The following is a 113,166-nucleotide window of genomic DNA, read 5'->3' on the forward strand; positions in this document are numbered from 1 at the left end:
CATTTCACGATCCGTCCCCCATCGCCGGAGAAGGATGGCCGTCCTCTCCGGCGCTTCTTTATCTCATGAAGAAGCACGGAAATCATAAGACAAGCATTTCCAGCCGAAGCATGCTCGCTTTAGCGTCGAACAATTCAGCAAAAACAAAATGATAGGGAATTTTTGGTGGTCATGTAATCACCGGAGATGCTCTAGCTCGAACGGATGGCCCTGGGCACGATGCCGAAGCGTTTGCGGAACGCATCGGAAAAATGCGACGGCGTCTTGAACCCGCAGTCCAGCGCGATCTGCGAGATGGAACGATCCGTCGTCTGCAAAAGCGTCAGCCCCTTTTCCAGCCGCGTATTGTGCAGGATGCGGGAAAAGCCGTTTCCCGATGATGCCAGCCAGCGCCTGAGCGTCGCCTCGCTCATGGCAAAGTGGCGCGCCACATCGGAGACCCGCCACGCATGGCCCAAATCCGTCTCGATCAGGCTGCGCACCTGGCTGAGCGGCTGCTCCTCTTCGCGGGTTTGCAGACGGATGCCATGATGCCGGAGCCAGACCAGCGGCTCCAGCAACCGGTGGCGGCGAATGGGCGGCGCAAGCGTGCCGTCGTCAAGCGTCGCCTTGATGAGGCCGAGAACATCAAGCGGCCGGTGGGATGCCGCTCTCAGGATCTGAATGCCCAGCGGTCCCTGCCCCGGTCGCTGGTCGGCAAACACCGCATCGATCATGTCGTGGCTGAAACACACGCCATCGGCCCGGTAGCAGGCATTCAGCACTGGCCGGTTCTCCAGCGTCACCATAGAGCCCGGCGGAAAGACGATGAGGTCGCCCTCCTCGCCGATCAACTCGCCCCGCACCGGACAAACCACCCGCTTCGTTCCCGCCTGCACGAAAACCAGCAGCGTCAGCCCGATATAGAGATCCGAAAAGGTCGCCGCCGTCGCCTGGGTAATGGGAAGCACAGACACCTCGCCCTGCGGTTGGACAGGGGCAAGCGGCGGATGGGCAGGCATAGGCATATGCAGCATGGGTTTCGAACCTCGGCGCGGTCAGGTGCACGAAAAGACTATCGAAGCCCTTATGGAAAAAGCAAATCCTTCCATCATATTTGATCGTTTTTCGACAGTCTTTGATTGACACCCGGAAGCGGCGGGCGCGGCGGGCCGCTATTTTCGCGGCGTGATCCACACCTGATCGAAAGGAAAACCATCATGTTCCGGATATCGCTGCTTGCCAGCCTCCTCCTTGCCGCCACCGTCTCCGCACCGGCACGGGCCGAAGATTTCCGCCTGTCCAGCACGGCCATGGCGGAAGGCGCGCAACTCAAGCCGGCGCAGGTCTTTGCCGGGTTCGGCTGCACCGGCCAGAACCAGTCGCCGCAGCTTTCCTGGTCGGGTGCGCCCGCCGGCACGAAAAGCTTCGCAATCACCGCCTACGATCCGGATGCGCCGACCGGTTCCGGCTGGTGGCACTGGAACGTCGTGAACATTCCGGCCACGGTGCAGGAAATCAAGCCCGGCGCCAGCACCACCGGCGCCATGCCCGCCGGTGCGCTTGAAATCAACAATGACTACGGTGTCGCGGGCTTTGGCGGCGCCTGCCCGCCTCCGGGTGAAGTGCACCGCTATATCTTCACCGTCCATGCGCTGGGTGTGGACAAGCTGGACCTGCCCGCAAACGCCAGCAATGCGCTCGCCGGCTTCATGATCGGCGCAAATACGTTGGGCACGGCGAAAATCACCGCCGTCTACAATCGCTGAGATCAAGAGAAAAGGCAGTCGGCCTTCCGGGTCGACTGCCTTGTTTCAGCGCTTCTTCCGCTTGTTTTCGAACGGGTTCGCCGATGCACGGTAATGGATACGGATCGGCACGCCCGGCATTTCGAAATCGGCGCGCAAGCCGTTAATGAGATAGCGCGTATAGGATTCCGGCAGTGCTTCGGGCCGGGTGCAGGAAATCATGAAAGCCGGCGGGCGGGCCTTCACCTGCGTCATGTATTTCAGCTTGAGGCGGCGGCCCGATACGGCCGGCGGCGGATGCTGCACCTGCTGCGATTCCAGCCAGCGGTTGAGCCGCGAGGTGGAGATGCGCTTGTTCCACACCTTGTCGGTGTCAATGATGTTCTGCATCAGCTTTTCGAGGCCGTAACCGGTCTGACCGGAAATCGGCACGGCGCGGATGCCGCGCGCCTGCGGCAGAAGCCGTTCGGTCTTTTCACGCAGATCGGCCAGAACCGCCTGCGGGTCTTCCACCAGATCCCACTTGTTGAAGGCCAGCACCGCCGCACGGCCCTCGCGGATCACCAGATCGACGATCTGGATATCCTGCTTTTCAAAGGGAATGGTGGCATCGAACACGATCACCACGGTTTCGGCAAAACGGATGGCGCGCAGCGTATCGGCCACCGAAAGCTTTTCCAGCTTCTCGATCACCCGTGCCTTGCGGCGCATGCCGGCGGTGTCGAACATCTTGATGGTGCGGCCACGCCAGTCCCACTCCACGGAAATGGAATCGCGCGTGATGCCGGCTTCCGGGCCGGTCAGCAGGCGGTCTTCACCGAGGAAACGGTTGATGAGCGTGGACTTGCCGGCATTCGGACGCCCGACGATGGCGACGCGCAAAGGCTTCGTCTCGTCATAGACCGGCTCTTCGTCCTCGTCTTCATTCTCGGACCTCGGCAGAACCACATCGGTTTCCGCCTCATCATCCTCGTCCGGGAAAGCGACTTCCTCACCGATCACCTCGACAATGGCGTCACGCAGATCGATCATGCCCTGGCCGTGTTCGGCGGAGATCGGCACGGGATCGCCGAGGCCGAGCGTGAAGGCATCGTAGAAGCCGCCGTCGGAACCGCGCGCTTCCGACTTGTTGGCGACCAGCACCACCGGCTTGCCGCGACGGCGCAGCATTTCGCCGAGCGTCTTGTCGACCGGCGTCAGGCCCATCTTGGCATCGACAACGAAGAGCGTGAGATCGGCGTCATCAATGGCCGCTTCGGTCTGGGCGCGCATACGGCCTTCCAGCGTTTCCGGTCCCGATTCCTCAAGACCGGCCGTATCGATGATGGTGAACCGCAGGTCGATGAGCTTGGCCTCGCCCGGACGACGGTCACGCGTCACGCCCGGCGTGTCATCGACAAGCGCCAGCTTCTTGCCAACCAGACGGTTGAAGAGCGTGGATTTTCCGACATTGGGACGCCCGACGATGGCGACGGTAAAACTCATGATGGTTCCCTGGGCTATGCCCTGATTACGGCGCCTTGCCCGACGCGTTGATGAGGCCGAGCATCATCCGCGCGCGGTTGGCCACATTGTTCGGGGCCTGCGCATCGGTGGTGGTCTGCTCGAACCAGTCCTTGGCTTTCACCATATCGCCGGCCTTGTAGGCGGAAAGGCCCAGCACTTCGCGGGCCGAATGGCGCAGCGCGTTGGTCGGAACGGCGATCTGTTCAACTTCCGCCGAAACCTGGTCATAGGTCCCGGTATCCACCAGAAGATAGGCGGCGCGCAAGCGGGCCGTATCGCGCACCACTTCCGGCACCGACGTATCCTTGCCGATCTCGGTGAAGGCGGCAATCGCGGCGGCGGCATCGCCCTTTTCGGCGTGGAGCGTGGCCGCGCGCATGCGGGCGAGCACCGGATAGGCCCCCGAACCATCGACCTCCAGCGCCTTGAGCGCAGCATCCGCTTCAGCGGTCTTGCCTTCGCGGACCAGCGTCAGGGCCGCGAGGAACTGGTCGCCGGAGGCAGAGGCTTGACGTTCGCTCCACCATTCGTAACCGCCCCACAGAGCTGTGGCAATGACAGCGGCGGCGGCCCCGCCCATCAGCAACCGGCCATAGCGCGCCCAGGCATTGCGAAACTGCTCCGAACGCAGTTCCTCATTCACCTCGCGGATAAAGCTGTCGTGTTCATTGGCCATCAAAGTCTCCGTCGCGGCAGCACCGCGCAATCTCTCGATAATCGGGGCCTTCTACCCGATTTTGCTGCACTTGTAAGCGGCCTTTAGAGCATTTCCCGCAAAAGTGTGAAACGGCTTTGCGTTCAGGAATACGGGAGGCCGCCTGCGATCGCCTCAGAAAACCAGCGGGGGAACGCCGATCAGCCACTCGTGCAGCCCGAGGATCATCGCGGCCCACAGCGCAAGGCCAACAATGATGGAAATGACGTCGTAACGGGCAGAAACGAACACCGGATAGGTTACTTCGCCGCGTGCCACGGCCCGCTTCAGCGCAATGCGCAACACCACGCCCCAGGCAAGGAATGTCGCAAACAGCAGGATCGAGGAAAGCTCGCCATTGGCGATGAGATGCGCAAGCGCCCAGATCTTGACGGCCAGTACCAGCGGGAACTTCGTCTTGGTCTTGATCGTACCCGCCGGCAAGGCCGAGGCAACGAGACAGATCATGGCCGGGATCATGAGAAGCAATGCGATGTGGCGCGTGAAGATCGGCGGATACCACAGGACCGGCGTCTCGGAGCGCGCTTCGCCGAAGCCATAGACCAGAAGCACAAGCGCCACGAGGCTGACAACGGAATGGATCACCCTCCAGCCCTTGTCGCCGAAACGTTCGATCAACGCCAGCCGCCCGGCCGGAGAGACGATGCGGATCGAATGAAAGCCAATGAACAGGGCAAGGCCGATGACGAGCAGGGTCATGAGAAAACCTGAATTTAACGGAAGGGAAACCATGCTTTACCCCGAGCGGCGGCGAATTACCAGCGCGGCCATGCCTTCGCCCCATTTCCAGCCAATCTCTCGACCGATGATAAAGATCGCTGCCACCCTTTCCCGCGCTCTTGCGGGCCTTTCGCTTGGCCTTGCCCTGCCCGCCGCCGTCGCCGAGGCTGGGCCGAAGCCGAAACAGCTCGTGCTCGTCTCCTTCGATGGAGCGGGTCCGAGCAGCATGTGGGCGTGGAGCCGCGATCTCGCCCGCGAAAGCGGCGCACATTTCACCTATTTCCTTTCCTGCACCATGGTTCTCGACCGCGAAACCGGCAGGACCTACAAGGGGCCGGGCAAGAAGGCCGGCGCCTCCAACATCGGCTTTGCCCCCGACAAGGCAGAGGTCGCCGCAAGGCTCGACCACATCTGGAAGGCGCAGCAGGAAGGCAGCGAGATCGGCAGCCACACCTGCGGCCACTTCGATGGAGGCAAGTGGACGGCCGCCGAATGGAAGGCCGAACTCGTGGCGTTCCGCTCCGTGGTGGAAAACGCCTGGAAGACGGCGGGAGCCGCAGGGCGCGAACCCGAGGGCTGGCGTGATTTCGCCCGCACCGGCATTCGCGGCTTTCGCGCGCCCTATCTTTCGGAAAGCCCCGCGCTTTTGCCGACGTTGAAGGCCGAAGGCTTCACCTTCGATGCCAGCGGCGTGACCAAGGGGCCGCAAATGCCGGAAGATCGCGACGGCCTCGTCCGTTTCGGCCTGCCGCTCATTCCCGAGGGGCCCAAGGCCAGGCCCGTCATCGCCATGGACTACAATCTCTTCGCCCGCCATTCCGGCGCGAAAGACAATCTGGCGGATGCGGCCATCTTCGAGCAACGCAGCTACGCCGCTTTCCGCACTGCCTTCGACCGCGAATATGACGGCAACCGTACGCCCTTCCAGCTCGGCTTTCACTTTACCGAAATGAACGGCGGCGCCTACTGGCGTGCGCTTGCCCGCTTCACCCGCGAAGTCTGCAGGATGGAAGACGTTTCCTGTGTCACCTACAGCGAGGCGATCCGCCTCATCGATGACCGGAAGAAACAGGCCACAACCAGCGCCGGATTGTGACAGTCAGGCGTCCGGCTCCGGCGGAACGTCCTCCACCGGCTTCGCGCGGAAATCGCCCTCGATCTGGGTGCGGATCATCTCGTAGGACACCGCCGTGTTCGAAATGGTGCGGTAGAAATTGATCAGTTCGTCCCAGGGGTCGGCGATCTTGTTGAGGCCGGACATGAAGACGACCAGCGTGCCCACCTGCGTCTGCCCCTGAATGACGAAGTAGCCACCGACGATCAGCACGATGATGACGCCGAACGCATCGAGGAAATTGCCGAGGGCCGTCAACGCATATTTGCGCAGATAGATGGCCATGCGCAGCTTGTAGATGCGGTCGATGATGCTCAGGCCGCTTTCTCGCCCGCCCATGCCATCCGCCGCCAGTCGCCCCAGTGAACGCACATTGAGAATGCGCAGCCGCGCCAGCCGGTTGATGAAGAACTGCATCATGGGCACCAGCAACGCCTGCGGCATGTAGATGACAACGGCAAGAACGGCGATGGCGGGTTCCACCCACAGAAGGTAACCGGTGACGTAAAGAATGGTGCCGCCCGTCAGCATCGGCAGGCCGAAGGCATCGCCGCCGAAGGCGCTGACATCCTCCGTTTCCGCCGCCAGCAGCGAAACCACCGTGCCGGCATTGAAGGCGGTGCTGGCCACCTGCCGCGACGGCCCGAGCTTCGAAACGCGCTCCACGATCCGCAGGCGAATATCCCGCGCAATCACTTCCACAGACTGGCCCTTGAGCATGTTGAGCGCATATTTCATGCCGCCCTGCACGCAGATGACCAGAAAATAGCCGATGCCCAGCTCGATCAGCAGCCTCACATCATGGCTTTCCACCGCCTTGTTGGTGATCTGTCGCTGAAGCTCCAGCGGCACCATCATCAACGGGGCCAGCACCATGGTCAGAACGCAGATCGCGATCTGCTGCCGGCGGCTCTGCGCCCAGATATAGCGATAGAGACCGGGACCGAGATGCGATGTTTTGAGCGAATGGTCGTTCATGGAAACCCTTGGATCGACAGCCCTGCATCCGCACGGACGCAAAAGGGCGGCCCGATGGCCGCCCTTTCCGGCTGTTTACTGGTCCGCGTCGGAAATACCCATGCGCTGCAGATAGCGCTGGTCGATATCCGGCAGCGGCTCGTCATAGATGGCAGCCTCGAAGGCGGCCAGACGCTTGTGGATCGACAGCAGCTCGATGATCGTCGTCCACGAACTGACGAGATACTGGAAACTGTCGCTCACCTGCCCGAAGGCGGTAGCGATCTGCTGCCAGATGCCCATGGTGATGCGGCCGGCAACGATGGTCGGGATCAGGACAGCCGTCAGGATGATCGCGTCCAACTGGCCGTAAGTGTAGCGGGCAACGTTGAAATACAGGTAATGCCAGTACATGCGGAAATAGTTCTTGCGCACATTGGCGAACAGTTCGCGCATGGTCGGCGGCTGGGCGCGGTCGGCATGGTCTTCGCCATAGACCAGTTCCTTGCGGAACGCAGCCTCGACGCGCTGGTTGCGAAACTGCAGACCCGGCAGCTTCATGCCGACAACGGCCAGAAGCGTGGTGCCGAACACCGACCAGGCCAGAGCCAGCCAGAACAGCGAATGCGGTATGGACCCGACCAGCGGAAGCTCAGTGATGTGGGTGGACATCTGGAACAGCAGCGGCAGAAACACGACCAGCGTCATTACCGAGTTGATGAGTACGACGCCGAGGCCCTCGACGATGGACGCAAAGCGCATCGTATCTTCCTGAATACGCTGCGAGGCGCCCTCAATGTGGCGCAGCTTGGCCCATTCCGAAAGATAGAAGTCGTTCATCGCTGTGCGCCAGCGGAAAACGTAGTGGCTGGTGAAGAAGGCGGTCACGACATTCATCGCCACGCCAACAAGGCCGATTTCGAGAAAGCGCAACTGCAATTCGTAGAACTGCCCGGTCGTGATGCCCGGCTGCTTTTCCAACGCACGCTGGAAAAGATCGAAGAACGGGCCGCGCCAATTGTTGATGGCGACGGAAACCTGCACCGAGAAATAGGCGATGAAGATGATGAAGGCCGAGCCCCAGATCGACCAGTTGGACCAGGGGTGATTCCGGTCCGCCAGTTTCCAGCCACCGCCGAAAACAAGAACGAAGATGGTGAAGTAAAGATAGAACCAGAGGTTATCAGGCGCAATGAAATAGGCGAGCCCGATGGGCGCCTTCTCATCCGGCCCGAGCGGCGGCATCCCCAAAGCCGCCCCCATCTCGGGGCCGACCGTGTACCAGACGGCTATACAGACGATCGTCCAGAGGATTGCCGTCGTGAAAAACAGTTTCGGGCGAGGAAAAAACGAATGAAACACGGGGTCGGAAACCTTGCTTGCTGCTTCGGGGCCAATTCGCCCCGACCTGTTGGCGCGAAACTATGGCAGAAGCGTGTGCGCCGCAATGGCACGGCGCCAAGCTTACCGATTTGTCATTCGCAAGCCGCCGCTCAATCGCGCCCGGCGATGACCGGAATGAGCAGAAGCGCACCGACAACCAGAACGCCGGCGGCAATCATGCTTGGCATGAGATAGCTGCCCGAGATATTCGCGGCCCAGCCGCCCACCATGGGCCCGGCGATCTGGCCGATGCCGAAGATCGCCGTCATCACGCCCATGGCCCGGCGCGGGCTTTCCGGCGCAAAGGCCCGGCCCGTGGCCAGCCCGCAGGAGGTGATGACCATGAAGGTGCCGCCCAGCAGCACGCCGCCGACGATCACCGCATATTGCGGCGGCAGAAGCACGCTCGAGAGCGTTCCCGCCGCCAGAAGCACCATGCAGATGGCGAGCACCACATCCGCGCCGCGCCGCTTGACCAGCGGTTGCCAGACGAAGAGCGAGGCAAAGCAGGCAATGCCGGTGGCGAACCAGCAGGCGAACTCCACCCACGCGCCCGACCCTGCCGCCCGCGCAATGGCGACGAGGAAGGTGGCGCTGACGATGTAGCCGAAGCCGAAGCAGCAATAGGCAATGGCCGCGATGACGAAAAGCGGCCGCCAGCGCAGCACCGGTTCCGCCGCCTTGCGGGCGCCGGCCTGCGGCTTCGGCAACACGGCTGCGGCGAGAAGGACGATGGCGAGCGCGAACAGCGATCCCGTCAGCCAGCTTGCCCGCCAGCCTTCCGCGCTGCCGCCGGCGGCAGTCGAAACCGTCATCACCACCAGCGAGGACAGTGAAATGCCGATGCCGACCCCGCCGAACATGGCGGAGGGAACCGCAGTGCTGCCCCGGCTTGCGGCGAATTCCAGCACCAGCGCGGACGTAAAAATCAACCCGAAGGCGCTCGAAAGCCCGGCGAGAAAACGAATGACGATGAATGGGGCAAGCGAATGCGGCAGCGCCATCAAAGCCATCAGCACGGCAGTCGCCAGAAGCCCGGTCAGCGCCGCCTGCCGCTCGCGCCCGGCCGCCCAGCTTTGCGACGAGGCCAGCGCGCCGACGAGATAACCGGCGAAATTCGCCGCCGCGATCAGCCCGGCATCGGCCGGCGAAAGGCCGAGTTCGGCCATCATGCCCGGCAGAACCGGCGTATAGAAGAAGCGGCCCAATCCCTGGCTGGAGGCAAGCGCCAGCGCACCGGTGAAGCCGACAAGGAAGAGCGAGGAAGAACAGGCGGACGTTGTTTTCATGCCGCCGTTCTGCCATCGCCCTTGCCGGAAAACAAATCAGGAATACTGATGGCAGCGATGAATGGCGCTTGAGGCGAAGACGGAAAGAATTGCCCCTGCCCTCAATCCGGCAGCGTCAGCACGATCGGGCCGTTCTTCGTCACGACGATCGTGTGTTCGAACTGCACGGTCGGGGCTTTCGGCGTCGAATAAAGCGTCCAGTCGTCGTCCTCGGTATCGCTGTCTTCGGCCCATTGCCCGCCGAGCGAGAGGAAGGGTTCGATGGTGAAGACGAGACCATCGGTCATGATCCGGTCTTCGTCGGGGTCCGCCCAGGTGGAAAGTTCCGCCGGCTCCTCATGCAGCGAACGGCCGATGCCGTGGCTCGCGAGATTGGCGATGAGCGTATACTTGTTTTTCGCCGCAAACGCGCCGATGGCCTGACCGATGCTGGCGAGCGGCTTGTCGGCCTTCACCTCGCCGATACCGAGCCAGCAGGCGCGCTTGCCGTCGCGCAGCAGGCGGGTAATCTTCGGCGTCGTCTTGCCGACGGCAAAGGACGCGCCGGTATCGGAAAAGAAACCGTCCTTCTCGGCGGAAACGTCGAGATTGACCAGATCGCCGGCGCGGATCACCCGGTCGCCCGGAATGCCATGCGCCACTTCCTCATTGACGGAAATGCAGGTCGCGCCCGGAAACTGGTAGCACAGTTCAGGGGCCGAGCGTGCACCGGCGGCCTCCAGCACCTTGCGGCCGATCTCGTCCAGTTCACGGGTGGTGATGCCGGGACGAAGCGCCTCGCTCATGGACTGGAGGGCGCGCGCGCAAATGCGACCGATCTCGCGCATCTTGTCGAACTCGTCCTGACTGCTGATGATCATCCGCTGCACTCCCGCCGTAATTTCACGCGGCGGGTTTCGCTCCGCTTGCGCTTCCCGTCAATTCCTTTCTGACGAGCGGCGCGACTTTCGTGCCGTAAAGTTCGATGCCGCGCAGGATCGCGTCATGCGGCATGAGGCCGATGGCCATCTGCAACAGGAACCGGGTGTTGCCAAACAGGCGATGCGCGGCGACGATCTTTTCCGCAACCTCCTCCGGCGAACCGACGAAGAGATTGCCACGCGGCCCCATGGCCCGGTCGAACTGGCCGCGACTGCCCGGCGGCCAGCCGCGCTCGCGCCCCAGCCGGTCCATCACCGCCTGCTGCGGGCCATAAAACGTATCCGCTGCCTGCTGGCGCGTCACATCGATGAAGCCGTGCACGTTGATCGAGGTCTGAAGCTTCGCCTCATCCTGCCCCGCCGCCCGCGCCGCCTCGCGGTAGAGATTGAAGAGCGGTGCAAAGCGCGGATATTCGCCACCGATGATGGCAAGCGCCACCGGCAGGCCGAGCGACCCCGCCCGTGCCACCGATTGCGGCGTGCCACCCACCGCGATCCACAGCGGCAGCTTCTCCTGCAACGGACGCGGATAGACGCCCCGCCCGTTGATCGTCGCGGTATGCTCGCCCTTCCAGGTCAGCGTTTCAGCCTCGTTCAGCTTCATCAGCATCCCGAGTTTTTCGGAAAAGAGGTCGTCATAATCCTCGAGGTTGTAGCCAAAGAGTGGGAAGGATTCGATGAAGGACCCCCGCCCGGCCATAATTTCCGCCCGCCCGCCGGAGAGGAGATCGACGGTGGAAAACTGCTGGAACAGCCGCACCGGGTCATCCGAACTGATCACGGAGACGGCACTCGTCAGCCGGATGTTCTTCGTCTTCACCGCCGCCGCCGCCAGCACGGTGGAAGGCGAGGAAACCGCGTAATCCGGGCGGTGGTGCTCGCCGACGCCGAAGACGTCGAGCCCGACCTGATCGGCCAGTTCGATCTCTTCCAGCAGGTTCTTCAACCGCCGCGCCCCTTCCGGCCCGTGCGCTGCCGTGGGATCGACATCCGCAAAGGTATAAAGACCGAGTTCCATCGCCGCGCACTCCTCAATAGCCATTCATTGTTCAGCCTTAGATTAAGGTGTCGGCCGGCATCTGCAAAGCGCGTGCGTGTTGACGGTGCGTCTTCGCCGGGCACGCCATGCGCACACTGAAGCCACGGGTTTCCCGGCTTGCGGGCGGGGCTGAACGCCCCTATCCTCGCAGGAGCGACAGGGGGGTGGGCTTGCGATGGGTGACGAGAGACAATTGCATGAGGCGGCATGTCACTGCGGCACCGTCCGGTTCCGGGTTCGCCTTGCCGACGAATTCAAGACGATACGCCGTTGTACATGCTCCTATTGCCGCATGCGCGGGGCCATTGCCGTTTCGGCAGCGCTTTCCGATGTGGAGTTCGTGGCGGGTGAGGACAACCTGACGCTCTACCAGTTCAATACCAGAACCGCCCGGCATTACTTTTGCAAGACCTGCGGGATTTATACGCACCATCAGCGCCGCTCGAACCCCTCGCTTTTCGGGATCAATGTCGCCTGCATCGAAGGCATCAGCCCGTTCGATTTTCCGGAAGTCACGGTCATGGATGGCGTTTCCCATCCCTCGGACACCGGCTCGACTTCACGCATTGCCGGCACACTCCGGTTCGAGCCCTCGACCTGATCCCTGCGCATGGGCAATGGCGGTCAGCCGGAATTCGCCCGTTTGCAGCCACCATGTGCACCCGCAGCAATGGCGGCAATCCACTTCGGTTTCGTATTCAATTTGTGCGAACGCAAAAAACATGGATTGCCAGAACAATGCTTTTGCGCGTAACTTTTCAGACCGGCGCGTGAATAAATACGACCAAAAGGGGAAACATGTCCGGTTGCATTCGTTTCATTCTGAACGAGCAGGAAATCGAAACGGGTGATTTCGGCCCGACCGATACGCTGCTGGACTACCTGCGCCTCAACCGGCGCCTGACGGGCACCAAGGAAGGCTGCGCGGAAGGCGATTGCGGGGCCTGCACGGTGCTGGTCGGACGTCTCGTCGGCGGGCGGCTGGTCTATGAAGGCGTCAATGCCTGCATCCGCTTCCTCGGCTCGCTGAACGCCACCCATATCGTCACCGTAGAGCATCTGGCGGCGAAAGATGGCGCGCTGCATCCGGTGCAGAAGGCGATGGTCGATTGCCACGGCTCGCAATGCGGCTTCTGCACGCCGGGCTTCGTCATGTCGCTTTACGGCCTGTGGCTTGCCAATCCCAAGCCCTCGCGCGAAGAGATCGAACGCGCCCTTCAGGGCAATCTCTGTCGCTGCACCGGCTATGAAGCCATCATCAAGGCCGCCGAACAGGCCAGCCTCTCGCGCCCCTCCGCCAGCGACCCCGTCTATGGCGGCCATGAGAAGGTGGCCGCCCGGCTTGAAGCATTGGCCGCAAGCGAAACGGTCGTCGTGGAAAAGGACGGCGAGCGCGCCATCCTGCCCGGCTCCGTCGCCGAACTCTGCCGCGTTCTGGCGGAAGAGGCAAAGTCCACCATCGTCGCCGGTTCCACCGATACAGGCCTTTGGGTGACGAAGCAGATGCGCAAGCTCGATCCGGTCGTCTTCATCAATCACCTGCCGGAATTGCAGCAGCTTGAGGTCAGGGACGACGGCATAAGGATCGGCGCGGGCGTGACCTATGCCGCCGCCTTCGACACGCTTTCCCGCGAAATCCCGGCTTTTGGCGCGCTCATTGCCCGCATCGGCGGCCAGCAGGTGCGCAACATGGGCACGATCGGCGGTAATATCGCCAACGGTTCGCCCATCGGTGACACGCCGCCGGCGCTTATTGCGCTCGGCGCCATCCTGACGCTGAGGAGCGCCGCCGGCACCCGCACCATGCCGCTCGAAAGCTACTTCATCGCATACGGCAAGCAGGACCGGAATCCCGGCGAATTTGTCGAGAGCCTCTTCATTCCTCACCCGCCGAAAGACAGCCATTACGCCGTCTACAAGATTTCGAAACGCCGCGACGAGGATATCTCGGCGGCCTGCGGCGGCTTCTTCCTCGAGCTGGAAGCCGGTAGCGTCAAGACAGTCCGCATCGCCTTCGGCGGCATGGCCGGCACACCGAAGCGGGCGAGCGCCGTGGAAGCCGCCCTCATGGGGCAGCCATGGACGGAAGCGACCGTGAAGGCCGCGCAACCGGCCTTCGACGCGGATTACCAGCCGCTGACCGACTGGCGCGCCACGGCCGAGTATAGGCAATTGACGGTCAAGAACCTGCTCTACCGCTTCTTCCTCGAGACGACCGGCCAGAAGCAGGAATTGCAGCGCTATCCCGATGCGGCGGAATGAGGGGACAAGCAGATAATCATGGACAAGACCACCTTCTCCCCCGCCGCCACGATCAAGGGCCCGATGCATTCCAGCCTGCGCCATGACAGCGCCCACAAGCATGTCACCGGCGCGGCGGAGTATATCGATGACATTCCCGAACCCGCCGGCCTGCTGCATGGCGCGCTCGGCCTGTCGGATCGCGCCCATGCCGAACTGATTTCCGTCGATCTCTCCGAGGTTGCGGCTCAACCCGGCGTCATCTGCGTGCTGACGGCAAAGGACGTTCCCTCCGTCAACGACATCTCCTCCGGCGGCTGGCATGACGAGCCGCTGATGGCGGAAACGAAGGTGGAATTCCATGGGCAGGTGATTTTCGCCGTCATTGCCGAAACCCGCGACATCGCCCGGCGCGCGGCACGGAAGGCGAAGATCGAGTATCGCGACCTGCCCCACTGGTCGGATATTGACGGCGCGCTTGCCGCCAATGCCCCTTGCGTGATCGAGCCGATGGTGCTGCATCGCGGCGCACCGGAAACGGAAATGGACAAGGCGCCACGCCGCCTTCAGGGCACGTTCCGCGTCGGTGGGCAGGAACATTTCTATCTCGAAAGCCATATCGCGCTCGCCATTCCCGGCGAAGACGACGAGGTGTCGATCTGGTGTTCCACCCAGCATCCAAGCGAAGTCCAGCACATTGTCGGCCATGTCATGGGCATCCCCTCCAACGCCATCACCGTCAATGTGCGGCGCATGGGCGGCGGCTTCGGCGGCAAGGAAACGCAAGGCAACCAGTTTGCAGCCCTTGCCACCATCGCGGCCAAGAAACTGAACCGCGCGGTAAAATTCCGCCCCGACCGCGACGAGGACATGACCGCCACCGGCAAGCGCCACGATTTCCGCGTCGATTACGACCTCGGCTTCGACGACGAAGGCCGCATCCATGCGGTCGAGGCGACGTTTGCGGCGCGCTGCGGCTTTTCCGCCGACCTTTCCGGCCCGGTTACGGACCGCGCGCTGTTCCACGCGGATTCCAGCTATTTTTATCCGCATGTGCGCTTCGCCTCGAAGCCGCTCAAGACGCATACCGTCTCCAACACCGCCTTTCGCGGTTTCGGCGGGCCGCAGGGCCTGATCGCCGGTGAGCGCTTCATCGAGGACATCGCCTATGCCGTGGGCAAGGACCCGCTTGAAATCCGCAAGCTGAACTTCTACGGCCAGCCGGGTTCGGGCCGCACGCTGACCCCCTATCATCAGGAGGTAGCCGACAACATCATCGCCCGCGTGGTGGCGGAGCTGGAGGAAAGCACCGATTATCAGGCCCGCCGCAAGGCGATCATCGCCTACAACAAGACAAGCCCCGTGCTGCGCAAGGGCATCGCGCTGACACCGGTGAAATTCGGTATCTCCTTCACCATGACCGCCTTCAACCAGGCCGGCGCACTGGTGCATGTCTATAATGACGGCTCCATCCATCTGAACCATGGTGGCACGGAAATGGGCCAGGGCCTCTACACCAAGGTGGCGCAGGTGGTGGCTGATGCCTTCAAGGTCGACATCGACCGGGTGAAGATTACCGCGACGACCACCGGCAAGGTGCCGAACACTTCCGCCACCGCCGCCTCCTCCGGCACCGATCTCAACGGCATGGCGGCATGGGATGCCTGCCGCCAGATCAAGGCGCGGCTGGTGACGTTTGTCGCCGAGACGTGGAAGGTGGCGGAAACGGAAGTGGAATTCCTGCCGAACCGCATCCGCATCGGCGCAGAGGAAGTCCCCTTCAACGAGGTTATCAGGAAGGCCTACTTCGCGCGCATCCAGCTTTCGGCGGCAGGGTTCTACAAGACGCCGAAAATCCACTGGGACCGCAAGGCGGGCCGTGGCCATCCCTTTTACTACTTCGCTTATGGCGCCTCGTGCTCGGAAGTCACCATCGATACGCTGACGGGCGAATATCTGGTGGACCGCACCGATATTCTCCACGATGTCGGCCGCTCGCTGAACCCGGATATCGACAAGGGGCAGATCGAGGGCGCCTTCGTGCAGGGCATGGGCTGGCTGACCACCGAGGAACTGTGGTGGGATGGCAAGGGCCGGCTGCGCACGCACGCGCCGTCCACCTACAAGATCCCGCTCGCCTCCGACCGCCCGAAGGTGTTCAACGTCAGGCTGGCCGAATGGTCGGAAAACGCCGAACCCACCATTGGCCGGTCCAAGGCCGTGGGCGAACCACCCTTCATGCTGGGCATTTCGGTGTTCGAGGCGCTGTCCATGGCGGTCGCCTCCGTCGCCGATTACCGCATCTGCCCCCGCCTCGACGCTCCGGCCACGCCCGAGCGCGTGCTGATGGCGGTGGAACGCCTGAAGGCGTTGTGATGGTTCGGGCGATGCGGCAAGAGTTTCCCCCCTCTACCCTGCCGGCCATTCTCATCGAGGTCATCGACGCGAGGGGCTCCACCCCGCGCGAGGCCGGCGCGTGGATGCTGGTGAGCGCCGACACGCTGCACGGCACGATCGGTGGCGGCGCTTTCGAATATATGGCGATCGATCACGCCCGCGCGCTTCTCGCCGGCAAGGCAACGGAGCTGCGCCAGGACATTCCGCTCGGCCCGGCCATCGGGCAATGCTGCGGTGGCTTCGTTTCGCTCGCCTTCGCTCCCTTCGATGCCGAGAGCCGCGCCCGGCTGAAAGCCCGGCTGCAGGCCGAGGATGCCGCCCATCCCGCTATCTTCGTGTTCGGGGCCGGCCATGTCGGCAAGGCGCTGGCGGCGGCGCTGCAGCCGCTTCCCTTCGCTGTCACCGTGATCGAGACGCGGGCGGAGGAACTGGATGGCCTACCGGAAGGTGTCGCCCGCCGGCTTGCCGCCCTGCCCGAAGCCGAAGTTGCTCAGATTCCGGCAGGCGGCGCAGCCGTCATCGTCACCCACGACCACGCGCTGGACTTCCTCATTGCCCGCGAGGCTTTGGCCCGCGACGATCTCTTCTATTGCGGCATGATCGGCTCGGCCACCAAGCGCGCCACCTTCTCAAGCTGGCTCCGGTCAGAAGCCGGGACGCCGGCCATGCTGGACAGGCTGGTGCTGCCGATTGGCGGCTCCGCCGTCCGCGACAAGCGTCCGGCAGTGATCGCCGCACTGGTTGCTGCCGAACTGCTGACTGCCGCCACGAAATTCTCCCTGCCCGCCCGGCATACCTCCCGTGCCGCGGTCAAGGAACAAACAAAGGGGAACTGAATGTTCGAATATCCCATCCTCTGGGAATGGCTGTCCTTTGCCGTTCGCTGGCTGCATGTCATTACCGCCATCGCATGGATCGGCTCGTCCTTCTATTTCATCGCCCTCGATCTCGGTCTGGTGAAGCGCCCGCATCTGCCCGAAGGCGTCTATGGCGAGGAATGGCAGGTGCATGGCGGTGGTTTCTACCACATCCAGAAATATCTGGTCGCACCCGGCACCATGCCCGAACACCTGACCTGGTTCAAATGGGAAAGCTACGTCACCTGGCTGTCGGGCTTCGCGCTTCTCTGCGTGGTCTATTACGGCGGCGCGGATCTCTTCCTCATCGATACCGATGTGATGGAACTGGCGAGCTGGCAGGCCATCCTGATTTCGCTGGTTTCGCTCACCATCGGCTGGATCTGCTACGATCTGCTCTGCAAATCGCCACTCGGCAAGAACACCTGGGGCCTGATGGCGCTGCTTTATCTGGTGCTCATCGCCATGGCATTCGCCTATACGCAGGTCTTCTCCGGCCGCGCCACCTTCCTGCATCTCGGCGCCTTCACGGCGACGATCATGACGGCCAACGTGTTCTTCATCATCATCCCCAACCAGAAGATCGTCGTCGCCGACCTGAAGGCGGGCAAAACGCCGGACCCGAAGCTCGGCGCGCAGGCCAAGCAGCGTTCGCTGCACAACAACTACCTGACGCTGCCCGTCATCTTCTTCATGCTGTCGAACCATTATCCGCTGGCCTTCGCCACCGCCTATAACTGGATCATCGCCGCCCTCGTCTTCCTGCTCGGCGTCACCATCCGCCACTGGTTCAACACCACGCACGCCCGCAAGGGCAAGCCTTACTGGACCTGGGTCGCCACCGCCGCCATCTTCGCTGCCATTGTCTGGCTGTCGTCGCTCGGCAACGGTGCGCCGAAGGCCGAAGAGGAACAGGGCGCGGATGCCGGCGCCGTCGCCCCGGCCTATGCCATGTTCGCCGCCGATCCGCATTTCGAAGGCGTGCGCGACCTCGTGCAGTCGCGCTGCGCCATGTGCCACGCGAAGGAGCCGCTGTGGGATGGCATGCTCCATGCGCCCAAATCCGTGAAGCTGGAAACCGACGCCGAAATCGCCCGCCATGCCCGCGAAATTTACCTTCAGGCCGGCATTTCGAAGGCCATGCCGCCCGGCAACGTGACTTATCTCACCGCCGAAGACCGCGACCTGCTGACCGCCTGGTATGAAAGCGCCACCGCCGGAAAGGCAACCGAATGACCGCGCGTCTGCTGAGGGGCCGCCTCCTTTCCTTCCACCGCATGCCCGAAAGCCTCGATGACCGGGCAAGCTACCTCTACGAGGAAGACGGCGGCCTGCTGATCGAGAACGGCGTTATTGCCGCCATCGGCGATTACGCGACAGTCAAGGCCGATGCGCCCGAGGACATTGAGGAAATCGACCACAGGCCGAACCTCATCCTGCCCGGCTTCATCGATACGCATATCCATTTCCCCCAGATGCAGGTCATCGGCTCCTATGCCGCCAACCTGCTGGAATGGCTGAACACCTATACCTTCCCGGAGGAGTGCAAGTTCGTGGAGACGGCGCATGCCGAACGCATCGCCGTGCATCTCTTCGATGAACTGCTGCGTCACGGCACAACCACCGCCGCCGCCTATTGTTCGGTGCACAAGGCTTCGGCAGACGCCTTCTTTGCCGAAAGCCTGAAGCGCGGCACGCTGATGATCGGCGGCAAGGTGATGATGGACCGCAACGCCCCGCAGGGCCTGCTCGACACGCCCGAAACGGGCTATGACGAGACCCGCGCCGTCATTGAGCAATGGCATGGCAAGGGCCGCAACCACGTGGCCATCACGCCGCGCTTCGCCATCACCTCCACGCCGCCGCAGATGGAAGCCGCCGCGGCGCTGGCCCGCGAGTTCCCGGATCTGCATATCCAGACGCATCTTTCCGAAAACGGCGAGGAAATCCGCTATACCTGCGAACTTTACCCGGAGGCCGCCGACTATACGGACATCTACGCCCGTTACGGCCTGTTGCGGGAAAAGGCGCTGCTCGGTCACTGCATCCATCTTTCCGAACGCGAGGCGGACGTGATGAGCGAGACCGGCGCGGTCGCCGTCCATTGCCCCACCTCCAACCTCTTTCTCGGCTCCGGTCTGATGCCGCTGAAAAAGATGATCCGTCGCAACAAGCCCGTGACGGTTTCGGTAGCGACCGATATCGGCGGCGGCTCCAGCTATTCCATGCTGCGCACCATGGACGAGGCCTACAAGATCCAGCAATTGCTGGGCGAGCGGCTGAACCCGCTGGAAAGCTTCTGGCTGATGACGCGCGGCAATGCCGAGGCCATCCGGCTTGCCGACAGCATCGGCTCGCTCGACCCGGGCACGGATGCCGACCTGGTAGTGCTCGATGCCCGCGCGACACCGGCCATGGCGTTGAAGATGGAAGTGGTCAATTCACTTGCCGAAGAGCTGTTTCTGCTGCAAACACTGGGGGACGATCGCTCGATCGCCGAAACATATGTCGCGGGAAAGGCCATGAAGTCCACCCTGCGGTAACAGCCTACCGAACCACCATGGCCCTGCAACTCTTCCTGAACCTGACAGTCGGCACGCTGATGATTGTGCTGACGGTTGCGATTCACACCTTCGGCCTGATCTGGGTCACGCAGATCATGCGCTGGGTGACGTCGCGTTTTCGCATTCACGGCCATCGCAGCCGCGTATTGGCCATGATTACGGTGGTCATGGGGATTTTCGCAATCCTCACCTGCGAGGTCTGGCTCTGGGCCTTCTGCTACTGGTTGATCGGCTTCATGAAGGATTTCCCGACCGCGCTCTATTTCTCCGTCTCGACTTTCTCCACGCTCGGTTATGGCGACGTGCTGCCCCATCCGGAATGGCGGCTGCTGGGCGGCCTTGAAGGTATAGACGGCTTTCTGCTCATCGGCTGGTCGACAGCCTATCTCGTTGCAGCCGGCGTTCGCGTCGGCCCCTTTCGCTCAGGCGAACATTTTTGATTGTCCCGGCATCCTGCCGGGAAGGAGACACCATGACCCAGGCCCTCGATATTGCCGACCTCAAGAAGAAGGCGCGCCGCCGCGTGCCGAAAATGTTCTTCGATTATGCCGATAGCGGTTCCTATACACAGGGCACCTACCGGGCGAACGAGGCGGATTTCCAGAAGATCAAGCTGCGCCAGCGGGTGCTGGTCGACATGACCAACCGTTCGCTGGAAACGACCATGGTGGGTCGCGCCGTGTCCATGCCGGTGGCGCTCGCCCCGACCGGCCTCACCGGCATGCAGCACGCTGATGGGGAAATTCTTGCGGCCCAGGCGGCTGAGGAAGCGGGCGTGCCCTTCACGCTGTCGACCATGAGCATCTGCTCCATCGAGGATGTCGCCGCCCACACGAAGACGCCGTTCTGGTTCCAGCTCTATGTGATGAAGGACCGCGATTTCGTCGGCAATCTCATCGACCGCGCCAAGGCCGCCGGCTGCTCAGCCCTCGTCCTGACGCTCGACCTGCAGATCCTCGGCCAGCGTCACAACGACATCCGCAACGGGCTGTCCACGCCGCCGAAATTCACCCCGAAACACATCCTGCAGATGGCCACCCGCCCCTTCTGGTGCCTCGACATGCTGAAAACCCAGCGCCGCACCTTCGGCAACATCGTCGGCCACGCGAAGAATGTTTCCGATCTCTCCTCCCTTTCCACCTGGACCGCCGAACAGTTCGACCCGCAGCTTTCATGGAAGGATGTGGCGTGGATCAAGGAACGCTGGGGCGGCAAACTCATCCTCAAGGGCGTTCTCGATGTCGAAGACGCGAAGATGGCCGCCGAGACCGGCGCGGATGCGCTGATCGTTTCCAACCATGGCGGCCGCCAGCTCGATGGTGCGCCATCCTCCATCTCCATGCTGCCGAAGATCGTCGATGCCGTCGGTGATCGTATCGAGGTTCACATGGATGGCGGCATCCGTTCCGGGCAGGATGTCCTGAAGGCGCTGGCACTGGGCGCCAAAGGCACCTTCATCGGCCGCCCCTTCCTCTACGGCCTCGGCGCCGGCGGCCGCGACGGCGTGAAGCTCGCGCTCGACATCATCCGCAAGGAACTGGACACGACACTGGCGCTGTGCGGCAAGCGGGTTATTGCCGACGCGACCAGCGAGATCATCGCGGAAAGCCCGTTTTGATGGTGCTTCCTCTGCCGCAGGGTCTATTCTTGCGAGCGACCTAGCCTCCTGCGTTCTCCCCCCTTGTGGGGGAGATGGCGACAGCCGGAGAGGGTATTACCCCGCATCACGAGCGAAGCAGGGCCGTTTACCGCACCCAGCCCGTCCTCAACGCGCTCGTCCAGTCTTTCAGGCCGGACGGTTCCGAAAGGGCGGCCATGGCCTCATGGTCGTATCGCACCTGCCGGAAATTCGGCTGCCAGCCGCGTACAGTCTTTTCGACAACCGCGTAGCAAGCGAACGGCGTTCCGGCCTCAGCCTTGTGATACCAGGGCTTGTCGTAGTCGTAGCCGGGGCAGCCGACGCTGCCAGGATTGACGAGGAGACGGCCATCGGAAAGCAGGACCGAGCGGGCGATGTGGCTGTGACCGCACAGGAGAAGCGGCTGTGTGATCCCCTCGGCAAACACCTCGATCTCCTCCAGCGTCTTCAGACGGAAGAAACCGTCCGGCGTCAGCGCCTCGGTCCAGTAGGTGTTGTCGTCCTGCGGGGTCGCGTGGCAGACATAGGCCTCGTCACGCCAGATCAGGCTGAACGGCAACCCTCTCACCCAGTCGAGATGGTCGGTCGAAAGCTGGCGATAGGCCGGGATTTCCCAGTCCCCCATCGCCTCGAACGGCCGGTCGATCAGCGCCCGGTCGTGATTGCCGCAAACGGTCGGAATGCCGCGGGCAATCAGCAGGTCCGCCGTGCGTCCCGCATCCAGCGGCCCGCTGAAGCAATCGCCGAGATTGACGATCTCGGTAATGCCCTGGGCGTCGATATCGGCCAGCACCGCATCCAGCGCTGCGGCGTTCCCATGCACGTCGGCGATCACGGCAAGGCGCATGGCTCAGCTTCCCCGATAGGTGGAATAGCTGAAGGGCGAAACCAGCAGCGGCACATGATAATGCGCCGTCGTATCGGCTATACCGAAACGGATGGGGATGATGTCAAGAAAGGGCGGTTCCGGCAGAACGGCACCGGTGGTGCGCAGATAATCGCCCGCATGAAAGATCAGCTCATATTCCCCGGCCACGAAACTGTCGCCGACAAGGATCGGCCCGCCATCCACACGCCCGTCCTCGTTGGTCGTCACGGTCTTGAGAACCTCGCGGCCTTTACCGTCGTGGCGCACCACATCGATGCGCATGCCCTTGGCCGGTTTTCCAAGCGCGGTGTCGAGAACATGGGTGGTCAATCCGGTCATGGCTTCGGCTCCTCGATCAGATAGGGCGTATCGAAAAAATACTCTTCCAGATTGTTGCCCGGTCCCAGCCGGTCTACCACCAGAAAGTCGCTGACCTCGCCAAGCGTCATCAGCGGATGATGCCAGGCATTGGCGCGGTAGTTCACGCCCTGATCGGCGCGGGCGAGAAAGACCCGCGGCACATCCGGAATGCCGTCGCGATCCTCCGAGACGACGACCAGAAACGGCCGGCCAGAGAGCGGTGAAAAACTCTGGCTGCCGAAGGGGTGCCGCTCCATCATGTTGACGATATAGGGAAACTTCCGGGGCTGCCCCCGGAAGATGTTGATGATGGCCTGAGCCCCCTCGCCATCGGTTTCCACCGTGGCCAGCGCATGATAGCGCTCTGTGGTGCCGCCATTGATGAGACGCATGGAGGCCGGGTCGGTCTCGATGACTTCGCCGAACGGCGCGAAGGCTTCCCGCGTCAACGGCTCGATGGGCCGGAAATCCTCCGCCATCGCATCAGGCCTTGTGGCCGAAGAGGCGCAGGCGGCTGATGCCGCCATCCGGGAACATGGCAAGCCGCACATGCGTCACGGGACCGATCGTCTGCACCTCCGACTTGTATTCATGGATATGGTCGGCCTTCAGCTTCTGGCGCGGCAGAAGCTCCGGCCAGCTTTCGGCAGCGGCGATCTCTTCCGGCGTGAAGTAATCACTGTGACCGGGCAGCGAAATGCCGCGAATTTCCGCGCCATCAGGGAAGTTGCCCTTGAAGTGCGCGGTATCGATCACGATCCGGTCGATGAGGCCGGAATGGCCGAGGCGGATGATCGCCCAGTCATGGCCGGGACCGCGGCGACGCGCGGTTTCCCAGCCATCGCCCATGTTGATGCCGCGGCCGGAGTTCAGGATCAGGTCCGGATGGCCGTAATGGGCGTCGGACCAGGCCAGCGACTTCGCGCCGTTGAAGATATAGGCAAGGTCGATTTCCTTGTCCGTCGGGATCTTCGACCAGTCCACATGCGCCGAGCCATAAACGCGCAGACGCGCCACACCGCCATCGGGATAGATATGCAGGCGCAGATGCGTCCAGACCTTGGTCTTGTCGGCCAGTTCGACAAAATGGTGGGCGCCGGGGCCGAGCGGATGCTTCGGCAGAATTTCCGTCCAGTCGCTCTCATCCGTCGGGTCGCCGTCTTCCATGAAACAGGCTTCGATGGAGCAGTGCGGCGGATAGTTGCCGGTGAAGTGGCTGGTATCGATGTCGAAACCGTGGATATGGCCGGCCATGGCCAGACGGATCACCGCCCAGTCATGGCCGGGAACGCGCTTGCGGCGGCTTTCCCAACCATCCATCCACTTGCCGTTCTCGTCATACTCGCCGGGCAGGAAGACCGCCGGATCGTCCTTCAGCATGCGCGAAAGCGGCGCGAAAAACTCGTCGGTCGTATAAAGCCCGCGTGCGCCGAGACGCGCCGAGGCAAGGTTGACCGCACCCTTGGCGAAATCGGGCACGGCAACGGTTTCAACTTCACTCATCTCAATCTCCTGGAAGCAAACTCTTCAGTCGCAGCAGCGCGATCCGCTCCACCTGCGCGCAGGCGGTGGTGAACTCCTCGTCGCGGCCGTTACGAATCCGCCGCTCGAAAGCGGCGAGAATATCGTCCTTGTTCAAGCCCTTCACCGCAATGATGAAGGGAAATCCGAATTTCTCAACATAGGCGTTGTTGAGTTCGGTAAAGCGTGCGTGTTCGGCGGCCGAAAGACGGTCGAGCCCGGCGCCCGCCTGCTCGTGGCGGCTGTCCTCAGTCAGTTCGCCGGCAATGGCCAACTTGCCGGCAAGGTCCGGATGGGCATTGAGGATACCGAGCCGCTCTTCATCGGAGGCCGCCCGGAAGACCATCACCAGCGCGCCGTGCACGGCGTCCGCCGTCAGTGGTTCGGCAATGGTACCGGCGGCCACCGCCCGTTCGGCAATGAAGGGCGAATGCTCGAATACACCGCCATAGGTCTCGACGAAGGCCTTTCCATCCATGCTCAGATCGTCTCCGGCTTGTGATACTGGTGCCAGTGTTCCGCGATCTCGATGCGCTTGGCAATCCACACCTTGTCGTGCGACTTCACATATTCGAGGAAACGGCGCAGCGCCGCGATGCGGCCGGGCCGTCCGACGAGACGGCAATGCAGGCCGATATTCATCATTTTCGGCGCGCCTTCGGCTCCTTCGCGGTAAAGCTCGTCGAAACTGTCCTTCAAATAGGTGAAGAACTGGTCGCCCGAATTGAAGCCCTGCGGCGTTGCAAAGCGCATGTCATTGGCTTCGAGCGTGTAGGGAATGACGAGATACGGCTTGCCGTCGATGCCTTTCACCCAATAAGGCAGATCGTCGGCATAGGAATCGCAGGAATAGAGGAAACCCTCCTCCTGCGTCAGGCGCAGCGTATTTTCCGAAGGCTTGCCCTGGTAAAGGCCAAGCGGACGCTCGCCCGTCAGTTCGGTGTGGAGGCGCACGGCCTCGCGAATGTGCTTGCGCTCTTCCTCCTCGGAAAAATCCTTGTATTCCAGCCAGCGATAACCGTGGCTGGCGATTTCCCAGCCGGCTTCCTTCATGGCGGCCACGGCTTCCGGATTACGCGCCATGGCAAGCGTCACACCATAAACCGTCACCGGCACATCCAGCCCGGTAAACAGCCGCCACAGCCGCCAGAAGCCGGCGCGCGAACCGTATTCGTAGATCGATTCCATATTCATGTTGCGCTGGCCAGGCCAGGCCGCCGCGCCGACGATTTCCGACAGCAGGTTTTCCGAGGCCGGATCGCCGTCCATGATCGTGCTCTCGCCGCCCTCCTCGTAATTGATCACGAACTGGAGCGCGACATGCGCGCCGCCCGGCCATTTCGGGTCCGGCGCATCGCGCCCGTAGCCTACGAGATTGCGGGGATATTGATCGGAAACCATGGAGACCTCGACTTGGAAAAGTAAAGGGAAAGGCGGGAATCCGGCATACAGCGTATACAACCGGCTCGGAGATTGCCGACAATATATCGCATCATCGCCGCGCGACAAGAGCGTGGAGCGGTCTTTACCGGCTTTCGGCCAAAGCAATATGGCTGGCCGTCAGGAAGCTTTCCGGCACCGGCAAGACATTGCCTTTAACGGCAGCAAGTGCTGATTTTGCAAGCAGATGCGCCAACCCGAAACTGACCTTGAAGCCACCGGCCATGGCGATGATTCGCGGGTGATCGGGATGCGGCCCGACCATCGGATCGCGGCCGATGGCCTTGGGTCGCAGGCCAGCCCAGCGCTCCACGACGGGCGCGCCTTCCAGCGCGGGAACGATGGAGGCCGCCTTGGCGATCAGCAGATCGATCTGGCCGTCACAGGCGAAAGGATCGTCGAAAGCCTCCTCGCTGGTGGAACCGATGGCGACATGGCCATCCTCATGCGGAATGACGTAAAGCCCGCCGAAGAAGATGACCGGAAAGGCCGGATCGACCGAAGCCTTCAACAACGCCGATTGCCCCTTCACCGGCTGGCCGAGCGGTCTGGTGGGTGAGGCGCTCATTGCTGCCAGCATCGGGAAGGCCTCATGGCCTGCCGCAACGATCGCATGGCCGAAACGCAGCTCGCGCCCACCGCCGAGCAAGGCCATGCCCGCCGGATCGAGATGGACCACCCGCGCCTGTTCCAGAATGCGGACATTCGTCTGCATCCGCAGCCAGGCGATCAGCACCGCCGTCACCCGGCGCGGGGCAGCACGCGCCGCCAGTGTATCGAACACGAAACCATGCGCACCCGCATCGGCCCGCACCCAGTTCTCCACCGGCGGCGTATCCAGCACATGCCAGTGAAAACGCCGTTCACCGGCCTGCCAGACAGTCTCCGCATCCGCCTGATGACGGAGCGCGATGTCACGCAGATGCGGCTTCGGCAAAGGCACCAGACGACCGGAGCGACGGTAGCCGGCGGAAAGCCCGGTTTCGGCCTCCAGCGCGGCCACTTCAGACTCCAGTGAAACCAGAGCATCGAACTGGAACTGCTTCTTTTGATTCCATTTGTCGGGCATGTGCGGCATCAGCGCGCCAACAACGCCGTGGCTTGCCCCCTGCCCCAGCGCGCCGGCATCGACCAGCAGCACCTCAGCGCCAGACCGCGCCGCCTCCACCGCCGCCCAAAGCCCCATGACCCCGCCGCCGATCACGAGAATATCGGTGGTCAAAGAGGATTGACCGTCGGGCAAAGCGGGATTATCGGCAGAAGACATGAGCACCCCGTTTCCGGATCACCCACCCGCAACAGGCGATCTCGCCCTCGAATGGTTCGATGGCGATATGCCCTATTCCCCGCTTTTTGGCGATCATTTTTATTGTCGGGCGGATGGACGGCTGGAGTGCGGCCATGTCTTCATCGCCGGTAACGGTCTGCCCGAACGCTGGATGAAGGCGGGCACATTCCGCATCGGCGAGCTTGGTTTCGGCACGGGCCTGAACCTCTGCGAGACCTGGCGGCAATGGAAGGCAACACGTCTGGCAGATGGCCGTCTCCACTTCACCTCATTCGAGCTTTACCCGATGCCCCGCGCCGCCATCGACAAGGCGCTTGCCCGCTGGCCGGAAATCGATGTCGAGCGTACGACGCTCACCGCGCTCTGGCCCGACACCCCCACGGGCACGATCACACTGGACCTCGACCCACAGACGCGGCTGACGGTGGTCTGCGGCCCGGCGATGGACGGATTGGCGAACTGGCCCGGCGAATTCGATGCCTTCTACCTCGACGGTTTCGCGCCCTCGCGCAATCCGGATATGTGGTCTGAGGAACTGATGCGACTGGTCTTCGCTCGCACGGCCACGGGTGGCAGCTTCTCCACCTATGCCGCCGCCGGCTTCGTGCGGCGCAATCTCACGGCTGCCGGCTTTGCCGTGGAGCGCCCGGCGGGCTTTGCCGGCAAGCGGGAAATGCTGCGCGGCACGAAGGCCGGCTAAAGCATTTCCAGCCGAAGCGTGCCCGCTTCAACCTCAGGCAATGCTGCAAAACAAAGGGATAGAGAATTTCCGGTGATCCGGTAATCACCGGGACTCTAGAACGTACTTTCCGTGCGCGGGCCATCGTAAGCTTCGAGACCGAACCATCGCCGGATCTTGCTTTCCAGAAGCTCCGGGCTGATGGGCTTGGAGAGATAATCGTCCATGCCGCTTTCAAGGCAGAGATCGCGGTCGCGCTCCAGCGCGTGCGCCGTCACGCCGATGATCGGCACATGCTGCCCCGCCCCTTCCTCCGCCTCGATCTGCCGGATGAGACGGGTCGCCTGATGACCGTTCATCACCGGCATGGAAACATCCATGAGGATGATCGAGGGGGCATCGGTGCGCCAGGCTTCGACGGCCTCCTGTCCGTTATTGACGATGCGGAAGGAAAGGCCGGTGGCCTGCAGGATCTGGGTGAACACGATCTGGTTCACCTCATTGTCCTCGGCAACGAGAATATCGAGTCCGCCGGAGCGCAACGGCAGGGAGATCGCCTCGGGCAGCGGGGGCAGATTGGGGACTGCCGGCGCGAGCGCCAGATCGGGCACCGCTTCATCGCCGGTCACGCCGCGGCGCAACCGGGCGGCCCGCACCACATCGATAACCGTGGTGCGCAGAAGATCGACACGCGGCGGCTTCATGAGATGGGCGCGTACATTGAGCGAGGCGAACAGGCTCTCGCTGCCGGCGGCCTCCATAGAAGTGAGGAAAATAATCGGAATGGCGGCATAATGCGGATGATCGCGCATCCGCTCGGCCATATGGACCGCCTCGTTGCCGTTCATCGGAAAATCGCTCAACACCGCATCCACCGTGATCCCGGCATCGCGCGCCGCCTTCAGAATGGCGCAGGCCTCGTCACCGCTGCCGCAGGCGACGGCATCGAAACCCCAGCCGGAAAGCTGCTCGGTGAGGATCTCCCGGTTCACCGCGTTATCGTCGAGAACGAGAATATGCGCGCCGCGCACATTGACCGGCAGCGGTCGCGGCGCCTGCCGCTCGCCCGCCACCTGGAAGGGAAGCGTGACGGTGAAAATCGAACCCCGGCCGGGTTCGCTATGCGCCGTCACAACACCGCCGAAGAGATCGACCAGACCGGCCGTAATCGACAGGCCAAGGCCCGTACCCTCATGCCGGCGCGTGCTGGAGGAATCCACCTGGGAGAACTTGTCGAAGATCGACTGCATCTTGTCCGCAGGAATACCGATGCCGGTGTCGGCGATCCGAAGCGTCAGCATCTGGCGTCCGTCATCGATGGGTTCGAAGCGGAAATCGATGAGGACATGGCCCTTCTCGGTGAACTTGACGGCGTTGCCGACGAGATTAGTCACGATCTGGCGAAAGCGCCCCGCATCGCCGATCACCACATGGCGATGGCCCTCCGCACCGCGCACCACCAGTTCGATATCCTTCTGGGTGGCGGAGGTCGACAGCAGCGAGGCCACGTCCTCGATCGCCTCGACGGGATCGAAGGGCAGGCTGCGCAGCTTCATCTGCCCGGCGTCGATCTTCGAGAAATCGAGGATGTCGTTGATGATGGTCAGAAGCGCATTGCCCGATTTCACGATGATGTCGGTAAACGTCTTCTGGCGCGGATCGAGATCGGACTTGGCCAGCAGTTCCGCCATGCCCAGCACACCGTTCATCGGGGTGCGGATTTCATGGCTCATATTCGCGAGGAATTCCGATTTTGCCCGGTCGGCGGCTTCGGCCCGGTTCAGCAGGCGCGTCAATTCCTCCTCACGCAGCTTCATCTCGGTCACGTCGGTAAAGATGGCCAGCCAATGATCGAGGCCGGACAGGTTCACCTCGAAATGCAGCCATGTCTTGCCGCCGGCGTGGAAGGACGTGGTGATGGATTCGCGACGACTGATGCGCTCCTCCCAATCGCGCAACAGCGCCGTGGCCTCCTCCTGCGTGCCGAAATCGCCACGGGCAGCCAGATAACCGAACATATCGCGCCAGGCCCGGCCGGGAGCCAGCATTTCGGGCGGAACATGCATCATTTCCGGCAGAGCATCGTTCGAAAGCTCGATAATGCCATCTCGCAGAATAAGAAGCCCCTGCGACATCACGCTGGTCGCGTCACGCATCAGCGCGCCAAGCCGCTCCAGCGCCGCCTGTGCCTCATGGGCTTCCTGCTCACGCTTGCGCACGGCGGTAATGTCGTAATTGGTCTGCAGATACTTGCCGTTCGGCAGGGCCATATTGGAAATGATCAGCACCTTGCCGTCGCGCCCGACCACTTCAAAAGGCTCCTCCGAACGATCGGTGAAGCTGCGGACACGGGTTTCGTATAGGGCATCGAAATCCTGGTCGAGCGACCCGTAAGCGCCCCGCTCGAAATTGATCCGCACGAAATCCCGATAGGGCCGACCGATCAGTTCTTCAGGATAATCGCCGACCCAACCGTGATAGAAGGCATCATTGGCGTAATCGACGATAAAATCGGAATCAAGGATCATCACCCCGACAGGCAGGCTGTGCAGGATCGTTTCAATCTCGCCGCGCAGCTTGTCGGCGTGACTGCGCGCCTCGACAAGCTCGTTCTCACGCACCTTGAGCAACGAGACATCCGTGATCGACCCGACCACGAAAGGCTCACCGCCCGGCGCCTCGATCCGGTTGAGGCGGGTTATGATCGGCAGGGCACGATCGCCGACGAACACGACTGCCTCGGACTTCTCGATCGGCTCGCCGGTGTCGATGACGTGACGATTTTCGGTGCGAAACCGTTCCCACGCGGCGGGGAACATTTCCTTCTCATCCTTGCCAAGAAACTTGCTGCGGTCGTCGCCCAGAATTTCCTCGTAAGCGGCATTGGCATAGGTCAGGCGACCAAAGTCATCACGCAGGAACACTGCCACCGGCAGGCCTTCCAGCGCCGATCGGTAGATCTCCGTCGCCCGCACCTGCTCGCGCAGCAACTCTTCCTGCCGCTTGGCCTCGGTCACATCGTTCGTCACCACCAGCAGCCCGCCATTTTCGAGACGGCGGGAAATCAGCCGGACGTAGCGACCGTCCGGCAGGCGGTCCACATGCTCGTGGTCGTCATTCTCATGCGAGGCGATACGGGTGTTGATCCACGCATCCCGATCGGCGGGCGCCTCTCCCTCCGCGAACACGCCGTAGTCCCAGAAGCGCCCGAGAATGTCGTAGAGAGAATGGCCGGGGCCAATGTCCTGAAGCACGGGTTTGTAAAACCGCTGTTCCGTGTCGTTCTGGTAGACCAGGACGCCATCGGCATCGAACAGCGCAATCCCGATTTCCGCGACATCGAAGGCATGCCCGGCAAGCAGCATGTCCGGAAAATTCTCGAAGCCCTGCGACACAGCCGGCCGATCAGGGCCATCAAAGATATTCTCCACCCCGGCGACAGGGGCAACCGGAAGCCGCTCCGTCTCTTTCGCGGCCTCGCTTTGGCGAAGGGCAGAGCCCCATTCCATCACGCCGAACACGTAAAAGCGGTCGTCTTCGGTAATGAAGCGCTCGATATCCAGCACATGCCGCCGGCCCGAGCCGGGTTCCGTCACGAAAGTACTTTCCTCCGTGCCGAAGACCAGCGTGCGGCGTTCGCGGTCCTCGCGCATGCCGCAGTCCTCTTCCCTGAGGAAATCCTCGGACACGCGACCGGGAAACTCGGAGACGGAACGGCCCACAAACCGCGCATAGGCCTCGTTGACGGCAACGTAGCGCAACTGGCTGTCCTTCACGAAGGCAGGCAGAGTGAGCCCCGCAATGCGCGTGCAGGCAATGTCGAGCAACCCGCTTTCCGCACCGTTCACCGTCAAACCATCCTTTTACGCATCAACCGGAGAAAAGCCGTGAATCGGCCTATCCGGGATTACTGACAATTTTCAGAATACCGGCTCACGCTTCTGGCGCAACTACAACAAATTTTATGTATATTAAGCCCACAGATTTCGCCCCGCCTTCGAAAATATCGGCGTGATTCAGCCCGCAAAGACACGCGCCCAAATGCCGCAACCCCTGCTGCAGGCTTGCGAGCCGACGTCAAAGGGGCGAAAAGCGAATCATCGGCAAGGACGATCCGGCTTGAGCGCATGAGCGAAGAAACGACCACACTCTACGAAGCCATTGGCGGCGACGCGACCGTGCGGGCGCTGACGGCCCGCTTCTACGAGCTGATGGCGACCCTGCCCGAGGGCGCGGCTTCGCTTGCCGTTCACCCGCCGGACCTGACGAACGCCCATGACCGCCTCTACGATTACCTCACCGGCTATCTCGGCGGTCCGCCGGTCTATGTGGAGAAATATGGCCACCCCATGCTGCGCCGCCGTCACTTCATGGCGGAAATCGGCCCCGCCGAGCGGGAATCCTGGCTGTTCTGCTTCCGCAAGGCGCTGGAAGAAACGGTTGCGCACCCCACCCTGCAGGAAATCATCTGGCAGCCTGTCGAGCGGCTCGCCCACCACATGCAGAACAAGGAATGACGATGAGGGCCTGCGATACCATCGCCCGCCTCACCCTGTTTCTCGCCGGCCTTCTCGGCGCGACGGGCATCGGGCTGGCAGCGGCAGCCAACCACCTCGATGATCCGCGCGGATTTTCGGCGGCGGCAACCGTGTGCCTCGCCAATGCACCGGCATTGATCGGCCTTTATGCGGTCAGACCCTCGTTGCGCCTTGCACCGCTCGCCGCGCTGGTCATTGCCTGTGGCGCCCTGCTCTTCACAGCCGATATGCTGCTGCGCCATTTCTATGGGATGCGCGTCTTCGCCATGGCCGCACCGACCGGCGGCATGCTGCAGATCGTCGGCTGGTTGATCGTTGCCGTCAGCGCCCTGCTGCCGAAGCCGACGGCCTGACGCGCGCCGGAAAGCGGCAGATTTCGCAGAAAAGCAATACAGGCCGCCGAGGCGCGGCCTTGCCCTGAGCCGGGAACGGAATGATCTCGGCGGAGCGCCCCGCACGGGCCTCTACGAGAGCCGCAAGCTCCGGCGCGGAAGCGCTGCCGGACGCCCTGACCAGCCGGTGAAAGCCGATAAGGGTCACCCCGCCCGGCGCAAGTCTCTCAGCCATCCGCGCGCGACCGCTCGTTCATCGTCTGAAGCGCCCGTTCAAGGCTCGACTTCGAACCGTTGCGCAGCGGAATGAAGGTCTTGCCGAACTTCTTGCAGCCGCTTTTCACCCGAAGGCAGGCATCGTGGCTGATGCAATCGATGGGGCAGAACACGCAGTCCACCGAGGGCAGAACCGTATCGATGCGCGAGACGGCTTCGCGCAGCCCGCCATCGTGGTGGATGAGTTCCGCACCGAAATCGCTCGCGATCTGACGCAGATGCGCCACCTGACAATCGCGTCCACCGACATACAGGAAGCTGCGGACATCCGCTGCGGCCTTGGAACCGCCCTCACCCGCTGCCGTTGTTTCTCGCTGCGCACCGCCCTTGGCGGCCTTCGCCTTCATTTTCTTCGCCATCTTCAATCCCGTCGTGTCGTCTGGTGAAACCGGGGTAAAGGCCCGGCCCCGCCGGCGGCTTTGGCCGGATGTCGCGCACCATATTTAAGTGGAGTATTCAAGTAAAGTATAAACTTGAGTTTTTAATTCACCAATTTCAGCCTCGCATTTGAACGTCTGGATGACCCCGATCTCCGTTGAATCAGACTATCAAAAGCCTGAATCAACGCATGGGAAAATGATGCCAATTAATTGAAAGAAATAGTTTTTATTTCCGAACTTGAATCAGTTCGCGAAGCCGTTTCGCCCCCATGCATTTTTAAAAATTTTACCGATTGATAAAAATTTACGCCGTGCTACCGTTTGCATCAGGTTGTTCACATAAAAGAGGGAACGTCGATGGAACGACTGCAAAACGGAGTAGCCGCCGGGAGACTGGACGCGGCTGCTTACGACGCAAATTTTTCCGATCTCCACCCGCGCTTCGAAAAGCACGAAGCGCTCGTTGCAGCCGACCGCTGCTACTTCTGTCATGACGCCCCGTGCATGACGGCCTGTCCGACGGCAATCGACATTCCGATGTTCATTCGCCAGATCTCGACGGGCAATGCGCTGGGCGCGGCCAAGACCATTTTCGACCAGAACATTTTCGGTGGCATGTGCGCCCGCGTCTGTCCCACCGAAACACTGTGCGAACAGGCCTGTGTGCGCAACACGGCGGAAGAGCGCCCGGTCGATATCGGCCGCCTGCAGCGCTACGCAACGGACACGGCCATGGATGCCGGCCGCCAGTTCTACCGGCGCGCCGAACCGACCGGCAAGACGGTCGCCGTCGTCGGTGCCGGCCCGGCGGGTCTCGCCGCCGCGCATCGCCTTGCGGTGAAGGGCCATCAAGTCGTGGTGTTCGATGCCCGCGAAAAGGCCGGCGGCCTCAACGAATATGGTCTGGCCGCCTACAAGGCCGCCGACGATTTCGCCGCCCGCGAGATCGCCTACATTCTGGAAATCGGCGGCATCGAAATCCGCACCGGCCAGAAGCTCGGCACCGATTTCGCCCTGAGCGACCTGACGTCGAAATATGACGCCGTCTTCCTCGGCCTTGGCCTCGCCGGCGTCAACGGCCTCGGCATCGAGGGTGAAAGCCTCGAAGGCGTCGAGGATGCGGTGGAGTTCATCGCCGGCCTGCGTCAGGCAGACGATCTTTCGACGGTTTCCGTCGGTCGCCGCGTCGTCGTTCTCGGCGGCGGCATGACCGCCATCGACGCCGCCATCCAGTCGAAGCTGCTCGGCGCCGAAGAAGTGACGATCTGTTACCGGCGCGGCAAGGCGGAGATGAACGCCTCCGAATACGAGCAGGAGCTCGCGGCTTCCAAGGGCGTCTTCATCCGCCACTGGCTGAAGCCGAAGGCCATTCTCGGCACGGACGGCAAGGTCGCCGGCATCGAGCTTGAGGGAACGGCGTTCAGCGACGGCCGCCTCGTCGGCACCGGCGAGACCGGCGTCATTGCGGCGGACATGATCCTCAAGGCCATCGGCCAGAAGCTCTCGACCGATGGCATCGCCACGCTGCGCATGGAGGCCGGTCGCATCGTTGTCGATGAGGAAGGCCGCACCTCGCTGCCGAAGGTCTGGGCAGGCGGCGATTGCGTTGCCGCCGGCGAGGACCTCACCGTCACCTCCGTCGCGCAGGGTCGCGACGCCGCTGAATCCATCCACAGCGCGCTGACGGTTGCGGCCCGGCCCGCCGTCGCGATTGCCTGAAAGGGAGAGTGAACCATGGCCGATCTCCGCACGGAATTCGTAGGCATCAAATCGCCCAATCCCTTCTGGCTGGCATCCGCGCCGCCCACCGACAAGGCCTATAACGTCGAGCGCGCCTTCAAGGCCGGCTGGGGCGGCGTGGTCTGGAAAACGCTGGGCGAGGAAGGCCCGCCGGTCGTCAACGTCAACGGCCCGCGCTACGGCGCGATCTGGGGCGCCGACCGCCGGCTTCTGGGTCTCAACAACATCGAACTCATCACCGACCGGCCGCTTCAGGTCAACCTTCAGGAAATGAAGCAGGTCAAGATGAACTGGCCGGATCGGGCGCTGATCGCCTCGATCATGGTGCCCTGCAACGAGGAAAGCTGGAAGGCGATCCTGCCGCTGGTGGAAGAAACCGGCGCGGACGGCATCGAACTCAACTTCGGCTGTCCCCACGGCATGAGCGAGCGCGGCATGGGGGCCGCGGTCGGTCAGGTGCCGGAATATATCGAAATGGTGGTGCGCTGGTGCAAGCAGTACACCCGCATGCCGGTCATCACCAAGTTGACGCCGAACATCACCGACATCCGCAAGCCCGCCCGCGCGGCCAAGGCCGGTGGCACCGATGCCGTTTCGCTCATCAACACCATCAACTCCATCGTCTCGGTCGATCTCGACAATTTCGCGCCGAGCCCGACGGTGGGCGGCAAGGGCACCCATGGCGGCTATTGCGGCCCGGCGGTGAAGCCGATTGCGCTAAACATGGTGGCCGAGATTGCCCGTGATGCGGAAACCTACGGCCTGCCGATCTCCGGTATCGGCGGCATCACCACCTGGCGCGACGCCGCCGAGTTCATTGCGCTCGGCTGCGGCAATGTGCAGGTCTGCACCGCCGCCATGACCTACGGCTTCAAGGTGGTTCAGGAAATGATCACCGGCCTGTCCGACTGGATGGACGAGAAGGGGCATCGCTCGATCGCGGACATTCAGGGCCGCGCCGTGCCGAACGTCACGGACTGGCAGTACCTCAACCTCAACTACATCGCCAAGGCGCATATCGATCAGGATGCCTGCATCAAGTGCGGCCGCTGTCATATCGCCTGCGAGGACACCTCGCACCAGGCGATCACGGCGATGGTGGATGGCGTTCGCCACTTCGAGGTGATGGAAGACGAGTGCGTTGGCTGCAATCTCTGCGTCAATGTCTGCCCGGTCGAGAACTGCATCACCATGGTGCCGCTCGATGTCGGTACGCTCGACCAGCGCACCGGCAAGCCGGTCAGCCCCGACTATGCCAACTGGACGACACACCCCAACAACCCGATGGCTCGCGAAGCCGCGGAATAAGGAAGCGACAGGGGGGGCCAACGCCTCCCCTTTTTCATGGGCAGGGCAACGATTATCGCCGCAGGTTCCACGCGGAAGAAGCGACCGCAATATGCAGCGTCAGGCCGCGCTTGGCCTCAGAGAGAATGCAGGTCTGCGTCTTCTCATCGAGCAGCGTCGTAATATCCCGGTCAAAGTCGCCGGTACTGCGGCCCTCGGACTTCATCTGCACCGCCACGGCAAAGCCCTCTATCAGCCCGCGCCGCTCTTCACCCGCAATCCGCCCAGTTTGCGGCGCACAGCTTCGCACGGCCTCGTCAAGATGACGATAGACCGTCTCCGGCTCCTTCGCGAGCAGGCTGGTGTAGCGCGTCGAGAACGGCACTTCATGGGCCTTGTCCACCGACGTTATGAAATAGGTTCCGGAGCCGCCGACCGCCGCCAGCAGCAGACCGGACAAAATCGCCAAACGCATCATGCACCCGCAATTTCGAACAGATCACGGCAAGCATAGGTCGCAGACGTTAACAGGCCTTTACAAATCAATACCCCGGCCTACCAGGACAGCAAGGCCCTGAGCGTCGGCGTCTTCTTGAAGATATGCCCGTCCATGCGCGCCAGAAGCCGGTCGAGCAGCGACACCGCCTCACCGACGGCCGGCCCCTTGTTCAGCATCACGCACTCGGCCCGCGCGGCCATGGCGGCATCCGTCATTTCCCCGCGGGACGGGAGACCGTCCTTGACCAGATCCTCCAGCACCTGCGTTGCCCATATGGCAGGGACGCCTGCCGCCTCGCAGATCCAGAGGATTTCCTCCTGCATTTCGGCGACACGCTCGAAGCCGATCTCGGCAGCCAGATCGCCGCGGGCGATCATCACGCCGAAAGGCCGGCCGCCCCGCGTGGCGCGGGCAATAAGCGCTGGCAGGTTGTGAACGGCGCGCGGTTGTTCGATCTTGGCGACAAGCCCCAGCACCCGCTCGCGTGGCCCGTGGCGGGCCAGCGCTTCGTCCAGCAGGTCGATGTCCTCGGGACGGCTGACGAAGGAATAGCCGATCATGTCGGCGCATTCGATCACGGCGGCAAGATCGGCATCGTCCTTGCCGGTCAGCGGCGAAAGATCGAGTTCGGTATCGGGCAGGTTCAGGCCCTTTTCGCTCTTCAGCTTCGCGCCGCCCGCCTTGGTGTGGGTCACGCGCATCACCGCCTCACCGCCACCCACGCTCTCCACTATACCTTCCAGCCGGCCGTCATCGTAGCGCACGCGGTCACCGGTCTTCAGGTGCAGCACGATTTCCGGCAGCGAGACGGAGGCCGAGAACGGCACGGTGTCGTCCGGCCGCGCCGGGCCGGCAGCCACCAGCCGCACAAGATCGCCGACGCCAAGCTTGCCCTTGCGCACGGCCAGCACGTTTTCGGTGCGGATCTTCGGCCCGGCAATGTCCATCAGCACGCGAATGTCGCGGCCCGTCGCCACGCCCGCCGCCCGCGCATGGCCCGCCAGCTTGCGCCAGGTATCGGCATCGTCATGGGCGCAATTGATGCGGGCGCAATCCATGCCGCGCTTCGCAAGGTCCAGCAGGAAGGCAGGATCGCTTGCCGCCTCGCCGGGCAACGTCACCATGATCCGTCCGCGGCGGTGCGCTGCGGGCGAACCGAACAGGCTGTCGGTCGCCTCGGCCAGTCGCGCCTCGCCGGCGAAGAACGCCTTTTCATCGGGCGGCCCATAGGGACTGACGCGCCCCGTTATCGAGGAAAGTGCAAAGAGCACCGCATCGAGCGTCGGCAGGACACGGCTTTCCAGCCGCCCGAGCGAGGAAAGCCCAAGCGGCATCAGCCGCCTTTGCAGCGGGCGCAGATCATGGCGGCGCAGCGAAAGATAATGGCCGAGATTGGCCAGGCCGGGTGTCAGGGTCTGCCCTTCCGGCACGAAGGCGGGCTGTTCCGCGAGTGCAACCCGCAGGCTGAGCACCTCATCCAGCAACGCCAAGTGCAGCCTGCCATCGAAACCAGTCCCGTCGCTCATCGCCTGTCCCCGCTTTTCCAGAGGTCATGACTGTATGGCGCGCGGATTACAATCCCATGAAGAGCGGTTGGGCGCAGATTGGCGATTCGGGCGCGACAAAGGCACAGTTTCCTGAACGGACGACCATTCCTTCGCCGCGAGAGGCCTGCGCATTTCGTCGCAGGCTTGCGCTTGCCCAAATCCACGCCGGCTATGAACAGGCTACCCGCCTGGCCGTTGACCCAGATCAATGGGCACCACACCCCCAACCGCAAGATACGCGCACCCGGCCGCTGGGGACGTGAAAACACGGGCGGCCGCGCATCAGGAGAGAAGTTCGATGAATTCGCATTGGAAACTACCGCTCGCAGCCCTTGCTGCCGCCCTGCTGTCCGGGTCTGCCCTGGCCGCCGATCTGTCGTCGGGCGGGCCGACCGGGATCGATATCGTCAGCCCATGGCAGGTTCGTCTGCGTGCGCTGGGCGTCTTGACGCAGGATTCCGGTTCCGTTGACGGTGTTGCCGGTTCCGATGTTTCTTCATCGAACAGCGTCATTCCGGAACTCGATATCTCCTACTACTTCAACGACAATATTGCGGCTGAACTCATTCTCGGCACCACCCGCTCCCACATCCGTGGCGAAGGAACGCTGGCGGGTGTGGATGTCGGCAAGACCTGGCTGCTGCCGCCCACGCTGACCCTGCAATATCACTTCACCAACTTCGGCGCCTTCAAGCCTTATGTCGGGGCAGGCGTGAATTACACGATGTTCTACAGCCAGAAGGCGGCCGGCGGCACGGTGACCGACCTCAACGTCAAGAACACCTTCGGCGCGGCCCTTCAGGTGGGTGCCGACTACATGATCAACGACCACTGGGGCCTCAACGTCGACGTGAAGAAGCTTTACCTGCGCCCGGATTTCGAACTGAACGGCGGTGCCCTGACCGGCAAGGCCAAGCTCGACCCCTGGCTGGTCGGTGCGGGTCTCACCTACCGCTTCTGATCCCGAACGGGCGAAGCCGCAAAAACCGTGACTTCTACCCCGATCCGTACCATTTGCCCGTCAGGCGTCCTTTCGGCTGCCTGACGGGAATGCTATTGAGGGCCGAAGCATCATTCGAGTTTTCGGTAGCACCGTGCCCCCCAGCCAGACGGAAGCCGCTCCAGCGCGGCACAACACCTACGCCGGTGGTCGCGAAAAGATCATGGCGCATCTCGCCATGCTGCTGTTTGCCGCGCTCATTTCCGGCTCCTTTTCCCTCGGGGGCATGATTGCCAAACAGGTCAGCCCCGCGCCGCTGATGCTGATGCGCTACATCGTCACCATCATCGCCATGGCCGTCATCGCCTTCGGCTTTGCCCGCCAGCCATTCCGCGTGCCGGAAAAGCCGCTGCGCTTCCTATGGCTCGGCCTGCTTCTGGCGATTTACATGCTGACCATGTTCATCGCACTGGAATTCACCAGCCCGGTACAGACGGGTGCCGTGTTCACGCTCATGCCGCTCGTCTCCGCCGTCTTCGCCTTCTTCATTCTCGGCCAGAAGACGCGCACCGGCGTGCTCGCCAGCCTGCTCATTGCCGGAGCCGGGGCAATCTGGGTGATTTTTCACGGTGATCTCGACGCCATTCTCGGCTTCGATGTGGGGCGCGGCGAACTGATCTTCTTTATCGGCGTCGTCAGCCACGCGCTCTATGTGCCGCTGCTGCGCTTTCTTGATCGCAGGGACAATCCGCTGGTCTTCGGATTCTGGCTGGCCGTCGGCGTTGCCTTCTGGCTGGCCCTTGCCGCGGCGCCCGATCTCCTCAGTGTCGACATCACCGCCCTCGACTGGAAGTTCTGGGCAATCCTCGTCTACATCGGCGTCGTCACCACCGCCGGCACCTTCCAGCTTCTACAATATGCCTCGATGCGCCTGCCCGCCTCCAAGGTGCTCGGTTATGGCTATCTCACGCCCACCTCGATCATCATCTTCGAGGCAGCCCTCGGCAATGGCTGGACCAGCCTGTCGGTGATGATCGGCGCCGCCGTCACCGCCTGCGGCCTGCTGGTGATGGCGCTCCTGCCGGATTAATCCTTCTCGCCGGCCTTGTTTGGCAGAAGCCCGTGCATGAAAAGCTGTTCGAGGAACCGGGCGGCATCGTCGAAGCGGCCCTCGCCCGAATAGCGATCACCGAGAACGGCGCGCACCTGCACGTCGAAATCGGCGTAATGCTGGGTCGTCGCCCAGATCGAGAAGATCAGGTGATAGGGATCGCATTTCGCGATCTTGCCCGCCTTGGCCCAGCCACGAATGACCTTGGCCTTGTCGTCCACCAGATCCTTCAGCGGGCCTTTCAGTTCATCGAGAATATAGGGCGCGCCCTGCAGCACCTCATTGGCGAACAGTCGGCTTTCGCGGGGAAAATCGCGCGCCATTTCCAGCTTGCGGCGGATGTAGGAGCGGATTTCGGCTTCAGGATTGCCATTGTCGTCAAAGGCGCGCAGCGGGTCGAGCCAGGTATCCAGCACGCGTTCGATGAGAACCCGGTGGATCGCCTCCTTGGTGCGGAAATAATAGAGCAGGTTCGGCTTCGACATGCCCGCCACCTCGGCGATCTGGTCGATGGTGGTGCCGCGAAAACCGTTGGTCGAAAACACCTCCAGCGCGGCGTCGAGGATCTGCTCCTCTTTCTCCTCCTGAATGCGGGTTCGCCGCTGGGTCCGGGCCGCTCTGGGATTGTCCATTTCGTCTCGTGATTCCTGTTCTAAATCAACTTTATCAGGCAAGTTTGCGCACGAAGTCAACAATGCCCATTTTTTGTGCATTCGCCCGGCATTTTGGCGGGAATTTTGTTGTTTTCCGTCTTGAGTGCGAAAGCGGAAAGAGTAATGTTTACCAACCGGTCAAATTATCCGCCAAAGGCGAAACGATGGCAAGCCACCCTTTCGAGGCTGCCCATTTTCCTTTCGGAACAGACAAGGCCGGAGCGAGAAAGAGGGAACTGAGACAATGGCTGCTAGCTTGGCCGCACCGGGCGAAAATCTGCGCGTGAATGGCGATCGCCTTTGGGATTCACTGATGGACATGGCTAAGGTTGGCCCCGGCATTGCCGGTGGCAATAACCGCCAGACCCTGACCGATGCCGACGCGGAAGGCCGCGCGCTGTTCAAGAGCTGGTGCGATGCCGCCGGAATGACCATGGGCGTCGACAAGATGGGCACCATGTTCGCCACCCGCCCCGGCACCGATCCGGATGCCCTGCCCGTCTATATCGGCAGCCACCTCGACACCCAGCCGACCGGCGGCAAGTATGACGGCGTGCTCGGCGTGCTGGCCGCGCTTGAAGTCGTGCGCACCATGAACGATCTCGGCATTCAGACGAAGCACCCGGTCGTCGTGACCAACTGGGCCAACGAGGAAGGCGCGCGCTTCGCACCGGCCATGCTCGCATCCGGCGTCTTTGCCGGCGTTCACTCGCTGGATTACGCCTATGGCCGCAAGGATCCGGAGGGAAAGACCTACGGCGACGAGTTGAAGCGCATCGGCTGGCTGGGCGAGGAAGAGGTCGGCGCCCGCAAGATGCACGCCTATTTCGAATATCACATCGAACAAGGTCCGATCCTCGAAGCAGAGGAAAAGCAGATCGGCGTCGTCACCCACTGTCAGGGCCTGTGGTGGCTGGAATTCACCCTGACGGGCAAGGAAGCGCATACCGGCTCCACGCCGATGAACATGCGCGTCAATGCCGGCCTTGCCATGAGCCGCATCTTCGAAATGGTGCAGGCGGTATCCATGGGCGAACAGCCGGGCGCGGTCGGCGGCGTCGGACAGGTGTTCTTCTCGCCGAATTCCCGCAACGTGCTGCCGGGCACCGTCACCTTCACCGTCGACATCCGCACCCCCAGCCAGGAAAAGCTCGACCGCATGCGTGCGAAAATCGAGGCGGAAGCCGCCGCGATCTGCGAAGCGCTCGGTGTTGGCTGTTCGGTCGAGGCCGTCGGCCATTTCGACCCCGTGACCTTCGATCCGGTCCTCGTCGGTCGCGTGCGCTCCGCTGCCGAAAAGCTGGGCTACAGCCACATGAACATCATTTCCGGCGCTGGCCACGACGCCTGCTGGACTGCCAAGGTGGCCCCGACCACCATGATCATGTGCCCCTGCGTGGATGGCCTTTCACACAACGAAGCCGAGGAGATTTCCAAGGAATGGGCCTCAGCCGGTTGCGACGTGCTGTTCCATGCCGTGGTAGAAACGGCAGAGATCGTGGAGTAGACGATGATGTTCGCGGCGCAGGCCCCCTCATCCGCCTGCCGGCACCTTCTCCCCCACGGGGAGAAGGGAGGATGCGCCGCTTTGTCTGTAAAGAACCGGGACGGAAATGAGGTCTCCTTCTCCCCCACGGGGAGAAGGTGCCGGCAGGCGGATGAGGGGGTGTACGCAATGGACGACAATCCCGTAAAGCGCCGCCTCGGCAAGACCGATCAGGCCCGACACCTTCGTAGGACCGAGACGGAGGAGGAGATCCTCCTCTGGAGCGATCTGCGTAACCGTCGCCTGAACGGCTACAAATTTGCACGGCAAGTGCCGCTAGGCATGTGTATCGTCGATTTCCTATGCAGGGGTAGAAAGCTCGTCGTTGAGCTCGATGGCTTCCAGCATGCGGAAAATCTTGCAGATGAAGCCCGGACACTGTGGCTGAATACTCACGGCTATACAGTCCTGCGATTCTGGAATCACGAAGTCACCCGCGAGCGGGACGCGGTTCTCGAAACCATTCTCGCCGCACTTGAAGGCCGGATGAAGGAGGCGTGTAACGCAACCCGCTTCTATCCGGCGCTTTCCTCAATAAATGAAAAGACAAGGGAACGGCAATCATGAGCACAGTCATCAAGGGCGGCACCGTCGTTACCGCCGACCTCAGCTACAAGGCGGACGTGAAGGTCGAGGGGGGCAAGATCGTCGAGATCGGCCCGAATCTCGCGGGCGACGAAACGCTCGACGCTGCGGGCTGCTATGTCATGCCCGGCGGCATCGACCCCCACGTCCACCTCGAGATGCCCTTCATGGGCACCTATTCGGCGGACGACTTCGAAAGCGGTACCCGTGCCGGTCTGGTCGGCGGCACGACCATGGTGGTCGATTTCTGTCTTCCCGATCCCGGCCAGTCGCTGCTTGATGCGCTGAAACGCTGGGACAACAAGGCGACGCGCGCCAATTGCGACTACTCGTTCCACATGGCCGTGACCTGGTGGGACAAGCAGGTCTTCGAGGAAATGGCCACAGTCGCGCTGGAAAAGGGCATCAACTCGTTCAAGCACTTCATGGCCTACAAAGGCTCGCTGATGGTGAACGACGACGAGATGTTCGCCTCCTTCTCGCGCTGCGCCGAGCTTGGCGCCATCCCCTTCGTCCATGCGGAGAACGGCGATATCGTCGCTTCCATGCAGGAAAAGCTGATGGCCGCCGGCAATAACGGCCCGGAGGCCCATGCCTACTCCCGCCCGCCTGAACTGGAGGGCGAGGCCACCAACCGCGCCATCACCATCGCCGACATGGCCGGCTGTCCCGTCTATATCGTTCACACCTCGTGCGAGCAGAGCCACGAAGCCATTCGCCGCGCCCGCCAGAAGGGCATGCGCGTCTATGGCGAACCGCTGATCCAGCATCTGCTGCTCGATGAAAGCGAATATGCCAATCCCGACTGGGACCATGCCGCTGCCCGCGTCATGTCGCCGCCCTTCCGCAACAAGCAGCACCAGGACAGCCTGTGGGCCGGCCTGCAGGCGGGTTCGCTCTCCTGCGTCGCGACCGACCATTGCTCATTCACCGTGGCGCAGAAGCGTTACGGCATCGGCGATTTCCGCAAGATCCCGAACGGCACCGGCGGCCTTGAAGACCGCCTGCCGCTCTTGTGGACCCATGGCGTCAACACCGGCCGCCTGACGCCGAACGAATTCGTCGCCGTCACTTCCACCAACATCGCCAAGATCCTCAACATGTACCCGAAGAAGGGGGCGATCATGGTCGGCGCCGATGCTGATATCGTGGTCTGGGACCCGGAACGGACCAAGACGATCTCGGCCAAGACCCAGCAGTCGCCGGTCGAATACAACGTGTTCGAGGGCAAGGAAGTGAAGGGCCTGCCGCGCTTCACTCTGACGCGCGGCCATGTCGCGGTCGAGGAATCGACCGTCAGGACCAAGGAAGGCCACGGCCAGTTCGTTGCCCGCCAGCCGAATGGCGCGGTGAACAAGGCACTGTCGAGCTGGAAGGAAATCGTTGCCCCCCGCAAGGTGGAACGCACCGGCATTCCGGCCTCGGGCGTCTGATCATCCTTCAGGCGTGAAACCCGCTCCGCTCAGGCGGGGACCGGTGAAGCACCGTTCCCCGCCGCCAATGTGGCCCTCGGCCCATTTTCAGAGGCGGGGCAAAGTCCTATTCTGCCGATCGCCTAAAGGCGTTCGGGGACCATCGACCGGGGATGAAAGAACAAGAATGAGTGAGAATTTCGCCGTCGTGCGCGCCCGCAATCTGGGCCTGACCTTCGAGACCAATGACGGTCCGGTGCACGCGCTGTCGAACGTGAACCTCGATGTCGGCAAGGGGGACTTCGTCTCCTTCATCGGCCCGTCGGGCTGCGGCAAGACGACGTTCCTGCGCGTGATCGCCGATCTGGAACGCCATACCTCCGGCACCATCGAGGTCAACGGAACCACGCCCGAAAACGCCCGCAAGGACCGTGCCTATGGCTACGTTTTCCAGGCGGCGGCCCTCCTGCCCTGGCGCACCATCGAAGACAACATTGCGCTTCCGCTGGAAATCATGGGCTTTACCAGGGACCAACAGAAGGAGCGCATCGAGCGCACGCTGGAACTCGTCAACCTCAACGGTTTCGGCAAGAAATATCCCTGGCAGCTTTCCGGCGGCATGCAGCAACGCGCCTCGATTGCCCGCGCGCTGGCCTTCGATGCCGACCTGCTCTTGATGGACGAACCCTTCGGCGCGCTCGACGAAATCGTTCGCGACCACCTCAACGAACAGCTTCTGAAACTCTGGGACCGCACCAACAAGACCATCTGTTTCGTCACCCATTCCATTCCGGAGGCGGTCTATCTCTCCACCAAGATCGTGGTCATGAGCCCACGCCCCGGCCGCGTTACCGACATCATCGAAAGCACGCTGCCGCGCGAGCGCCCGCTGGAAATCCGCGAAACCCCCGAATTTCTCGAAATCGCCCACCGCGTCCGCGAGGGCCTGAAGGCGGGGCACAGTTATGACCAGTGAGTGTCATCATATCCCGATCGAGGCCGCCCCATGACCCGGCCCTCCTTCCTTCATGACCGGCTGCTGCCGATCCTGACCGTCCTCATTGCCATCATCGCCATCTGGTATCTCTGCGTTGTCTGGCTGAACGCGCCCTTCGTGCGCGATCAGGCAGCCCGCGCCGGCACGCCGATCACCTTCGCAGAGATCCTGCCGCAGACCTTCGAGCAGGAACGTCCGGTTCTGCCAGCGCCGCACCAGATCGTCACGGAACTGTGGAAGACCACCGTCACCCTGCCGGTCACCTCCAAGCGCAGCCTCGTCTACCACGCCTGGATCACCATTTCGGCGACGCTGGCAGGCTTTGGTATCGGTGCGGTGCTCGGCATCCTTCTGGCGGTCGGCATCGTCCACAATCGGGCCATGGACAAGTCGCTCATGCCCTGGGTAATCGCCAGCCAGACGATCCCGATCCTCGCCGTCGCACCGATGATCATCGTGGTGCTGAACGCGATCGGCATTTCCGGCCTTTTGCCCAAGGCGCTGATTTCGGCCTATCTCTCCTTCTTCCCGGTCGTCGTTGGCATGGTGAAGGGGCTCAGAAGTCCCGACCGGCTGCTGCTCGACCTGATGCGAACCTATAGCGCCACGCCCGCGCAACTGTTCTGGAAACTGCGCTGGCAGGCGGCCCTGCCCTATCTCTTCACTTCGCTGAAGGTCGCGGTCGCGATTGCGCTGGTTGGCGCCATCGTCGGCGAACTGCCGACGGGGGCCGTGGCCGGGCTTGGAGCCCGCCTGCTGTCCGGCTCCTATTACGGCCAGACGATCCAGATCTGGGCCGCCCTCTTCATGGCGGCGCTGGTGGCGGCCCTTCTCGTGTCGATTGTCGGCCTGGCACACCGGGCGGTGCTGAAACGGATGGGAGAACGTCCATGAACGGCTGGCTTCTCTTCGGTCTGGCCTTCTGGGCCGCCGCCTGGACCACGAACGAGGTTCTCGTCAGGGCAAACGTGGAAAATCCCACGCTGCGCAAGGCTACGAATTTCATCGTGCCGCTCCTCTTCGGCGCCACGCTGCTGGTGCTGTGGGAAAGCGCCGTGAAGGGCTTCGGCATTCCCTCGATCCTGCTGCCGGCGCCCTCTGCCATCTGGGCGCGGCTCATCGGTTCCGTGCCGACGCTGTGGGCGGATTTCCAGCAGACCTTCCTGAAATCGGTGATCACCGGCTATGTGCTGGGTTGCGGCCTGGGCTTTCTCGTCGCCCTGCTCATCGATCGCTCGCCCTTCCTTCAGAAGGGCCTGCTGCCCATCGGCAATTTCGTTTCGGCGCTGCCGGTCGTCGGCGTTGCCCCCATCATGGTCATGTGGTTCGGCTTCGACTGGCCGTCCAAGGTGGCCGTGGTCGTCATCATGACCTTCTTCCCGATGCTGGTGAACACGGTGCAGGGGCTTGCCTCCGCCAGCCACATGGAGAAGGATCTGATGCGAACCTACGCATCGGGCTGGGGGCAGACGCTGGTGAAGCTCAGGCTTCCGGCCGCCATGCCCTTCATCTTCAATGCGTTGAAGATCAATTCCACGCTGGCGCTGATCGGCGCCATCGTCGCCGAGTTCTTCGGCACTCCGATTGTCGGCATGGGTTTCCGCATTTCCACGGAAGTAGGACGCTCCAATGCCGATATGGTCTGGGCCGAGATCGCGGTCGCCGCGGTCGCCGGCTCGGCCTTTTACGGACTGGTGGCGCTCATCGAAAGAGCCGTCACCTTCTGGCACCCGTCTGTCCGCGGTGGGCAGACGTGAACCTGAAGCATTTCCAGCAAAAGTGTGAAGCGGTTTTGCGTCCGGAAATGCATCAAAACAAGCGATGAAGCAAATAAAGAGAGGGAAACAGCTTATGAAGAAAATGATCGCACTGATGATGATGGCGACGGCCCTGCCGATGATGGCAGCCAAGGCCGAAGCCGCCGACAAGGTGACGCTCCAGCTCAAGTGGGTCACGCAAGCCCAGTTTGCCGGCTATTACGTTGCCAAGGACAAGGGCTTCTACAAGGAAGAAGGCCTCGACGTCGACATCAAGCCGGGCGGCCCGGATATTGCTCCGGCCCAGGTCATTGCCGGCGGTGGCGCAGATGTCATCATCGACTGGATGCCTTCGGCTCTGGCTGTTCGCGAAAAGGGCACGGCCCTCGTCAACATCGCCCAGCCCTTCAAGTCTTCGGGCATGATGCTGACCTGTCTCAAGGAAACCGGCATCAAGAAGCCGGAAGACTTCAAGGGCAAGACGCTCGGCGTCTGGTTCTTCGGCAACGAATATCCGTTCCTGTCGTGGATGGCCCACCTGAAGATCCCCACGACCGGTGGCGCCGATGGCGTGACGGTCCTGAAGCAGGGCTTCAACGTCGATCCGCTGCTGCAGAAGCAGGCGGCTTGCATTTCCACGATGACCTATAACGAATACTGGCAGGTCATCGACGCCGGCATCAAGGCCGACGATCTCGTGACCTTCAAGTATGAGGACGAAGGCGTGGCAACGCTGGAAGACGGCCTCTACGTGCTGGAAGACAAGCTCAAGGACCCGGCTTTCAAGGAAAAGATGGTCAAGTTCGTCCGCGCTTCCATGAAGGGCTGGAAGTGGGCCGAAGAGCATCCGGATGACGCAGCCGGCATCGTTCTCGACAACGACGCCTCCGGCGCCCAGACCGAAAAGCACCAGAAGCGCATGATGGGCGAAGTGGCCAAGCTGACCGCCGGTTCCAAGGGCGCGCTGGACGTGGCTGACTATGACCGCACCGTCAAGACGCTGCTCGGCGGCGGCTCCGACCCGGTCATCACCAAGGCTCCGGAAGGCGCCTACACGCTCGACATCACCAACGAGGCGCTGAAGTAATAGCGTTTTCAACACCAGTAAAACCGAGCGCGCGGCCCAACAAAGCCGCGCGCTTTTCGTTCGAAAGCCCGGTTCGCAGCGCTTTCGCTCATCCAGTCTTTGCAATATTCTGTTACATAAAGGCGGCTGGCAGAGTTCAGAGAAATCTGTAATCTTGCCGCGACGCAAAAATAGCCGCGTGCGGCCGGTGCCTCTGGCGATCCGGCCCGGTCATACCCACGTATCAGGGTCAGGCCCGCCACATGGCAAAGACCGACGGATAACAGTGATGATCGTGAGACGTTCAACGCCCTTCGCCGCCCTTGCGGTTTTGCCGCTTGTTGCCTTTGCCGCCCAGGCCGAGGAAACGCCAGCCGCCGCACCGCAGGCTCTGCCGGCCATCGTCGTCACGCAGGCGACGTCGCGGCTGCTGACTGATCGTATCGTGGCAACCGGGTCGGTCAAGCCGGTGGAGGAAATCTACATCCAGCCGCAGGTGGATGGTCTCCAGACCCGCACGCTGAACGCCGATATCGGCGATCGCGTGAAGGAAAACGATGTGCTGGCCGTGCTTTCCGACGACAGCCTGTTGCTGCAGAAGAGCCAGCTTGCCGCAACGCGCGCCAAAGCCGAGGCAAGCCTCGCCCAGATCCGCGCCCAGCTTATCGATACCCGCGCCAGCGCCGAGGACGCCGAACGCCAACGGGTGCGCGCCGTCACGCTGAGCGCCAAGGGCACCGTGTCCACATCGCAGCTTGAACAGGCCGAAACCGCCGCGACCGGCGCGAAGGCGAGGCTTCGGGCTGCCGAACAGTCCATTCTCGTCGCCGAGGCCGATCTGGAAGTCATCGATGCCCAGATCTCCGACATCGACCTGAAGCTGGCCCGGACCAGCGTCAAGACGCCGGCCTCCGGCCTCGTCGCGGCCCGCACCGCCAAGGTGGGGGCCATCGCTTCCTCCAGCAGCCAGCCGATGTTCACCGTCATCCGCGACGGGCAGATCGAACTCGTCGCCGACGTGACGGAAAGCGATATTCTCAAGATCCGGCAGGGCCTCAAGGCGCTCATCCGCGTCGCCGGCACAAGCGAGCCGCTCACCGGGCAGGTCCGCCTCGTTTCCCCGACCGTCGATGCCGCCACGCGCCTCGGTTCCGTCCACATCGCCATCGATGACGACGACAAGGCGCGCGCCGGCATGTATGCCAGCGCGGAAATCGTGCTGGCCGAAGCTAATGGTCTTTCCCTGCCGCTCTCCGCCATCACCACCGCCAAGGATGGCGTGACGGTCCGCCTTGTGAAGGATGGCATCGTGCATCAGGTGAAGATCGAGACCGGTATTCAGGACGGCAGCTTCATTCAGGTGACGAAGGGTCTCGAAGATGGTGCGGAGGTCGTTGCGAAAGCCGGCGCCTTCGTGCGCGATGGCGACCACATCGCCCCCGTGAAGCAGACAGCAACCAACGCAACGGATTGACGGAGCGACGGACATGAATTTTTCCGCCTGGTCGATCCGCAATCCGGTCGCGCCGCTGCTTCTGTTCTTCATGCTGATGTATGTCGGCGTGAAGTCGTTCTACAGCCTGCCCATCACCCGCTTCCCGAACATCGACGTGCCCATCGTCTCTGTGGTCGTGACCCAGAGCGGCGCGTCCCCGGCCGAACTGGAAATGCAGGTGACGAAGGAGGTCGAGGACGCGGTCGCCTCACTCACCGGCGTCGATGAAATCCAGTCCACCGTCACCGACGGCCAGTCGCAGACGGCCATCGTCTTCCGCATGGAAACGAAGACCGACGAGGCGCTTCAGGACGTGAAGGACGCCATCGACCGCATCCGCTCCAGCCTGCCGGCTTCGGTGGACGAGCCGATCGTTTCCAAGGTCGATGTCGAGGGGCAGGCGATCCTGAGCTACGCCGTCTCCGCGCCGGACATGACCCTGGAGGAAATCTCCTGGTACGTGGACGATACGGTGAAGCGCGCCCTGCAAGGCCAGCCCGGCATCGGCCGCATCGACCGCTACGGCGGCGCCGACCGGGAAATCCGCGTGTCGCTGAGCCCGGACAAGCTGAACGCCTATGGCATTTCGGCGGCGGATGTGAACGCGCAACTCCGCGGCGTCAATGCCGATCTCGGCTCCGGCCGCGGCCAGGTGGCGGGCGCGGAACAGACCATCCGCACGCTGGGTGATGCGCGCAATGTTGCCGATCTCGCCAACACCACGATTTCCATCGGCAATGGCCGTTTCGTGAAGCTCGCCGAACTCGGCACGATCACGGACACCTATGAGGAGCAGAAATCCTTCGCGCGCTTCAACGGCCAGCCGGTCGTGACCTTTGCGGTATTCCGCTCGAAGGGAGCAAGCGAGGTCACCGTCGCCGAAACCGTGACGGGCATTCTGGATACGCTGAAAGCCGACAACAGGAATGTCTCCATCGAGAAGGTGGATGACGCAGTCTACTTCACCTACGGCAATTACGAGGCCGCGCTCCACACGCTGATGGAAGGCGCGCTTCTTGCCGTCATCGTGGTGTTCCTGTTCCTGCATAACTGGCGAGCGACTTTGATCGCCGCCGTGGCGCTGCCGCTGTCGGCCATTCCGACGCTGTGGATCATGGAGATGATGGGCTTTTCGCTCAATCTCGTGAGCTTCCTGGCGCTGACACTGGCCACCGGCATTCTCGTCGACGACGCCATCGTCGAGATCGAAAACATCGCCCGCCACATCAAGATGGGCAAGACGCCCTACCGCGCCGCACTGGACGCCGCCGACGAAATCGGCCTGGCCGTCATCGCCACCTCCTTCACCATCATCGCCGTCTTCGTGCCGGTGTCGTTCATGCCCGGCATTCCGGGCCAGTATTTCATCCAGTTCGGCCTCACCGTCGCCTTCTCCGTATTCTTCTCGCTTATGGTGGCGCGCCTGATAACGCCGCTGATGGCCGCCTATCTGATGCGCGCCGAAGATGCGATGGAAGACCACGAGGACAATGACGGCACGATCATGTCCGCCTACACGCGGCTCATCAGGACGACGACGCGCTGGCGCTATTCCACCCTGCTCGGCGCCATCCTCTTCCTTATCGGCTCGCTCTATTTCCTCATGCAGGTGCCGGGCAGCTTCATGCCGCCGGAAGACAACGGCCGCATCGTGCTTTCCGTGGAACTGCCGCCGAATGCGACGCTTGAAGATACCGGCCGCGCCACGGATGAACTCTATGCGCGTCTGCACGATATTGACGGCGTGGACAGTGTCTTCATTCTTGGCGGCGCCTCGCCCAAGGGCGAACTCGAACTGCGCCGCGCAGCAATCACGCTGAACCTCGGCAAGATCGACCATTCGCTGGTGAAGTCGCTGGTCAACAAGGGCCTTGGCGGTCTGCCCCTGATCGGCCCATGGCTGCCGAAGGTGGAAGATCATGGCCGCACCCGCCCGCAATGGGACATCGAGAAGGAAGTCTTCGCCCGCGTCCGCGATCTGCCGGATGTGCGCGTTCTCAAGCTCAATGATCGCGGCGAGCGCGACATTTCCTTCAACTTTCTCGGCAAGGACAATGACACGCTGAACGCCGCCGTCGGCATTCTCGAAGCCAAGCTGCGCGCTGAGCCGCTGCTGGCCAATGTCAGCGCCGAAGGCGCCCTGCCGCGCCCGGAACTGCAGATTCGCCCGCGCAAGGACGAAGCGGCACGCCTTGGCATAACCCCGAGCCAGATCGCCCAGACGGTGCGCGTCGCGACGATCGGCGACACCGATACGGCACTCGCCAAGATCGCGCTCGACGGTCGCCTCATCCCGATCCGTGTTCAGGCCTCGCTGGACCTGCGTCGCGATCTCGCCGCCATCCGCGCGTTGAAGATCGCCACCGCCACCGGCACAACCGTGCCGCTGTCGTCCGTCGCCGATATCGATTATTCGGAAGGTGTTAGTTCCATCAAGCGCAATGCTCGTGCCCGCGTCGTCTCGATCGGCTCGGATCTGCCGCAGAGCGTGGCGCTCGACAGCGCGACGGCGGCGTTCAAGGCCGTGGTGGAAAAAGCCGGCCTGCCGGAAGGTGTGCGCATTGCCGAAAGCGGCGACGCCAAGATTCAGGCCGAGATGCAGCAGAGCTTCGGCAATGCCATGCTGATGGGCCTGTTGCTGGTGCTGATGGTGCTTATCCTGCTGTTCAAGGATATCATCCAGCCCTTCACCATCCTGTTCTCGCTACCTCTTGCCATCGGCGGTGTCGCGGCGGCGCTTATCATCACCCAGTCAGCGCTCTCCATGCCGGTGCTGATCGGCATCCTCATGCTGATGGGCATCGTCACCAAGAACGCCATCCTGCTGGTCGATTTCGCAATCGAGATGATCCGGGGCGGCATGGAGCATCGCACGGCGCTGGTGGAAGCCGGGCGCAAGCGCGCCCGCCCCATCGTCATGACCTCCATCGCCATGTCGGCAGGCATGCTGCCTTCGGCCCTGGGCATTGGCGAAGGCGGGTCCTTCCGCGCACCGATGGCGATTGCCGTGATTGGCGGCATCATCGTCTCGACGGTGCTGAGCCTCGTCGTCGTCCCCTCCTTCTTCCTTATCATGGACGATCTCTCGCGCCTGCTCGGTCGCATCTTCTCCCGCGTCATCGGGCCGACGGAGCCTGCGGACGAAGCGCTTTCCAAGGAACAGTTGACGGCCCTTGCACGGGAAACCAACGAACGGCTTGATGCGCTTGCGGCTCGCGTCGAGGCTGAGGATACCACGCCCCGCAAGCTGCAATTGCCGCCGGCACCCCACGCCGCCGAGTAGCAAAACCACGCGGGCGCCTCGGGGGCCCGCTTCCATTTTGCCCGCGATACCCCCCAAAGAGGCATTTTTCGCCCAATCCGTTGATCGAAATCAAATGCGTTGCCGCAAGGCTTGCGTATGTTCGGAGCTGCCGAAAGTGAGGCGGTCGATTGGCCCTCATGGTGCAAGGCGGAACTTTCCGGACGCGGCCCTGAAGGACCGTATCGCGGGAACCGCTCCACAGTGCAAGGATACACGGGGAACGGGGGTTCCTGCGTTTTTTCGAGCACTGGCTGACCATGGAGGAAATGGCGTCCGAAACGCCGGGTCGTAACGCTTCAGGACGGGCTTGTAGTGCGCGACGTCCTGCCGACGGGATGATTGCTGGGCCGGACGCGCGTGGTCGGGGAGCTATGAAAACAGTGAACAAGAGCCTCAAGCTGAATACACGGGACAAGAATATCCTGATCAAGACACCGTTTCTGGCGAATCTGGGCAGCCACGCGTTGAACCGGATGCTGGAGATCGTGACGGTCAATGGTTATGAAGCCCGCGATATCCTGTTCCGGGAAGGCGAATTCGCCGAACATTTCTATTGCGTGCTGAGCGGCTATGTCCGCCTCTACCGTCTGAACAAGGATGGGCGCGAAGCCGATATCCGCATCTGTGGTCCGGGTGACACCTTCGCGGAATGCCTGCTCTACAAGGGCGACACCTATCGCTACAACGCACAGGCTGCCGAGCCCATCACCGTCGCCCGCTTCGAATTGCAGAAGGTGCGGGACATGGCCGAGCAGGAGCATGATGTGGCCAAGGCCGTCATCCAATGCCTCTCGACCCACCTGATGAGCACGATGGATTGTGTCGCCAATGACCGGCTGCAGACCGCGCCGCAGCGCGTCGCCCATTATCTGCTCGACCAGTGCGCGACACAGGATTGCGCCTCGGCCTCCATCCGCCTGCCCTTCCAGAAAAGCCTTCTGGCCGGCAAGCTCGGCCTTGCGCCGGAGGCTCTTTCGCGCGCCTTTTCCTCTCTCCGCCGTGCCGGCGTGACGGTACGCGGTCGCGTGATCCAGATCAGCGACGTGAGCGCGCTCAAGCAGATCTGACCAGATTTAGCGGGAGGAAACGGGGCCGGGGCGCGTTAAGCGTCCCGGCTTTTCGTTGCCAGTCGATCAGGCCGCAACAAAGCGCCAGCCCTTGCCCGCCTTTTCAACCCGCACAAAGCCCGACACATGACCGCCGGACGCAACCCAGCCCTCGCGATGCGCCCGCTCGAAAATGGAACGGCGGCTGGCGGCACCCTGCGCAGGATCGGCATCGTAGACGAAACAGAAATCCGGATCGTCAAGCTGAAATGCCGGCGCGTGGACGAGATCACCCCACAGGACGAGCCGCTCCGCCCCCTCACCGATCAGATAGCCGAAATGGCCGGGCGTATGACCCGGCATGGAAATCGCCTCGATCCCCCGCAGGACAGGGCCTTCACTGATGGGCTTCACGCGGTCGCCGTAAGTGGCCACAAGCCGTGCGGCAATATCGAAACCGCCGCGCCGGTAACTCGGCACGGTTTCCTTCACCGCAGCGTCGGAGAAGAAGGCGAGATCGGGTTCCGGCGCGAAAATATCAGCGTCGGGGAAGAACCGCCCGGCCTCGCCGAAGAGGCCGAGCGCATGATCGCCGTGGAGATGGGTCAACAGCACCCGGCGGACATCGCCAGGCTCAATACCTGCCGCCGCCAGCGCCGCCCGCCCGAGACCGAGTTCCGGTCCCCAGAACGGCCCGGTGCCGGCATCGACCAGCGTGATGCCATCCGGGCCGGAAAGCGCGAAGAAGTTGACATCCATATCAACGGTCGGCCCGCTCCAGGCGGCCACCGCCGCATCCCGCACGGCTGCATTGGTGGCATGGGCCAGATGCTCGATCGGCGCCCGGTAAACGCCATCGATGAAGGTCGTGATTTCATAGGGGCCGAAACGGCGCGCCTCGGTCATCTCACAGCCCGCCATTTACCTTGAGAAAATCGACAATCTCGGCCACGCCATCCCCCTGTTTCAGATCGGTGAAGACGAAGGGCATTTGACCACGCTGTTTGGTGGCGTCGCGATCCATGACGGCGAGATCAACACCAACATAGGGCGCGAGATCCTTCTTGTTGATGACGAGCAGGTCGGAGCGGGTAATGCCCGGCCCGCCCTTGCGCGGAATTTCCTCGCCCTGGCACACGGAGATCACATAAAGCGTAATATCCGCCAGATCCGGCGAGAAGGTCGCGGCTAAGTTATCGCCACCGGATTCGATGAAGATCACGTCGAGATCAGGAATACGCTGGTTGAGATTGGCAATGGCCTGAAGGTTGATCGTCGCATCCTCGCGGATCGCCGTGTGCGGGCAGCCGCCGGTCTCGACGCCGACGATGCGGTCGGACGTCAGGGCCTGCATGCGCACCAGCGCCTCGGCGTCCTCGGTGGTGTAGATGTCGTTGGTGACGACCGCGACAGACCATTGATCACGCATGGCCTTGCACAGCTTTTCCGTCAGCGCCGTCTTGCCCGAGCCCACCGGCCCGCCGATACCGACCCTGAGGGGTCCGTTGTCAGATGCCATTTCCGTCTTCCTCTTAGATCACGACCGGAACAGCCGCGAATATTGCACCTCATGCCGCATGACCTCGATTTCGGCGCGAATGGTCGCCGTGCCAAGGTCATCAAGCGTCGAAACTTCCGCGCGGGCGGCCAGGCCAAGGAGCGTGACCTCAAGCCGCGACAGGATGGCGACGCCCTGCTTCTGCCCGGCAACGCCGAGCCTCAACCCGGCCGAAACGAGCTGCGAGGCCGCCGCATGGAGATAGGCGGCAAGACCGGCATCAAGCGCCACGCCGTTCAGCCCGGCAACCGAACCCACAGCCACCGGATACGCCGCACCGGCCGCGAAAGCGGGGCGCGGCCATTCGGCAGAAGCCTCCAGAAAGGCAGAGCCGAGGGCCATGGTTTCCTGATGCCGCTCGCGCGAACCGGCCAGCGCTTCGGCCAGTTCGGCCGCCGTCTGCAGCCGTTCGGCATTGCCGCATTCCCGCCAGGCTTCCGCGAAAAACACCGCATCGTTCCAGCCCGCCCCGTGGGACAGAGTGGCGACGATCCAGCCTTCGAGACCGGCGGCGTCCTTCACCCAGCCATCATGAACGGCACGTTCCAGCCCGCCGGAATAGGCGAAGGCCCCGACCGGAAAGGCGGGCGAAAGCCAGGTCAGAAGACGCAGCAACGCAGCGCCGGCTTGCACATCACTCATCGCGCGGCTCAGCCGTGCTTGTGTCCGTGGTCATGGCCATGGTGATGCCCGCCGCAACCGCATTCCGCGCCATGCTCATGGTGGTCGTGGCTGTGATCGTGCTCATGCGCATGGCCGTGATCATGATGATCGTGGCCGTGGTGGTCATGGCCGCCATGGGCGTGATAGGCACCGCGCACCGGCTGGAAAGCGGTTTCAACCGGCGTGACCGTGGCGCCAAGCCCTTCCAGCATGGAGCGGATGACGTGATCGCGCTGGATGAGGATACGCTCCTCATCGATCTCGGCCGGCAGATGGCGATTGCCGAGGTGCCAGGCGAGTTCGGTAAGATGCAGGCGGTCGCGCCCGGTAATCTCGAACAGCTTTTCCTTGGCAGCAACGATCTCGACCAGATCGCCGTTCTCCAGCATCAGCTTGTCGCCATCGGCAAACAGCACGGCTTCCTTGAGGTCCAGCATGACCATCTCGCCATTGTCGAGATGCAGCAACTTGCGGCGCAGATGGCGCAGATCGTGGGGAAGCTCGACTTTGGCCGTCGCCGGATCGGAGGGCTGGCCGGCGGGGATATAGGAATGGACGTGCTGCATGGTTTTCCCGTCTAATACGTTGAAACAGGGGGCCGAAGGATGAAACCCTTCGGCTTTCCCTCTTCTTAGAACAGAAAATAACGCTGCGCCATGGGCAGAACGGTTGCGGGTTCGCAGGTCAGCAATTCGCCGTCCGCACGCACCTCATAGGTTTCCGGATCGACCTCGATATGCGGCGTCAAATCGTTCAGCTTCATGGAGGCCTTGGAAATGCCGCCGCGCGTGTTCTTCACCGCCACGAGGTTCTTGGCAACGCCGAGCCGCGCCGCAAGACCCGCATCGAGCGAAGCCTGCGAAACGAAGGTGACGGAGGAATTGGTCAGCGCCTTGCCGTAAGCGCCGAACATCGGGCGATAATGCACCGGCTGCGGCGTCGGGATGGAAGCATTCGGATCGCCCATCGGAGCGGCGGCGATCATGCCGCCAATGAGCACCATATCCGGTTTCACACCGAAGAAGGCCGGGTTCCAGACCACCAGATCGGCGCGCTTGCCAATCTCGATGGAACCGATTTCATGGCTGATGCCATGGGCGATCGCCGGGTTGATCGTGTATTTCGCGATGTAGCGGCGAACGCGGAAATTGTCGTTGTCGCCGGTTTCCTGCGCCAGACGTCCGCGCTGGCGCTTCATCTTGTCCGCCGTCTGCCAGGTGCGGATGGCGACTTCACCGACGCGGCCCATGGCCTGGCTGTCCGACGAGATGATCGAAAACGCGCCGATGTCGTGAAGAATGTCTTCCGCCGCAATGGTTTCCTTGCGGATGCGGCTTTCGGCAAAGGCAATATCTTCCGGGATCGACGGCGACAGGTGATGGCAGACCATCAGCATGTCGAGATGTTCGGCCAGCGTGTTGACCGTATAGGGCCGTGTCGGGTTGGTGGAAGACGGTATGACGTTCTTCTGGCCGCAGATCTTGATGATATCCGGCGCATGGCCACCGCCGGCCCCTTCCGTGTGGAAGGCATGGATGGTGCGGCCCTTGAGCGCGCCGACCGTGTCTTCCACAAAGCCGCTTTCGTTCAGCGTATCGGTGTGGATCATCACCTGCACGTCATATTCATCGGCCACCGAAAGGCAGCAGTCGATGGCGCCGGGCGTCGTGCCCCAATCCTCGTGCAACTTGAGCGAGGTCGCGCCGCCCAGAACCATTTCCTCCAGCGCGCCGGGCAGCGAGGCATTGCCCTTGCCGGCAAAGGCAAGGTTCATCGGAAACGCATCCGCCGCCTCGATCATGCGGGCGATGTGCCAGGGACCGGGCGTGCAGGTGGTGGCGAGCGTGCCGTGGGCCGGGCCGGTGCCACCGCCCAGCATGCAGGTCAGGCCGCTCATCAGCGCTTCCTCAATCTGCTGCGGGCAGATGAAGTGAATATGGCTGTCCATGCCGCCGGCGGTCACGATCTTGCCCTCGCCGGCGATCGCCTCCGTGCCGGGGCCGACGATGATGTTGACGCCCGGCTGCGTATCCGGGTTGCCGGCCTTGCCGATGGCATGGATACGGCCGTTCTTCAGGCCGATATCGGCCTTGTAGACGCCGGTATAGTCGACGATCACGGCATTGGTGATGACGGTATCGACGGCGCCGTCGGCGCGCGTCACCTGGCTCTGGCCCATGCCGTCGCGGATGACCTTGCCCCCGCCGAACTTCACCTCTTCACCGTAGCTGGTATAGTCCTTCTCGATCTCGATGAAGAGTTCGGTATCGGCAAGGCGCACCTTGTCACCGACGGTCGGACCGAACATCGAGGCATAGGCGGCGCGTGACATCTTGTAGGGCATGGGCTTCTGGCTCCCGGACTTGCAAATCGTGTGAGATAACCGGGCTTTGGCGCCCGGCAACCGTCAGAAATTCAACTTAGCGAAGACGCAGCGCTTCGGCGAGTTCCTTGAGTTCCGCCGTCCGTGTGTCCGTCACCTTCTTCAGGCAGACGAGAACGAGATAGGGTTCGCCCGTGCCGCCGCGCATCGGATAACCTGCCACTTCGCAGGTCGCGTCGCGATACTCGATCCAGGCGCGCTGCGACTTCAGCAGCGTCTTCTCCCCGGCCCGTTCGGCCTTCTCGCGATAGCTGTCGGAAAGGGCTGCCGCTTTCTTCGTCAGCACCCATTGCGCGTTCAGGGCCTTGTCGGCCTCGGCATAGTCCTGATCGGCGCAGTAGTTCATTTCCATCTGCGCCTCGGCCTTGCTGCAATCGATCTGCGGTTGCTGGGCAAAGGCGGGCGCGGCCATGAGCGAAACGAAACCCGCCGCGAAAAGAAGAGATGTTTTCACAGCTTGCCCATCACCTGCTGGCGGAAACCATAGACTTCGCGCTTGCCCGAAAGCGGGATCAGCGTCACCTGCCGCGTCTGGCCCGGCTCGAAGCGCACGGCGGTGCCGGCGGGAATATCGAGCCGCATGCCGCGTGCCTTGTCGCGATCAAACGACAGGCCGCCATTGGTTTCGGCGAAGTGGTAGTGGCTGCCGACCTGCACCGGACGGTCGCCCGTGTTCGACACATCCAGCGTCACCGTGGGCAGACCGGCATTCAGCTCGATCTCACCGCTTGCGGCAATGATTTCTCCCGGGATCATGAAAGCCCCTCCTCAGACTGTGATCGTGAGCGCGTCACGGATCGGTTCATGCACGGTGACGAGCTTGGTGCCGTCGGGGAAGGTCGCCTCGATCTGAACGTCGTGGATCATTTCCGCCACGCCTTCCATCACCATGGCCCGCGTCACCACATGGGCGCCGCTCTCCATCAGTTCCGGCACCGGGCGGCCATCGCGGGCGCCCTCGACCACGAAATCGGTAATCAGCGCAATGGCTTCGGGATAGTTCAGCTTCACGCCGCGCTCCAGGCGCCGCCGCGCCACCATGGCCGCCATGGAAATCAGCAGCTTGTCTTTTTCTCTGGGAGTGAGGTTCATGGCAAATCCATTCTCATGGGACTAGAGATTCCAGACTTTCGGCACTGGCGCGCCCTTGCGCAAGACGGAAAGCATCGGGATCATGATTTTTCTCAGGGAGAACCCGTCCACCGCCGCGAACCGCACCACCAGCTTGTCCTGCCAGAAGCTGGCCCCGCCAATGGCATCGCCCAGAATGGCGCGCACTTTCGGCAGGAATGCCTCGGCATCGGCAGCACAATAGAGCAATGTCGCAAACGCGACCTCGCCGCCCAGAACCGGCACAAGAGAGGTCAGCTGCGCGATGTCGCCATCGAGCTTCAGTTCTTCCGCGTGAACGAGCCGGCCCGAGCGGCGCACACGCCAGCGGTCGCGAAACAGCCCGGTATTCATCGCCTCTCCCATGGCCTTGCGCCCGAGAAGGCAGGCTTCCAGCCCGAGAAACTCGGCGGTCTCGTCCAGATCGACATCGAGCCTGCGGGTCAGCGCGGCATTGTCGAACAGGATGGTTTCCTGTGGCAACCAGTGAACGCGCGATCCCTTGCCGGCCACGATATGCGTCGCCACTTCGGCGGCACCTTCGGCTGCCTTGTAAATCTTCTCGCAGGCCTGCGTCGTCACCGTCAGAAAGGTTTCGTCCTCGGCGCGAATTTCCCATTCCAGCCGGTCGCCGCCCGTCAGCCCGCCGGACGAATTGATGAGTACGGCCTCCATTTCCTGCGTGAAGGTTTCCGGCAGGCGAATCTTGCCGCATCCTTCCTGGTAAAGCTCGCTGACCCGCGCACGCCCTCCGGAAAACCGCGCCGTCAACCGGCCCGTTCCCCGCGCCCTCTGGGGCCTGATATCCGCCGCGTTCGTCACCCAGCACCTCGTCTGCCTGCTGCCGCACTTCACGGAAAGGGCGCCGCTCGCCCGCTTCATCCGCAAAGGCTGCAAAGCAATTCCCGTGCCGTTTTTGACCGAATGGACAAAGGGCCGTTTTTCCGAGCACTGGCAAGACTTGCCACCCGCCTTTCGGAAAGACCAGCCTTTCCTGCATATTATTTATGCAGAACGACATTCGTTCCGATCACACGGTCAGATGGCGACGGGCTTCCTGCGTGTCCAGCGTTTCCGCCAGCCCCTCATGCACGATCTCGCCGCGATCCATGATGTAGACGTAATCGGCCAGTTCGCGGCAGAAGTCGAGATATTGTTCAACCAGAAGGATGGCCATGCCGGTGCTGTCGCGGAGATAGCGGATCGCCCGGCCGATATCCTTGATGATCGACGGCTGGATGCCTTCGGTCGGCTCGTCCAGCACGAGGATCGAAGGGCGCGTGACCATGGCGCGACCGATGGCGAGCTGCTGCTGCTGTCCGCCCGAAAGATCGCCGCCCCGCCGCGCCAGCATGGAACGCAGCACGGGGAAGAGGTTGAAAATATCCTCGGGAATGGAGCGGTCCTTGCGGGCCAGCGGCGCATAGCCGGTCTCCAGGTTTTCCTTCACGGTCAGCAGCGGGAAGATTTCACGCCCCTGCGGCACATAGCCGATGCCCTTGCGGGCGCGGGCGAAGGGCGGCAGGCCGTTCAGCGTCGTGTCGCCGAACGTGATCGTGCCGGCGGACACCGAATGCTGACCGGTGACGGCGCGCAGCAGCGAACTCTTGCCCACGCCGTTTCGCCCGAGAACGCAGGTGATCTTGCCCGCTTCCGCCTTGATGGAAACCCCGCGCAACGCCTGCGCCGCGCCGTAATGAAGATTGATGTTATCGACCGTCAGCATTGGCTTCACCTTCCCAGATAGTTTTCGATCACCTTGGGATCGTTGCTCACGTAGTCGATGGAACCTTCGGCAAGCACCGATCCCTCGGCGAGGCAGGTGACCTTGACACCAAGATCGCGGATGAAACCCATGTCGTGTTCGACGACGACCACCGAACGGGTCTTGGCGATTTCCTTGAGAAGGATCGCCGTTTCCACGGTTTCGGCATCCGTCATGCCGGCCACCGGCTCATCGACCAGCAAAAGCTTCGGCTCCTGCGCGAGCAGCATGCCGATCTCCAGCCATTGCTTCTGGCCGTGGGAAAGGCTGCCCGCCAGTTCATGGCTGCGGTGGCCCAGACGGACGGTGGCGAGGATTTCCTCGATGCGGGCCTTGTCCTCTTCCGTCAGCGTATAGAACAGGGTGGAAAAGACGCCGCGCTTGCGGTTGAGCGCCAGTTCAAGATTGTCCCACACCGTGTGGCTTTCGAACACGGTGGGCTTCTGGAACTTGCGGCCAATGCCCAGCCGGGCAATATCCGCCTCGTCCTTCTTGGTCAGATCGACGCTGTCCTCGAAGAACACCTCGCCGGAATCGGGCCGGGTCTTGCCGGTGATGATGTCCATCATCGTCGTCTTGCCGGCGCCGTTCGGGCCGATGATGGCTCTGAGTTCGCCGGGCTCGATGACGAGCGACAGCGAGTTCAGCGCCTTGAAGCCATCGAAGGAGACGCACACATTGTCGAGGTAAAGCAGGCTTCTCGGTCTGGTTTCCGTCATGATCCTTACTCCGCCGGCTGGATTTTGGTGTCGCTGTCGATGCCGGATTCGGCGTCCCTGGCCGCCTTCATGGCCTGGCGGGCCTTGAAGCGGTGCTGGATGGTGCCGACGATGCCGCGCGGCAGGAACAGGGTGACGGCGATGAACAGGCCACCCAGCGCAAAGAGCCAGATTTCCGGGAAGGCGCCGGTGAAGACGCTCTTGCCGAAGTTGACCAGCACAGCCCCGATGATCGGCCCGATCAGCGTGCCGCGACCACCCACCGCCGTCCAGATGACGACTTCGATGGAGTTGCCGGGCCCGAATTCACCGGGGTTGATGATGCCGACCTGCGGCACGAACAGCGCACCGGCAATGCCCGCCATCATGGCCGAGACGACGAAGGTGAAGAGCTTGATATGCTCGACGCGGTAGCCGAGGAAGCGCACGCGGCTTTCGGCATCGCGCACCCCGACCAGCACCTTGCCGAACTTCGAGGAGACGATGCCCGAGGCAATGGCGAGGCACAGCGCGAGGAAGAGCGCGGTGGCGGCAAAAAGCGCGGCGCGGGTTCCGTCCGCCTGAATGGAGAAGCCGAGGATGTCCTTGAAGTCGGTCAGGCCGTTATTGCCGCCAAAGCCCATGTCGTTGCGGAAGAAGGCGAGCAGCAGCGCATAGGTCATGGCCTGGGTGATGATCGACAGATAGACGCCGTTGACGCGGGAGCGGAAGGCGAACCAGCCGAACACGAAGGCGAGCAGGCCGGGCACGACGACGACCATCAGCATGGCGAACCAGAACATATCGAAGCCATGCCAGAACCACGGCAATTCCTTCCAGTTCAGGAAGACCATGAAGTCTGGCAGCACGGGATCGCCATAAACGCCGCGCGAACCGATCTGGCGCATCAGATACATGCCCATCGCATAGCCGCCGAGCGCGAAGAAGGCGCCGTGACCAAGCGAGAGAATGCCGCAATAGCCCCAGACCAGATCGAGCGCGAGTGCCAGCAGCGCATAGCACAGATACTTGCCGAAAAGCGACATGGCATAGGTCGGCACATGCAGCGGATTTTCCGGCGAAAGCAGGAGATTGGAGGCCGGAACCAGCACGCCGATGGCGAGAAGGACGAAGAGAACGGCGACAATCTTCCTGTCGAAGCCCCTGAGAAGGAATTGTGTGATCATTATTCCACCGCCCGGCCCTTGAGGGCGAACAGCCCGCGGGGACGCTTCTGGATGAACAGGATGATGAGAACGAGCACGAGGATCTTGCCCAGCACGGCCCCGACATAAGGCTCGAGGAACTTGTTGACGATGCCGAGCGACAGAGCGCCCACCAGCGTGCCCCAGAGGTTGCCCACACCGCCGAACACCACGACCATGAAGCTGTCGATGATGTAGGACTGGCCGAGATTGGGCGATACGTTGTCGATCTGGCTGAGCGCAACACCCGCAAGACCTGCGATGCCCGAGCCGAGCGCGAAGGTGAAGGCATCGACCCACGGCGTCTTGATCCCCATGGACGACGCCATTCGGCGGTTCTGGGTGACGGCGCGCATCTGCAGGCCGAAGGCCGAGCGCTTGAGAAGGGCAAGCAGCGCCAGGAACACGACGATGGAGAACAGAATGATCCACAGGCGGTTCCAGGTGATGGCGAGGCCGCCGAGCTGGAACGAACCGGACATCCAGGACGGGTTGCCCACCTCGCGGTTCGTCGGCCCGAAAAGCGAGCGCACCGCCTGCTGCAACACCAGCGACACGCCCCAGGTGGCCAGAAGCGTTTCAAGTGGCCGACCATAAAGGAAGCGGATGACGCTGCGTTCCAATACGAGACCAACCGCGCCGGTTACGACGAAGGCAACCGGCAGCGCGATCGCCAGCGACCAGTCGAACAGTTCGGGCGCGTTCTGGCGAATGAACTCCTGCACGATGAAGGTGGAATAGGCGCCGATCATCACCATTTCGCCATGCGCCATGTTGATGACGCCCATGACGCCGAAGGTGATGGCAAGACCGATGGCCGCCAGCAGCAGGACAGAACCGAGCGACAGGCCGTACCAGACATTCTGTGCCGCGTCCCAGAGCTTGAGCGTATCCTCGATCCCGGCAATGGCTTTGTCGATGTCGGGCTTCAGGCTTGCATCGACGCTCGCCTCGGCGGAGCGCAGGATGCCGATGGCATCGCGCCCGCCGATCTTCTTGATCGTCTCGATGGCAAGCTTTTTCTGGTCCACGGGCCGGTCGGAGGAGAGCAGCGAAACCGCCTTTGCCTCCTCCATGATCGTGCGAACGCCGCTGTCCGTTTCCTTCTCGAGCGCCGCCTCGAGCAGCGCGAGATTATCGGCGGAAGGCGATTTCAGCACGGCCTGCGCGGCGGCAAACCGGACGGCCTTGTCCGGCGAAAGCAGTGTCAGGCCGCCCAGCGCATTGTTGATGGCGCGGCGCACGGTATTGTTGACCTTGAGCTTGGTGAGTGCGCCCTTGGCCGCCTCGCCCGTCGCTTCGCCCGTCGCCGGGTTGAAAAGCTGGAGCGTGGCGCCGGTTCCGCGCGCGACGAACACCTTGCCGTCTTCCTTGCGCAGATACAGATCGCCGGCGCTGAAGGCTTCGAAGGCGGGAACGAGCTTCACATCACCGGTCTTGCCGAGTTCGGCAATGATCTTTTCAGTCTCGGCGAAATTGGCCTTGCCAAGCTGGTCGAACAGGGCGGCAGGGTCGGATTGCGCCGCGGCGAGGCCCGAAAACAGAAGGGAAAGAAGAAAGGCGAAAGCCGCCGCTGCGTTTCTGAACGTGGTCATGGCGTGATCCCGAGGATGCGGACGCAAGGCGCCCGTGCAGCGAATGGATCCGGAACGGATGAAAGCATTTTCTGCAAAAGGCGCGACACGCGCCATGTCTTGGAAAATGAAAGCGATAGAACGCCAGAAGCGGGATGAAGTTAGACAGCACACAGCTCTTCACCCCGCCTCGGCCCTGCAAGTGATGCCGCCGTCAGGCGGGCGCGAAGCGGGCCCGAGAGCCCGCTCCCTTGATATTACTTGCCCTTGCCGCCGCACTTGCCGGTGGCAACGTTGAAGTTGCCGCAGGACATCGGAGCGCGCCAGTCGGAGATCAGATCCTTGGAGTCGGGCAGGAAGTCGGACCATTCGTCGCCAACGACGGAAGCGGTTTCCTTGACGATGGAGAACTGGCCGTCTTCCTGGATTTCACCGATCAGCACCGGCTTGGTGATGTGGTGGTTCGGCATGACGGTGGAGTAACCGCCGGACAGGTTCGGAACGGCAACGCCGATGATCGAGTCGAGAACCTTGTCGGTGTCGGTGGTGCCGGCAGCCTCGACAGCCTTAACCCAGGCGTTGAAGCCGATATACGTGGCTTCCATCGGGTCGTTGGTCACGCGCTTGTCGTTCTTGGTATAGGCATGCCAGGTCTTGATGAACTCGGCGTTGGCATCGGCTTCGACGGACTGGAAGTAGTTCCAGGCAGCGAGATGGCCGACGAGCGGCTTGGTGTCGAGGCCGGCGAGTTCTTCTTCACCCACGGAGAAGGCGACGACCGGAATGTCGGTGGCCTTGATGCCCTGGTTGCCGAGTTCCTTGTAGAAGGGAACGTTGGCGTCGCCGTTGACGGTGGAAACCACGGCGGCCTTCTTGCCGGCCGAACCGAATTCCTTGATTTTGGCGACTTCCGTCTGCCAGTCCGAGAAGCCGAACGGCGTATAGTTGATGAGGATGTCTTCCTTCGGAATGCCCTTGGAGATCAGGTAGGCTTCCAGGATCTTGTTGGTCGTGCGCGGGTACACATAGTCCGTGCCTTCGAGAACGAAGCGCTTCACGCCTTCTTCTTCGAGCAGGTAGTCCACAGCCGGAATGGCCTGCTGGTTCGGCGCGGCGCCGGTGTAGAAGATGTTGCGCGAGGACTCTTCGCCTTCGTACTGAACCGGGTAGAACAGGATGGAGTTCAGCTCTTCGAAGACCGGCAGAACGGACTTGCGCGAGGAAGACGTCCAGCAGCCGAACACGGCGGCGACCTTGTCCTTGGCGATCAGGTCGCGGGCCTTTTCGGCAAACAGCGGCCAGTCGGAAGCGGGGTCGACGACGACGGCTTCAAGCTTCTTGCCGAGGACGCCGCCCTTCTTGTTCTGCTCTTCCACGAGCATCAGGACGGCATCCTTCAGCGTCGTTTCGGAAATGGCCATGGTGCCGGACAGCGAATGCAGGACACCGATCTTGATCGTGTCTTCGGCAGCGAATGCGCCGGAAAGTGCCGTTGCAGACATGGCGGCAGCGAGAAGCGCACCACTCAGCTTGATCTTCAGAGACATATGAAGAGACCCCTCTTGATGATTTTCGTTGGACGGCAACGGAGGGATTAAAAATTCCTTACCCCCCTGCTGGCGCCAACTATCCGGCACGCTTTCGCAATGCGACATACGTCAATTGACGTAGGCATGGGGGCAAGATGGGCGCAACGAAGCGAATGGGAACCCTTGGCGGGGGGCGGCGTTGTAACCGGGAGACCCCATCCCCGTTAAGGAAAGGAAGAAACCATGACCAGCAACGCCGCAAGCCTGAAACCGAAGGCACACAGCGAGTCCATGAATGTCGGATTGACGGCGGCCTACCGCCGGGAAATGGCGAAAGACCTCTCCGACATCCTTGCCGAAAGCTATCGTCTTCTCATAAAGAGCCACATTTACCACTGGAATGTGGTCGGCCCCCTGTTCAAGCCGCTGCACGAACTGACCGAGGAACACTACAAAGCGCTGTTCGAAGCCATCGATATCGTCGCAGAGCGTATCCGGGCTCTCGGCCATCTGGCACCGGCAAACCTCGATATGGCGGCGCGTTTCGCTCCGAAGGCCGGTGAGGCCGAACATCTGACAGCCGCCTCGATGATCGATGATTTGATCGCCGGACACGAAGCCGCCGTGCGCCTGGCACGAACCACCGCCACAAAGGCCGACGATCATTCGGATGTGGTGACCGCCGACATGCTGACGGATCGTCTGACTTTCCACGAAAAGGCACTTTGGATGCTGCGCGCCATTGCATCGGAATAAGGCACGAATGCACGGGAGGCTCGCCCGTGGCGAGCCTCCCGAAGGACGTTAAGGCGGCTAACGCCGTGTGATCTCAGGCCAGAAAGCCGGCAATATAAGGCCAGATCTCGACAAAGCCGGTATAGAGCATGTTCACCGTCACATAGGCGATGACGCCGAGGCCAACATAGGCGATCCAGCGATGCTTGTGCAGCAGGCGGGCGACGAGATTGGCGGCCAGGCCCATCAGGCCGATGGACAGGATGAGGCCGATGACGAGCACGCTTTCATGTTCGCGCGCCGCCCCGGCAACCGCCAGTACGTTATCCAGCGACATGGAAACGTCGGCGACGACGATCTGGGTCGCCGCCTGCATGAAGGTCTTGTCGACATTGAGATCGACATCATCCGTCTCGCCGGTCTTGTGGGGCTCGTGCGCGGCGGCGCGCAGTTCCTTCCACATGTTCCAGCACACCCACGCCAGAAGCAGGCCGCCGAGGAAATGCAGGCCGACGATGTTCATGAGGTAGGCCGTGCCGCTGGCAAAGGCGATACGCAGAACGGTGGCGGCGAGGATGCCGACGAGAATGGCCTTGGTGCGCTGGTGCGCCGGCAAACCGGCGGCGGCAAGGCCGATGACCACAGCATTGTCACCGGCCAGAACGAGGTCGATGGCGATGACCTGAAGAAGGGCGCCAAACCCTTCAGGCGTGAAGATTTCCAACATTGTCGAGACCTGAAGCCCCCTTTTCTCAAATTTCAGTCACGCACCCGTTATCAGAACCGTCGCCGGGTGGGAAAAACAAATCTGGCCTCAGGCGATCATTTCCCCCATGCACCCCATGCATTCCGGCAGGCTCCGGCACCTACGCCATATGACGTAGGTGGGCAGGTCGTTTCCCGCACGCCAAGCTTTGTCGCGGTGCAGCACCCGTGCTAGGAAGAAAAGGACAAGCGGAAGGGACGACATGACGGCGCGGCAACGCATCATTCCGGTGAGGCGCGAATATAATCGCTGGGTGGCGAACCAGACGCTGGAGGACTACGCGCTTCGCTTTACCGCCAAGAGCGCGCGGCGCTTTTCCTCCGACCGCATTTCCCAGACCGCCATCGGCGCCATTTCCTTTCTGGCGCTGGAAGCCATCGGCGGCGCGATCACGCTCTCCTACGGCACGACGAACGCCTTCTTCGCCATCGTCGCGGCGTCCATCGCCATGCTGGCGATCGGCCTGCCCATCAGCCGCTACGCCATCCGCCACGGTGTCGATATCGACCTTCTGACGCGCGGTGCGAGCTTCGGCTATATCGGCTCCACCATCACCTCGCTCATCTATGCCAGTTTCACCTTCATGCTCTTCGCCATCGAGGCCTCGATCATGTCAGGCGCGCTGGAACTGGCCTTTGGCCTGCCGGTCTGGATCGGCTACATCGTCAGCGCACTGGTGGTCATTCCGCTGGTCACCCATGGCGTGCAGCTCATTTCGCGCTTCCAGATCCTGACGCAGCCCTTCTGGATCATCCTGAACATCCTGCCCTTCATCTTCATTGCCCTGATGGATTCAGGCAAATTCGATCTCTGGGTCGCTTTTCAGGGCATTCACCACGCGGCGTCCGAACCCGGCACCTTCGCGCCCTTCCGGCTGGTGGAATTCGGCGCGGCCTCCGCCGTCATCCTTGCGCTCATGTCGCAGATCGGCGAGCAGGTGGACTTTCTGCGCTTCCTGCCGCCGGAAGGCCAGACGAGCCTGCGCCGCCGCATCGCCGTCTTCCTCGCCGGTCCGGGCTGGGTCATCGTCGGCGCGCCGAAGCTTCTGGCCGGCTCCTTCCTCGTGGTGCTGACGCTTTCGACCGGTGTGCCGGCAACGGAGGCCGCCGACCCCTCGCATATGTATCTCGCCGCCTTTGGCTACATGATCCCGAACGAAAGCGCCGCCCTGCTTCTGATGGCCGCCTTCGTCGTCGTCTCGCAGCTCAAGATCAACGTGATGAACGCCTATGCCGGGTCGCTCGCCTGGTCGAACTTCTTCTCGCGGCTGACCCATTCGCATCCCGGCCGCGTGGTGTGGCTGGTGTTCAACGTGGCGATCGCGCTGCTTCTCATGGAACTCGGCATCTACCGGCTGCTGGAAGAAACGCTCGGCATCTTCTCGATCATCGCCACCGCCTGGCTCTGCACCATTTCCGCCGATCTCTTCATCAACAAACCGCTCGGCCTTGCCCCGCCCGGCATCGAGTTCAAGCGCGCTCATCTCTTTGACATCAACCCGGTTGGCACCGGCACACTGATTCTCTCGGCCGGCATCGCGCTCTTTGCTCATTTCGGCCTGTTCGGCGCCATCGCCGCATCGCTGGCGCCCTATATCGCGCTCGTCGCAGCGCTCGTCATCTCGCCCGCCATCGCCTGGGCGACGGACGGCAAATATTACCTCGCCCGCAAGCCGCGCCGGCAATGGAAGACGATGAGCAGCATCACCTGCTCCATCTGCCAGCACCCGTTCGAGCCGGAGGACATGGCGTGGTGCCCCGCCTATTCAGCGCCGATCTGTTCGCTCTGCTGTTCACTGGACAGCCGCTGCCACGACATGTGCAAGCCGAAGGCCCGGCTGAACGCGCAGGCCGGCAGCGTGGCGCGCAAGTTCCTGTCCGAAAAGGCCGTAGCGTGGATGGGTTCGCGGCTGGGCCGCTATGTGCTATCTGCCTGCGCCTCGATCACCGCCATCGGCGCCATTCTCGCCCTCATCGCTCATCAGGTGGGGGCGGCCTCACCCGAAACCGCGGCGGTGGTGAACCGCACCAGCTTCATCGTTTTCTTCGTCTTCTCGGTCATTGCCGGCGTTGTCTGCTGGTTCTATGTGCTGGCCCACGATGCGCAGGTGGTGGCGGAGGAGGAGAGCTTCCGCCAGAACAGCCTGCTGCTGAAGGAAATCTCCGCCCACAAGAAGACCGATGCAGCGCTCCAGCAGGCCAAGGAAGTGGCCGAAGCCGCCAACCGCGCCAAGAGCCGCTATGTCGTCGGCCTCAGCCACGAATTGCGCACACCGCTCAACGCCGTGCTGGGCTATGCGCAGATCCTCGAGCGCGACGAAACCATTCCGCAGCCGCGCCAGTCGGCAATCCGCGTCATCCGTCGCTCCGCCGATCACCTCTCCGGCCTCATCGACGGGCTGCTCGACATTTCCAAGATCGAGGCCGGTCGCCTGCAGGTGAATGCCAACGAGATCAATATTCAGGATTTTCTCGACCAGATCGTCGATATGGTCCGCCCGCAGGCGCTGGCCAAGGGACTGACCTTCGAACATGAGCGCGCCCGCATGATGCCGCGCTATGTGCGCGCCGACGAAAAGCGCCTGCGCCAGATCCTCGTCAACCTGCTCTCCAACGCCATCAAGTTCACCGATGAAGGCACGGTGCGCTTCGACGTCGCCTATCGCAATCAGGTCGCCACGTTCACGGTGAGCGACACCGGACGCGGCATTGCCGAAAAGGACCTGTCGCGCATCTATGAGCCCTTCCAGCGCGGCGAGGCCGAAAGCGTGCGGCCCCTGCCCGGCCTCGGCCTCGGGCTTACCATCACCAAGCTTCTGACCAACACGCTGGGCGGCGAAATCTCCGTTTCGAGCGAACACGGCAAGGGCACCACCTTCCGGGTACGGCTCATGCTGTCCGCCATCGACCGGCCGCTCATGAACCCGCCGGCGGAGAAAAAGATCACCGGCTATACCGGCCCGCGCCGCACCGTGGTGGTGGTGGACGACAATGAGGACCACCGCGACCTCATGCATGCCGTGCTTTCGCCGCTCGACTTCGTGGTGCTGACCGCCGGCTCCGGCGAGGCCTGCCTGACGCTGATCGAGGGCGTGAAGCCGGACATTTTCCTCATCGACATTTCCATGCCCGGCATGAACGGCTGGCAGCTCGTGTCGCGTCTGCGCGATTCCGGCCAGACGGCGCCGATCCTCATGCTCTCCGCCAATATCGGCGACGGCTCCTATGTCGGCGGCGATCAGGGCGGCCACAATGGCGCCATCGCCAAGCCGGTGGACCTGCGCCAGCTTTGCGACAAGCTGGCGCTGACGCTCGGTCTCGAATGGACCCATCAGGGCGACGAACCGGCAGCACCGCCCCCCGTTGCCGCCGAACTCAGAAGCCCCGGCCAGAGCCACATCGAGGAATTGCGGCGGCTCGGCGAGATCGGCTACATTCGCGGCATTCGCGCCAAGCTTTCGGAACTCGCCGCCCTGCCCGAGAACCGCCCCTTCGCGGAAGCGCTGGAACCCTACGTGCAGGCCTTCGACCTGAACGGATATGCCGCGTTCCTGACGCGGTTCGATGAACAAAGGAACGCGGACGATGCCTGAAGGAGCCTATCGGCGCGACATCGTGCTTCTGGTGGACGACAGTCCCGAAGCGCTCGGCTTTCTCACCGAGGCGCTGGAACAGGCCGGCTATTCCGTGCTGATTTCCACGTCCGGCCAGAGAGCGCTCGGCATTGTCGAGCGCATCACGCCCGACCTCATCCTTCTCGACGCGATGATGCCGGGCATGGACGGCTTCGAAACCTGCCGTCGCCTGAAAGCCAATGCCGCCGCGGCCCAGACCCCCGTCGTCTTCATGACCGGCCTGACGGAGACCGGCCACATCGTTCATGCGCTCGAATCCGGGGGTGTCGACTACCTCACCAAGCCGATCAATATCGACGAGTTGCGCGCCCGCATCCGCGTTCATCTTGCCAATGCCCGCTCGGCCCAGAGCGCCCGCGTCGCGCTCGATGCTGCCGGGCGGCATCTTCTGGCCGTGAAGGGCGATGGCGCGCTGCAATGGTCGACACCGCAGGCCGCGCGTCTCGCGGATACCGCCGCTGGCCGCGAAAATGGGCTCGATCAGGTGCTTTCCGCCATCGCCGTATGGATGAAGGACCGCAGCCGCCCCGGCTTCCAGCAGGACGCCCCTTTCTCCGTGACGACAGAGGGCGAAGCGAGCCTGCAGCTCGCCTTTCTCGGCGGCATCGGCCCGGATGAATTCCTGTTCCGCCTGACGGCGGCAAGCCGCCGCAGCGAGGATGAAACGCTCCGCCGCGCCTTCGGACTGACGGTGCGCGAATCGGAGGTTCTGGTGTGGATTGCCCGCGGCAAGGCCAACCGAGATATTGGCGAAATCCTCGGCCTTTCGGCCCGCACGGTGAACAAGCATCTGGAACAGATCTACGTGAAGCTCGGTGTTGAAAACCGGGCGTCGGCGGCGGTACGCGCCGCACAGGTTCTGCACGAGGGCTAAACCTCGACTTTCCAAAACCCCAAAACGGAAAAAGCCCGGCGAAATGCCGGGCTTTCCCTTTCATCCTGACGGACGAGATTACTTCTTCGGGAAGTAGGAGTACTTGCCGTCTGCACCCTTCGACCACTCGTAAACGATGTAGTCCGGACGGGTGATGTCGCCCTTGGCGTCGAAGCCGAGGTCGCCGAGAGCGGTCTTGAACGGACCCTTGGCCTTGATGGCTTCGGCAACCTTTTCGCTGTCGTTGGTGCCGGCAGCCTTGGCGGCTTCGGCGATGACCTGCAGACCGGCATAGGCATAGAGCGTGTAGGCTTCCGGTTCGAAGCCGGCCTTACGGAACTTTTCGACGAGTTCCTTGGAAGCCGGGTTTTCGCGCGGGTCCGGAGCGAACGTGTTCAGCGTACCGGCAACGGCGTCACCGGCGATGGAAGCGAGTTCGTTCGAAACGATACCGTCACCCGAGAAGAGCGGAGCCTTGAGACCCTGGTCGGCAGCCTGACGGATGATCAGACCGGCTTCCTGGTGCAGACCGCCGAAGTAGATCAGCGTGGTGCCGGCCTGCTTCAGCTTGGCGATGAGGGCGGAGTAATCCTTTTCGCCGGGCGTGATGCCTTCATAGACGACTTCCGTGACGCCGGCGGCGTTCAGAGCCTTCTTGGTTTCGTCTGCGAGACCCTGACCATAGGGGGTCTTGTCGTGGATCACGGCAACCTTGGCGCCCTTGTAGTTTTCGGCAATGTACTTGCCGGCCACAGCGCCCTGCTGGTCGTCACGGCCGCAGGTACGGAACGTGTTCCACAGGCCGCGCTCGGTGTACTTCGGGTTGGTGGATGCCGGGGAGATCTGGAGAATGCCGTTTTCGGCATAGATTTCCGAGGTCGGGATGGACACGCCCGAGTTGAAGTGGCCGATCACGTACTTGACGCCGTCAGCAACGAACTTGTTGGCAACCGAAACGCCCTGCTTCGGGTCGGACACGTCGTCGCCGAGAACGATCTTGATCTTTTCGCCGTTGATACCGCCAGCAGCGTTGATGTCGGCAGCGGCCTGTTCTGCACCCTTCTGGAGCTGAGCGCCGAATGCGGCGTTCGGACCCGTGAGCGGACCGCCGACGCCGACAAGGATGTCAGCCCAGGCACTGCCGCTGAAAGCGACCATGGCCGTCAGCGCGACTGCGGAAAGAAGAGACTTCTTCATGCCAATACTCCCAAAAAAGACGGGTTCGGGTTGATTCTGTCCCCAGCAACACCCGCCAAGGCTGCTGTGGATATTGGTTCCCCGTCAGCGTTCCCCGCCGCGGTTATTTCGGTGCGCCAGTCTGGAAAATCCAAGGTGCGCTTGTCAATGCTTAGCTTTGCTTTGTTTTCCAAGAAAACGGTGAGGATTTCTCGTAAAGCCAATAGTAGTTGGAGACCATTTGCTGTGTACGCCGCACGCGAAAGCCAGCGGTAGCGAACACCAGCAGAACGGCCGTGTCGAGCACATAATTCACAGGGCTGATGAACGGCCCCTGAAACAGCGAAAAGTGCAAAAAGCGGGCCGCTAAACCGAGCAGCAGCGTGTACACCACCGCCGTGCCATAGTTGCTCCAGCTTTCAGCCGCCGCCCGGCCGGAACGCCAGGCCGTCCAGAAGCAGAGAAGCATGACCAGCACGCGCAGCACCAGTTTCACGCCTTCGTCCGTCTCGAATAAAAGTCCTTGCATGTTCAACCTCCTGGAGAAGGACGGCGCTCGATGAGCCAGCCGCCGGACACTCCAAAAATGGGAAGACCGATATCCGGCTGCGGCAACGGGCCGCGCCGGATGACGGCATTTCTCAGTGATGACCGCCTTCGAGATAGGCAGCGCGCACTTCCGGATTGGCGAGCAGCTCGCGGCCAGAGCCGCTCATCGTCACCTTGCCGTTGACCATCACATAGGCGCGGTCGGAAAGCTTCAGCGCGGCAAAAGCGTTCTGCTCCACGAGGAAAACGGTCAGCCCCTCTTCCTGGTTGAGCTTCTTGATCGCCTCGAAGATGCCCTTGACGATCAGCGGCGCGAGGCCGAGCGACGGCTCGTCGAGCAACAGAAGCTTCGGACGGGCCATCAGCGCACGACCGATGGACAGCATCTGCTGTTCGCCGCCCGAAAGCGTGCCGCCGCGCTGGTTGATGCGTTCCTTGAGGCGCGGAAACATCGTGAAGATGCGTTCCACGTCCTCGTGGAAATACTTCATGTTGTCGAGCCCGGCACCCATCTGGAGGTTTTCCAGAACGGTCATGCGGCCGAAGATGCGGCGGCCTTCCGGCGACTGGGCGATGCGCATGCGGGCAATCAGATGCGTCGGCATGCGGGTGATGTCGGTGCCGTCGAAGATGATCGAGCCGGAACGGGCCTGCGGCGCACCGCAGATCGTCATCATCAGCGTCGACTTGCCGGCGCCGTTCGCACCGATCAGGCTGACGATTTCGCCTTTCTTGACCTCGACATCGACACCGCCAAGCGCGCGGATGTTGCCGTAATAGGTTTCGACACCCTGAACTTTCAGAAGCGTTTCGCCGCTCATGCCTTGGCACCTCCGTCAAGGCTTTCCACTTCCGCGATCACCTCGGTCACTTCTTCATCATCCACGCCCAGATAGGCCGCGATGACCTTCGGGTCGTTCTTCACATGGTCCGGCGTGCCGTCGGAAATCTTCTGCCCGTATTCCAGCACCACGACATGGTCGGAAATTTCCATGACCACCGACATGTCGTGCTCGATGAGGAGCAGCGACGTGCCTTCGTCGCGGATGGAGCGAAGCAGCGTATTGAGCGCCAGCGATTCCTTGGGGTTGAGACCCGCCGCCGGTTCATCGAGGCACAGCAGTTCCGGGCCCGTACACATGGCGCGGGCGATTTCCAGACGCCGCTGGGCGCCGTAGGGCAGATCGCCCGCCGGATCGTCGGCGCGGTCGATCAGATCGGCGCGCTCCAGCCAGTGGGCCGCCGTCTCGATCGCCTTCTTGGCCTCACGCTTGTAGAGCGGGGAACCGAGCAGGCCGAGGATGGTGTAACCCGAGGCCTTCATCAGCTTGTTATGCTGGGCGACGAGCAGGTTTTCGAGAACCGTCAGGCCCGAGAAGAGCCGGATATTCTGGAAAGTACGCGCCACCTTGGCTTCACGGGTGATCATGAAATCGGGCAGCCGTTCCAGCAGATATTCCTTGCCGGATTTCTGGTGGAGCGAAATCATGCCCATCGTCGGCTTGTAGAAGCCGGTGATGCAGTTGAACACCGTGGTCTTGCCCGCCCCGTTCGGGCCGATGAGCGCGGTGATTTCACCGCGTTTCGCCTCGAAGGAGAAGTCGTTGATGGCCATGAGGCCGCCGAAGCGCATCGAAAGATGCTCGACCTTCAGGATCGTATCTTTGCTGGTCATTGAAGTATCTACCGAGGCCATCAGCCGTGGCCCTCCTTGGTAAAGCTGCCGGAAACGGCCTTTTTCTCCTTGAGGAAGGCGGAGGGTTCACGACTGCCGACGAAACCGCGCGGCTTGAGGATCATCACGATCACCATGGCCAGGCCGAAGATCAGCATGCGGTAAAGCTCGGGCGTGAAATCGGGGCCGAAGATATGCTTCAGGAACTCCATTTCGCGCAGCAGCTCGGTGCCGCCGGTCATGACGATGGCAGCCACCGCGATACCCGTCAGCGAGCCCATGCCGCCGAGAACGACGATGGCGAGAATGACCGCCGATTCCATGAACACGAAGGATTCCGGCGAGACGAAACCCTGCCGCGCCGCGAAGAACGAACCGGCAAAGCCGCCGAACATCGCGCCGATGGAAAACGCGGTGAGCTTGGTGGTGACGGTGTTGATGCCAAGCGAACGGCAGGCGATTTCATCTTCGCGCAGAGCTTCCCACGCACGGCCAATCGGCATGCGGCGAAGCCGGATGGTGACATAGGCCGTGACCATGCAGAGTGCGAGGATGAGGTAGAACAGGAAGATCTTGTAATAGGCCGACGACATCGGCAGGCCGAACATCTTGGCGAAACCGCCCGGCGAGGCATCGAAAGGAATGCCGAACAGCGTGGCCTTCGGAATGCTGGAGACGCCGAACGTGCCCTGCGTCACATCCGTCCAGTTGATGAGGACGAGACGGATGATTTCGCCGAAGGCAAGCGTCACGATGGCGAGATAGTCGCCGCGCAGACGCAAGACCGGGAAGCCGAGGATCATGCCCCAGAAGGCGGCCAGAATGCCGGAAATCGGCAGAAGCAGCCAGAAGGACAGGCCGAAATGGCTGGAGAGCAGCGCATAGGAATAGGCGCCGACCGCGTAGAAGGCGACATAGCCGAGATCGAGCAGGCCGGCGAGGCCGACCACGATGTTCAGACCCCAGGCCAGCATCACATAGATGAGGATCTGGATGCCGAAATTGTCGACGAACTTGAGCGAGCCCTGGAAACCGTAGATCGACACGATGACCGGCGGGTAAAGCAGGAGCGCGACGAGTGCGATCTTCAGGAAATGCTTGTGGAAGAGGCTCGGGCTCTTCTCGATGTCATGCACCGGCACCTCGGCGCGCGCATCCTTGCGGGCCTTCGCCCAGGGATGGACGAACAGCACCATGAGGAAGCGACCGACGGCGGCGATGCCCACGAAGATGGCGAGCAGGCCGGGACGACCATAGATGATCAATGCGTTGGAAATGTCCTGATCGGTCTTGAAACCGATATAGAGCAGGAAGAGGCCGAAGGTCAGGAGGCCGGTGAAGACGGCCTCCTTGATGGCCTGCCCGAGAAGCGAGGCCGGAGCCTTGCCGGGTTCGGAAATTGCGTTGGCCATGGCTTACACCTTCTCCACTTCAGGACGGCCGAGAATGCCGGTCGGCTTGAAGATCAGCACGAAGGCAAGCAGACCGAAGGTCGCCACATCCTTGTAGGCAATGGTGAAATAGGCGGACCAGAGCGATTCGATGAGGCCGATGAGCAAGCCGCCGAGAACAGCGCCCGGAAGCGAGCCGATCCCGCCGAGAACGGCAGCCGTGAACGCCTTGACGCCCGGAATGAAGCCGTCGTTGAAGGCGGCAACGCCGTAATACATCAGATACATCGTGCCGGCGACGGCTGCGAGTGCCGCACCCATGACGAAGGTGATCGAAATGGTGCGGTCGACATCGACGCCGAGAAGCGCGGCCATCTTGCGGTCCTGCTCCGTGGCGCGCTGGGCGCGGCCAAGCGGCGTCTTGTTGACGATGTACCAGAACAGCGTCAGCAGGACGGCCGTGACGATGATGATGACGATCTGCTTGAGCTGGATCGTCACCTCACCGAAATGATAGACATCGGTGATCATCGGCGGGATCGGCTTGTTGCGCGGACCCTGGGCGACCTGGATGAAGTTCGACAGCACGATGGACATGCCGATAGCGGTGATGAGCGGCGCCAGACGGAACGAACCGCGCAGCGGGCGATAGGCCACCCGCTCGATCGCCCAGTTCCACAGGCTGGTCATCAGCATGGCGACGATCAGCATGACAAGGAGTGCCAAGGCAACCGGCACACCCGCAAACAGCGTCGTGAGCAGCAGGAAAACGATGAGCGCCGCGAAACCACCGAGCATGAAGATATCGCCATGGGCGAAATTGATCATGCCGATGATGCCGTAGACCATCGTGTAACCGATTGCGATGAGACCATAGATAGAGCCAAGAGTCAGCCCGTTCACGAGCTGCTGGATGAAGTAATCCATTTATTTTTCCCCGGATGCGACGTGGCTTACGACGCATCTCTTTTCTCTTATGTTGTTTTGAAGCATTCACCGAAGGAGGTCTTCGAGGCCCCCTGATCGGCTCCGCTCATAGCAACCGGAAACGCAAATGCCGTTTGTTATTCTTCAATTTCGGCTGTTCACGCTCCAGATTAGGGGATTCCATACCGCTTTAAATCCAAAAGTGAAGCGGCAAACGTCTATTCAAACAAATTTTCTGCCTTTTTTTGTTCCCATGGCCATTATCTAGTCAATCAGTCTATTTCTGACCTTCAAATGACCATTTTTTGACCAACTGGAAAATTTCCAGTCTTTTCAATCGGCAAAGCCCGCAGAGAGGCCAAACTCACGGCCCAGAAGGCAGATTTCGCTGAAAAACGAGGCCGCAAAGGACCGCATCACCGTGATCTCGTAGGTGTCGCGCGCCACCCGCGCCACATTGCCACCAACATGGCAGACGAGCGCATTGGCCGACCGCCCGATGGCGAAGGCATCGGGGTGAAGATCGAGCGCCGTGCACTTGGCAAGCAGCGCCCGGCTGTCCGGCCCCGCCAGCGAAAACACCGTGCGGCCATCGCCCTGCTCCACCACCGAGGCGCCGGGAATGGCGGCAAGCGCCGAAGCAACCGCCCCCGCCCCGTCCCGGTTGGTGACGACCAGCCACTCCTCAGGCCCGCAGAAGCGCACCGAGGCCCCTTCGATAGCAGCAAGCGCCTGCACGACTGTCGCCTCACTGCCCTTGTGGGCCAGAACGGACCATGACGCCCTGTTCCGCGGCACGGAAAGATGGTTGAGGGCGGGTTCCGCCGGTGCTGCGGCAAGAAGCTCCTCGACCGGGTGTCTCAAGACGAAATTCATCGCTCAACCTCACTTGGCATATTCCGCCTCTTTCCGAAGCGTGAAACGCACTATCTCTTTGTTTTCGCATTTCCCAACGCAGAACCGCGACGCACTCCTGCTGGAAATGCTTACTGGTGCAGCCTGCCGTTTTCCGGATCGATGAAGACCGGAGAACAGATGACGGCCGGAAATTCCTCGTTGCGCAGGCCGTCCCACACGATGACCTTCTCGCCGTGACGCTCGCGCCCCGATTTGATCAGCGCCAGCGCGATGGGCGATTGCAGGCCAGGCGAATAGCAGGCCGAGGACACATGCCCCTGATCGTTGGTCAGCGACGGTTTTGCGCCCTCCTTGAGGATATGCGAGCCGGCGCGGATGGTATTGGCGACATCGACAGGCTTCAGCCCGACGAGTTGCAGCCGGTCCGCCGCCGTCAATCCGAAGCGACCCGCCAGATGCTTGCCGATGAAATCGGGCTTGGTGCCGGACACCATTTTGCCGAGACCGACATCATCGGGCGTGGTGCGCCCGTCGAGTTCATTGTGGGTCACATGGCCTTTCTCGATGCGCAGAACGGCAAGCGCCTCGACGCCATAGGCGCAGATGCCGTGTGGCGCACCCGCCTCCATCAGCGCATCGGCAACGGCCTCGCCATAGCCGGCGGGCACCGCCAGTTCGTAGGCAAGTTCGCCTGAGAAGGAGATGCGGAAGAGCCGTGCCTTCAGCCCGCCCTTGAGCATGACCTCGCGGGCCGACAGGAACGGAAACGCCTCATTGGAAAGATCGTCTTCCACCAGTTCCTGAAGAATGGTCCGCGATTTCGGCCCGGCCAGCGCCATCTGCGCCCATTGATCCGAAGAGGAAACGAAGCGCACATCAAGGTTCGGCCAGAGCGTCTGGGCGCAATGTTCGAGATGGGTCATCACCTCCGCCGCATGGCCGGTGGTGGTGGTCATGAAATAATGGTTCTCAGCGAGACGGCTGGTCGTGCCGTCATCGAAGACGATGCCATCCTCACGCAGCATGAGGCCGTAGCGCGCCCTGCCGACCGGCAGTTTGAGGAAGGCATTGGAATAGACCCTGTTCAGGAATTCCGCCGCATCCGCTCCGAAAATCTCGATCTTGCCCAGCGTGGAGACATCGCACAGCCCGGCATTGGCGCGCACGTTGAGAACCTCGCGGTCCACGCTGTCGCGCCACGTCGCCTCACCCGCGCGCGGGAACCAGGCGGAACGGTACCAGAGACCCGCTTCCACGAAGGTCGCGCCGTTCTTCTTCGCCCAGTTATGCAGCGGCGAATAGCGGGTCGGCCGCGACTCCTTGTCCCGCGAAGTGCCCGCCATCGCCCCGAACGAGACCGGCGTGTAGAACGGCCGGAAGGTGGTGGTGCCAATTTCGGCCGGCGAAACGCCCTTCATGCCCGCGAGAATGCCGGCCATGTTGACATTGCCGAGCTTGCCCTGATCGGTGGCCATGCCGCCGGTGGTGTATCGCTTGGCATGTTCCACGAAGCCATAGGCCTCGCGCTTGGCAAGGCCGAGATCGGCCACATGCACATCGTTCTGGAAATCGACAAAAGCCTTCTGCTGGGCACCCGGCACGTACCAGAGCGGCGCGAAGGCGGGATCGTATTCGCCCTCCACCTCCGGCAGATCGCGCAGTTTCGGGCGCTTGCCGAGGCCGCGCAGGATGGCGAGCGCCTTTTCCTGCCCGTCCTTCAACGCATCACCAAGACCGGAAAGCCCCGCCGCCGCACCCGCCGGCGTCAGAAGATCACCGTTTTCCGGCGCGAGGAACGCCTGGTGTTCATCCGACCAGACCGGCTTCCGGCCACGCTGGCAGGCAAGGTGCACCACCGGCGACCAGCCGCCGGACATGGCGAGCGCATCGCACTCGATGACCTCTTCGAAGCCCGAACGCTCGACAACGACACCGGAAAGCCGGTTTCCGCCCTTGGTGGCGACGATGCCGCCATTGTGAATGATCCGCGCGCCTTTCGGCGCGACGTCAGGCACGACGGCGCGACTGTCGATGATGGCCGCAATCTCGATACCGTTGGATGCAAAGGCCTGCGCCGTCGCATAGCCCGAACCGCCATTGGTGAAGACCGCGACCTTGCGGCCCGCCGCCACCGCATAGCGGTTGAGATAGGTCCGCATGGCCGAGGCCATCATCACGCCGGGCGTATCGTTGCCGCCAAAGACGAGTGGACGCTCCTCCGCCCCCGTCGCCATGATCGCGCGCTTGGCGATGATGCGCCACACCCGCTCCACCGGCCTGTCCGGCGAAGGTTCGGCCACATGCTTCTGCACCTTTTCCACCGCGCCGAAGACGTTGTCGTCATACCACCCGAACACGGTGGTGCGCGGCATCAGCGTCACGTCGGGGAAGCTTTTCAGCTCTTCGAGAACGGAGGCGACGAAATCCGCCGGTGCCTGTCCGCCGATCTTCGCGGTTTCCGAAAGCAGCGCGCCACCCATGCGGAAACCTTCATCGGCCAGAATGACGCGCAGGCCGGAACGTGCGGCGGTGAGCGCCGCCATCAGCCCGGCGGCACCGGCGCCGATCACCAGCAGGTCGCAATGCGCCCAGGCCTTTTCATAGCGATCGGGGTCCGGCTGCATCGATGCCTTGCCGAGACCGGCGGCGCGACGGATGATCGGCTCATAGACCTTTTCCCAGAAAGCAGCGGGCCACATGAAGGTCTTGTAGTAGAAACCGGCCCCGAGAAAGGGCGAAAGCAGGCCGTTCACCGCACCGATATCGTGCTTCAGCGAGGGCCAGCGGTTCTGGCTGATGGCGTCCAGACCATTGAAAAGTTCGGCAACGGTCGCGCGGGTATTCGGCTCACGCCGTCCGCCCGTGCCGATGGTGACGAGCGCATTCGGCTCGGCGGAACCGGCGGTCAGGATGCCGCGCGGACGGTGATACTTGAACGAGCGGCCAACCAGCACCTCGTTGTTGGCAAGCAGCGCGGAGGCGAGCGTGTCTCCCGCGAAGCCGCGCATCGGGCGACCATCGAAGGTGAAGGCAAGGCCGGCGCTGCGGTCGACCAGACCGCCAGTGGTCAGGCGATAGGCGCTCATTCGGCGGCCTCCTTCGCTTGGGCGGCGTCCACCACCGAATAGACCTCGTGGGTCACGTTATCGCGCTCCACGATCAGGAACCTTCGGCAACCGCTGGTGTGGTGCCAGCTTTCACGAATGCGGCCCTTCGGGTTTTCGCGCAGATAGACATAGGCAAACCACGCTTCTTCCGGCGCATCCGGGCCGGGGCGTACGGGTGTCGCGTCGCCGCGAATGGTGAATTCCTCTTTGGGGCGGACACCGCAATGCGGGCAGGAAATCAGACTGGCCATGGTTCTGTCTCAATGAAGATTGGGCTGCGGGCCCTTGCCGCCCTCATCGAGGACGAGGCCGCGTTGGAAGCGATCGAGGCGAAGGGCACGGGCGACAGGATGCGCCTCGTCTTTCGCAATGAGATGGGCAAAGCACAGGCCCGACGCCGGCGTCGCCTTGAAGCCGCCATAGCACCAGCCGGCGTTCAGATAGAGATTGTCGAGCGGCGTCTTGTCGATGATCGGCGAGCCATCCATCGTCATATCCATCACCCCGCCCCAGGAACGCAGCACCCGCACGCGCGACAGGCCGGGAATAAGCGAGACGCCCTCCTCGATGGTCTTTTCCACCGTCGCCAGATTGCCGCGCTGGCTGTAGGACGAATACATATCGATATCCGCGCCGAAGACGAGGCCGCCCTTGTCGGACTGCGAGATGTAGAAATGACCGCCGCCATAGGTGATGACGGTATCGATCACCGGCTTCAGCCCTTCCGAAACGAAGGCTTGCAGCACATGGGTTTCGATGGGCAGCGTCAGCCCCGCCATCTCCGCCGTCACCGAAGAATGCCCGGCGGTGGCAAGCGCCAGCTTGTTGCAGCCAATGAAGCCCCGGCTCGTCTCGACACCCGTGACCCGCCCGCCTTCGCGGCGAATACCCGTCACCTCGCAATGCTGGATCAGATCGACGCCGCGGCTGTCAGCGCCGCGCGCATATCCCCAGGCAACCGCATCGTGACGCGCGGTGCCCGCCCGCTTCTGGCGCAACGCACCGAGTACCGGGAACCGGGCATGGTCGAAATTGAGGTAAGGCGCCACCTTGTAGAGATCGGTGCGGTCGAGAATCTCGGCATCGACGCCGTGCAACCGCATGGCATTGCCGCGCCGGCGATAGGCATCGCGCTGGCCATCGGAATGGAAGAGGTTGAGAATACCGCGCTGCGACACCATCGCATTGAAGTTGAAGTCCTGCTCCAGTCCCTCCCAGAGCTGCATCGAAAGCTCGTAGAAGGGATTATTACCCTGTAGCAGGTAATTCGACCGGATGATGGTTGTATTACGGCCAATATTACCGGAACCAAGATAGGATTTCTCCAGAACCGCGATGCTCCTGACACCGAATTCCTTTGCGAGATAGTAAGCGGTGGAAAGCCCGTGCCCGCCGCCGCCGACCACGATCACGTCGTAATGGGACTTGGGCTCCGGCTCTCGCCAGGCTGGCTTCCAGTCGCGATTGCCGCTGAAAGCGTTCCGGAGGATGGAAAGGGCTGAATAGCGCATGGGGGAATCCGTCTCGATAGGCCGGTCACAGGTTGGCACAGCCGTCGCCAAGAGCAAACACAAATGAGACGAAAATAAAGTCGCACGCAAAGCTTGCGAAAAAAGAATGCAGAAGCGAGGACGGCCTTCGGCCCCCTATCTGTGATTTCAACCACTTGCCGCTGCCGCAATCCGCCCGGTTCGCCAGCCGCCATAGACTGGTGGCAACGATCACAGCGAAGGCGCGACCATGAGCGACACCACCGTCAACCTCGAAATGCCCTACATCCTGCCCTCCCAGGCGCAGAAACATGTGACCCACAACGAAGCGCTGCAGCGTCTCGACGCGATCGTGCAATTGACGCTTTCGGCCATGCTGGCCACCCCGCCGGCAAGCGCGGAGGAAGGCGAATGCTTCGCCATCACGGCCCCTGCCTCCGGCGACTGGAGCGGGCGCGACGGGCGCATCGCCATGTGGCAGGATGGCGCCTGGCTTTACCTTGCGCCCCGCACCGGCTGGCGGGCGTGGGACGCGCAGGCGCGAACCCTGCTAGTGCATGACGGCGAAGACTGGGGGCCGGCACCGCTGCCGGCCCATGGCGTCTGCCAGACGCTTGGCGTTTCCACCACCGCCGACACCGCGAACCGGCTCGCGGTCGCCGCCCCGGCAACGCTTCTGACCCATGCCGGTGGCGGCCACCAACTCAAGATCAACAAGTCAGCGCCCGCCGATACCGCATCACTGCTGTTTCAATCCGACTGGACCGGCTTTGCGGAAATGGGGCTGGCCGGCAACAATTCCTTCGCGGTGAAGGTAAGCGACGGCACGGATTGGGTAACGGCGCTCGCCATCGCGCCGACGGGACACGTCCAGCACCCGCGGAACCCGGCCTTCCGCGCCTGGTGCGATCCGGCAACCATGACGCCCGCACCCGGCAGCCAGACGGGCTTCCAGCAGATCGCCAACCTCCAGGGTACGGTATCGCTGGGCGCACCGCTCACACGCGGCGCCGCGCTCGTCATCGCCGAAACCGGCCTATACCTTCTCAACCTGCATGTGACGGTCATCACCTCCTCGGGACACGACATCACGCTCGTCGCCAATGGCACGACGGAGATTGCCACGCTCAAGGGCGACGCTTCGGGCGCAACCTCGGGCAGCCTCACCACAATTGCATGGCTCAATACGGGAGATTCGCTGTTCATGAGCCATGCAGGAAATGCACAGCTCGAATGCGGTCAGCACAAGACGGAGTTGACGGGTGTAATGCTCTAAAGTTTAGCGGAAACAGAGCCTTCAACGACCTATGCTTCCATCATCAACAGCAAATACAACCAGAAACCTAGTCAAAAAAAGACGTTCCGCGGTTAACCAATACTTAAATTACGGGATGACTCACATCGGAAGATGGTTTAGAAGTCCTGAATGAAGATTCAACCACTGTGTCTATCGGGTGACCAGCGTGACCATCCTTGAACTGCTGAGAAGCGAGAACACACCGGCGACGAGCCGAGCTGCTGCCGTTCCTGCAAATCCTGTGACGGAAATGCTTCTGCCAGAGGCTGGCAGGAAGAAAATTGCACAGCTTGCGATGAAACGGGCCTTCGATATCCTTGCGTCGGGCGCAGCGCTGATTGCGCTTCTGCCGCTTTTTTTGGCGGTTGCCGCCATCATCAAATTCGATAGTCCCGGCCCCGTTTTCTTCAGCCAGGTTCGCTGGGGGAAAGACGGCAAGAAGATTCGCGTCTTCAAGTTCCGCTCCATGCGCACGGACCTGTGCGATGTGAGCGGCGTGGCCCAGACCGTGAAGAACGATCCGCGCGTCACGCGGATCGGTGCGATCCTGCGTCGCACGAATATCGATGAGTTGCCGCAGCTTCTGAACGTGCTGCTGGGCGATATGTCGCTCGTCGGCCCGCGGTGCCATGCGGTTGGCATGCTTGCTGCCGGCATCCCCTATGAAGAACTTGTGCCGGATTACCATCACCGCCACATGATGCGCCCGGGCCTGACCGGTCTGGCCCAGATGCGTGGCCTTCGCGGCCCGACCGATCGTCCGGGCAAAGCCCGCGCCCGTATCGCTTCCGACCTTTATTATGTCGAAAATTTCTCTTTCCTGTTCGACATGCGCATTATTTTCGGAACCGTGATTTCCGAACTCAAGGGCGGCAAGGGCTTCTGATACCCTTCTGAAACCAGCTTATTTCCTGAAAAGCGCCCAATTCCGGCGCTTTTTTGCCGTTGTGACACCACATTCGCGTTCAGCAACACGACAAAGGTGCAGCGGCGCAATTGCAAAAGTTTGAAAATTGCAGCGTCTCGCTTAGTCAATTTTTAAATGTGGCGGGCTAAAGTTTCTCACGTGGTCTTGAGTTTGTGTAGAGAGTACAATGACCGAAGTGATGCGTCCCCGAGTAAAATACGTCATCGGCCCCGATGGGAGTCCGCTGACGATTGCCGACCTTCCCCCGGCAAACACCCGCCGTTGGGTGATTCGCCGCAAGGCGGAAGTTGTCGCGGCAGTCCGAGGAGGCCTGTTGAGCCTTGAGGAAGCGTGCGAGCGTTATACGCTGACCGTTGAGGAATTCCTGTCCTGGCAGTCTTCCATCAATGACCACGGTCTTGCCGGCCTGCGCACCACCCGCATCCAGCAATATCGCCACTGATCCGAATTCCGGCTGGACAGAAGCCAGCCTGAGAGGACCATTCAAAAAGCCCGTTTCGCGCCCCAATGGCAGCGAGCGGGCTTTTTCGCGTTGAAGCATGCCCAGCCGAAGCTTGCTCGCTTCGGCATCGGACAATGCGGCAAAAACAAAAGGCTGGAATATTTCCCCCTTGCCTTTTACCCACTGCCCCCCACTTGAGGCCCTGAGCAGGCGCGATGCCTGCTGTTACCAAACATAAGGAGATGCAGGAATGGAAATTATCCGCGAGGACAACAAGAGCGGTGGCCGCTACGTCGCCACGGTTGACGGCCACGAAGCGGAAATCACCTTTTCGCGCACCTCACCGACCCTCATCATCGTCGATCACACCGGCGTGCCGGATGCCTTGCGCGGCCGCGGCGTGGGACAGGCCCTGGCCCAGAAAGTCATTGAAGATGCCCGTGAAAACGGCTGGCGCATCATTGCGCTCTGCCCCTTCTTCAAGGCGCAGGTCCAGCGCCACCCTGAATGGGCGGACGCCATCGCGGGATAAGCTGTTGCCTGAGCGGGTGAAAACGCCAAAAGGGCGCTGCGGGTCACTCCCCGCGCGCCGCGACTTGGATAAGAGCGCAGGAAAGTCATGCCCGTCCGCGGATCGTGCCGGACGAGCATGACTTTTCTCGCGCGGATCTTCGATCCGTTCGAATTGTTAACGGCCGGCAACCTCGCTCGGATCAGGCCCGCGCGCGCATCGCTCCGTCTCGCTCGCCCAGCGCTGCGGCCTTGTCGCGATCTGCGACAGCTTCCTCATACGCAATTTCGGCGGCTTCCTGCTGGCTCTTCAGGTCACGAATGGAGACCTGAAGATTGTCGGCGCGCTGCCGCGCCGCTTTCGCAAACGTGGGATAGGCGAAGTGATTCGGATCGGAAATGCCGGATTTGCTTTCTTCCAGAACGATCTGGTGTTCCAGCTCCTTGGACATTTTCTCGAATTCCGACACCATCATCTGCAATTGTTGCAGTTGGCGGCGTTTTTCATTCACCTGAAATTCCTTCAGGCGGACAAGGCTGTCGTGCGGCTTCATACGCTATACTCCCGTGACGCGAGATCCCGGCCTTCTTATCAATGCACCCGTTAACGCCCCCTTTCAGGGAACTGTGACGAAAAATCCTCTCGACCTTAACAAAAACCTACCGTCGGTAACCTTTCGTTTACGGGCATCGTTAATGATAGGGACGATCATTTAAGGGTCGGTAAATACGACGCCTCAAAAAAACAAACCGGCAATGATGAGTCGGTTGAATCACTTAGCGGGTTTTCCTCACGTAGTGATTCAGTTTTGGCGATGACAGATTCATGTGTGAAAACAGGGAAGTGCCATTTTTATTTAATAAATTCGATACACCTTGCCAGAGGGAATCAGAATTTGTTAACCATTTGGTGGCAGCTTCCAAATCAGGCAACGTCTGGGTCCGTATCGCGTAGGGGGCAGTCATTACCTTTCGGCGGCGGTAAAGGGGATTAACATGCGGGTTCTACTCATCGAAGACGACAGCGCGACAGCGCAGAGCATCGAACTGATGCTCAAGTCGGAAAGCTTTAACGTTTATACGACCGACCTCGGCGAAGAGGGTGTCGATCTCGGCAAGCTTTACGACTACGACATTATTCTGCTCGATCTGAACCTTCCGGATATGTCCGGTTACGAAGTGCTGCGCACATTGCGCCTTTCGAAGGTCAAGACGCCCATTCTCATTCTGTCCGGCATGGCCGGTATCGAAGACAAGGTTCGCGGCCTGGGCTTCGGCGCGGACGATTACATGACCAAGCCGTTCCACAAGGACGAACTGGTTGCCCGCATCCATGCCATCGTGCGCCGTTCCAAGGGCCATGCCCAGTCCGTGATCGTCACGGGCGAACTTCTGGTGAACCTCGACGCCAAGACCGTCGAAGTTGGCGGCCAGCGCGTTCACCTGACGGGCAAGGAATACCAGATGCTCGAGTTGCTTTCGCTGCGCAAGGGCACGACGCTGACCAAGGAAATGTTCCTGAACCACCTTTATGGCGGCATGGACGAGCCGGAACTGAAGATCATCGACGTCTTCATCTGCAAGCTGCGCAAGAAGCTTGCCAACGCCGCCGGCGGCGCCAACTACATCGAGACGGTCTGGGGCCGCGGCTACGTTCTGCGCGAGCCGGACGGCAACGCCGAGTTCCTCGAAACCGCCTGACACCGCATCCCCGCCAGCCGAAACATTGGGCCCACCCTTCATCCGTGAAGGGTGGGCCTTTCATTTGTGCCCTGCCCTGTCGACCCAACGGAAAACGCCGGCCACGGGGCCGGCGCATGGACAATTCGGGCCACCTGGAAGGGGTCAGGCCGCCGTCTGGATCTCGGCAAAGGCACTGGTCAGGCTGCGGCGATCGAACGGCTTGAGAAGAAAATCAGTCGCGCCTGCCCGCTTGGCGGTCATCATGCGCTTCAGGTCGTTCTCAACCAGGCAGTAAAAGATCCGGATCTCGCGCCCGTTCGCCAGTTGTTTCAGTTCGGTCACAAGGTCCAGCGCATCTTCCATGCCGGCATCGATGATGACCACATCCGGCAGATCGGCTTCGCAGCGTTCCCTGCCCTCACGCGCATCACGCGCTTCGCTGACGAGAAAGCCGAGTTCACTCAGAATGCGCCGGCCGACCTTGCGGACGATGTCGGAACCGTCGACGATCATCAATCGCTTCATCTTCTGGACCCTTCCCGAAATGCCGTACGCGGAGTTATAGGGCCGCATGCGGCCCTGATCTTCGCGCATTCAACCATGCGAGGCGATAAGGAAGGGTTACTGCCTGATCGCAGGAATGACGGCAAATGTTCCGAAACGGGCCGCAGCAACGGTCGCTCCAAACGAAAACGTTCCCGCACGCCTCACCGGGCGTGCGGGAACGTCGATCTGGCCGGAAACACACAGCGGGCCTTGCTGCCCGTCAGTCGTCCTTTTCCTCGGACTTGATGAGCTTGGCGGTGAAGACGATATTGTCCTCATTGACGACATAGGAAATTTCCATGCCGCTCTCTTCCGCCAGAAGCAGTGTGTAATAGGGCTGGATGGCGTGGGCGTCGACCGCCTCGTCCAGCTTGCCTTCGAACAACTGCAGGAACTTCGGCGGTACGCGCAGCATGCGGCCCTTGACCGTCAGCGTGAACACGGCATCGAATTCCGGCGCTTCCAGCGCCACATCGACGGAGCCGCCCCGCGGAATAGCGCTGTAGGCCACGAGAAACAGGTTGAGCAACAGCTTGACGCGGTTCTTGGCGGCAATGGCGCGCGGGCCGGTCCAGGTCACTTCCGTCTTCTTTTCGGCCGCGGCAAAGTCCTTGGCGGCCTTCTCGGCCTCGCCGGTATCGATGGAGGAGCCGGCCGAACCGGAAGCGCCGAAGGCAAGGCGCGCGAACTTCAGGCGGACGGAGGCATTCAGCGCACTCGTGCGAATGAGATCCATCGCATCGGCGTCCGCGCCGCCTTCGTCGAGCAGTTCAAGCCCGTTATTGATCGCACCCACCGGGGAAATGACATCGTGGCACACGCGGCTGCACAGAAGCGCGGCGAGGTCCGGCCCGGACAGGGTGAAATTGGGATTCTTCGGCATGAATGTCTCCTGAAGCGCCGCGCCAGCCCGCCTCACTTCCGCGAAACGGGAGCCCGATGCCCCGGCGCGAAGCAGTTGCGGATATTCGCCATAATGACACCATTTTTGGTAAACCGAATGTTAACACCATGGGCGCAAATATCATTCTCAACGCCCAATTGGCGTATTGCCTGCGAATTCCCATGCAAACGGACCGCAGGACTTGAGTTTGGCGCGAGGAGGGGCTGGGACGCGCCCAATTGGAAGGACGAAAACAATGCGCTTTGACAGGTTCCACCGCCGACAGTTTCTCGGCATGCTCTCCACGCTTGCCGCCGCCGGCCTGACCGGCGCGGTTGCCCCCGCACTGGCCGCAGGCAGGGCCAATAACGGCCAGTACGACATTCAGGAAATCGTCGATGCCGGCCACAACTTCTTCGGCTCCACCAGTGGCGGCCTCGCGAAAGTGGTGGAAAAGGCTTTCGAACGCTACGGCCTGCCCAACGGCTATATTCTCGGTCAGGAAGGCTCCGGTGCCTTCATCGCCGGCCTGACCTATGGCGAGGGCGAGCTTTATACCAAGAATGCCGGCCAGCATCCCGCTTTCTGGCAGGGGCCCTCGCTTGGCATCGATTACGGCGGCCAGGGCGCCCGGGCCATGATGCTCGTCTATAATCTGCCCTCCGTCGATTCGCTCTACAAGCGGTATGGCGGCGTCAGCGGGTCAGCCTTCATCGTTGCGGGGTTCGGCATGACGGTGCTGTCCAACAACAATGTGCTGCTGGTGCCGATCCGCACCGGACTGGGAGCGCGGCTGGGCGTTAATCTTGGCTACCTCAAGCTGACCCGATCACCGACCTGGAACCCGTTCTGAACACGGGACGAGTGGAGGTTTGCGGGCTTGCCCGCTTGCGGTCGCCCGGCCCCCATGGTCTAACGCAAGGGAACAACCGGCGGAGGACAAAGAACAGTCGTGATCGAATACGCACTCCTGTTCGCATTGGGTTTTCTGACGGCCGCTCTCATTGCCGTGGCGATTGCGCCGGCCATTCACCGGCGCGTCGTTGCCTATACGGAGCGGCGCATCTATGCCACCATGCCGATCAGCCCGGCCGAAGTGCGGGCCCAGAAGGACATGGAACGCGCCGCCTTTGCCACCGAGGCCGCCCGCCTAGGCGATGATCTGCGCCGCGAGCGTGACGCCCGCCTTGCCGCGCAAAAGAACGCGGAGGATGCGACGGCGGAGACAGCCCGCCTGACGGCTGAACACACTGAACTTCATCACCATATCGAGGAAATGAACACGGCCGCCGCCGACCTGCGGGCCGAGGCCCGCCGGGCGACCATGCATAACGGCGACCTCAAGGCCGCGCTCAACCTCTCCCAGACCACCATCGATACGCTGCGGCGGGAAATAGACCTGCATGAGGAACGCGCCCGCCGGCTGGAAGTCGATGTTTCCGGCTGCCGCATCGATCTGGCCGCCCGTGACGCGGAAATCGAGAACCTGAATTCACGCATGCAGGCACTGCGCCATGAGCGCGACGCGCTACGCGCCGATTACACGTACACGAGCAGCAATCTTTCCAGCCTCGAACGCCGCTCCGGCCAGTCGGAAGGCAAGCTGGCGCGGCTGGAGCAGAAGGCGCTCAGACAGGCCGCAGATCTGGCCGACATGGAAAACCGGCTGGAACGCCGCACCCGCGAAGCGGACCGGCTGCGCGATCGCCTGCGCGATGCGCTGAAACAGAAGGAAAGCTATCGCATGACGCTGAAATCCGCCGGGATCGAGGAACCGAACGCAACCGGTGAGGCCTCGGCTGAAACCGCACCAGCCGACAGCGCGCCGCACCAGAACACCCCCGATGCCGCCCGCCTGAAACAGCGCGGCGAACACCTGATGCAGCGCATTCTGGACGCAGCCGATGACAGCGACGACCATGCCCTGCGCGAGGAACTGGCCGAACTCGCGGCCGCCGTCACAGCCCATGCCGGTGAAGGCAAGGCCGCCCAGCGGGTCCGTGACATCCTGATCGCCAGCCCGCCCTACAGCGGCCGCGGCCGGATCGGCCTCGCGAGCCGCATCAAGACCGCCATGGCCGAACGGGAGCTGGGGCGGCGGCTGTAAACGAAGCGCGGAAGAGTGGGATAACCCGAACGCCTCAGATTTTTCCCTGCAACTGCGCAATCCGGTAAAGCGCAAGCCCCGCCGCCATGGCCACGTTCAGGCTGTCGAGCTGCGGGCGCTGCGCAATACGCGCCGTGCGAAACCGCGACATCACCGCCGGCGGCAGCCCCTCGCCTTCCGTGCCCATGACCAGCGCCATGCGCGGGCTGACGGGAATATCGCCAATCTCGACCTCGCCGCGCGGGGAAAGGCCCCAAACGGCAAAACCGGCGGCGTCGAGCCGCCCCAGAAGGTCAAGCATATCGCCTTCCCGGACATAGGGCACCGCCAGAACGGAACCAACCGAGACCCGCAGGGCCTTGCGATAGAGCGGGTCACAGCTCGTCGCATCCAGCATCACCGCATCCGCGCCGAAGGCCGCGGCGTTGCGAAACAGGCTGCCGGCATTATCGTGGTTGGAAATGCCGCAACCGGCAAGCACAAGCGCCCGCTCCGGCAGGCCGGCAATCAGCGCCTGCGCATCGAAACCCGCCTCTGGCCGCACCCCGATGGCGAGCACACCACGATGCATGTTGAAGCCGGCAATGGCATCGATAACGGCGGCGCTGGCAACATAGATCGGCACATCATCGGGAAAATCCGAGAGAATATCGGCAAGGCCGGCAAGCCGGTTTTCCAGCACGAGGATGGTTTCCGCCCGGAACCGCCCCTTGCCATGCGCCGCCGCCAGCATGCGCAGAACCACCGTGCCTTCGACCACGAAACGCCCCTGCCGCCCGACAAGATCGCGCTCGCGGATGTCGCGGAAGGCCGCGACCCGCGGATCGGCGGGATCGTCGATGGCGATGGGGGCGCCCAAGGCTACTCGCCCACCGCGATGGTGGCGGCAATGCGGCCCGTCGTCATGTCGAACACATAGGCGCGCGCGCCGCCATCCGCTGCCTTGCCGTAGAACAGCACCTGCGTGCCCGAAAGCGACACGTTCGAGACGGTGAAGCCGGCCGGCAGCGCTGCAATCAACTTCAGAGGCTGGTCGGAAGGAATAAGAGTAGCGGAGCTTGCCGCCGGTGCCGGGGCCGCCGCCTTGCCACCCCAGACCTTGTAGACAACCGCGCCGAAGACCGCCATAAGGCTGACGAACATGATAAGGCCGGAGACGATCTGCAGACGGATCATCTTGCGGCGAACATTATCCATAACCGGGTCGAGCGGCTTTTCACCCTCGGCTTCTGGTTCGATGTGCGACATGACAACCCCGTTTCTGGTCCGTTTCCGGCGTTTGAAAGAAAAGAATGAGCGATCCCTTTAAACAAGCCGAAACGGCAAGGAAAGTCCTGATCGTGCCGGAAGACGCCAGCGGCCGTCTGGATGCATGGCTGGCCGGTGCGCTGGACGGCGAGATTTCCCGCAGCCGCCTCAAGGCGCTGATCGAAGGCGGCTCGGTTTTCGTCGGTGGCGTCGCCATCACCGAACCGAAGCGCAAGGTCCATCCGGGCGACACGATCGAGATCGGCATGCCGGAACCGGAAGACCCGGAGCCCAAGGGCGAGGACATTCCCCTGGATGTACTCTACGAGGATGAAGACCTGATCGTGCTGGTCAAGCCCCCCGGTCTCGTCGTCCATCCCGGCGCCGGCAACTGGACCGGCACCCTCGTCAACGCGCTCATTCACCATTGCGGCGACAGCCTGTCCGGTATCGGCGGCGTGCGCCGCCCCGGCATCGTTCACCGGCTGGACAAGGATACGACCGGCGTCATGGTGGTGGCCAAGAACGACGCAGCCCATCGGCATCTCGCCGCACAATTCGCCGACCATGGCCGCACCGGCCCGCTCGAACGCGCCTACAAGGCCATCGTCTGGGGCCGTCCCGACCGGCTGCACGGCACCATCGACGCACCGCTCGGTCGCGCCGGCGATCGCACCAAGCGCACCGTGAAGCGCGAGGACAGCGACGACGCCCGCGAAGCCATTACCCATTATGAGGTGCTGGAGCGCTTCCGCGAAAAGCCGGACGCCACCTGCCTCGCCTCACTGGTGGAATGCCATCTGGAAACCGGCCGCACCCACCAGATCCGCGTCCACATGGCCCATATCGGCCACCCGCTGATTGGCGACGCGGATTACGGCGCGGCCTTCCGCACCAAGGCGAACCTGCTGCCGGCCGAGGCGAAGGCCATCGTCAACGCCTTTCCGCGTCAGGCACTCCACGCCTTCATGCTCGCCTTCGAGCACCCCCGCACCGGCGAGACGATGCATTTCGAATCTCCGCTACCGGCGGATATGGAAGCACTGGCCGAGGCGCTCAGGGGGTAAAGGCAGGCAAATGCCGCCCCATCCGGCAGGCAACCGCGACAAAGTGACGATTTTTTTGATTCATCACACAGCCGTGACCCTGCCGCCTATTGAAACACGGTTCCGCCGCACTTAATTGTTAGATCGCAGACACGGGTTTCCATGAAACCGTGCCGACAAGGCTTGCCCGCATGGGAGCCATTTCTTTCGTCGCGCGTTGAACCGGATATGGTTCCGCCGCGTAGAAATGACAAGGGGAGCCGATTGACAAGGAGGGTGCTCTATGGCCCGCAATGCATTGCCGTCGATTATGGCCGGGGAAGCCGGTCTGAACCGGTACCTCGATGAAATTCGCAAGTTCCCGATGCTGGAGCCGCAGCAGGAATACATGCTCGCCCGGCGCTATCAGGAACATGGCGACCGCGACGCCGCCCACAAGCTGGTGACAAGCCATCTGCGCCTCGTGGCCAAGATTGCCATGGGCTATCGCGGCTATGGCCTGCCGATCGGCGAAGTCGTGTCCGAAGGTAATGTCGGTCTCATGCAGGCCGTCAAGAAGTTCGATCCTGAGCGCGGCTTCCGTCTGGCGACCTATGCCATGTGGTGGATCAAGGCCTCGATCCAGGAATATATCCTGCGCTCCTGGTCGCTCGTCAAAATGGGTACGACCGCTAACCAGAAGCGGCTGTTCTTCAACCTGCGCCGCATGAAGGGTCGCATCCAGGCCATCGATGATGGCGACCTGCGCCCCGATCAGGTTGCGGAAATCGCCACCAAGCTGAAGGTCTCCGAAGAGGAGGTGGTGTCGATGAACCGCCGCCTTTCCGGCGATGCCTCGCTGAACGCACCGCTGCGCGCCTCCGAAGGCGAAGGCGGGCAATGGCAGGACTGGCTGGTGGATGACAGCGAAAGCCAGGAAGACATTCTCATCGAACAGGATGAACTGGATACCCGCCGCAACATGCTGGCGCGCGCTATGAGCGTTCTGAACGACCGTGAGCGCCGCATCTTCGAGGCCCGCCGCCTTGCCGAAGAGCCGGTGACGCTGGAAGACCTGTCCACCGAGTTCGACATCAGCCGCGAACGCGTGCGCCAGATCGAGGTTCGCGCCTTCGAAAAGGTACAGGAAGCCGTACAGAAGCAAGCGCTTGAAGCCGCCGCGGCCCTGAAGGTGGTCGACGCCTGATCGCGCTTCTATCGGCTTTGAAACATTCGGAAGCGTCCGGCCCATGGTCGGGCGCTTTTTCGTTTAAGCGTCAACCCTCCGTGTGTGCCGGCCGAATGCCGCGCACCGCAGCGAAGGCCAACCCAGCGGAAAGCGCACCGAACAGCCAGAGCCAGGGCGCCTGCGCCGCAATAGCTGCCGCATCACCGCCTGAAACACCGGACACCGCTGCCAGCCAGCCGGCTGAGCCCGCCCCGACGATGGAACCGCAGGTGGCCAATGTCGGCAAGACGGCGCTGACGCGTGCCCGCACCTCCGGCGCCGCATCCCTGACGATCGCTTCGTTCAGCAGCCCCCACACCAGCGCAAAGGCCGTTCCAACCGCGACTTGCCCGAGAACGATCAACGGCAACGCATGAAAGGCGAAGCCACCGGCGATCAGCAGCATACCCGCCACTTCGAACAGCGGCCCGGCATGCAGCAGGCGGCGGCGCGCGGCCTCGCTCTCTGCATTGCCGGCAGGGATGGCAACGGCGCTCCAACTCAATGCCATGGTCACGACGACGAGACCGGTCCACACCGGCGAGAGGCCGAAGGCGCGCTTCAGCAACAACGCCAGAAACACGGTCGTCGTGCTGTGGGCGGCCGACATCAGAAACAGCACCCAGCTTCCCCGCCCGGTGACCGTGCGAAAGCCGAAAAGACCGGGCGGCAGGAACCGCACCTTCTGTCGCACATCGAACCGGAAAGCCAGGACAGAAACCAGGATGCCGGCGGGAATGGCAAGTGCGGCGGCGGGCTCTGCCGGCAGGGCGGAAGGCAGCGACAGAATGAGGACCGCGGCAAGGCACAATGCCGGCGACACGCGGCCGGGAAGCGTCACCTGGCCGTCGCCGATCTTTTCCCCTGCCCCGCGCGGCGCAACCATCAAAGCCACCGCCAGAAATGTGATGAGCAGGGGAAAGGCGACAGCAAGCCCCGCCCGCCAGCCGGAAAGCTCGGTCGCCAGTCCGCCGGCCATGGGGCCAAGCAGCGCGGCAACAGCCCAAACCGCCGCTTCCAGCGAGAACACCCGCGCAATCAACCGTGCCGGAAACAGTGAGGGGATGAGGCCATAGCACAGGGCAACGATCCAGCCGGCGGCAAGGCCGTGCGCCAGACGCCCGGCAATCAGTGCCGCCATGACCGTGGCGGTAACGCCCAGAACCATGCCGGCAAGATGCAGCAATCCGGCCGCCACAAGCGCCCGCCTTGCCCCGAACCTCTGTCGCAACAGCGTCGCCGTCACGCCGCCCGTCACCACACCGGCATAGAAGAGCGACCAGGCCCAGGGCAGAAACCGCACCCCGTGCAAATCGAGAACCGCGACCGGCAGAACCGGCGCAATGGCAATCTCGTTGAAAGCATGAAGACCGATCCCAAAGGACACCAGCAACGTTCTCGGCAGGAGATCGCGGCTAAAAAGGTCTGCCCAGCGTCCTCGCGGTACGCTCGGGCAGGTCGCAGTCGTCTCGGTCATGGGTTCTCCTTGCAGCGTGATTGTCGCGACGCTACAATCTCAAGCTCACTTGAGGTCAAGTCCTTCAGGACGGGAAAACGAATGGCGCCCAAAGAACTTTCCGTCGGCGAGGTCGCCCGCCGCAGCGGCGTCGCGGTTTCGACACTGCATTTCTATGAGGCGGAGGGGCTCATTCGCAGCGAGCGCACGGCTGCCGGCCATCGCCGCTATGGGCGCGACGTGTTACGTCGCATCGCGATCATTCGCATCGCCCAATCGGTTGGCCTGTCGCTTGCCGAAATCGCCGCCGCCTTCGCAACGCTGCCAAAGGGCCGCACACCCTCCGCCCGCGACTGGACCCTTCTCTCGCAGGACTGGCGCGACAGCCTGACCGCCCGGATCAACCAGCTCACGCAACTGCGCGACAATCTCGACGGCTGCATCGGCTGTGGCTGCCTGTCGCTGGAGACCTGCCCCCTCTGGAATGACGGTGACCGGCTGGCGAAACGCGGCCCCGGCCCGCAACGGATGCTTGACGCCTGCGCCTTACCTGCTAACCTCAAGCCATGATCAATTCCGTGTCCACCTTCGCGAACCGACGCCGTTGCCATGCTGCAAAGCGGGGCGCGTTGGCGTTTGCGGAAATGAGAGGCAGCAGGTCGTGATCTGACCGCCGCTTCCGAAACCGGAACCAGACCCTGCCCGCGACCCGCCGGCAGGGTTTTTCTTTATCCAGCAACCGTCGAACAAGGAAAACGACATGGATTCGACACCCGTCACGCAGTTCATCCCCGCAACGCCCGCCGATGCCGCGCTCATCCGCGACATCGTTCGCGCGGCCTACAAGCGATGGGTGGCGGTGATCGGGCGTGAACCGATGCCGATGCGGGTGGACTACGAAAAGGCCGTTACCGACCACCGGATCGAACTCCTGAGCCACGACGGTCTTGTCGTCGGCGTGATCGAAACCATGCTGCACGACGATCACCTCTGGGTCGAAAACATCGCCATTTCGCCAGTCGAACAGCGCAAGGGCCACGGCAAACGCCTGCTGGCGCGTGCCGAAGAGCAGGCAAAAGCAGCGGGCAGGGCCGAAATACGCCTGCTGACCAACGCCGCCTTCGACACCAATGTCGCGCTCTACCAGCGCACCGGCTACGTCATCACCCGCACGGAGCCCTTCATGGGCGGCACGACGGTCTATATGACGAAGGCGCTCTCCGGCGTCTGACCGCTTTTGGGGAGAACGGCAAGCGGTGCGATCCCCGGTACGGGGAGACCCACCGTCAGCCGCTATACCTCCCGAGGTGGAGAACGGCATCCGCAAAGGCATCCGGTGCCTCCTGCGGCAGGTTATGGCCGATGCCGGGCAGAATGCGCCGCACGTAGAAAGCGGTGAAATGCGGCGCATCGTAATCACGCGCGGAGGGCGGGTCCACACCGTCATCCGCACCCTGCAACACCATTGTTGGCACGGCTATATCCGGCTGGCGGGCCAGTTGCGCCTCAATGGCCGCAAACGCGGGATCACCCGGAATCCCACCGAAACGGTGCCGGTAGGAATGGATCACCACATCGACGAAATCGGGATTGTCGAAGGCGGCTGCACTCAGTGCAAAGGTTTCACTGTCGAAGGACCAGCTCGGCGACCAGATCGTCCAGATATATTCGCAGACGCCCCGACGGTTCTCGACAAGCGCCCGGCGACCGCGCTCGGAATGGAAATAATACTGGTACCAGTAGCGCGCCTCCTCCTCCGGAGACACCGGCTGGCCGGCGGCGGCAATGTTCTGGATATTGTAGCCGGTGCCGCAACTGACGAGACCCAGCACCCGCTCCGGCCAGAGCGCCGAAACGATGCAGGCAGCCCGCCCACCCCAATCATAACCGCCGAGCAGAGCACGATCGATGGCAAGCGCATCGAGCAGCGCCAGAAGGTCCGCGCCAAGAGCCGCCTGCTCGCCGGAACGCGGTGTCTGCGCGGATAGAAAGCGGGTCGCGCCATAACCGCGCAGAAACGGCACGATACACCGATGGCCTGCCGCCGCCAGCCTGTCGGCAACCGCATCGAAGGCGTGAATATCATAGGGAAAACCATGCAGCAGCACGGTCGGCAACCCGTCTTTCGGTCCGGTTTCCCGGTAGGCGATTTCCAGCACTCCGGCGGTGACCGTTTTCATGCTCTGCCTCTCCATGCGCGTTTCCCCGAACCCGAGGTTTATGCATGGCAGAGTTTCACGCGGAGAAGAAGTCAGCAATCTTGAAGCGACAGATCAATTCCGCTGTCGGCAGGACAAGGAAAAGGCCGGGTCGCCCCGGCCTCGTCTTGTCTCACTGCTGGGCGCCTTCGGCCTGTTGCCACTGGGCAATCGCCTTGTTGAAGGCCTCCGTACCGGTCACGCCCTTTTCCATGGTGATCAGGGCGCGGCGACCGTTGCGATAGGTTACCGGAATATCGATCCAGTCGCGGGTCTTGAGCAGTTCCAGATTGGTCGCGCGGGCATCCGGGAAGTCGTTGAGCGCGATCATGTGGAAATCGTCCGTGATGCGAGCCGGAACGGCGATCAGGGCGTTGCCGCGATCCTGTTCGGTCCGTTTCATCGAAATGCGCTGGACGCTTTCGATCGCCCCGCCCTCGAAACCCGGAGGCAGCGAGAACACGATTTCCACCAGATGGCTGGCCGGAAGCGACGGATCGGAATTACGCTTGAAGGTGACCAGTGCCGTCAGGCTGCGGCCCGGCACGGTAATCGTGCCCTGAATGACGGCCTGCGGCCGACCGGCATCATCCTTTTCCTCGCGCGCTTCCCAGGTTACGCCGCCCTCGATGGCTGTCGGCGTCGACTGGCCGAGCATCTCCTCGTAGAGATACATCTTCTCGCCGGAAGCGACCGGTGCCGTGGCGGTAGCGCCGCTCTGTCCACCGGCCGGTTGCTGCGTTTGCGGCGGCGGCGCGACATTCTGCTGGGCAACCGACTGGCCTTCGCCGGTCGGCGCGCCACCGGCACCGCCGGCAGCCGGACCTTCGTCCACTTCCTTGCCGTCTACCGTCAGTCGCTGGGTAAACTTGGTGGCCGTCGCGCCATCATCGATCTTATGGGCCGGATCGACCGGCTTCGCGACACCATTGCCAGGCGTCGACGTACCATTGCCGGTGGCCACGACCGGCGTACCGGAAGGCGTCGACGGGCCGTTGAAGAGGTTGGTCAGCGAATCGCGGTTCAGCCACAGCGCATAACCGCCGCCGGCCAGAAGCAGGATCGCGAGACCCGCAAGACCGATCTTCGCGATGTTCGGGCGCGGCTTCGGCACAGCGCGATAGGGATAGGCCGTTTCGCCAGCCAGTCGCTCCTCGCCTTCGGTGATCGCAGGCTTTTCGGCAGCGGGCCGTTCCTCGGCAACGGGAGCCGCCGGGGCGGCACCGGTCGCGGCTTCCGGAGCCTTGCCGGCATCATAACCGATCAGTGCCTCGAAATCGCGCCAGGCGTCGTTGACGTCAGGATTGGCAGCAGCAGCCGGAGCAGCCTTGGGAACGGACGCCGCGGGCTCGACCGGCTGGGCGACCCGGCCTTCGAGATAGGCGTCGAAATCATCGATGATGGAATCGGCGGCGCGACCCGTATCCTGAGCGGCCGGGGAGACCGGTGCGGCAGGCAACTCGACCTGTCCATGCGAGGGCCAGTCCCAGCCACCGTCATCCGGCTTGGTTTCGGCCGGGGCAGACGACGCCACCTCGGGCCAGTGCGGCAATTCGGGTGCCGCAGCCGTCAGAGGCTCTTCAGGCGCAAAGGTCGGTTCGATCTCCGGCTCGTGGTTGACCGGCTCGAAAACGGGTTCCGGAGCCACCGGTTCCAAGGCCACCGACTCATGTGGCGCGGGCTCCTCGAGCACACGATCGGACGCGGCAACCGGCTCGGCCGCCTCTACATAGTCTTCCGGCGCGGTTTCCTCAGCCTCATGCACGGGCCGGTCGTCACCATAGCCGGCCTCGACCTGCTCGCGCGTCTCCACCGTGTCGCTGTAGGCCGCCGGCTCCTCATAGGGGGAATGGGCAGTCTCAGGCTCGGAGGTGCGGGCCGGTTCCTCGTAGCCGGCGGCGTCGTGGGTGGCCGCCTCGTGATCGACGTCAGCAGCAGGCTCGGCATGGGCGTGCTCGTTCGCGACCGGCTCGGACGGATAAACCTCGGCGGCGGGTTCCTCCTGTGGCACGGGCGCTTGGTAAACAAGCGCTTCCTCTGCGGATTCCGCCGGAACGGGCTCAGGCTCGGCGACCGGGACAGGCGTTATGCCGTCGTCGGCCGGCAACGCTTCCGCATGCTCGGCCTCGACCTCGATGATCGCTTCTTCAAGCTTCGAAAGCTGACGCTGAAACAACGCCTCCGGCGGGCGCGGCTTCATGCTCTCCAACTGCCGCACAACGGCACTGCGAGCCTTGTCGTAAACCTTCACCCGCATTTCGGGCGTATTGTTCGCCAAGCCGTCGACAGCACGGCGAATAACCGCGACAAAATCCGCCATCAGTTCCTTCTCATGCTCTCCGGCCCAAACGCCGGATAGGTAATTGCAGGGGCCGGAAGGCCATCCCGAGCCACGCGGCGACCTTAATCCTCAAAGGGATCGGTCACAAGTATCGTATCGTCGCGCTCAGGGCTGGTCGAAAGCAAGGCAACCGGCGCACCGATCAGTTCCTCCACCTGCCGGACATACTTGATCGCCTGGGCGGGCAGATCCGCCCACTTGCGTGCGCCAACGGTGGATTCCTTCCAGCCTTCAAGCGTGATGTAGATCGGCTCGATGCGCGCCTGCGCGCCCTGGCTCGCCGGCAGATGATCGATTTCCTGACCGTCCAGCTTGTAGCCAACACAGATCTTCAGTTCGTCCAGACCATCGAGAACGTCGAGCTTCGTCAGCGCGATGCCGGTGATGCCATTGGTGGCCACCGACTGGCGCACCAGCGCCGCATCGAACCAGCCGCAGCGGCGCTTGCGGCCCGTGACGGTGCCGAATTCATGGCCGCGCGTGCCCAGGAAATCGCCGATCTCGTCGGTCAGTTCGGTCGGGAACGGGCCTTCGCCGACACGGGTCGTGTAAGCCTTGGTGATGCCGAGAATATAGCCGAGCGAACCCGGCCCCATGCCCGAACCAGCGGCGGCCTGACCGGCCACGGTGTTGGACGAGGTCACGAACGGATAGGTGCCGTGGTCGATGTCGAGCAGCGAACCCTGAGCGCCTTCGAACAGGATGCGCTTGCCGGCGCGGCGCTCGCGGTCAAGCAGCGTCCACACGGTATCGCGGAACGGCAGAACCTGATCGGCAATCGATGTCAGTTCCGTCATGATCGCCTCATGCGCCACTTCCGCAACGCCCAGACCGCGACGCAGCGCATTGTGGTGCGTCAACAGGCGGTCGACCTTGCCCGGAAGCGTGTCGAGGTCGGCAAGGTCCATGAAGCGGATGGCGCGACGGCCAACCTTGTCCTCATAGGCAGGGCCGATGCCGCGCCGGGTGGTGCCGATCTTGGTGCCGCTGTTGGAGGCGGCGTCTTCGCGCATGCCGTCCAGTTCGCGGTGCAGGGAAAGGATGAGCGTGGCGTTGTCGGCGATACGCAGGTTTTCCGGGGTGATCTTCACGCCCTGCTTCTCGATACGGCCGATTTCGGCGATCAGAGCATGCGGGTCGACCACGACGCCATTGCCGATGACGGCAAGCTTGCCGGGGCGCACGACGCCCGAGGGCAGAAGGGAAAGCTTGTAGCTTACGCCGTCGATGACAAGCGTGTGGCCTGCATTGTGTCCACCTTGAAACCGGACCACGATATCGGCACGCTCGGAGAGCCAGTCAACGATCTTGCCTTTACCTTCATCGCCCCATTGCGAGCCCACAACCACGACATTCGTCATCGATAAATTCCTGTGCACGCCCGGGCGAAACTCGCTCCCGGGCCATTCCAAACCCGCGCATCTATAATGGTTTGTTTTGCGGAAAGCGACTCCGTTTACGCGGCAAAAATAGGCTTTTTTACGTGACAAACGGATGCGCCGCGCGGTATTTGCCAATATCTTCGGCATTCGCCGCTTCATTCTTTCCTTAAAACCAGCACGCGAACGGTCAAGCCCCTTGTCCCGCAAAGCCTATTTCTTTCTCGTCGTCGCCACCCTTCTGTGGGCCGGAAATACCATCGCCGGCAAGCTGGCCGTCGGCCATATCAGCCCCATGGTGCTGAATGTCAGCCGCTGGGTTCTGGCCTTCGCGCTGATCGTCGCCGTTTCGGTACCGCAACTGAAGCGGGACTGGCCGCTGATGCGCCGGAACTGGATGCTGCTGATTGCCTACGGCGCCTTCGGATATTCGCTGTTCAACGGCCTGCTCTATACCGCGCTCACACTCACCAGCGGTGTCAATGGCGCCATCGAGCAGGCGATCATCCCGATGCTGATCTTCATCATCAACTATGCCTTTTTTGGCGTCCGCGCCTCCGTGGCCCAGCTTCTCGGCTTCGTCCTGACCATTGCCGGCATCGCCGTCACCGCCTCGCACGGCAATCTCGCCGCCCTTCTGGAACTCGACGTGAACCTCGGCGACCTGCTCGTGATCGCCGCCGCAGCCGTCTATGCCATTTATACGATCGGCCTGCGCTGGAAACCCGCCATAGGCTGGCAGAGCCTGATGGCCGCCTCCGCCTTCGGCGCCATCGTCGGCGCGGTCCCGATGCTCTTCTGGGAACTTTCCCGCGAGGCCGCCATCCTGCCCGACACGCGCGGCTGGATGATCGTGCTTTACGCCGGTCTCCTGCCCTCGCTGATCTCGCAGATCTTCTGGGTCAAGGGCGTCGAGGTCATCGGCGCCAACCGCGCCGGCCTGTTCATCAACCTCATTCCGGTCTTCGGCACCATTCTGTCCGTCGCCTTCCTGGGGGAAGCCCTCAGCGGCTTCCACGTCGTCGCGCTCATCCTCGTCACCGCTGGCATCGCCATTGCGGAAAAGGGCAAACCGCGAACCTGACGGGGCGCATGAAAAATGGCCGGAACCACCTCCCGAAGGAGAGGGACCGGCCAAGATGGCAGTTCGACGCAGAAAGCCGGCAGGGCCGGAGAATTCAGGTTCAGGGCGACAAGCCAGGAAGGTCACGCATCTTCCTGATGGCTTGCCGTCCTGAACCCTTCGGAAAGCCTCAAAGGGGCTGTTCGGCGGGGACAGAGCCAGTCAGCACGCCATAGTCGACGCTTTCCTCCTCCGCCGGGGCGGACGGAAGGAGAATGAACGGATTGGTTTCGATGCGAACGGCGGCAAAGGCGCGTTCGACATCCGAAGAGGTCAGGGCCAGCCGGTCGAGCGGCAGAACGGCATCGGTTTCGGCGTTCCAGGCGGCGCGGATGGCAATGGAACGACCGTCAATGCAAGAACCGAACGCCGCGCAGTAACGCTGCGGGAATAGGCTCGAAGCTTCAGGCAGGGCCTGCGCCGAACCGGTGCCCTGGACGACCGATGCAAAGCCGTGGGCGAAGCCACCCGGGCCGATGGCGAAAGCCGGGTTGGCAGCCAGAAGAAGGCCAGTCAAAATAAGTGCCGTGTTACGCATGACTCTGATCCCTGTTTTTCAAACGAGCGGTTTTTCCGCCCTGTCGTTTTATGCGAGGGATCATCCCCCGGCGTTTTTCCGGACCGCTTCATGCGGGAAACAACCCCTTGTCCGTCTTGAAAACGAAGATACACGGCAGGCTTTCCCGTCCGCTTAAATGGAAAGATACAAATTTATCGAATCGCATTTTTGGGAGTAACCGCTGAATGCGCGCTATTTGGCATCAGCGCGAACGCAAATTGATGCTTTTCCGAACGCGGAGAATTGCCTAAGCCGGAAATCAAGACACGCGAGCGACAGGAGATGTCCGGATGGGCCTGCCCTTCTACTGGAACGAACTCAACACCTACGACTTCGCCGGCCTCGACCCGGAAAAGACCGTTGCCATCCTGCCCATCGCTTCGACCGAGCAGCACGGCCCGCACCTGCCGATCGCCACCGACGTGGCGATTGCCACCGGCATGCTCGCCGAATATCGCCGCCAGAAGCCTGCGGATCTCGCCACGCTGGTTTTGCCCATGCAGGAAATCGGCAAGGCCAATGAACATATCTACGGGCCGGGCACGCTGTCCTTTGGCTGGGATATCCTCATCCTCGCCTGGACCGCCATCGGTCAGAAGGTGGCCGAGGCCGGCATCCGCAAGCTGGTGATCGTGAATTCCCACGGCGGCAATCTCGATGTCATGCACATCGTCGCCCGCGAACTGCGCGTCAAATACCAGATGCAGGTCGTATCCACGCAATGGACGCGCTTCGGCTATCCCGAAGGCTTCGTCAGCGAGCATGAACAGAAGTTCGGCATCCATGGCGGCGATGTCGAGACATCGCTGATGCTGCATTTCCGGCCCGATCTGGTGCGCATGGAAAAGGCGCAGAACTTCGTGTCGAACGCCGAAAAGCTGAAGGCGCATTCGCGCTTCCTCCAGCCGCTGCCGCCCCATTCGCTGGCCTGGATCGCCCACGATCTCAACGAAAACGGCGTGGTGGGCGACGCCTCCATCGCCACCGCCGAACGCGGCGAGATCATCGCCCGCCACCAGATCGGCGGCTTCGTGGAAATGGTTCAGGATCTCGCATCCTGGCCACTGTCCAACCTTTATTCGGAATAAGGCGGACTCAACCGTCCCGGCGCTCGATGGTCGGCGGCACGGCGCCGCTGGCCTGCAATTCGCGGATCATGGCCGAAAGCTCGGTCAGCAGATATTCCACGAACAGCGTCGCCGCTGCATCGAGTGGCGCGCGGGCGCGGGTGAAGATCTTCATGGCCTGATGGCGCACGTAAGGTTCGGTCAGCGGCCGAAAAACCAGTTCCCCGCGCAGGCACTCCGCGATCACGTCGAGCGGATTGAGCATTGAAAGCCCACTGCCCTGCTTCACCATCTTCTTCATCAGTTCGACCGAATTAGTCTCCAGCACCGGCTCCACCGGCAACGCCAGCGGCGCGAGCGCCAGATTGATGGCGTTGCGCAGGCTGTTGCCGGGGCAGGAAAGCACCAGCTTCTCGTCCAGAACCTCCAGTGGATCGATGGCGTCGAAGGCCGCCAGCCGGTGCCCCGGAGGCATCACCACCCCCACCGGCACATCGAAATTGGCGAGCGTGCGAATGCCCGGCGTCGCGGGAATGTTGAAGCCGAGGCCAATATCCGCCTCCCCGGTCAGAACCGGCGGCAGGGTCGCCGAACCTGCATCGTTGAGAAGCAGGATGCGAACGCGAGGATGCTGCTCCATGAAGCGCGACAGAACCTCCGGCAAGGGGCCGGCAGCGAGGCCGACCGTGGTGACGATCGACACCTTGCCCGCCTGTGGCATCTTGAGACCGCGAATGCGCGACTCCAGTTTCTCGTAATTTTTCAAAACCTCACGAATATGCTCGATGCAAAGTTCACCGGCAGCCGTCAACCTCAGGCCGCGCGGCAACCGCTCGAAGATCGGCGCACCAAACTCCTCTTCCAGCGCCAGAATCTGACGATTGACCGCCGAAGACGCCACATTCAGCCGTGCCGCAGCCTTGCGAATGGAGCCGCAGCGGGCGATTTCATCGATATATTGAAGCTTGCGGGAATGAAGCATAGGCACACTCTTGCTTAAAAACTAATCAGACAGCATGATTTGCGAACAAAGTTTTAACCGCTGCCGAAAAAGCATCATTGCGCACGAATTTTGGTGCTTTTCAAAGAGCAACGCAACGGGTCAAATGCAAAAGAGGGCGTGAAAACCCAATCCGTCAGCGCTCCAGAAGGGGAATATGCGATAATGAGCAACACCTTGACGTCGAAGACTTTTCTCGCCGCGTTCGGCCTGTTCGCCGCGGGCCTCGCTGCCCAGCCGGCGGCGGCGCTCGATGAAGTGACCTATGGCACCAACTGGCTGGCCCAGGCCGAACATGGCGGCTTCTACCAGGCTGTGGCCGACGGTACCTACGAGAAGTACGGCCTCAAGGTGAAGGTCGTGCAGGGTGGGCCGCAGGCCGCCAACCGCTCGCTGCTGATCGCCGGCAAGGTCGATTTTTACATGGGCAGCCCGCTCGGTGAACTCGATGCCGTCAAGGAAGGCATTCCGCTCATCGACGTCGCCTCGATCTTCCAGAAGGACCCGCAGGTTCTGCTCGCCCATCCGGATGCCGGCGTCGAGACGTTCGCCGACCTCGCCAAGCTCGAGACAATTTTCATGGGCAAGGACGGCTACGTCACCTATTTCGAGTGGATGAAGAAGAACTTTGCAGGCTTCTCCGACGGCCAGTACAAGCCCTACACCTTCAACCCGGCCCCCTTCATCGCCGACAAGAAGTCCGCCCAGCAGGGCTATCTGACATCCGAGCCCTATGAAATCGGCAAGCAGGCCGGCTGGGAGCCGAAGGTCTTCCTTCTGGCCGATAACGGCTACAACCCCTACTCCACGATGATCACCGCCAAGACGGATCTCGTCGAGAAGAAGCCGGATCTCGTGCAGCGCTTCGTCGATGCCTCCATCGAGGGCTGGTACAACTACCTCTACGGCGACAACAAGGCCGCCAACGAGTTGATCAAGAAAGACAATCCGGAAATGACGGATGAGCAGATCGCCTATTCCATCGCCAAGATGAAGGAATACGGCATCCTGATCTCCGGCGACGCCGAAACCAAGGGCATCGGCTGCATGACCGACGCGCGCTACAAGGCGTTCTTCGATGAAATGGTGAAGATTGGCGTGGAGCCGGCTGACCTCGACTACAAGAAGGCCTACACGACCAAGTTCGTGTGCAAGGGCGTTGGAATGGCGCTCAAGAAGTAAGGCCATCGAGCCGCCGCGCTACCCCCCGGCGCGGCGGCTTTTCTTCCAGCCGGGAACCCTGATTTGATGACATCGCCTTCCGCCTCCCCTCATCCCGCGAAACGACCCCTGGTCGTGATGAAATCGGTGTCCAAGGTGTTCTCCAGCGGAACGCTTGCGCTTTCGGATATGTCGCTCACCGTGGAAAGCGGCGAGTTCATCAGTCTTCTCGGCCCCTCCGGCTGCGGCAAGTCCACGGCGTTGCGTATCATCGCCGGCCTCGGCGATGTCTCTGCCGGCAGCATTGACTGGCCGAGTTCCCGCATCAATTCCCGCGGCCTGCCCGAAGGCGATATTTCCTTCGTCTTCCAAGAGCCGACGCTGATGCCCTGGCAGACGGTGTTCGGCAATGTGCACCTGCCGCTGAAACTCAAGGGCGTTTCAAAGGCCGCCGCCCGCGACGACATCATGGCCGCGTTGACGACGGTGGGTCTCAAGGACTTCGCCGACGCCTATCCGCGCGAACTGTCCGGCGGCATGAAGATGCGCGTGTCCATCGCCCGCGCGCTCGTGACCAAGCCGAAGCTGCTCCTCATGGACGAGCCTTTTGCGGCTCTTGACGAAATCACCCGCCAGAAGCTCAACGACGACGTTCTGAAGCTCTGGAAGGATACGGGCATTACCGTGATCTTCGTCACCCATTCGGTGTTCGAATCCGCCTATCTCTCCAACCGCATCGTGGTGATGAAAGCCCGGCCCGGACGGGTTCACGCCGATTTCCCGCTGACGACCAGCCTCGAACGCGGCGAACTCTACCGTTCGTCGGAGGAATACCGGCAGGCCTGCGAAATGGTGTCGAAGACGCTTCTGGACGCCATGGGCGGCGTGGAGGAACACTGATGAGCGACGTGACAACCCCGATCCCCGTTCCGAAGCGCCCGTGGAAACACCGCGATACGGCGTTGCGCGTCATCATCCCGGTCCTGATGGTGCTGGCTCTTCTCGGCATCTGGCAGGCGATCGTCACGATCAACGCCATCCCGCCCTATATTCTGCCCGGCCCGGTTCTCGTGGCGCAATCGCTGGTCAAGGACTGGGGCACCCTGTTCCCGGCCCTGATGGTGACCACACAGATCACGCTGATATCGCTGGCGCTGGCGCTGGCAGGCGGCGTTGGCTTTGCCGTTTTCCTCGTTCAGTCGCGCTGGATCGAAACGGCGTTTTACCCCATCGCCGTCATCCTGCAGGTCACGCCCATCGTCGCCATCGCGCCGCTGATCCTGATCTACGCGCCCTCGACGCAGGTGGCGCTTCTCATCTGCGCCTTCCTCGTCGCCTTCTTCCCCATCCTTTCGAACATGGTGCAGGGCCTGAAGAGCGTCGATCACAACCTGCTCAATCTTTTTGATCTCTACGGCGCTTCCCGCTGGCAGACACTGCTTTATCTCAAGCTTCCGGCATCGCTGCCCTATTTCATGACCGGCCTTCGCATCGGCGGCGGTCTGGCGCTGATTGCCGCGGTGGTGGCGGAATTTGCCGCCGGTTCCGCCGGCGCCGGTTCCGGCCTCGCCTTCCGCCTGCTGGAATCGCAATACCGCCTCAACATTCCGCGCCTCTTCGCCGCGCTGTTCATGCTGTCGGTGCTCGGCGTCGTCATCTTCATGCTGACTTCGTTCATCGCCTGGCTCAGCCTGCATCGCTGGCATGAAAGCAGCCTGAAACGGGAAAACTGATGCCCAACGACTTTCTCACCCTGCCCGTAGCGCCGCGCTATCGTCTGGCGAACGCCACCCTGCCCGCCATCTGCGTGAAGGGTTACGAAGCGCCCGCCGCCGAAGGGCTTGTCAAGGCCGATCTCATCGTCGCCGATGGCCGGATCGAAGCCATCATCGCCCCCGGCACATTCCCGGAAGACCTGCCGGTTGCCGATCTGCGGGACGGCATGGTGTGGCCGACCTTCACCGAAATGCACACCCATATCGACAAGGGCCATATCTGGGAGCGCACCCGCAATCCCGACGGCACCTTCATGGGCGCGCTGGAAAATGTCGGCCTCGACCGCACCGCCCACTGGAACGCCGCTGATGTGCGCGCCCGCATGGATTTCTCGCTGCGCTCGGCCTACGCGCACGGCACAGGCCTGCTTCGCACCCACCTCGATTCCATCGCGCCGCAGCACCGCATTTCGTTCGAGGTTGTCGCCGAAATGCGCGAGACTTGGAAGGGCCGCATCGACCTTCAGGCGGTCGCTCTCTTCAACATGGATCACGTTTATGACGAGACCTATTTCGCCGATCTTGTCGCCACCGTGAAGCGCACCGGCGGGCTGCTGGGCGGCGTGCCGCAGATGTGGCCCGACCTTCACGAACGGCTCGACATCGTGTTCCGCGCGGCGGCCGAAAACGGCCTCGACATCGACTTTCATGTCGATGAAACGAAAGACCGCGAGGTGCTGGCGCTGGAGGCCGTGGCGGAGGCCAAGCTGCGCAATGGCTTTGAGGGCGCAGTTTCCGTCGGCCATTGCTGCTCGCTCGCGCGGCAGGAGGAGGATGTGGCGAAACGGGTGATCGAAAAGGTGGCGAAGGCTGGCCTCAACGTCGTTTCGCTGCCCATGTGCAATATGTACCTGCAGGACCGTGAGGCAGGCCGCACTCCCCGCTGGCGCGGCGTCACCCTGTTCCACGAACTGACGGCGGCAGGCGTTTCCACCTCCGTCTCCTCCGACAATACCCGCGATCCCTTTTACGCCTATGGCGATCTCGATGCCGTCGAAGTGTTCCGCGAGGCAGTCCGCATCCTTCATCTCGACCACCCGCTGGATGACGCCGCGCGTGTCGTCACCGTCACGCCGTCCGCAGCCCTTGGCCGTGCCGAAAAGGGCGTGATCACCCCCGGCGGCCCCGCCGATCTCGTGCTTTTCAGCGCCCGGCGCTGGAGCGAGTTCCTATCCCGTCCGCAGGCTGACCGCATCGTGATGCGGAATGGCATGGGCATCGACCGCAGCCTGCCGGATTATCGCGACCTTGACCCGATTTGCTCTGGAGCATGACATGCCCGATCTTGACGCCCTGAAAAAAGACCTCGAAGGCATAGCAATCGAGGACAATCCGGCGCTGGTGCGCCAGAAGAGCCGTGACTTCTATTGGTATTCCCCGGTTCTCAAGGACCAGCTCGACAAGGTGGTCGGCGACATGGTCGTGACCCCGAAGGACGAGGCGGAAGTGATCCGTGTGCTGAAGGCCGCCTATGCCCACGGCGTTCCGGTCACGGCGCGCGGCGGCGGCACCGGCAATTACGGGCAATGCATGCCGCTGTCCGGCGGCATCATCCTCAACATGCTCCAGATGAACGCCATCAAGGAAATCGCGCCGGGCCGCGTGTTGGCTCAGGCCGGCATCATCACTGCCGATCTCGACCGCATCTGCAAGGAAAAGTCGGGGCAGGAACTGCGCTTCCACCCCTCCACCACCGGCACGGCAACGCTGGGCGGCTTCGTGGCGGGTGGTTCAGGCGGCGTCGGCTCCATCCATTGGGGCGGCCTGCGCGAACTCGGCAACATCCTCAAGCTGCGCATCGTCACCATGGAAGCCGAACCGCGCGTGATCGAGCTGGAAGGCTGGGATCTGCACAAGGTCAGCCATGCCTATGGCACCAACGGCATCATTACCGAAGTCGAGATGCCGCTTGCGCCTGCCTATGACTGGGTGGACGTGATCGTCGGCTATGACGACTACATGGACGCCGTGCGCTTCGCCGACAATCTTGCCCAGCGTGATGGCGTTCTGCTCAAGGAACTGGCCGTCATCAACGCGCCCGCCCCCTTCGACTATTTCACCCGTCACCGCCCCTTCCTGAAGGAAGGTCAGGCCATCGTGGTGCTGATGGTCGCGCCGCACTCCATGGGGCCGCTCGAAGCCTTCATCGCCCAGCGCAAGGGCGACCTGCGATTCCGCTCGGACAAGGTGGAAAGCATGAAGGGCATTCCGCATGCCTATGAACTGGCATGGAACCACACAACGCTGCGCGCCCTGAAGCTCGACACCAACATCACCTATCTGCAGGTGCAGTATGGCAGCCCCGATCACGTCGCCAAGGTCGAGCTTATGGAAAAGCTGACCGGCGCGGACATGATCGGCCACCTCGAATTCATGCGCTTCAACGGCACCATCCAGTGTGCGGGCCTGCCGCTGGTGCGCTATACCACGCCCGAAAAGCTGGAAGCGCTGATCCGCCTGCACGAGGAAAACGGCTGCCCGATCTTCAACCCGCACCGCTACACGCTGGAAGAAGGCGGCATGAAGCAGACGGACACCGTGCAGCTTGCCTTCAAGCAGGAAACAGACCCCAAGGGCCTGCTCAACCCCGGCAAGATGATCGCCTGGGAGAACCCGGATTTCGACTTCACCGCGGGCAAGAACTATCTCTTCCCCGGCCTTGCCGCGCTTGAAGGGTAACGTCTGATGCGCGTCCTCGTGCTCCACTCCCACCCGGTCGAATCGAGTTTCGGCCGGGCCCTCCATGACCTGACGGTGGAAAGCCTGAAGAAAGCCGGCCACGAGGTGGATGACTGCAATCTCTACGAGGAGGGCTTCGACCCCGTGCTCTCCCGTCACGATCGGCTCGTCTACCACGACTATCCCGAGAACACGAAACTGGTGTCTCCCTATGTCGAGCGGTTGATGAAGGCGGAAGCGATTGTCATCGTCACACCCATCTGGAACTTCGGTTTTCCCGCTATCCTCAAGGGTTATTTCGACCGGGTATGGGTGAAGGGTGTATCGTTCGGGCTTGAGGACGGCAAGCTGACCACGACGCTCAAGCACATCCGGAAATCGGCGGTGGTCTTCACCTACGGCTCGACACGCTGGCGGGCTTTCCTCGCCGGCAATCCGCCGAAGAAGGTGGTCTCGCGCTGGCTGCGCGCTCATTTCGGTTTCGACAAACCGTTCCGCTTCATGGCTCACTACGACATGAACAATTGCACGCCGGAAACCCGTGCCCGGTTCATGGACAAGGTGAAGGCTGAAATGGAAGCGTTCTGAAACGGAAAACGCCGCGCCCGAAACGGGGCGCGGCGCTGGTCCTGAAGGGTTCAGGCGTTATCAGGACGCCCAGCGGCCTTCATACTTGAATTCCGGAGCGCTCTTCAGCGCTTCCTTGGTGGTGTCCATGGAAGCCGACCACTTCTTGTCCGGCTCCGTGTAGAGGATGTTCACCGCATCCGGGCTGACGATCACATACTTCTCGCCGATCCCGAGGAAGCCACCGACCGACACGACATAGCCGGAGAGCATGCCATCGGAGATGATGAGATCCTTGATCTCACCGATCGTGGCCTTGGCCGGGTCGGTGATCGTCAGGCCGACGAGGTTATAGCTCAGCACGTCAGTCGGTTTTGCAATCACGAAGACCTCCGACGCAGTTACGGGAGCCGTCGCAGTCGGCGAACCGGTGGCCGGCGCCATCTGGGCCGGTGCCGTCTCGGCAGGTGCCGGAGCGGCCGACTGGGCATGGGCGAACGAAGCCATGGCAGCGGTGGCGGCAAGTGCAAGAATAATTCGACGCATGATTAACTCCTTCAAT

Annotated in this window: 108 protein-coding genes; 49 read left to right on the top strand and 59 right to left on the bottom strand. The window is 62.3% G+C overall.

Annotated elements, in window-relative coordinates; genetic code table 11:
• Positions 1-191: 191 nt before the first annotated feature.
• The gene (locus GGQ66_RS02055) at positions 192-956 is read right to left on the bottom strand and encodes a helix-turn-helix transcriptional regulator (protein WP_370686269.1); all 765 of its coding nucleotides are present in this window, start codon (positions 954-956) and stop codon (positions 192-194) included.
• Positions 957-1,199: 243 nt separating this feature from the next.
• Between GGQ66_RS02055 and GGQ66_RS02060 the strand changes: the two genes are divergently transcribed.
• Positions 1,200-1,748: a YbhB/YbcL family Raf kinase inhibitor-like protein gene (locus tag GGQ66_RS02060; protein WP_183788902.1), complete on the top strand. Its 549-nt coding sequence runs from the start codon at positions 1,200-1,202 to the stop codon at positions 1,746-1,748.
• 45 nt (positions 1,749-1,793) lie between these two features.
• On the opposite strand, the gene der is transcribed toward GGQ66_RS02060, so the two are convergent.
• The 3 genes from der to GGQ66_RS02075 all read right to left on the bottom strand — a co-directional run bounded on the left by der (position 1,794) and on the right by GGQ66_RS02075 (position 4,647).
• Positions 1,794-3,212, bottom strand: coding sequence for a ribosome biogenesis GTPase Der (gene der / locus GGQ66_RS02065; protein ID WP_183788905.1), 1,419 nt, complete (start codon positions 3,210-3,212; stop codon positions 1,794-1,796).
• Positions 3,213-3,237: 25 nt separating this feature from the next.
• Positions 3,238-3,909, bottom strand: coding sequence for a tetratricopeptide repeat protein (locus tag GGQ66_RS02070; RefSeq protein WP_183788907.1), 672 nt, complete (start codon positions 3,907-3,909; stop codon positions 3,238-3,240).
• A gap of 153 nt (positions 3,910-4,062) precedes the next feature.
• Positions 4,063-4,647 (bottom strand): NnrU family protein, encoded by a 585-nt coding sequence (locus GGQ66_RS02075; protein WP_183788909.1) that lies wholly within the window; start codon positions 4,645-4,647, stop codon positions 4,063-4,065.
• A gap of 106 nt (positions 4,648-4,753) precedes the next feature.
• Between GGQ66_RS02075 and GGQ66_RS02080 the strand changes: the two genes are divergently transcribed.
• Positions 4,754-5,764 (top strand): polysaccharide deacetylase family protein, encoded by a 1,011-nt coding sequence (locus tag GGQ66_RS02080; protein WP_183789621.1) that lies wholly within the window; start codon positions 4,754-4,756, stop codon positions 5,762-5,764.
• Between the two features lie 3 nt (positions 5,765-5,767).
• Here GGQ66_RS02080 and GGQ66_RS02085 read toward each other — a convergent pair whose 3' ends face one another.
• The 5 genes from GGQ66_RS02085 to GGQ66_RS02105 all read right to left on the bottom strand — a co-directional run bounded on the left by GGQ66_RS02085 (position 5,768) and on the right by GGQ66_RS02105 (position 11,349).
• A complete protein-coding gene (locus GGQ66_RS02085; protein ID WP_183788911.1) occupies positions 5,768-6,760 on the bottom strand; it encodes an ABC transporter ATP-binding protein in 993 nt (330 codons plus the stop codon).
• A 75-nt stretch (positions 6,761-6,835) separates the two neighbouring features.
• Positions 6,836-8,101, bottom strand: coding sequence for a peptide antibiotic transporter SbmA (gene sbmA / locus GGQ66_RS02090; protein WP_183788913.1), 1,266 nt, complete (start codon positions 8,099-8,101; stop codon positions 6,836-6,838).
• A gap of 131 nt (positions 8,102-8,232) precedes the next feature.
• Positions 8,233-9,411 carry a YbfB/YjiJ family MFS transporter gene (locus tag GGQ66_RS02095; RefSeq protein ID WP_183788915.1) on the bottom strand — a complete coding sequence of 393 codons (1,179 nt, stop codon included), beginning with the start codon at positions 9,409-9,411 and terminating at the stop codon, positions 8,233-8,235.
• 101 nt (positions 9,412-9,512) lie between these two features.
• Positions 9,513-10,271, bottom strand: a complete 759-nt coding sequence (gene map, locus GGQ66_RS02100) for a type I methionyl aminopeptidase (protein WP_183788917.1) — start codon at positions 10,269-10,271, stop codon at positions 9,513-9,515.
• 22 nt (positions 10,272-10,293) lie between these two features.
• The gene (locus tag GGQ66_RS02105) at positions 10,294-11,349 is read right to left on the bottom strand and encodes an LLM class flavin-dependent oxidoreductase (protein ID WP_183788919.1); all 1,056 of its coding nucleotides are present in this window, start codon (positions 11,347-11,349) and stop codon (positions 10,294-10,296) included.
• Positions 11,350-11,545: 196 nt separating this feature from the next.
• On the opposite strand from GGQ66_RS02105, the gene GGQ66_RS02110 reads away from it, so the two are divergent.
• From GGQ66_RS02110 to GGQ66_RS02145, 8 genes are all read left to right on the top strand, one after another.
• Entirely contained in the window at positions 11,546-11,971 is a 426-nt protein-coding gene (locus GGQ66_RS02110) for a GFA family protein (RefSeq protein WP_183788921.1), read from the top strand.
• Positions 11,972-12,168: 197 nt separating this feature from the next.
• Entirely contained in the window at positions 12,169-13,632 is a 1,464-nt protein-coding gene (xdhA, locus tag GGQ66_RS02115) for a xanthine dehydrogenase small subunit (RefSeq protein WP_183788923.1), read from the top strand.
• 18 nt (positions 13,633-13,650) lie between these two features.
• The gene (xdhB, locus tag GGQ66_RS02120) at positions 13,651-15,987 is read left to right on the top strand and encodes a xanthine dehydrogenase molybdopterin binding subunit (RefSeq protein ID WP_183788925.1); all 2,337 of its coding nucleotides are present in this window, start codon (positions 13,651-13,653) and stop codon (positions 15,985-15,987) included.
• Positions 15,987-16,844 carry a xanthine dehydrogenase accessory protein XdhC gene (xdhC, locus tag GGQ66_RS02125; RefSeq protein WP_183788927.1) on the top strand — a complete coding sequence of 286 codons (858 nt, stop codon included), beginning with the start codon at positions 15,987-15,989 and terminating at the stop codon, positions 16,842-16,844. Before xdhB ends, xdhC begins: the two co-directional genes overlap by 1 nt.
• The gene (locus tag GGQ66_RS02130) at positions 16,845-18,101 is read left to right on the top strand and encodes a urate hydroxylase PuuD (protein ID WP_183788929.1); all 1,257 of its coding nucleotides are present in this window, start codon (positions 16,845-16,847) and stop codon (positions 18,099-18,101) included. It abuts the gene before it with no gap.
• Positions 18,098-19,408, top strand: a complete 1,311-nt coding sequence (gene guaD, locus GGQ66_RS02135) for a guanine deaminase (protein ID WP_183788931.1) — start codon at positions 18,098-18,100, stop codon at positions 19,406-19,408. The genes GGQ66_RS02130 and guaD overlap by 4 nt, the downstream gene beginning before the upstream one ends.
• A 17-nt stretch (positions 19,409-19,425) precedes the next feature.
• The gene (locus tag GGQ66_RS02140; protein WP_183788933.1) at positions 19,426-19,869 is read left to right on the top strand and encodes a potassium channel family protein; all 444 of its coding nucleotides are present in this window, start codon (positions 19,426-19,428) and stop codon (positions 19,867-19,869) included.
• A 32-nt stretch (positions 19,870-19,901) separates the two neighbouring features.
• Positions 19,902-21,047, top strand: a complete 1,146-nt coding sequence (locus tag GGQ66_RS02145) for an alpha-hydroxy acid oxidase (RefSeq protein WP_183788935.1) — start codon at positions 19,902-19,904, stop codon at positions 21,045-21,047.
• Between the two features lie 127 nt (positions 21,048-21,174).
• Here the strand turns inward: GGQ66_RS02145 and GGQ66_RS02150 are convergent, their stop codons facing one another.
• The 7 genes from GGQ66_RS02150 to GGQ66_RS02180 all read right to left on the bottom strand — a co-directional run bounded on the left by GGQ66_RS02150 (position 21,175) and on the right by GGQ66_RS02180 (position 26,524).
• Positions 21,175-21,915: a metallophosphoesterase family protein gene (locus GGQ66_RS02150; protein ID WP_183788937.1), complete on the bottom strand. Its 741-nt coding sequence runs from the start codon at positions 21,913-21,915 to the stop codon at positions 21,175-21,177.
• A gap of 3 nt (positions 21,916-21,918) precedes the next feature.
• Positions 21,919-22,275 carry a hydroxyisourate hydrolase gene (uraH, locus tag GGQ66_RS02155; protein ID WP_183788939.1) on the bottom strand — a complete coding sequence of 119 codons (357 nt, stop codon included), beginning with the start codon at positions 22,273-22,275 and terminating at the stop codon, positions 21,919-21,921.
• Positions 22,272-22,775 carry an ureidoglycolate lyase gene (locus GGQ66_RS02160; protein ID WP_183788941.1) on the bottom strand — a complete coding sequence of 168 codons (504 nt, stop codon included), beginning with the start codon at positions 22,773-22,775 and terminating at the stop codon, positions 22,272-22,274. Before GGQ66_RS02160 ends, uraH begins: the two co-directional genes overlap by 4 nt.
• A 4-nt stretch (positions 22,776-22,779) precedes the next feature.
• The gene (gene alc / locus GGQ66_RS02165) at positions 22,780-23,799 is read right to left on the bottom strand and encodes an allantoicase (RefSeq protein WP_183788943.1); all 1,020 of its coding nucleotides are present in this window, start codon (positions 23,797-23,799) and stop codon (positions 22,780-22,782) included.
• 1 nt (position 23,800) lies between these two features.
• Positions 23,801-24,295: a 2-oxo-4-hydroxy-4-carboxy-5-ureidoimidazoline decarboxylase gene (gene uraD / locus GGQ66_RS02170; RefSeq protein WP_183788945.1), complete on the bottom strand. Its 495-nt coding sequence runs from the start codon at positions 24,293-24,295 to the stop codon at positions 23,801-23,803.
• Between the two features lie 2 nt (positions 24,296-24,297).
• Positions 24,298-25,218, bottom strand: coding sequence for an allantoinase PuuE (gene puuE, locus GGQ66_RS02175; protein WP_183788947.1), 921 nt, complete (start codon positions 25,216-25,218; stop codon positions 24,298-24,300).
• Positions 25,219-25,342: 124 nt separating this feature from the next.
• A complete protein-coding gene (locus GGQ66_RS02180) occupies positions 25,343-26,524 on the bottom strand; it encodes an NAD(P)/FAD-dependent oxidoreductase (RefSeq protein WP_183788949.1) in 1,182 nt (393 codons plus the stop codon).
• On the opposite strand from GGQ66_RS02180, the gene mnmC2 reads away from it, so the two are divergent.
• Entirely contained in the window at positions 26,523-27,245 is a 723-nt protein-coding gene (gene mnmC2, locus GGQ66_RS02185; protein ID WP_183788951.1) for a tRNA (5-methylaminomethyl-2-thiouridine)(34)-methyltransferase MnmC2, read from the top strand. The two genes, GGQ66_RS02180 and mnmC2, sit on opposite strands and share 2 nt — an antisense overlap.
• Positions 27,246-27,340: 95 nt before the next feature.
• Here mnmC2 and GGQ66_RS02190 read toward each other — a convergent pair whose 3' ends face one another.
• On the bottom strand, positions 27,341-31,072 hold the full coding sequence (locus GGQ66_RS02190; protein ID WP_183788953.1) for a PAS-domain containing protein: 3,732 nt from the start codon (positions 31,070-31,072) through the stop codon (positions 27,341-27,343).
• 279 nt (positions 31,073-31,351) lie between these two features.
• On the opposite strand from GGQ66_RS02190, the gene GGQ66_RS02195 reads away from it, so the two are divergent.
• Positions 31,352-31,741, top strand: a complete 390-nt coding sequence (locus GGQ66_RS02195; RefSeq protein ID WP_183788955.1) for a group II truncated hemoglobin — start codon at positions 31,352-31,354, stop codon at positions 31,739-31,741.
• A complete protein-coding gene (locus tag GGQ66_RS02200; RefSeq protein ID WP_306414054.1) occupies positions 31,738-32,115 on the top strand; it encodes a DUF423 domain-containing protein in 378 nt (125 codons plus the stop codon). The genes GGQ66_RS02195 and GGQ66_RS02200 overlap by 4 nt, the downstream gene beginning before the upstream one ends.
• A gap of 206 nt (positions 32,116-32,321) precedes the next feature.
• Here the strand turns inward: GGQ66_RS02200 and GGQ66_RS02205 are convergent, their stop codons facing one another.
• Positions 32,322-32,729, bottom strand: coding sequence for a DUF2325 domain-containing protein (locus GGQ66_RS02205; protein ID WP_183788957.1), 408 nt, complete (start codon positions 32,727-32,729; stop codon positions 32,322-32,324).
• A gap of 264 nt (positions 32,730-32,993) precedes the next feature.
• The gene (locus GGQ66_RS22985) at positions 32,994-33,242 is read right to left on the bottom strand and encodes a hypothetical protein (RefSeq protein WP_237358787.1); all 249 of its coding nucleotides are present in this window, start codon (positions 33,240-33,242) and stop codon (positions 32,994-32,996) included.
• On the opposite strand from GGQ66_RS22985, the gene GGQ66_RS02210 reads away from it, so the two are divergent.
• Together GGQ66_RS02210 and preA are read left to right on the top strand one after the other, a co-directional pair.
• Positions 33,144-34,469, top strand: a complete 1,326-nt coding sequence (locus tag GGQ66_RS02210; protein WP_237358775.1) for an NAD(P)-dependent oxidoreductase — start codon at positions 33,144-33,146, stop codon at positions 34,467-34,469. The genes GGQ66_RS22985 and GGQ66_RS02210 overlap by 99 nt on opposite strands.
• A gap of 15 nt (positions 34,470-34,484) precedes the next feature.
• Complete coding sequence (gene preA, locus GGQ66_RS02215; RefSeq protein ID WP_183788962.1) at positions 34,485-35,798, top strand: NAD-dependent dihydropyrimidine dehydrogenase subunit PreA; 1,314 nt, start codon at positions 34,485-34,487, stop codon at positions 35,796-35,798.
• 52 nt (positions 35,799-35,850) lie between these two features.
• On the opposite strand, the gene GGQ66_RS02220 is transcribed toward preA, so the two are convergent.
• A complete protein-coding gene (locus GGQ66_RS02220) occupies positions 35,851-36,255 on the bottom strand; it encodes a hypothetical protein (RefSeq protein ID WP_183788964.1) in 405 nt (134 codons plus the stop codon).
• 77 nt (positions 36,256-36,332) lie between these two features.
• Positions 36,333-37,802 (bottom strand): pyruvate kinase, encoded by a 1,470-nt coding sequence (locus tag GGQ66_RS02225; RefSeq protein WP_183788966.1) that lies wholly within the window; start codon positions 37,800-37,802, stop codon positions 36,333-36,335.
• A 319-nt stretch (positions 37,803-38,121) separates the two neighbouring features.
• Between GGQ66_RS02225 and GGQ66_RS02230 the strand changes: the two genes are divergently transcribed.
• Both GGQ66_RS02230 and GGQ66_RS02235 read left to right on the top strand, forming a co-directional pair.
• Complete coding sequence (locus GGQ66_RS02230) at positions 38,122-38,784, top strand: OmpW/AlkL family protein (protein WP_183788968.1); 663 nt, start codon at positions 38,122-38,124, stop codon at positions 38,782-38,784.
• 133 nt (positions 38,785-38,917) lie between these two features.
• Complete coding sequence (locus GGQ66_RS02235) at positions 38,918-39,853, top strand: DMT family transporter (protein WP_370686270.1); 936 nt, start codon at positions 38,918-38,920, stop codon at positions 39,851-39,853.
• Here the strand turns inward: GGQ66_RS02235 and GGQ66_RS02240 are convergent.
• The gene (locus GGQ66_RS02240) at positions 39,850-40,506 is read right to left on the bottom strand and encodes a TetR family transcriptional regulator C-terminal domain-containing protein (RefSeq protein WP_183788970.1); all 657 of its coding nucleotides are present in this window, start codon (positions 40,504-40,506) and stop codon (positions 39,850-39,852) included. The genes GGQ66_RS02235 and GGQ66_RS02240 overlap by 4 nt on opposite strands.
• 265 nt (positions 40,507-40,771) lie before the next feature.
• Between GGQ66_RS02240 and GGQ66_RS02245 the strand changes: the two genes are divergently transcribed.
• From GGQ66_RS02245 to GGQ66_RS02290, 10 genes are all read left to right on the top strand, one after another.
• A complete protein-coding gene (locus GGQ66_RS02245; protein WP_183788972.1) occupies positions 40,772-42,034 on the top strand; it encodes a Zn-dependent hydrolase in 1,263 nt (420 codons plus the stop codon).
• Positions 42,035-42,037: 3 nt separating this feature from the next.
• Positions 42,038-42,640 (top strand): endonuclease domain-containing protein, encoded by a 603-nt coding sequence (locus tag GGQ66_RS02250; RefSeq protein ID WP_183788974.1) that lies wholly within the window; start codon positions 42,038-42,040, stop codon positions 42,638-42,640.
• Positions 42,637-44,091 (top strand): dihydropyrimidinase, encoded by a 1,455-nt coding sequence (hydA, locus tag GGQ66_RS02255; protein WP_183788976.1) that lies wholly within the window; start codon positions 42,637-42,639, stop codon positions 44,089-44,091. The genes GGQ66_RS02250 and hydA overlap by 4 nt, the downstream gene beginning before the upstream one ends.
• Before the next feature lie 166 nt (positions 44,092-44,257).
• Positions 44,258-45,046 (top strand): ABC transporter ATP-binding protein, encoded by a 789-nt coding sequence (locus tag GGQ66_RS02260; protein ID WP_183788978.1) that lies wholly within the window; start codon positions 44,258-44,260, stop codon positions 45,044-45,046.
• A gap of 30 nt (positions 45,047-45,076) precedes the next feature.
• Positions 45,077-45,961, top strand: coding sequence for an ABC transporter permease (locus GGQ66_RS02265; RefSeq protein ID WP_183788981.1), 885 nt, complete (start codon positions 45,077-45,079; stop codon positions 45,959-45,961).
• Positions 45,958-46,824 carry an ABC transporter permease gene (locus GGQ66_RS02270; RefSeq protein ID WP_183788983.1) on the top strand — a complete coding sequence of 289 codons (867 nt, stop codon included), beginning with the start codon at positions 45,958-45,960 and terminating at the stop codon, positions 46,822-46,824. The genes GGQ66_RS02265 and GGQ66_RS02270 overlap by 4 nt, the downstream gene beginning before the upstream one ends.
• Before the next feature lie 94 nt (positions 46,825-46,918).
• Positions 46,919-47,911 (top strand): ABC transporter substrate-binding protein, encoded by a 993-nt coding sequence (locus tag GGQ66_RS02275; protein WP_183788985.1) that lies wholly within the window; start codon positions 46,919-46,921, stop codon positions 47,909-47,911.
• Positions 47,912-48,179: 268 nt separating this feature from the next.
• Positions 48,180-49,364 carry an efflux RND transporter periplasmic adaptor subunit gene (locus tag GGQ66_RS02280; RefSeq protein WP_183788987.1) on the top strand — a complete coding sequence of 395 codons (1,185 nt, stop codon included), beginning with the start codon at positions 48,180-48,182 and terminating at the stop codon, positions 49,362-49,364.
• A gap of 13 nt (positions 49,365-49,377) precedes the next feature.
• Positions 49,378-52,668, top strand: a complete 3,291-nt coding sequence (locus GGQ66_RS02285) for an efflux RND transporter permease subunit (protein WP_183788989.1) — start codon at positions 49,378-49,380, stop codon at positions 52,666-52,668.
• A 401-nt stretch (positions 52,669-53,069) separates the two neighbouring features.
• The gene (locus tag GGQ66_RS02290; protein ID WP_370686271.1) at positions 53,070-53,756 is read left to right on the top strand and encodes a Crp/Fnr family transcriptional regulator; all 687 of its coding nucleotides are present in this window, start codon (positions 53,070-53,072) and stop codon (positions 53,754-53,756) included.
• Between the two features lie 66 nt (positions 53,757-53,822).
• On the opposite strand, the gene aidB is transcribed toward GGQ66_RS02290, so the two are convergent.
• From aidB to urtA, 14 genes are all read right to left on the bottom strand, one after another.
• Positions 53,823-54,641: an AidB family quorum-quenching N-acyl homoserine lactonase gene (aidB, locus tag GGQ66_RS02295; protein ID WP_183788993.1), complete on the bottom strand. Its 819-nt coding sequence runs from the start codon at positions 54,639-54,641 to the stop codon at positions 53,823-53,825.
• 1 nt (position 54,642) lies between these two features.
• Complete coding sequence (gene ureG, locus GGQ66_RS02300) at positions 54,643-55,254, bottom strand: urease accessory protein UreG (protein WP_183788995.1); 612 nt, start codon at positions 55,252-55,254, stop codon at positions 54,643-54,645.
• 18 nt (positions 55,255-55,272) lie between these two features.
• Positions 55,273-55,935 carry an urease accessory protein UreF gene (locus tag GGQ66_RS02305; protein ID WP_183788997.1) on the bottom strand — a complete coding sequence of 221 codons (663 nt, stop codon included), beginning with the start codon at positions 55,933-55,935 and terminating at the stop codon, positions 55,273-55,275.
• 8 nt (positions 55,936-55,943) lie between these two features.
• A complete protein-coding gene (locus GGQ66_RS02310) occupies positions 55,944-56,522 on the bottom strand; it encodes an urease accessory protein UreE (RefSeq protein ID WP_183788999.1) in 579 nt (192 codons plus the stop codon).
• 65 nt (positions 56,523-56,587) lie between these two features.
• Entirely contained in the window at positions 56,588-58,300 is a 1,713-nt protein-coding gene (gene ureC, locus GGQ66_RS02315) for an urease subunit alpha (protein WP_183789001.1), read from the bottom strand.
• A gap of 76 nt (positions 58,301-58,376) precedes the next feature.
• A complete protein-coding gene (locus tag GGQ66_RS02320) occupies positions 58,377-58,793 on the bottom strand; it encodes a lysozyme inhibitor LprI family protein (protein WP_370686272.1) in 417 nt (138 codons plus the stop codon).
• Complete coding sequence (locus GGQ66_RS02325) at positions 58,790-59,095, bottom strand: urease subunit beta (protein WP_183789003.1); 306 nt, start codon at positions 59,093-59,095, stop codon at positions 58,790-58,792. Before GGQ66_RS02325 ends, GGQ66_RS02320 begins: the two co-directional genes overlap by 4 nt.
• Before the next feature lie 12 nt (positions 59,096-59,107).
• Entirely contained in the window at positions 59,108-59,431 is a 324-nt protein-coding gene (locus tag GGQ66_RS02330; protein WP_183789005.1) for an urease subunit gamma, read from the bottom strand.
• 21 nt (positions 59,432-59,452) lie between these two features.
• Entirely contained in the window at positions 59,453-60,271 is an 819-nt protein-coding gene (locus GGQ66_RS02335) for an urease accessory protein UreD (protein WP_370686273.1), read from the bottom strand.
• Positions 60,272-60,479: 208 nt separating this feature from the next.
• Positions 60,480-61,175, bottom strand: coding sequence for an urea ABC transporter ATP-binding subunit UrtE (urtE, locus tag GGQ66_RS02340; protein ID WP_183789009.1), 696 nt, complete (start codon positions 61,173-61,175; stop codon positions 60,480-60,482).
• A 5-nt stretch (positions 61,176-61,180) separates the two neighbouring features.
• Positions 61,181-61,933 carry an urea ABC transporter ATP-binding protein UrtD gene (urtD, locus tag GGQ66_RS02345; protein ID WP_210287165.1) on the bottom strand — a complete coding sequence of 251 codons (753 nt, stop codon included), beginning with the start codon at positions 61,931-61,933 and terminating at the stop codon, positions 61,181-61,183.
• Between the two features lie 5 nt (positions 61,934-61,938).
• Positions 61,939-63,099 (bottom strand): urea ABC transporter permease subunit UrtC, encoded by a 1,161-nt coding sequence (gene urtC / locus GGQ66_RS02350; protein ID WP_183789011.1) that lies wholly within the window; start codon positions 63,097-63,099, stop codon positions 61,939-61,941.
• Positions 63,099-64,712: an urea ABC transporter permease subunit UrtB gene (urtB, locus tag GGQ66_RS02355; RefSeq protein ID WP_183789013.1), complete on the bottom strand. Its 1,614-nt coding sequence runs from the start codon at positions 64,710-64,712 to the stop codon at positions 63,099-63,101. The genes urtC and urtB overlap by 1 nt, the downstream gene beginning before the upstream one ends.
• A gap of 236 nt (positions 64,713-64,948) precedes the next feature.
• Positions 64,949-66,238 carry an urea ABC transporter substrate-binding protein gene (urtA, locus tag GGQ66_RS02360; RefSeq protein WP_183789014.1) on the bottom strand — a complete coding sequence of 430 codons (1,290 nt, stop codon included), beginning with the start codon at positions 66,236-66,238 and terminating at the stop codon, positions 64,949-64,951.
• 225 nt (positions 66,239-66,463) lie between these two features.
• Here urtA and GGQ66_RS02365 point away from each other — a divergent pair, with 225 nt between their 5' ends.
• Complete coding sequence (locus tag GGQ66_RS02365; protein ID WP_183789016.1) at positions 66,464-66,976, top strand: Dps family protein; 513 nt, start codon at positions 66,464-66,466, stop codon at positions 66,974-66,976.
• A 73-nt stretch (positions 66,977-67,049) separates the two neighbouring features.
• Here the strand turns inward: GGQ66_RS02365 and GGQ66_RS02370 are convergent, their stop codons facing one another.
• A complete protein-coding gene (locus GGQ66_RS02370) occupies positions 67,050-67,679 on the bottom strand; it encodes a TerC family protein (RefSeq protein ID WP_183789631.1) in 630 nt (209 codons plus the stop codon).
• Between the two features lie 244 nt (positions 67,680-67,923).
• Here GGQ66_RS02370 and GGQ66_RS02375 point away from each other — a divergent pair, with 244 nt between their 5' ends.
• Together GGQ66_RS02375 and GGQ66_RS02380 are read left to right on the top strand one after the other, a co-directional pair.
• Positions 67,924-71,313, top strand: coding sequence for a hybrid sensor histidine kinase/response regulator (locus GGQ66_RS02375; RefSeq protein ID WP_183789018.1), 3,390 nt, complete (start codon positions 67,924-67,926; stop codon positions 71,311-71,313).
• Positions 71,306-72,229 (top strand): response regulator, encoded by a 924-nt coding sequence (locus GGQ66_RS02380; protein ID WP_183789020.1) that lies wholly within the window; start codon positions 71,306-71,308, stop codon positions 72,227-72,229. The genes GGQ66_RS02375 and GGQ66_RS02380 overlap by 8 nt, the downstream gene beginning before the upstream one ends.
• 78 nt (positions 72,230-72,307) lie before the next feature.
• Here GGQ66_RS02380 and GGQ66_RS02385 read toward each other — a convergent pair whose 3' ends face one another.
• From GGQ66_RS02385 to GGQ66_RS02430, 10 genes are all read right to left on the bottom strand, one after another.
• Positions 72,308-73,426: a branched-chain amino acid ABC transporter substrate-binding protein gene (locus GGQ66_RS02385; protein ID WP_183789022.1), complete on the bottom strand. Its 1,119-nt coding sequence runs from the start codon at positions 73,424-73,426 to the stop codon at positions 72,308-72,310.
• Positions 73,427-73,577: 151 nt separating this feature from the next.
• Positions 73,578-73,934 carry a DUF6867 family protein gene (locus GGQ66_RS02390; RefSeq protein ID WP_183789024.1) on the bottom strand — a complete coding sequence of 119 codons (357 nt, stop codon included), beginning with the start codon at positions 73,932-73,934 and terminating at the stop codon, positions 73,578-73,580.
• A gap of 112 nt (positions 73,935-74,046) precedes the next feature.
• Positions 74,047-74,775, bottom strand: coding sequence for an ABC transporter ATP-binding protein (locus tag GGQ66_RS02395; RefSeq protein WP_183789026.1), 729 nt, complete (start codon positions 74,773-74,775; stop codon positions 74,047-74,049).
• The gene (locus GGQ66_RS02400) at positions 74,772-75,650 is read right to left on the bottom strand and encodes an ABC transporter ATP-binding protein (protein WP_183789028.1); all 879 of its coding nucleotides are present in this window, start codon (positions 75,648-75,650) and stop codon (positions 74,772-74,774) included. Before GGQ66_RS02400 ends, GGQ66_RS02395 begins: the two co-directional genes overlap by 4 nt.
• Complete coding sequence (gene livM / locus GGQ66_RS02405) at positions 75,650-77,041, bottom strand: high-affinity branched-chain amino acid ABC transporter permease LivM (protein ID WP_183789030.1); 1,392 nt, start codon at positions 77,039-77,041, stop codon at positions 75,650-75,652. The genes GGQ66_RS02400 and livM overlap by 1 nt, the downstream gene beginning before the upstream one ends.
• A 3-nt stretch (positions 77,042-77,044) precedes the next feature.
• Positions 77,045-77,947 (bottom strand): branched-chain amino acid ABC transporter permease, encoded by a 903-nt coding sequence (locus tag GGQ66_RS02410; protein WP_183789032.1) that lies wholly within the window; start codon positions 77,945-77,947, stop codon positions 77,045-77,047.
• A 333-nt stretch (positions 77,948-78,280) separates the two neighbouring features.
• Positions 78,281-78,823, bottom strand: a complete 543-nt coding sequence (locus tag GGQ66_RS02415) for a sarcosine oxidase subunit gamma (RefSeq protein ID WP_183789034.1) — start codon at positions 78,821-78,823, stop codon at positions 78,281-78,283.
• Between the two features lie 110 nt (positions 78,824-78,933).
• Positions 78,934-81,891: a sarcosine oxidase subunit alpha family protein gene (locus GGQ66_RS02420; protein ID WP_183789036.1), complete on the bottom strand. Its 2,958-nt coding sequence runs from the start codon at positions 81,889-81,891 to the stop codon at positions 78,934-78,936.
• A complete protein-coding gene (locus GGQ66_RS02425; protein ID WP_183789038.1) occupies positions 81,888-82,163 on the bottom strand; it encodes a sarcosine oxidase subunit delta in 276 nt (91 codons plus the stop codon). Before GGQ66_RS02425 ends, GGQ66_RS02420 begins: the two co-directional genes overlap by 4 nt.
• Before the next feature lie 9 nt (positions 82,164-82,172).
• Positions 82,173-83,423, bottom strand: a complete 1,251-nt coding sequence (locus GGQ66_RS02430) for a sarcosine oxidase subunit beta family protein (protein ID WP_183789041.1) — start codon at positions 83,421-83,423, stop codon at positions 82,173-82,175.
• Between the two features lie 229 nt (positions 83,424-83,652).
• Here GGQ66_RS02430 and GGQ66_RS02435 point away from each other — a divergent pair, with 229 nt between their 5' ends.
• The 4 genes from GGQ66_RS02435 to GGQ66_RS02450 all read left to right on the top strand — a co-directional run bounded on the left by GGQ66_RS02435 (position 83,653) and on the right by GGQ66_RS02450 (position 86,601).
• Positions 83,653-84,678 carry a DUF2793 domain-containing protein gene (locus GGQ66_RS02435; protein WP_183789043.1) on the top strand — a complete coding sequence of 342 codons (1,026 nt, stop codon included), beginning with the start codon at positions 83,653-83,655 and terminating at the stop codon, positions 84,676-84,678.
• A gap of 187 nt (positions 84,679-84,865) precedes the next feature.
• A complete protein-coding gene (locus tag GGQ66_RS02440; protein WP_370686274.1) occupies positions 84,866-85,585 on the top strand; it encodes a sugar transferase in 720 nt (239 codons plus the stop codon).
• 208 nt (positions 85,586-85,793) lie between these two features.
• Entirely contained in the window at positions 85,794-86,069 is a 276-nt protein-coding gene (gene sciP, locus GGQ66_RS02445) for a CtrA inhibitor SciP (RefSeq protein WP_183789045.1), read from the top strand.
• A gap of 250 nt (positions 86,070-86,319) precedes the next feature.
• Positions 86,320-86,601 carry a GNAT family N-acetyltransferase gene (locus tag GGQ66_RS02450; RefSeq protein WP_183789047.1) on the top strand — a complete coding sequence of 94 codons (282 nt, stop codon included), beginning with the start codon at positions 86,320-86,322 and terminating at the stop codon, positions 86,599-86,601.
• A 181-nt stretch (positions 86,602-86,782) separates the two neighbouring features.
• On the opposite strand, the gene GGQ66_RS02455 is transcribed toward GGQ66_RS02450, so the two are convergent.
• The gene (locus tag GGQ66_RS02455) at positions 86,783-87,133 is read right to left on the bottom strand and encodes a flagellar export protein FliJ (RefSeq protein ID WP_183789049.1); all 351 of its coding nucleotides are present in this window, start codon (positions 87,131-87,133) and stop codon (positions 86,783-86,785) included.
• Between the two features lie 442 nt (positions 87,134-87,575).
• On the opposite strand from GGQ66_RS02455, the gene ctrA reads away from it, so the two are divergent.
• A complete protein-coding gene (gene ctrA, locus GGQ66_RS02460) occupies positions 87,576-88,280 on the top strand; it encodes a response regulator transcription factor CtrA (protein WP_183789051.1) in 705 nt (234 codons plus the stop codon).
• 144 nt (positions 88,281-88,424) lie between these two features.
• On the opposite strand, the gene GGQ66_RS02465 is transcribed toward ctrA, so the two are convergent.
• Both GGQ66_RS02465 and chpT read right to left on the bottom strand, forming a co-directional pair.
• Positions 88,425-88,787 carry a response regulator gene (locus tag GGQ66_RS02465; protein WP_183789053.1) on the bottom strand — a complete coding sequence of 121 codons (363 nt, stop codon included), beginning with the start codon at positions 88,785-88,787 and terminating at the stop codon, positions 88,425-88,427.
• A 241-nt stretch (positions 88,788-89,028) separates the two neighbouring features.
• On the bottom strand, positions 89,029-89,691 hold the full coding sequence (gene chpT / locus GGQ66_RS02470; protein ID WP_183789055.1) for a histidine phosphotransferase ChpT: 663 nt from the start codon (positions 89,689-89,691) through the stop codon (positions 89,029-89,031).
• 295 nt (positions 89,692-89,986) lie between these two features.
• On the opposite strand from chpT, the gene GGQ66_RS02475 reads away from it, so the two are divergent.
• Both GGQ66_RS02475 and GGQ66_RS02480 read left to right on the top strand, forming a co-directional pair.
• The gene (locus tag GGQ66_RS02475; protein WP_237358778.1) at positions 89,987-90,544 is read left to right on the top strand and encodes a DUF1134 domain-containing protein; all 558 of its coding nucleotides are present in this window, start codon (positions 89,987-89,989) and stop codon (positions 90,542-90,544) included.
• A gap of 99 nt (positions 90,545-90,643) precedes the next feature.
• Complete coding sequence (locus GGQ66_RS02480; RefSeq protein WP_183789059.1) at positions 90,644-91,798, top strand: coiled-coil domain-containing protein; 1,155 nt, start codon at positions 90,644-90,646, stop codon at positions 91,796-91,798.
• A 34-nt stretch (positions 91,799-91,832) separates the two neighbouring features.
• On the opposite strand, the gene GGQ66_RS02485 is transcribed toward GGQ66_RS02480, so the two are convergent.
• Positions 91,833-92,657 carry a TrmH family RNA methyltransferase gene (locus GGQ66_RS02485; RefSeq protein WP_183789061.1) on the bottom strand — a complete coding sequence of 275 codons (825 nt, stop codon included), beginning with the start codon at positions 92,655-92,657 and terminating at the stop codon, positions 91,833-91,835.
• A 2-nt stretch (positions 92,658-92,659) separates the two neighbouring features.
• Positions 92,660-93,046, bottom strand: a complete 387-nt coding sequence (locus GGQ66_RS02490; protein WP_183789063.1) for a hypothetical protein — start codon at positions 93,044-93,046, stop codon at positions 92,660-92,662.
• Between the two features lie 44 nt (positions 93,047-93,090).
• Between GGQ66_RS02490 and GGQ66_RS02495 the strand changes: the two genes are divergently transcribed.
• Complete coding sequence (locus tag GGQ66_RS02495; protein WP_183789065.1) at positions 93,091-94,113, top strand: RluA family pseudouridine synthase; 1,023 nt, start codon at positions 93,091-93,093, stop codon at positions 94,111-94,113.
• Between the two features lie 262 nt (positions 94,114-94,375).
• Entirely contained in the window at positions 94,376-95,278 is a 903-nt protein-coding gene (gene rpoH, locus GGQ66_RS02500; RefSeq protein ID WP_183789067.1) for an RNA polymerase sigma factor RpoH, read from the top strand.
• A 70-nt stretch (positions 95,279-95,348) separates the two neighbouring features.
• Here rpoH and GGQ66_RS02505 read toward each other — a convergent pair whose 3' ends face one another.
• Positions 95,349-96,776, bottom strand: a complete 1,428-nt coding sequence (locus tag GGQ66_RS02505; protein WP_183789069.1) for an MFS transporter — start codon at positions 96,774-96,776, stop codon at positions 95,349-95,351.
• A gap of 81 nt (positions 96,777-96,857) precedes the next feature.
• On the opposite strand from GGQ66_RS02505, the gene soxR reads away from it, so the two are divergent.
• Positions 96,858-97,325, top strand: a complete 468-nt coding sequence (gene soxR / locus GGQ66_RS02510) for a redox-sensitive transcriptional activator SoxR (RefSeq protein ID WP_183789071.1) — start codon at positions 96,858-96,860, stop codon at positions 97,323-97,325.
• A gap of 190 nt (positions 97,326-97,515) precedes the next feature.
• A complete protein-coding gene (locus GGQ66_RS02515; RefSeq protein ID WP_183789073.1) occupies positions 97,516-97,986 on the top strand; it encodes a GNAT family N-acetyltransferase in 471 nt (156 codons plus the stop codon).
• Between the two features lie 55 nt (positions 97,987-98,041).
• Here GGQ66_RS02515 and GGQ66_RS02520 read toward each other — a convergent pair whose 3' ends face one another.
• The 3 genes from GGQ66_RS02520 to GGQ66_RS02530 all read right to left on the bottom strand — a co-directional run bounded on the left by GGQ66_RS02520 (position 98,042) and on the right by GGQ66_RS02530 (position 102,655).
• A complete protein-coding gene (locus tag GGQ66_RS02520; RefSeq protein ID WP_183789075.1) occupies positions 98,042-98,935 on the bottom strand; it encodes an alpha/beta fold hydrolase in 894 nt (297 codons plus the stop codon).
• Positions 98,936-99,086: 151 nt separating this feature from the next.
• The gene (locus tag GGQ66_RS02525; RefSeq protein WP_183789077.1) at positions 99,087-101,273 is read right to left on the bottom strand and encodes a hypothetical protein; all 2,187 of its coding nucleotides are present in this window, start codon (positions 101,271-101,273) and stop codon (positions 99,087-99,089) included.
• 83 nt (positions 101,274-101,356) lie between these two features.
• A complete protein-coding gene (locus tag GGQ66_RS02530; RefSeq protein ID WP_183789079.1) occupies positions 101,357-102,655 on the bottom strand; it encodes an adenylosuccinate synthase in 1,299 nt (432 codons plus the stop codon).
• A 217-nt stretch (positions 102,656-102,872) separates the two neighbouring features.
• Between GGQ66_RS02530 and GGQ66_RS02535 the strand changes: the two genes are divergently transcribed.
• Positions 102,873-103,757, top strand: a complete 885-nt coding sequence (locus GGQ66_RS02535; RefSeq protein WP_183789081.1) for a DMT family transporter — start codon at positions 102,873-102,875, stop codon at positions 103,755-103,757.
• A gap of 169 nt (positions 103,758-103,926) precedes the next feature.
• Here GGQ66_RS02535 and GGQ66_RS02540 read toward each other — a convergent pair whose 3' ends face one another.
• The gene (locus tag GGQ66_RS02540; RefSeq protein ID WP_183789083.1) at positions 103,927-104,334 is read right to left on the bottom strand and encodes a hypothetical protein; all 408 of its coding nucleotides are present in this window, start codon (positions 104,332-104,334) and stop codon (positions 103,927-103,929) included.
• Between the two features lie 311 nt (positions 104,335-104,645).
• Here GGQ66_RS02540 and GGQ66_RS02545 point away from each other — a divergent pair, with 311 nt between their 5' ends.
• Complete coding sequence (locus GGQ66_RS02545; protein ID WP_183789086.1) at positions 104,646-105,443, top strand: creatininase family protein; 798 nt, start codon at positions 104,646-104,648, stop codon at positions 105,441-105,443.
• Positions 105,444-105,450: 7 nt separating this feature from the next.
• On the opposite strand, the gene GGQ66_RS02550 is transcribed toward GGQ66_RS02545, so the two are convergent.
• Positions 105,451-106,404, bottom strand: coding sequence for a LysR family transcriptional regulator (locus tag GGQ66_RS02550; RefSeq protein WP_183789088.1), 954 nt, complete (start codon positions 106,402-106,404; stop codon positions 105,451-105,453).
• Positions 106,405-106,587: 183 nt separating this feature from the next.
• On the opposite strand from GGQ66_RS02550, the gene GGQ66_RS02555 reads away from it, so the two are divergent.
• The 6 genes from GGQ66_RS02555 to GGQ66_RS02580 all read left to right on the top strand — a co-directional run bounded on the left by GGQ66_RS02555 (position 106,588) and on the right by GGQ66_RS02580 (position 112,625).
• A complete protein-coding gene (locus GGQ66_RS02555; RefSeq protein ID WP_183789090.1) occupies positions 106,588-107,604 on the top strand; it encodes an ABC transporter substrate-binding protein in 1,017 nt (338 codons plus the stop codon).
• Between the two features lie 66 nt (positions 107,605-107,670).
• Positions 107,671-108,483 carry an ABC transporter ATP-binding protein gene (locus GGQ66_RS02560; protein ID WP_183789092.1) on the top strand — a complete coding sequence of 271 codons (813 nt, stop codon included), beginning with the start codon at positions 107,671-107,673 and terminating at the stop codon, positions 108,481-108,483.
• Positions 108,483-109,316: an ABC transporter permease gene (locus tag GGQ66_RS02565; protein ID WP_183789094.1), complete on the top strand. Its 834-nt coding sequence runs from the start codon at positions 108,483-108,485 to the stop codon at positions 109,314-109,316. The genes GGQ66_RS02560 and GGQ66_RS02565 overlap by 1 nt, the downstream gene beginning before the upstream one ends.
• Positions 109,316-110,632 (top strand): cytosine deaminase, encoded by a 1,317-nt coding sequence (locus GGQ66_RS02570; RefSeq protein ID WP_183789096.1) that lies wholly within the window; start codon positions 109,316-109,318, stop codon positions 110,630-110,632. Before GGQ66_RS02565 ends, GGQ66_RS02570 begins: the two co-directional genes overlap by 1 nt.
• A gap of 1 nt (position 110,633) precedes the next feature.
• Complete coding sequence (locus tag GGQ66_RS02575) at positions 110,634-112,037, top strand: FAD-binding oxidoreductase (protein ID WP_183789098.1); 1,404 nt, start codon at positions 110,634-110,636, stop codon at positions 112,035-112,037.
• 6 nt (positions 112,038-112,043) lie between these two features.
• The gene (locus tag GGQ66_RS02580) at positions 112,044-112,625 is read left to right on the top strand and encodes an NAD(P)H-dependent oxidoreductase (RefSeq protein WP_183789100.1); all 582 of its coding nucleotides are present in this window, start codon (positions 112,044-112,046) and stop codon (positions 112,623-112,625) included.
• A gap of 60 nt (positions 112,626-112,685) precedes the next feature.
• Here GGQ66_RS02580 and GGQ66_RS02585 read toward each other — a convergent pair whose 3' ends face one another.
• A complete protein-coding gene (locus GGQ66_RS02585) occupies positions 112,686-113,150 on the bottom strand; it encodes a PRC-barrel domain-containing protein (RefSeq protein ID WP_183789102.1) in 465 nt (154 codons plus the stop codon).
• Positions 113,151-113,166: the final 16 nt, after the last annotated feature.

The organism is Allorhizobium borbori (assembly GCF_014196535.1).
GTDB classification, from domain to species: Bacteria; Pseudomonadota; Alphaproteobacteria; order Rhizobiales; family Rhizobiaceae; genus Ectorhizobium; species Ectorhizobium borbori.

What these genes read in the sequence shown, in the direction of transcription:
- GGQ66_RS02095 (WP_183788915.1), bottom strand. Translation starts at nt 9,411, where the DNA reads ATGAAAACAACGTCCGCCTGTTCTTCCTCGCTCTTCCTTGTCGGCTTC.
- GGQ66_RS02205 (WP_183788957.1), bottom strand. Translation starts at nt 32,729, where the DNA reads ATGGCGAAGAAAATGAAGGCGAAGGCCGCCAAGGGCGGTGCGCAGCGA.
- GGQ66_RS02200 (WP_306414054.1), top strand. Translation starts at nt 31,738, where the DNA reads ATGACGATGAGGGCCTGCGATACCATCGCCCGCCTCACCCTGTTTCTC.
- GGQ66_RS02515 (WP_183789073.1), top strand. Translation starts at nt 97,516, where the DNA reads ATGGATTCGACACCCGTCACGCAGTTCATCCCCGCAACGCCCGCCGAT.
- GGQ66_RS02525 (WP_183789077.1), bottom strand. Translation starts at nt 101,273, where the DNA reads ATGGCGGATTTTGTCGCGGTTATTCGCCGTGCTGTCGACGGCTTGGCG.
- urtD (WP_210287165.1), bottom strand. Translation starts at nt 61,933, where the DNA reads ATGACGGAAACCAGACCGAGAAGCCTGCTTTACCTCGACAATGTGTGC.
- GGQ66_RS02260 (WP_183788978.1), top strand. Translation starts at nt 44,258, where the DNA reads ATGAGTGAGAATTTCGCCGTCGTGCGCGCCCGCAATCTGGGCCTGACC.
- GGQ66_RS02195 (WP_183788955.1), top strand. Translation starts at nt 31,352, where the DNA reads ATGAGCGAAGAAACGACCACACTCTACGAAGCCATTGGCGGCGACGCG.
- GGQ66_RS02130 (WP_183788929.1), top strand. Translation starts at nt 16,845, where the DNA reads ATGTTCGAATATCCCATCCTCTGGGAATGGCTGTCCTTTGCCGTTCGC.
- GGQ66_RS02075 (WP_183788909.1), bottom strand. Translation starts at nt 4,647, where the DNA reads ATGACCCTGCTCGTCATCGGCCTTGCCCTGTTCATTGGCTTTCATTCG.
- GGQ66_RS02265 (WP_183788981.1), top strand. Translation starts at nt 45,077, where the DNA reads ATGACCCGGCCCTCCTTCCTTCATGACCGGCTGCTGCCGATCCTGACC.
- GGQ66_RS02240 (WP_183788970.1), bottom strand. Translation starts at nt 40,506, where the DNA reads ATGGACAATCCCAGAGCGGCCCGGACCCAGCGGCGAACCCGCATTCAG.
- GGQ66_RS02105 (WP_183788919.1), bottom strand. Translation starts at nt 11,349, where the DNA reads ATGGAACTCGGTCTTTATACCTTTGCGGATGTCGATCCCACGGCAGCG.
- GGQ66_RS02570 (WP_183789096.1), top strand. Translation starts at nt 109,316, where the DNA reads ATGCCCAACGACTTTCTCACCCTGCCCGTAGCGCCGCGCTATCGTCTG.
- GGQ66_RS02060 (WP_183788902.1), top strand. Translation starts at nt 1,200, where the DNA reads ATGTTCCGGATATCGCTGCTTGCCAGCCTCCTCCTTGCCGCCACCGTC.
- GGQ66_RS02230 (WP_183788968.1), top strand. Translation starts at nt 38,122, where the DNA reads ATGAATTCGCATTGGAAACTACCGCTCGCAGCCCTTGCTGCCGCCCTG.
- GGQ66_RS02400 (WP_183789028.1), bottom strand. Translation starts at nt 75,650, where the DNA reads ATGGCCTCGGTAGATACTTCAATGACCAGCAAAGATACGATCCTGAAG.
- chpT (WP_183789055.1), bottom strand. Translation starts at nt 89,691, where the DNA reads ATGCCGAAGAATCCCAATTTCACCCTGTCCGGGCCGGACCTCGCCGCG.
- GGQ66_RS02420 (WP_183789036.1), bottom strand. Translation starts at nt 81,891, where the DNA reads ATGAGCGCCTATCGCCTGACCACTGGCGGTCTGGTCGACCGCAGCGCC.
- GGQ66_RS02545 (WP_183789086.1), top strand. Translation starts at nt 104,646, where the DNA reads ATGGGCCTGCCCTTCTACTGGAACGAACTCAACACCTACGACTTCGCC.
- GGQ66_RS02385 (WP_183789022.1), bottom strand. Translation starts at nt 73,426, where the DNA reads ATGAAGAAGTCTCTTCTTTCCGCAGTCGCGCTGACGGCCATGGTCGCT.
- GGQ66_RS02140 (WP_183788933.1), top strand. Translation starts at nt 19,426, where the DNA reads ATGGCCCTGCAACTCTTCCTGAACCTGACAGTCGGCACGCTGATGATT.
- GGQ66_RS02565 (WP_183789094.1), top strand. Translation starts at nt 108,483, where the DNA reads ATGAGCGACGTGACAACCCCGATCCCCGTTCCGAAGCGCCCGTGGAAA.
- GGQ66_RS02180 (WP_183788949.1), bottom strand. Translation starts at nt 26,524, where the DNA reads ATGTCTTCTGCCGATAATCCCGCTTTGCCCGACGGTCAATCCTCTTTG.
- GGQ66_RS02375 (WP_183789018.1), top strand. Translation starts at nt 67,924, where the DNA reads ATGACGGCGCGGCAACGCATCATTCCGGTGAGGCGCGAATATAATCGC.
- GGQ66_RS02410 (WP_183789032.1), bottom strand. Translation starts at nt 77,947, where the DNA reads ATGGATTACTTCATCCAGCAGCTCGTGAACGGGCTGACTCTTGGCTCT.
- livM (WP_183789030.1), bottom strand. Translation starts at nt 77,041, where the DNA reads ATGGCCAACGCAATTTCCGAACCCGGCAAGGCTCCGGCCTCGCTTCTC.
- ureG (WP_183788995.1), bottom strand. Translation starts at nt 55,254, where the DNA reads ATGGCATCTGACAACGGACCCCTCAGGGTCGGTATCGGCGGGCCGGTG.
- GGQ66_RS02490 (WP_183789063.1), bottom strand. Translation starts at nt 93,046, where the DNA reads ATGTCGCACATCGAACCAGAAGCCGAGGGTGAAAAGCCGCTCGACCCG.
- sciP (WP_183789045.1), top strand. Translation starts at nt 85,794, where the DNA reads ATGACCGAAGTGATGCGTCCCCGAGTAAAATACGTCATCGGCCCCGAT.
- GGQ66_RS02110 (WP_183788921.1), top strand. Translation starts at nt 11,546, where the DNA reads ATGGGTGACGAGAGACAATTGCATGAGGCGGCATGTCACTGCGGCACC.
- der (WP_183788905.1), bottom strand. Translation starts at nt 3,212, where the DNA reads ATGAGTTTTACCGTCGCCATCGTCGGGCGTCCCAATGTCGGAAAATCC.
- GGQ66_RS02325 (WP_183789003.1), bottom strand. Translation starts at nt 59,095, where the DNA reads ATGATCCCGGGAGAAATCATTGCCGCAAGCGGTGAGATCGAGCTGAAT.
- GGQ66_RS02575 (WP_183789098.1), top strand. Translation starts at nt 110,634, where the DNA reads ATGCCCGATCTTGACGCCCTGAAAAAAGACCTCGAAGGCATAGCAATC.
- GGQ66_RS02495 (WP_183789065.1), top strand. Translation starts at nt 93,091, where the DNA reads ATGAGCGATCCCTTTAAACAAGCCGAAACGGCAAGGAAAGTCCTGATC.
- xdhC (WP_183788927.1), top strand. Translation starts at nt 15,987, where the DNA reads ATGGTTCGGGCGATGCGGCAAGAGTTTCCCCCCTCTACCCTGCCGGCC.
- GGQ66_RS02530 (WP_183789079.1), bottom strand. Translation starts at nt 102,655, where the DNA reads ATGACGAATGTCGTGGTTGTGGGCTCGCAATGGGGCGATGAAGGTAAA.
- GGQ66_RS02310 (WP_183788999.1), bottom strand. Translation starts at nt 56,522, where the DNA reads ATGCAGCACGTCCATTCCTATATCCCCGCCGGCCAGCCCTCCGATCCG.
- GGQ66_RS02580 (WP_183789100.1), top strand. Translation starts at nt 112,044, where the DNA reads ATGCGCGTCCTCGTGCTCCACTCCCACCCGGTCGAATCGAGTTTCGGC.
- GGQ66_RS02550 (WP_183789088.1), bottom strand. Translation starts at nt 106,404, where the DNA reads ATGCTTCATTCCCGCAAGCTTCAATATATCGATGAAATCGCCCGCTGC.
- mnmC2 (WP_183788951.1), top strand. Translation starts at nt 26,523, where the DNA reads ATGAGCACCCCGTTTCCGGATCACCCACCCGCAACAGGCGATCTCGCC.
- GGQ66_RS02465 (WP_183789053.1), bottom strand. Translation starts at nt 88,787, where the DNA reads ATGAAGCGATTGATGATCGTCGACGGTTCCGACATCGTCCGCAAGGTC.
- xdhB (WP_183788925.1), top strand. Translation starts at nt 13,651, where the DNA reads ATGGACAAGACCACCTTCTCCCCCGCCGCCACGATCAAGGGCCCGATG.
- GGQ66_RS02270 (WP_183788983.1), top strand. Translation starts at nt 45,958, where the DNA reads ATGAACGGCTGGCTTCTCTTCGGTCTGGCCTTCTGGGCCGCCGCCTGG.
- urtE (WP_183789009.1), bottom strand. Translation starts at nt 61,175, where the DNA reads ATGCTGACGGTCGATAACATCAATCTTCATTACGGCGCGGCGCAGGCG.
- uraD (WP_183788945.1), bottom strand. Translation starts at nt 24,295, where the DNA reads ATGGATGGAAAGGCCTTCGTCGAGACCTATGGCGGTGTATTCGAGCAT.
- GGQ66_RS02475 (WP_237358778.1), top strand. Translation starts at nt 89,987, where the DNA reads ATGCTCTCCACGCTTGCCGCCGCCGGCCTGACCGGCGCGGTTGCCCCC.
- GGQ66_RS02220 (WP_183788964.1), bottom strand. Translation starts at nt 36,255, where the DNA reads ATGATGCGTTTGGCGATTTTGTCCGGTCTGCTGCTGGCGGCGGTCGGC.
- GGQ66_RS02560 (WP_183789092.1), top strand. Translation starts at nt 107,671, where the DNA reads ATGACATCGCCTTCCGCCTCCCCTCATCCCGCGAAACGACCCCTGGTC.
- GGQ66_RS02330 (WP_183789005.1), bottom strand. Translation starts at nt 59,431, where the DNA reads ATGAACCTCACTCCCAGAGAAAAAGACAAGCTGCTGATTTCCATGGCG.
- GGQ66_RS02280 (WP_183788987.1), top strand. Translation starts at nt 48,180, where the DNA reads ATGATCGTGAGACGTTCAACGCCCTTCGCCGCCCTTGCGGTTTTGCCG.
- ctrA (WP_183789051.1), top strand. Translation starts at nt 87,576, where the DNA reads ATGCGGGTTCTACTCATCGAAGACGACAGCGCGACAGCGCAGAGCATC.
- puuE (WP_183788947.1), bottom strand. Translation starts at nt 25,218, where the DNA reads ATGGTTTCCGATCAATATCCCCGCAATCTCGTAGGCTACGGGCGCGAT.
- GGQ66_RS02520 (WP_183789075.1), bottom strand. Translation starts at nt 98,935, where the DNA reads ATGAAAACGGTCACCGCCGGAGTGCTGGAAATCGCCTACCGGGAAACC.
- soxR (WP_183789071.1), top strand. Translation starts at nt 96,858, where the DNA reads ATGGCGCCCAAAGAACTTTCCGTCGGCGAGGTCGCCCGCCGCAGCGGC.
- GGQ66_RS02415 (WP_183789034.1), bottom strand. Translation starts at nt 78,823, where the DNA reads ATGAATTTCGTCTTGAGACACCCGGTCGAGGAGCTTCTTGCCGCAGCA.
- GGQ66_RS02245 (WP_183788972.1), top strand. Translation starts at nt 40,772, where the DNA reads ATGGCTGCTAGCTTGGCCGCACCGGGCGAAAATCTGCGCGTGAATGGC.
- GGQ66_RS02395 (WP_183789026.1), bottom strand. Translation starts at nt 74,775, where the DNA reads ATGAGCGGCGAAACGCTTCTGAAAGTTCAGGGTGTCGAAACCTATTAC.
- GGQ66_RS02085 (WP_183788911.1), bottom strand. Translation starts at nt 6,760, where the DNA reads ATGAACGACCATTCGCTCAAAACATCGCATCTCGGTCCCGGTCTCTAT.
- GGQ66_RS02505 (WP_183789069.1), bottom strand. Translation starts at nt 96,776, where the DNA reads ATGACCGAGACGACTGCGACCTGCCCGAGCGTACCGCGAGGACGCTGG.
- GGQ66_RS02150 (WP_183788937.1), bottom strand. Translation starts at nt 21,915, where the DNA reads ATGCGCCTTGCCGTGATCGCCGACGTGCATGGGAACGCCGCAGCGCTG.
- GGQ66_RS02285 (WP_183788989.1), top strand. Translation starts at nt 49,378, where the DNA reads ATGAATTTTTCCGCCTGGTCGATCCGCAATCCGGTCGCGCCGCTGCTT.
- preA (WP_183788962.1), top strand. Translation starts at nt 34,485, where the DNA reads ATGGCCGATCTCCGCACGGAATTCGTAGGCATCAAATCGCCCAATCCC.
- GGQ66_RS22985 (WP_237358787.1), bottom strand. Translation starts at nt 33,242, where the DNA reads ATGACAGAAGTAGCAGCGGTCGGCTGCAACGAGCGCTTCGTGCTTTTC.
- GGQ66_RS02450 (WP_183789047.1), top strand. Translation starts at nt 86,320, where the DNA reads ATGGAAATTATCCGCGAGGACAACAAGAGCGGTGGCCGCTACGTCGCC.
- GGQ66_RS02365 (WP_183789016.1), top strand. Translation starts at nt 66,464, where the DNA reads ATGACCAGCAACGCCGCAAGCCTGAAACCGAAGGCACACAGCGAGTCC.
- uraH (WP_183788939.1), bottom strand. Translation starts at nt 22,275, where the DNA reads ATGACCGGATTGACCACCCATGTTCTCGACACCGCGCTTGGAAAACCG.
- urtB (WP_183789013.1), bottom strand. Translation starts at nt 64,712, where the DNA reads ATGACCACGTTCAGAAACGCAGCGGCGGCTTTCGCCTTTCTTCTTTCC.
- urtA (WP_183789014.1), bottom strand. Translation starts at nt 66,238, where the DNA reads ATGTCTCTGAAGATCAAGCTGAGTGGTGCGCTTCTCGCTGCCGCCATG.
- GGQ66_RS02305 (WP_183788997.1), bottom strand. Translation starts at nt 55,935, where the DNA reads ATGAGTGATGTGCAAGCCGGCGCTGCGTTGCTGCGTCTTCTGACCTGG.
- hydA (WP_183788976.1), top strand. Translation starts at nt 42,637, where the DNA reads ATGAGCACAGTCATCAAGGGCGGCACCGTCGTTACCGCCGACCTCAGC.
- GGQ66_RS02380 (WP_183789020.1), top strand. Translation starts at nt 71,306, where the DNA reads ATGCCTGAAGGAGCCTATCGGCGCGACATCGTGCTTCTGGTGGACGAC.
- GGQ66_RS02080 (WP_183789621.1), top strand. Translation starts at nt 4,754, where the DNA reads ATGATAAAGATCGCTGCCACCCTTTCCCGCGCTCTTGCGGGCCTTTCG.
- GGQ66_RS02425 (WP_183789038.1), bottom strand. Translation starts at nt 82,163, where the DNA reads ATGGCCAGTCTGATTTCCTGCCCGCATTGCGGTGTCCGCCCCAAAGAG.
- map (WP_183788917.1), bottom strand. Translation starts at nt 10,271, where the DNA reads ATGATCATCAGCAGTCAGGACGAGTTCGACAAGATGCGCGAGATCGGT.
- GGQ66_RS02390 (WP_183789024.1), bottom strand. Translation starts at nt 73,934, where the DNA reads ATGCAAGGACTTTTATTCGAGACGGACGAAGGCGTGAAACTGGTGCTG.
- GGQ66_RS02555 (WP_183789090.1), top strand. Translation starts at nt 106,588, where the DNA reads ATGAGCAACACCTTGACGTCGAAGACTTTTCTCGCCGCGTTCGGCCTG.
- ureC (WP_183789001.1), bottom strand. Translation starts at nt 58,300, where the DNA reads ATGCCCTACAAGATGTCACGCGCCGCCTATGCCTCGATGTTCGGTCCG.
- GGQ66_RS02435 (WP_183789043.1), top strand. Translation starts at nt 83,653, where the DNA reads ATGAGCGACACCACCGTCAACCTCGAAATGCCCTACATCCTGCCCTCC.
- GGQ66_RS02070 (WP_183788907.1), bottom strand. Translation starts at nt 3,909, where the DNA reads ATGGCCAATGAACACGACAGCTTTATCCGCGAGGTGAATGAGGAACTG.
- GGQ66_RS02455 (WP_183789049.1), bottom strand. Translation starts at nt 87,133, where the DNA reads ATGAAGCCGCACGACAGCCTTGTCCGCCTGAAGGAATTTCAGGTGAAT.
- guaD (WP_183788931.1), top strand. Translation starts at nt 18,098, where the DNA reads ATGACCGCGCGTCTGCTGAGGGGCCGCCTCCTTTCCTTCCACCGCATG.
- GGQ66_RS02250 (WP_183788974.1), top strand. Translation starts at nt 42,038, where the DNA reads ATGATGTTCGCGGCGCAGGCCCCCTCATCCGCCTGCCGGCACCTTCTC.
- GGQ66_RS02225 (WP_183788966.1), bottom strand. Translation starts at nt 37,802, where the DNA reads ATGAGCGACGGGACTGGTTTCGATGGCAGGCTGCACTTGGCGTTGCTG.
- GGQ66_RS02540 (WP_183789083.1), bottom strand. Translation starts at nt 104,334, where the DNA reads ATGCGTAACACGGCACTTATTTTGACTGGCCTTCTTCTGGCTGCCAAC.
- urtC (WP_183789011.1), bottom strand. Translation starts at nt 63,099, where the DNA reads ATGATCACACAATTCCTTCTCAGGGGCTTCGACAGGAAGATTGTCGCC.
- GGQ66_RS02585 (WP_183789102.1), bottom strand. Translation starts at nt 113,150, where the DNA reads ATGCGTCGAATTATTCTTGCACTTGCCGCCACCGCTGCCATGGCTTCG.
- aidB (WP_183788993.1), bottom strand. Translation starts at nt 54,641, where the DNA reads ATGACCGAGGCGCGCCGTTTCGGCCCCTATGAAATCACGACCTTCATC.
- rpoH (WP_183789067.1), top strand. Translation starts at nt 94,376, where the DNA reads ATGGCCCGCAATGCATTGCCGTCGATTATGGCCGGGGAAGCCGGTCTG.
- xdhA (WP_183788923.1), top strand. Translation starts at nt 12,169, where the DNA reads ATGTCCGGTTGCATTCGTTTCATTCTGAACGAGCAGGAAATCGAAACG.
- GGQ66_RS02145 (WP_183788935.1), top strand. Translation starts at nt 19,902, where the DNA reads ATGACCCAGGCCCTCGATATTGCCGACCTCAAGAAGAAGGCGCGCCGC.
- GGQ66_RS02275 (WP_183788985.1), top strand. Translation starts at nt 46,919, where the DNA reads ATGAAGAAAATGATCGCACTGATGATGATGGCGACGGCCCTGCCGATG.
- GGQ66_RS02430 (WP_183789041.1), bottom strand. Translation starts at nt 83,423, where the DNA reads ATGCGCTATTCAGCCCTTTCCATCCTCCGGAACGCTTTCAGCGGCAAT.
- alc (WP_183788943.1), bottom strand. Translation starts at nt 23,799, where the DNA reads ATGAGTGAAGTTGAAACCGTTGCCGTGCCCGATTTCGCCAAGGGTGCG.
- GGQ66_RS02160 (WP_183788941.1), bottom strand. Translation starts at nt 22,775, where the DNA reads ATGGCGGAGGATTTCCGGCCCATCGAGCCGTTGACGCGGGAAGCCTTC.